General features: G+C 67.1%; 93 protein-coding genes, 3 tRNA genes, 1 rRNA gene and 1 pseudogene (1 of these 98 running past the window's edge). 42 read left to right on the top strand and 56 right to left on the bottom strand.

Annotation, left to right across the window (positions count from 1 at the left end):
• Positions 1 to 272 (bottom strand): 16S ribosomal RNA (locus NVV99_RS10700); the annotation flags it as partial.
• A 617-nt stretch (positions 273 to 889) separates the two neighbouring features.
• On the opposite strand from NVV99_RS10700, the gene NVV99_RS10705 reads away from it, so the two are divergent.
• Both NVV99_RS10705 and NVV99_RS10710 read left to right on the top strand, forming a co-directional pair.
• The gene (locus NVV99_RS10705; protein WP_019290316.1) at positions 890 to 2053 is read left to right on the top strand and encodes a DNA cytosine methyltransferase; all 1164 of its coding nucleotides are present in this window, start codon (positions 890 to 892) and stop codon (positions 2051 to 2053) included.
• Positions 2054 to 2064: 11 nt separating this feature from the next.
• Positions 2065 to 2514 (top strand): very short patch repair endonuclease, encoded by a 450-nt coding sequence (locus tag NVV99_RS10710; protein ID WP_024102729.1) that lies wholly within the window; start codon positions 2065 to 2067, stop codon positions 2512 to 2514.
• Positions 2515 to 2544: 30 nt separating this feature from the next.
• Here NVV99_RS10710 and NVV99_RS10715 read toward each other — a convergent pair whose 3' ends face one another.
• Positions 2545 to 3693, bottom strand: a complete 1149-nt coding sequence (locus NVV99_RS10715) for an acyl-CoA dehydrogenase family protein (protein WP_024102728.1) — start codon at positions 3691 to 3693, stop codon at positions 2545 to 2547.
• Positions 3693 to 4925, bottom strand: a complete 1233-nt coding sequence (locus NVV99_RS10720) for an acyl-CoA dehydrogenase family protein (protein ID WP_024102727.1) — start codon at positions 4923 to 4925, stop codon at positions 3693 to 3695. The genes NVV99_RS10715 and NVV99_RS10720 overlap by 1 nt, the downstream gene beginning before the upstream one ends.
• 752 nt (positions 4926 to 5677) lie before the next feature.
• Here NVV99_RS10720 and NVV99_RS10725 point away from each other — a divergent pair.
• On the top strand, positions 5678 to 5806 hold the full coding sequence (locus tag NVV99_RS10725) for a hypothetical protein (protein ID WP_024102725.1): 129 nt from the start codon (positions 5678 to 5680) through the stop codon (positions 5804 to 5806).
• A 737-nt stretch (positions 5807 to 6543) separates the two neighbouring features.
• Here the strand turns inward: NVV99_RS10725 and NVV99_RS10730 are convergent.
• Both NVV99_RS10730 and NVV99_RS10735 read right to left on the bottom strand, forming a co-directional pair.
• A tRNA-Arg gene (locus tag NVV99_RS10730) sits at positions 6544 to 6616 on the bottom strand.
• 37 nt (positions 6617 to 6653) lie between these two features.
• A tRNA-Ser gene (locus NVV99_RS10735) sits at positions 6654 to 6745 on the bottom strand.
• Between the two features lie 148 nt (positions 6746 to 6893).
• Here NVV99_RS10735 and hisC point away from each other — a divergent pair.
• Together hisC and NVV99_RS10745 are read left to right on the top strand one after the other, a co-directional pair.
• Complete coding sequence (gene hisC / locus NVV99_RS10740) at positions 6894 to 7973, top strand: histidinol-phosphate transaminase (protein ID WP_024102722.1); 1080 nt, start codon at positions 6894 to 6896, stop codon at positions 7971 to 7973.
• Positions 7974 to 8072: 99 nt separating this feature from the next.
• Entirely contained in the window at positions 8073 to 9770 is a 1698-nt protein-coding gene (locus NVV99_RS10745; RefSeq protein ID WP_024102721.1) for a bifunctional UDP-sugar hydrolase/5'-nucleotidase, read from the top strand.
• 21 nt (positions 9771 to 9791) lie between these two features.
• Here the strand turns inward: NVV99_RS10745 and NVV99_RS10750 are convergent, their stop codons facing one another.
• Both NVV99_RS10750 and NVV99_RS10755 read right to left on the bottom strand, forming a co-directional pair.
• On the bottom strand, positions 9792 to 10790 hold the full coding sequence (locus NVV99_RS10750) for an alpha/beta hydrolase family protein (protein ID WP_024102720.1): 999 nt from the start codon (positions 10788 to 10790) through the stop codon (positions 9792 to 9794).
• Positions 10791 to 10965: 175 nt separating this feature from the next.
• The gene (locus tag NVV99_RS10755) at positions 10966 to 12807 is read right to left on the bottom strand and encodes an NAD(P)/FAD-dependent oxidoreductase (protein ID WP_006553500.1); all 1842 of its coding nucleotides are present in this window, start codon (positions 12805 to 12807) and stop codon (positions 10966 to 10968) included.
• A 147-nt stretch (positions 12808 to 12954) separates the two neighbouring features.
• Here NVV99_RS10755 and NVV99_RS10760 point away from each other — a divergent pair, with 147 nt between their 5' ends.
• The 3 genes from NVV99_RS10760 to NVV99_RS10770 all read left to right on the top strand — a co-directional run bounded on the left by NVV99_RS10760 (position 12955) and on the right by NVV99_RS10770 (position 15472).
• Positions 12955 to 14217, top strand: coding sequence for a GAF domain-containing protein (locus NVV99_RS10760; protein WP_019290322.1), 1263 nt, complete (start codon positions 12955 to 12957; stop codon positions 14215 to 14217).
• An 81-nt stretch (positions 14218 to 14298) separates the two neighbouring features.
• On the top strand, positions 14299 to 14697 hold the full coding sequence (locus NVV99_RS10765; protein WP_006553498.1) for a flavodoxin domain-containing protein: 399 nt from the start codon (positions 14299 to 14301) through the stop codon (positions 14695 to 14697).
• A 31-nt stretch (positions 14698 to 14728) separates the two neighbouring features.
• Complete coding sequence (locus tag NVV99_RS10770) at positions 14729 to 15472, top strand: MBL fold metallo-hydrolase (protein ID WP_006553497.1); 744 nt, start codon at positions 14729 to 14731, stop codon at positions 15470 to 15472.
• 246 nt (positions 15473 to 15718) lie between these two features.
• Here NVV99_RS10770 and NVV99_RS10775 read toward each other — a convergent pair.
• Positions 15719 to 15806, bottom strand: a tRNA-Ser gene (locus NVV99_RS10775).
• 51 nt (positions 15807 to 15857) lie between these two features.
• Positions 15858 to 16328 carry a MarR family winged helix-turn-helix transcriptional regulator gene (locus NVV99_RS10780; RefSeq protein ID WP_006553483.1) on the bottom strand — a complete coding sequence of 157 codons (471 nt, stop codon included), beginning with the start codon at positions 16326 to 16328 and terminating at the stop codon, positions 15858 to 15860.
• Between the two features lie 119 nt (positions 16329 to 16447).
• Between NVV99_RS10780 and NVV99_RS10785 the strand changes: the two genes are divergently transcribed.
• Complete coding sequence (locus NVV99_RS10785; protein ID WP_006553482.1) at positions 16448 to 17434, top strand: NAD(P)H-quinone oxidoreductase; 987 nt, start codon at positions 16448 to 16450, stop codon at positions 17432 to 17434.
• On the opposite strand, the gene NVV99_RS10790 is transcribed toward NVV99_RS10785, so the two are convergent.
• Complete coding sequence (locus NVV99_RS10790) at positions 17431 to 18630, bottom strand: cysteine desulfurase-like protein (RefSeq protein WP_024102719.1); 1200 nt, start codon at positions 18628 to 18630, stop codon at positions 17431 to 17433. The genes NVV99_RS10785 and NVV99_RS10790 overlap by 4 nt on opposite strands.
• Positions 18631 to 18776: 146 nt before the next feature.
• Here NVV99_RS10790 and NVV99_RS10795 point away from each other — a divergent pair, with 146 nt between their 5' ends.
• The 3 genes from NVV99_RS10795 to NVV99_RS10805 all read left to right on the top strand — a co-directional run bounded on the left by NVV99_RS10795 (position 18777) and on the right by NVV99_RS10805 (position 21173).
• Positions 18777 to 19361: a bacterial proteasome activator family protein gene (locus tag NVV99_RS10795; RefSeq protein WP_006553480.1), complete on the top strand. Its 585-nt coding sequence runs from the start codon at positions 18777 to 18779 to the stop codon at positions 19359 to 19361.
• Between the two features lie 77 nt (positions 19362 to 19438).
• Complete coding sequence (locus NVV99_RS10800; RefSeq protein WP_085989319.1) at positions 19439 to 20290, top strand: ABC transporter ATP-binding protein; 852 nt, start codon at positions 19439 to 19441, stop codon at positions 20288 to 20290.
• Entirely contained in the window at positions 20283 to 21173 is an 891-nt protein-coding gene (locus NVV99_RS10805) for a glycosyltransferase (protein WP_016692663.1), read from the top strand. Before NVV99_RS10800 ends, NVV99_RS10805 begins: the two co-directional genes overlap by 8 nt.
• 12 nt (positions 21174 to 21185) lie before the next feature.
• Here the strand turns inward: NVV99_RS10805 and NVV99_RS10810 are convergent, their stop codons facing one another.
• Genes NVV99_RS10810 through NVV99_RS10820 form a run of 3 tightly spaced genes read right to left on the bottom strand, consistent with a single transcriptional unit; the run spans position 21186 to position 24660 of the window.
• Complete coding sequence (locus NVV99_RS10810; protein WP_024102718.1) at positions 21186 to 21674, bottom strand: hypothetical protein; 489 nt, start codon at positions 21672 to 21674, stop codon at positions 21186 to 21188.
• Complete coding sequence (locus NVV99_RS10815) at positions 21671 to 24130, bottom strand: molybdopterin oxidoreductase family protein (RefSeq protein WP_024102717.1); 2460 nt, start codon at positions 24128 to 24130, stop codon at positions 21671 to 21673. The genes NVV99_RS10810 and NVV99_RS10815 overlap by 4 nt, the downstream gene beginning before the upstream one ends.
• Positions 24131 to 24189: 59 nt before the next feature.
• Positions 24190 to 24660: a hypothetical protein gene (locus tag NVV99_RS10820; protein WP_138841334.1), complete on the bottom strand. Its 471-nt coding sequence runs from the start codon at positions 24658 to 24660 to the stop codon at positions 24190 to 24192.
• A 225-nt stretch (positions 24661 to 24885) separates the two neighbouring features.
• Here NVV99_RS10820 and NVV99_RS10825 point away from each other — a divergent pair, with 225 nt between their 5' ends.
• Entirely contained in the window at positions 24886 to 26667 is a 1782-nt protein-coding gene (locus tag NVV99_RS10825; RefSeq protein WP_260782881.1) for a long-chain fatty acid--CoA ligase, read from the top strand.
• Between the two features lie 43 nt (positions 26668 to 26710).
• Here NVV99_RS10825 and NVV99_RS10830 read toward each other — a convergent pair whose 3' ends face one another.
• Entirely contained in the window at positions 26711 to 29203 is a 2493-nt protein-coding gene (locus NVV99_RS10830; RefSeq protein WP_024102713.1) for a response regulator, read from the bottom strand.
• 162 nt (positions 29204 to 29365) lie between these two features.
• Positions 29366 to 30655, bottom strand: a complete 1290-nt coding sequence (locus NVV99_RS10835) for a TerD family protein (RefSeq protein ID WP_024102712.1) — start codon at positions 30653 to 30655, stop codon at positions 29366 to 29368.
• 103 nt (positions 30656 to 30758) lie between these two features.
• Here NVV99_RS10835 and NVV99_RS10840 point away from each other — a divergent pair, with 103 nt between their 5' ends.
• Positions 30759 to 32285 (top strand): hypothetical protein, encoded by a 1527-nt coding sequence (locus NVV99_RS10840; RefSeq protein ID WP_024102711.1) that lies wholly within the window; start codon positions 30759 to 30761, stop codon positions 32283 to 32285.
• A 29-nt stretch (positions 32286 to 32314) separates the two neighbouring features.
• Here NVV99_RS10840 and NVV99_RS10845 read toward each other — a convergent pair whose 3' ends face one another.
• A complete protein-coding gene (locus tag NVV99_RS10845) occupies positions 32315 to 35755 on the bottom strand; it encodes a DEAD/DEAH box helicase family protein (RefSeq protein ID WP_024102710.1) in 3441 nt (1146 codons plus the stop codon).
• Positions 35756 to 35961: 206 nt separating this feature from the next.
• Between NVV99_RS10845 and NVV99_RS10850 the strand changes: the two genes are divergently transcribed.
• Together NVV99_RS10850 and NVV99_RS10855 are read left to right on the top strand one after the other, a co-directional pair.
• A complete protein-coding gene (locus NVV99_RS10850; protein ID WP_024102709.1) occupies positions 35962 to 37257 on the top strand; it encodes a Fic family protein in 1296 nt (431 codons plus the stop codon).
• Between the two features lie 250 nt (positions 37258 to 37507).
• Positions 37508 to 37963 (top strand): hypothetical protein, encoded by a 456-nt coding sequence (locus NVV99_RS10855; protein ID WP_024102708.1) that lies wholly within the window; start codon positions 37508 to 37510, stop codon positions 37961 to 37963.
• 55 nt (positions 37964 to 38018) lie between these two features.
• Here NVV99_RS10855 and NVV99_RS10860 read toward each other — a convergent pair whose 3' ends face one another.
• The 4 genes from NVV99_RS10860 to NVV99_RS10875 form a co-directional block, all read right to left on the bottom strand.
• The gene (locus tag NVV99_RS10860; RefSeq protein ID WP_242411674.1) at positions 38019 to 38852 is read right to left on the bottom strand and encodes an ATP-binding protein; all 834 of its coding nucleotides are present in this window, start codon (positions 38850 to 38852) and stop codon (positions 38019 to 38021) included.
• A 1055-nt stretch (positions 38853 to 39907) separates the two neighbouring features.
• Entirely contained in the window at positions 39908 to 40381 is a 474-nt protein-coding gene (locus tag NVV99_RS10865) for a hypothetical protein (protein ID WP_260782882.1), read from the bottom strand.
• 168 nt (positions 40382 to 40549) lie between these two features.
• Positions 40550 to 41722, bottom strand: coding sequence for a restriction endonuclease subunit S (locus tag NVV99_RS10870; RefSeq protein WP_080678519.1), 1173 nt, complete (start codon positions 41720 to 41722; stop codon positions 40550 to 40552).
• Between the two features lie 11 nt (positions 41723 to 41733).
• Positions 41734 to 43281 (bottom strand): class I SAM-dependent DNA methyltransferase, encoded by a 1548-nt coding sequence (locus tag NVV99_RS10875; RefSeq protein ID WP_024102704.1) that lies wholly within the window; start codon positions 43279 to 43281, stop codon positions 41734 to 41736.
• A 201-nt stretch (positions 43282 to 43482) separates the two neighbouring features.
• Here NVV99_RS10875 and NVV99_RS10880 point away from each other — a divergent pair, with 201 nt between their 5' ends.
• The 3 genes from NVV99_RS10880 (at position 43483) to NVV99_RS10890 (ending at position 45247) form a co-directional block, all read left to right on the top strand.
• Entirely contained in the window at positions 43483 to 43701 is a 219-nt protein-coding gene (locus NVV99_RS10880; protein ID WP_041803521.1) for a hypothetical protein, read from the top strand.
• 154 nt (positions 43702 to 43855) lie between these two features.
• Complete coding sequence (locus NVV99_RS10885; RefSeq protein ID WP_041803520.1) at positions 43856 to 44269, top strand: DUF2628 domain-containing protein; 414 nt, start codon at positions 43856 to 43858, stop codon at positions 44267 to 44269.
• A gap of 129 nt (positions 44270 to 44398) precedes the next feature.
• The gene (locus tag NVV99_RS10890) at positions 44399 to 45247 is read left to right on the top strand and encodes an ABC transporter permease (RefSeq protein WP_006553471.1); all 849 of its coding nucleotides are present in this window, start codon (positions 44399 to 44401) and stop codon (positions 45245 to 45247) included.
• Here NVV99_RS10890 and NVV99_RS10895 read toward each other — a convergent pair.
• The 3 genes from NVV99_RS10895 to rfbB all read right to left on the bottom strand — a co-directional run bounded on the left by NVV99_RS10895 (position 45235) and on the right by rfbB (position 49799).
• Positions 45235 to 46698, bottom strand: a complete 1464-nt coding sequence (locus tag NVV99_RS10895) for a glycosyltransferase family 39 protein (RefSeq protein WP_242411673.1) — start codon at positions 46696 to 46698, stop codon at positions 45235 to 45237. The two genes, NVV99_RS10890 and NVV99_RS10895, sit on opposite strands and share 13 nt — an antisense overlap.
• A gap of 45 nt (positions 46699 to 46743) precedes the next feature.
• On the bottom strand, positions 46744 to 48648 hold the full coding sequence (locus tag NVV99_RS10900) for a glycosyltransferase (RefSeq protein WP_024102700.1): 1905 nt from the start codon (positions 48646 to 48648) through the stop codon (positions 46744 to 46746).
• Positions 48649 to 48791: 143 nt separating this feature from the next.
• Positions 48792 to 49799: a dTDP-glucose 4,6-dehydratase gene (gene rfbB / locus NVV99_RS10905; RefSeq protein ID WP_024102699.1), complete on the bottom strand. Its 1008-nt coding sequence runs from the start codon at positions 49797 to 49799 to the stop codon at positions 48792 to 48794.
• A gap of 33 nt (positions 49800 to 49832) precedes the next feature.
• On the opposite strand from rfbB, the gene rfbA reads away from it, so the two are divergent.
• The 3 genes from rfbA (at position 49833) to NVV99_RS10920 (ending at position 51826) form a co-directional block, all read left to right on the top strand.
• Positions 49833 to 50708: a glucose-1-phosphate thymidylyltransferase RfbA gene (gene rfbA / locus NVV99_RS10910; protein ID WP_019290334.1), complete on the top strand. Its 876-nt coding sequence runs from the start codon at positions 49833 to 49835 to the stop codon at positions 50706 to 50708.
• Positions 50709 to 51311: a dTDP-4-dehydrorhamnose 3,5-epimerase gene (rfbC, locus tag NVV99_RS10915; RefSeq protein WP_260782883.1), complete on the top strand. Its 603-nt coding sequence runs from the start codon at positions 50709 to 50711 to the stop codon at positions 51309 to 51311.
• Positions 51312 to 51382: 71 nt separating this feature from the next.
• Complete coding sequence (locus NVV99_RS10920) at positions 51383 to 51826, top strand: hypothetical protein (RefSeq protein ID WP_024102697.1); 444 nt, start codon at positions 51383 to 51385, stop codon at positions 51824 to 51826.
• A 47-nt stretch (positions 51827 to 51873) separates the two neighbouring features.
• Here the strand turns inward: NVV99_RS10920 and NVV99_RS10925 are convergent, their stop codons facing one another.
• A complete protein-coding gene (locus NVV99_RS10925; RefSeq protein ID WP_041803939.1) occupies positions 51874 to 52749 on the bottom strand; it encodes a DUF559 domain-containing protein in 876 nt (291 codons plus the stop codon).
• Positions 52750 to 52839: 90 nt separating this feature from the next.
• Complete coding sequence (locus NVV99_RS10930; protein ID WP_006553463.1) at positions 52840 to 53373, bottom strand: GtrA family protein; 534 nt, start codon at positions 53371 to 53373, stop codon at positions 52840 to 52842.
• Positions 53374 to 53392: 19 nt separating this feature from the next.
• Here NVV99_RS10930 and NVV99_RS10935 point away from each other — a divergent pair, with 19 nt between their 5' ends.
• Both NVV99_RS10935 and NVV99_RS10940 read left to right on the top strand, forming a co-directional pair.
• A complete protein-coding gene (locus NVV99_RS10935) occupies positions 53393 to 54817 on the top strand; it encodes an FAD-binding oxidoreductase (RefSeq protein WP_019290337.1) in 1425 nt (474 codons plus the stop codon).
• Positions 54817 to 55578 carry a decaprenylphospho-beta-D-erythro-pentofuranosid-2-ulose 2-reductase gene (locus NVV99_RS10940; protein WP_006553461.1) on the top strand — a complete coding sequence of 254 codons (762 nt, stop codon included), beginning with the start codon at positions 54817 to 54819 and terminating at the stop codon, positions 55576 to 55578. The genes NVV99_RS10935 and NVV99_RS10940 overlap by 1 nt, the downstream gene beginning before the upstream one ends.
• Before the next feature lie 60 nt (positions 55579 to 55638).
• Here NVV99_RS10940 and NVV99_RS10945 read toward each other — a convergent pair whose 3' ends face one another.
• Positions 55639 to 55959 carry a hypothetical protein gene (locus NVV99_RS10945; RefSeq protein WP_024102694.1) on the bottom strand — a complete coding sequence of 107 codons (321 nt, stop codon included), beginning with the start codon at positions 55957 to 55959 and terminating at the stop codon, positions 55639 to 55641.
• A 156-nt stretch (positions 55960 to 56115) separates the two neighbouring features.
• Here NVV99_RS10945 and NVV99_RS10950 point away from each other — a divergent pair, with 156 nt between their 5' ends.
• Entirely contained in the window at positions 56116 to 58044 is a 1929-nt protein-coding gene (locus NVV99_RS10950) for an arabinofuranosyltransferase (RefSeq protein WP_197539105.1), read from the top strand.
• Here NVV99_RS10950 and NVV99_RS10955 read toward each other — a convergent pair.
• On the bottom strand, positions 58019 to 58459 hold the full coding sequence (locus NVV99_RS10955) for a DoxX family protein (protein WP_024102692.1): 441 nt from the start codon (positions 58457 to 58459) through the stop codon (positions 58019 to 58021). The genes NVV99_RS10950 and NVV99_RS10955 overlap by 26 nt on opposite strands.
• A 128-nt stretch (positions 58460 to 58587) precedes the next feature.
• On the opposite strand from NVV99_RS10955, the gene NVV99_RS10960 reads away from it, so the two are divergent.
• From NVV99_RS10960 to NVV99_RS10985, 6 genes are read left to right on the top strand one after another with little or no spacing between them, the layout of a single operon-like run.
• Positions 58588 to 58890 (top strand): SAV_915 family protein, encoded by a 303-nt coding sequence (locus tag NVV99_RS10960; RefSeq protein WP_024102691.1) that lies wholly within the window; start codon positions 58588 to 58590, stop codon positions 58888 to 58890.
• Complete coding sequence (locus NVV99_RS10965) at positions 58887 to 59162, top strand: hypothetical protein (protein WP_024102690.1); 276 nt, start codon at positions 58887 to 58889, stop codon at positions 59160 to 59162. The genes NVV99_RS10960 and NVV99_RS10965 overlap by 4 nt, the downstream gene beginning before the upstream one ends.
• Entirely contained in the window at positions 59159 to 60319 is a 1161-nt protein-coding gene (locus NVV99_RS10970) for a hypothetical protein (protein WP_024102689.1), read from the top strand. Before NVV99_RS10965 ends, NVV99_RS10970 begins: the two co-directional genes overlap by 4 nt.
• A gap of 8 nt (positions 60320 to 60327) precedes the next feature.
• Positions 60328 to 60987: a hypothetical protein gene (locus NVV99_RS10975; RefSeq protein ID WP_024102688.1), complete on the top strand. Its 660-nt coding sequence runs from the start codon at positions 60328 to 60330 to the stop codon at positions 60985 to 60987.
• On the top strand, positions 60981 to 61643 hold the full coding sequence (locus NVV99_RS10980) for a hypothetical protein (RefSeq protein ID WP_242411672.1): 663 nt from the start codon (positions 60981 to 60983) through the stop codon (positions 61641 to 61643). The genes NVV99_RS10975 and NVV99_RS10980 overlap by 7 nt, the downstream gene beginning before the upstream one ends.
• Positions 61637 to 62296 (top strand): hypothetical protein, encoded by a 660-nt coding sequence (locus tag NVV99_RS10985; protein WP_024102686.1) that lies wholly within the window; start codon positions 61637 to 61639, stop codon positions 62294 to 62296. The genes NVV99_RS10980 and NVV99_RS10985 overlap by 7 nt, the downstream gene beginning before the upstream one ends.
• A gap of 14 nt (positions 62297 to 62310) precedes the next feature.
• Here the strand turns inward: NVV99_RS10985 and NVV99_RS10990 are convergent, their stop codons facing one another.
• Positions 62311 to 65088 carry an FAD-binding and (Fe-S)-binding domain-containing protein gene (locus NVV99_RS10990; RefSeq protein WP_024102685.1) on the bottom strand — a complete coding sequence of 926 codons (2778 nt, stop codon included), beginning with the start codon at positions 65086 to 65088 and terminating at the stop codon, positions 62311 to 62313.
• A 130-nt stretch (positions 65089 to 65218) separates the two neighbouring features.
• Between NVV99_RS10990 and NVV99_RS10995 the strand changes: the two genes are divergently transcribed.
• The 3 genes from NVV99_RS10995 to NVV99_RS11005 all read left to right on the top strand — a co-directional run bounded on the left by NVV99_RS10995 (position 65219) and on the right by NVV99_RS11005 (position 72656).
• Positions 65219 to 68515, top strand: coding sequence for an arabinosyltransferase domain-containing protein (locus NVV99_RS10995; RefSeq protein WP_024102684.1), 3297 nt, complete (start codon positions 65219 to 65221; stop codon positions 68513 to 68515).
• A 44-nt stretch (positions 68516 to 68559) separates the two neighbouring features.
• Entirely contained in the window at positions 68560 to 71868 is a 3309-nt protein-coding gene (locus tag NVV99_RS11000; protein ID WP_024102683.1) for an arabinosyltransferase domain-containing protein, read from the top strand.
• A gap of 146 nt (positions 71869 to 72014) precedes the next feature.
• A complete protein-coding gene (locus NVV99_RS11005) occupies positions 72015 to 72656 on the top strand; it encodes a TetR/AcrR family transcriptional regulator (RefSeq protein WP_247848279.1) in 642 nt (213 codons plus the stop codon).
• A gap of 36 nt (positions 72657 to 72692) precedes the next feature.
• On the opposite strand, the gene NVV99_RS11010 is transcribed toward NVV99_RS11005, so the two are convergent.
• The 14 genes from NVV99_RS11010 to NVV99_RS11075 all read right to left on the bottom strand — a co-directional run bounded on the left by NVV99_RS11010 (position 72693) and on the right by NVV99_RS11075 (position 96026).
• The gene (locus tag NVV99_RS11010; protein ID WP_024102680.1) at positions 72693 to 74234 is read right to left on the bottom strand and encodes an acyl-CoA carboxylase subunit beta; all 1542 of its coding nucleotides are present in this window, start codon (positions 74232 to 74234) and stop codon (positions 72693 to 72695) included.
• Positions 74235 to 74242: 8 nt separating this feature from the next.
• Positions 74243 to 79195 (bottom strand): polyketide synthase Pks13, encoded by a 4953-nt coding sequence (gene pks13 / locus NVV99_RS11015; protein ID WP_024102679.1) that lies wholly within the window; start codon positions 79193 to 79195, stop codon positions 74243 to 74245.
• 53 nt (positions 79196 to 79248) lie between these two features.
• Positions 79249 to 81138 (bottom strand): long-chain-fatty-acid--AMP ligase FadD32, encoded by a 1890-nt coding sequence (gene fadD32 / locus NVV99_RS11020; RefSeq protein ID WP_006553446.1) that lies wholly within the window; start codon positions 81136 to 81138, stop codon positions 79249 to 79251.
• Positions 81139 to 81821: 683 nt separating this feature from the next.
• Positions 81822 to 82781 (bottom strand): cutinase family protein, encoded by a 960-nt coding sequence (locus NVV99_RS11025; protein WP_024102678.1) that lies wholly within the window; start codon positions 82779 to 82781, stop codon positions 81822 to 81824.
• Between the two features lie 20 nt (positions 82782 to 82801).
• Positions 82802 to 83362, bottom strand: coding sequence for a DUF732 domain-containing protein (locus NVV99_RS11030; protein ID WP_024102677.1), 561 nt, complete (start codon positions 83360 to 83362; stop codon positions 82802 to 82804).
• A gap of 132 nt (positions 83363 to 83494) precedes the next feature.
• Positions 83495 to 85411 carry an alpha/beta hydrolase-fold protein gene (locus NVV99_RS11035; protein ID WP_024102676.1) on the bottom strand — a complete coding sequence of 639 codons (1917 nt, stop codon included), beginning with the start codon at positions 85409 to 85411 and terminating at the stop codon, positions 83495 to 83497.
• Between the two features lie 259 nt (positions 85412 to 85670).
• Positions 85671 to 86681 carry an alpha/beta hydrolase family protein gene (locus tag NVV99_RS11040; protein WP_006553442.1) on the bottom strand — a complete coding sequence of 337 codons (1011 nt, stop codon included), beginning with the start codon at positions 86679 to 86681 and terminating at the stop codon, positions 85671 to 85673.
• Positions 86682 to 86948: 267 nt separating this feature from the next.
• Positions 86949 to 88895 (bottom strand): flagellar motor control protein ZomB, encoded by a 1947-nt coding sequence (zomB, locus tag NVV99_RS11045; RefSeq protein ID WP_313906247.1) that lies wholly within the window; start codon positions 88893 to 88895, stop codon positions 86949 to 86951.
• Positions 88896 to 88899: 4 nt separating this feature from the next.
• A complete protein-coding gene (locus NVV99_RS11050; RefSeq protein ID WP_024102674.1) occupies positions 88900 to 89805 on the bottom strand; it encodes a decaprenyl-phosphate phosphoribosyltransferase in 906 nt (301 codons plus the stop codon).
• A complete protein-coding gene (locus tag NVV99_RS11055; RefSeq protein ID WP_024102673.1) occupies positions 89802 to 90299 on the bottom strand; it encodes a phosphatase PAP2 family protein in 498 nt (165 codons plus the stop codon). Before NVV99_RS11055 ends, NVV99_RS11050 begins: the two co-directional genes overlap by 4 nt.
• A 46-nt stretch (positions 90300 to 90345) precedes the next feature.
• Complete coding sequence (locus tag NVV99_RS11060) at positions 90346 to 92283, bottom strand: glycosyltransferase (RefSeq protein ID WP_006553438.1); 1938 nt, start codon at positions 92281 to 92283, stop codon at positions 90346 to 90348.
• Positions 92280 to 93500 carry a UDP-galactopyranose mutase gene (gene glf / locus NVV99_RS11065; RefSeq protein WP_006553437.1) on the bottom strand — a complete coding sequence of 407 codons (1221 nt, stop codon included), beginning with the start codon at positions 93498 to 93500 and terminating at the stop codon, positions 92280 to 92282. The genes NVV99_RS11060 and glf overlap by 4 nt, the downstream gene beginning before the upstream one ends.
• A gap of 72 nt (positions 93501 to 93572) precedes the next feature.
• Positions 93573 to 94325 (bottom strand): MerR family transcriptional regulator, encoded by a 753-nt coding sequence (locus tag NVV99_RS11070; protein ID WP_024102672.1) that lies wholly within the window; start codon positions 94323 to 94325, stop codon positions 93573 to 93575.
• A 141-nt stretch (positions 94326 to 94466) separates the two neighbouring features.
• Entirely contained in the window at positions 94467 to 96026 is a 1560-nt protein-coding gene (locus NVV99_RS11075; protein ID WP_024102671.1) for a SpoIID/LytB domain-containing protein, read from the bottom strand.
• Positions 96027 to 96299: 273 nt separating this feature from the next.
• Between NVV99_RS11075 and NVV99_RS11080 the strand changes: the two genes are divergently transcribed.
• The gene (locus NVV99_RS11080) at positions 96300 to 98444 is read left to right on the top strand and encodes an N-acetylmuramoyl-L-alanine amidase (RefSeq protein WP_024102670.1); all 2145 of its coding nucleotides are present in this window, start codon (positions 96300 to 96302) and stop codon (positions 98442 to 98444) included.
• Between the two features lie 25 nt (positions 98445 to 98469).
• Here the strand turns inward: NVV99_RS11080 and NVV99_RS11085 are convergent, their stop codons facing one another.
• Both NVV99_RS11085 and NVV99_RS11090 read right to left on the bottom strand, forming a co-directional pair.
• Positions 98470 to 99423, bottom strand: coding sequence for an HAD family hydrolase (locus NVV99_RS11085; RefSeq protein ID WP_231412381.1), 954 nt, complete (start codon positions 99421 to 99423; stop codon positions 98470 to 98472).
• Positions 99386 to 100201, bottom strand: coding sequence for a 1-acyl-sn-glycerol-3-phosphate acyltransferase (locus NVV99_RS11090; protein ID WP_006553432.1), 816 nt, complete (start codon positions 100199 to 100201; stop codon positions 99386 to 99388). The genes NVV99_RS11085 and NVV99_RS11090 overlap by 38 nt, the downstream gene beginning before the upstream one ends.
• A gap of 63 nt (positions 100202 to 100264) precedes the next feature.
• Here NVV99_RS11090 and NVV99_RS11095 point away from each other — a divergent pair, with 63 nt between their 5' ends.
• Both NVV99_RS11095 and NVV99_RS11100 read left to right on the top strand, forming a co-directional pair.
• Complete coding sequence (locus NVV99_RS11095; protein ID WP_024102668.1) at positions 100265 to 101077, top strand: hypothetical protein; 813 nt, start codon at positions 100265 to 100267, stop codon at positions 101075 to 101077.
• 52 nt (positions 101078 to 101129) lie between these two features.
• Positions 101130 to 102713 carry a Rieske 2Fe-2S domain-containing protein gene (locus NVV99_RS11100; protein ID WP_019290360.1) on the top strand — a complete coding sequence of 528 codons (1584 nt, stop codon included), beginning with the start codon at positions 101130 to 101132 and terminating at the stop codon, positions 102711 to 102713.
• Between the two features lie 14 nt (positions 102714 to 102727).
• Here NVV99_RS11100 and NVV99_RS11105 read toward each other — a convergent pair whose 3' ends face one another.
• A complete protein-coding gene (locus NVV99_RS11105; protein ID WP_033097850.1) occupies positions 102728 to 103930 on the bottom strand; it encodes an MFS transporter in 1203 nt (400 codons plus the stop codon).
• A 92-nt stretch (positions 103931 to 104022) separates the two neighbouring features.
• Here NVV99_RS11105 and NVV99_RS11110 point away from each other — a divergent pair, with 92 nt between their 5' ends.
• Positions 104023 to 104523 (top strand): PaaI family thioesterase, encoded by a 501-nt coding sequence (locus tag NVV99_RS11110; RefSeq protein WP_006553428.1) that lies wholly within the window; start codon positions 104023 to 104025, stop codon positions 104521 to 104523.
• 6 nt (positions 104524 to 104529) lie between these two features.
• On the opposite strand, the gene serS is transcribed toward NVV99_RS11110, so the two are convergent.
• Together serS and NVV99_RS11120 are read right to left on the bottom strand one after the other, a co-directional pair.
• Positions 104530 to 105792: a serine--tRNA ligase gene (gene serS, locus NVV99_RS11115; RefSeq protein ID WP_024102666.1), complete on the bottom strand. Its 1263-nt coding sequence runs from the start codon at positions 105790 to 105792 to the stop codon at positions 104530 to 104532.
• Between the two features lie 11 nt (positions 105793 to 105803).
• Positions 105804 to 106196 carry an ankyrin repeat domain-containing protein gene (locus NVV99_RS11120; protein ID WP_006553426.1) on the bottom strand — a complete coding sequence of 131 codons (393 nt, stop codon included), beginning with the start codon at positions 106194 to 106196 and terminating at the stop codon, positions 105804 to 105806.
• A gap of 45 nt (positions 106197 to 106241) precedes the next feature.
• On the opposite strand from NVV99_RS11120, the gene NVV99_RS11125 reads away from it, so the two are divergent.
• Both NVV99_RS11125 and NVV99_RS11130 read left to right on the top strand, forming a co-directional pair.
• Entirely contained in the window at positions 106242 to 107291 is a 1050-nt protein-coding gene (locus tag NVV99_RS11125) for a septum formation family protein (protein WP_024102665.1), read from the top strand.
• Between the two features lie 13 nt (positions 107292 to 107304).
• Positions 107305 to 107643, top strand: a complete 339-nt coding sequence (locus NVV99_RS11130; RefSeq protein WP_033097890.1) for a metallopeptidase family protein — start codon at positions 107305 to 107307, stop codon at positions 107641 to 107643.
• Positions 107644 to 107670: 27 nt separating this feature from the next.
• Here the strand turns inward: NVV99_RS11130 and NVV99_RS11135 are convergent, their stop codons facing one another.
• The 9 genes from NVV99_RS11135 to NVV99_RS11175 all read right to left on the bottom strand — a co-directional run bounded on the left by NVV99_RS11135 (position 107671) and on the right by NVV99_RS11175 (position 114139).
• On the bottom strand, positions 107671 to 107832 hold the full coding sequence (locus NVV99_RS11135; protein WP_016933301.1) for a hypothetical protein: 162 nt from the start codon (positions 107830 to 107832) through the stop codon (positions 107671 to 107673).
• 123 nt (positions 107833 to 107955) lie between these two features.
• On the bottom strand, positions 107956 to 108243 hold the full coding sequence (locus tag NVV99_RS11140) for a putative quinol monooxygenase (RefSeq protein WP_024102663.1): 288 nt from the start codon (positions 108241 to 108243) through the stop codon (positions 107956 to 107958).
• 87 nt (positions 108244 to 108330) lie between these two features.
• A complete protein-coding gene (locus NVV99_RS11145; RefSeq protein ID WP_170318549.1) occupies positions 108331 to 108729 on the bottom strand; it encodes an NUDIX domain-containing protein in 399 nt (132 codons plus the stop codon).
• A 49-nt stretch (positions 108730 to 108778) separates the two neighbouring features.
• Positions 108779 to 109561 (bottom strand): SDR family NAD(P)-dependent oxidoreductase, encoded by a 783-nt coding sequence (locus NVV99_RS11150; protein WP_260782889.1) that lies wholly within the window; start codon positions 109559 to 109561, stop codon positions 108779 to 108781.
• Positions 109561 to 110391, bottom strand: a complete 831-nt coding sequence (locus tag NVV99_RS11155) for an acyl-CoA dehydrogenase family protein (RefSeq protein WP_019290365.1) — start codon at positions 110389 to 110391, stop codon at positions 109561 to 109563. The genes NVV99_RS11150 and NVV99_RS11155 overlap by 1 nt, the downstream gene beginning before the upstream one ends.
• 6 nt (positions 110392 to 110397) lie before the next feature.
• Positions 110398 to 111381 carry a nitronate monooxygenase family protein gene (locus NVV99_RS11160; RefSeq protein WP_024102660.1) on the bottom strand — a complete coding sequence of 328 codons (984 nt, stop codon included), beginning with the start codon at positions 111379 to 111381 and terminating at the stop codon, positions 110398 to 110400.
• 38 nt (positions 111382 to 111419) lie between these two features.
• Positions 111420 to 112073 (bottom strand): TetR/AcrR family transcriptional regulator, encoded by a 654-nt coding sequence (locus tag NVV99_RS11165; protein WP_006553419.1) that lies wholly within the window; start codon positions 112071 to 112073, stop codon positions 111420 to 111422.
• A 56-nt stretch (positions 112074 to 112129) separates the two neighbouring features.
• A complete protein-coding gene (locus NVV99_RS11170) occupies positions 112130 to 112891 on the bottom strand; it encodes a 3-hydroxyacyl-CoA dehydrogenase (RefSeq protein ID WP_019290368.1) in 762 nt (253 codons plus the stop codon).
• 54 nt (positions 112892 to 112945) lie between these two features.
• A complete protein-coding gene (locus tag NVV99_RS11175) occupies positions 112946 to 114139 on the bottom strand; it encodes a thiolase family protein (RefSeq protein WP_024102659.1) in 1194 nt (397 codons plus the stop codon).
• Positions 114140 to 114311: 172 nt separating this feature from the next.
• Between NVV99_RS11175 and NVV99_RS11180 the strand changes: the two are divergent.
• Positions 114312 to 115051: pseudogene (locus NVV99_RS11180) on the top strand (alcohol dehydrogenase catalytic domain-containing protein).
• A 10-nt stretch (positions 115052 to 115061) separates the two neighbouring features.
• Positions 115062 to 115343, top strand: the beginning of a protein-coding gene (locus NVV99_RS11185; protein WP_024102658.1) for an enoyl-CoA hydratase. The gene runs 498 nt beyond the window's last position; the window shows 282 of its 780 coding nt (coding positions 1-282); the start codon lies at positions 115062 to 115064; the stop codon falls past the right edge of the window.

Below are 115343 nucleotides of genomic sequence, written 5' to 3' on the forward strand. Positions count from 1 at the left end.
GCCTTGGTAGGCCATTACCCCACCAACAAGCTGATAGGCCGCGGGCTCATCCTGCACCGAAAAACTTTCCACCCCAGGACATGCATCCCGAGGTCATATCCGGTATTAGACCCAGTTTCCCAGGCTTATCCCAGAGTGCAGGGCAGATCACCCACGTGTTACTCACCCGTTCGCCACTAATCCACCCAGCAAGCTGGGCTTCATCGTTCGACTTGCATGTGTTAAGCACGCCGCCAGCGTTCGTCCTGAGCCAGGATCAAACTCTCCGTTGAAGACTCACAATCACCCCGAAGGGGCAATCAGTCAAAGACAAAAGAGTCAAATCACTAGCATAAAAACTCAAACTAGCTCAAACACTGACCATCCCAGACGGAAGAATGAGACGATCAGCAAATACCCACCCCATCGAAAATGATGGAGCGGAGTACCAAAAATATTTGGCACTGACATTCATCGGCACACTGTTGAGTTCTCAAAGAACACGCACACATCATCACGCTCCGGACTGACGTCCGACCCGCTCTGAGGCAACTGTTCCAGCCTACTTCCTCATCCTCACGAACGCAAGTCCGTATGGTTTTCGGAACCAGGGGCGGCTCGAAACCTTACCAGAAGGTTCGCAGCCATCACATTCGCAGGCGCCTTCGTCCAACCTCGTTGTCCCGTTCCTCTCGGCCCGGGTCGGTGTCCGTGTCGCTCTGACCTGGAATAAGTTACGCGAACATCTCCCAGAACACCAAATCGCGAGGTCAATGGCTGTTTCGATGGCCCGTAGCCCTTCACCGGAGGGGTAGGACGACCCCTCCATCGTGGTGCTCGTCGCGTCCGCTCACTGATCGTCCTACTTCTCGAGTAACGTTCACCGTTGAGCTGAGCGAGGAAGGGTGCCGTGACGTCGACGGGGAACATGGTGGGGTTGTTCGCCGGTATCGGCGGACTGGAGCTCGGACTCGGGCGACACGGGTGGAACACCGAACTCCTCTGCGAGATCGAGCCGGGTGCTCAGGCAGTACTACGTACGCGCTTCCCCGACGTTCCGCTTCATCCGGACGTCACGCGTCTCCGCTCTCTCCCCCGCGATACGGAACTGGTCGCCGCAGGCTTCCCGTGCCAGGACCTCTCCCAGGCCGGACGCACGGCCGGCATCACGGGATCGAAGTCCGGGCTCGTCGACGAAGTGTTCCGTCTCGTGAAGCGTAAGAACGGCCCGCGCTGGCTCGTCGTCGAGAACGTTCCCTTCATGCTGCAGCTCGGCCGCGGTGCGGCGATGCGCCACATCACTGACGCGCTCGAGGAACTCGGCTACATGTGGGCCTATCGCGTCGTCGATGCCCGCGCGTTCGGTCTCCCCCAGCGTCGGCACCGCGTCCTGATGGTCGCCTCACGCACGGACGATCCCCGCACGGTGTTGTTCGGCCAGGACGCCGGCATGCCCATGGAGGGCAATCCCGATCTGTTCCCCTGCGGCTTCTATTGGACCGAGGGTGTGCGCGGTCTCGGATGGGCAGTCAACGCCGTGCCCACGCTCAAGGGCGGTTCGACCCTCGGTATCGCCAGCCCTCCGGCCGTGCGACTGCCGTCCGGCGAGATCGTCACCCCCGGCCTGACCGACGCCGAGAGACTCCAGGGCTTCGACGCCGACTGGACGGCTCCTGCCGTCGAGGCCCCCGGTGTCCGCGCCGGACACCGGTGGCGTCTGGTCGGCAATGCCGTCAGCGTGCGGATGGCGTCGTGGGTGGGCCACCGGCTGAACAACCCCATCGCGTACAGCTCCGACCACGAGACCCCGCTGCTTCCGGGCGACACCTGGCCGACCGCCGCGTGGGGCGCCCGCGGACAGGCGTTCCGCGTGCACGAGTCGCAGTGGCCCGTTCAAGCTCCCTACGAGGACCTCGGCGGTTTCCTCCTCGACGCCCGTCTGCTGTCGGCGCGGGCGACGGCAGGATTCCTCCGACGCGCACGCTCCGGCAATCTGCGCTTCCTGCCCGGATTCCTCGAGGACGTCGAGAACCACCTCGAACGCATGGGTGGCTTCCCGCGAGTGGCGGCCTGAAAGACACCGTGATGGCGGCGTCGGATCGGCCCGGGACGGATCCGCGTACGAGTGCGCGGATGAGCCGGCAACGCCGACGCGACACCGTTCCCGAAGTGGCGTTGCGCAAGGAACTGCATCGCCGGGGGCGGCGGTTCTTCGTCGACCGCGCTCCTCTGCCGGGGATGCGACGCCGGGCCGACCTCGTCTTCCCTCGTCGTCGGGTCGCGGTCTACGTGGACGGCTGCTTCTGGCACAGCTGCCCGCAGCATGCGACGTTCCCGAAGAACAACGCCGAGTGGTGGGTGGCCAAGCTCGCTGCCAACGTGCAGCGCGATCGGGACACCGATGCGCGCCTGCAGGCCGCGGGCTGGACGGTGGTGCGGGTGTGGGAGCACGAGGATCCCGTCGTCGCCGCGACGCGCGTGGAGGATGCTCTGTCGGCTCCGCCGGAAACGGATGCAGGGCCGGCGCAGGGGTGATCCCCCGCACCGGCCCCTGGACCGATCCGATCAGCCCTTCGTGAGCTGTGCGTACCGGGCGACGTGCTGTTCGGCGGTGCCGAACTCGTACTCGATCGCGGTCAGTCGCTTGAAGTAGTGCCCGACGGCGAGTTCCTCCGTCATGCCCATGCCGCCGTGGAGCTGGACGGCGTTCTGGCCGACGAAGCGTGCCGCACGGCTGATCGTCGCCTTCGCGGCCGAGACCGCGCGTGCCCGCGTGGCGTCGTCGCTGTCGAGATGAAGAACGGCCAGGTAGACGGCGGACACCGCCTGCTCGACCTCCATGTACATGTCGACCATGCGGTGCTGGAGTGCCTGGAAGCTGCCGATGGGCTGACCGAACTGCTGACGCTGCTTGGCGTACTCGACGGTGTCGGCGAGCACCTTGCGCATCAGACCCACGGCTTCGGAGGACACGGCGGCGGTCGCCTCGTCGATGCCGCGCGAGACGGACGGCCATGCGCTGCCCTCCTCGCCGAGCAGCGAGTCGGCGGGCAGTCGCAGACCCGAGAAGACGATGTCGGAAGCGCGTCGGTCGTCGATCGTGCGGTAGGAGTGGATCTCCACGCCGGCCGGCGGGTTCGCGGGGTCGAAGTCGACGAGGAACAGCGAGATGCCGTCGGTGTCGGTGCGCTCGCCCGACGTGCGGGCGGTGACGAGCAGGTGCGTTGCGAGCGGAGCGCTGGTGACGACGGTCTTCTCACCGTCGATGACCCACTCGTCGCCCTCGCGACGCGCGGTGGTGGACACGTCGTGGAAGACGTATCCGGAGGTGGGCTCGGTCGCGGCGAACGCCGTGACGGCTTCACCGGCAGCGATCGCCTCGAGGACGGACCGGGCTCGATCGACCCCTGCACGACCGAGCAGCCCGCCCCCGAGGACGACCGTGTCGACGTACGGTTCGATGACGAGTGCGTGCCCGAGTGCCTCGGATACCACCATCAACTCGACCGGTCCGCCGCCCATCCCCCCTACCTCTTCCGGAAGCGTGGCCCCGAGGATTCCGAGATCCTCGGCGAATGCCCGCCACACCTCCGGTTGCCAACCTTCGCCGGTGGTCGCGACCTTCCGGCTTTGCGCCAGGTCGTAGCGACCGGCGAGGAACTTGGTGACCGAATCACGAAGGAGCTCCTGCTCCTTGCTCAAACCGAAGTCCATCAGAGCCCCAATGCTGCTTTGGCGAGAATGTTTCGCTGGATCTCGTTGCTGCCGGCGTAGATCGACCCGGCGCGGTCGTTGAAGTAACGCAGCGGCGCGACAGCCTGCCACTCCTCACCGCTGACGTAACCGTCGGCGGGCGGCACGTAGTCGGCCACCGGACCACCGGGCGCGGTGATGTGCGGCTGGTAGACCCGACCGCGCGGACCGGCCGCCTCGAGGGTCAGCTGGGTGATCGTCTGGCTGAGTTCGGTGCCCAGGATCTTGAGCATCGACGACGCGGGACCGGGGTTCTTGCCCGCGGACAACGCTGCGAGAGTGCGGTATTCGAGGATCTCGAGTACCTCGGTGCGGATACGTGCCTCGGCGAGCTTGGCGGAGAACGCCGGATCGTCGATGAGCCTGCCACCCGACGGACCGGGCTGTTCGGCGGCCTCCTCGGCGATTCGTTCGGCCATGACCTGCAGGGCCGGCGCTGCCGCCGCTCCCCCGCGTTCGAAGACGAGCAGGTATTTCGCGACGGTCCAGCCGTCGTCGATTTTCCCGAGCACGTTCTTCTTCGGGACGCGCACACCGTCGAAGAAGACCTGGTTCTGCACTTCCTCACCGGACGTCATGACCAGAGGGCGGATCTCGATGCCGGGCGAGGTCATGTCGATGAGCAGGAAGGTGATGCCCTGCTGCTTGCGACCGGTCTTCGACGTGCGCACGAGCGCGAACATCCAGTTCGCCTCGGTGGCGTGCGTGGTCCAGATCTTGCTGCCGGTGACGATCAGGTCGTCGCCGTCGTCGACCGCCGCCATGCTGAGCGACGCGAGGTCGGAGCCGGCCTCGGGCTCGGAGTAGCCCTGACAGAAGAAGACCTCACCTGTGAGGATCCGGGGCAGGAAGTAGCTCTTCTGTTCTTCGGTGCCGTAGGCGACGATCGCGTGCGCGACCATGCGGATGCCCATCGGCGACAGGTTCGGGGCGCCCGCGAGGATCGACTCGCGGCTGAAGATGTAGTGCTGCGTTTGCGTCCAGTCGCATCCGCCGTACTCGACCGGCCAGGCCGGCGCCGCCCAACCACGCTCATGGAGGATGCGCTGCCACTCCATGCTCGCTTCGTGGTCGGAGTACACGCTCGTCGCGAGTCGGCCGGCCCGCCGCAGTTCGGGCGTCAGCTTCTCCTCGAGAAACGATCGCACCTCGTCTCTGAAGGCGGCGTCTGCCTCTGACCACGCAAGTTCCATGTCTTCTCCCCGCAGAGCGCGACCGCCGTTTCCGGACCATCGTGCGAATTGTCGTTAACTTTTCGAGAGTGGTACGAAATCTACTTCCGCCCCAGCGGGCTCGTCAATAGACGGATTCCACCTGCAGTACCGGCAGGATCTCCGACCGGGGACACGAACGATCGAGTCCCCGACTCCAGGTGGAGGGTCAGCTCGACACAAAGACGGAACGTTCACTCGTAGCGCAGGACCGGGGACGGTGGCGTTTCACCTCATGACTGCGGTCACATACTCTGATGGAACCTTGTTCTTGATAATGTAAACGTCACTCTTTCATCGTCGGCGCGCATCGAAAATTCGGAGGGCATTCGAGTGAAGTTCCGGAGCGGGACCGCATTCATGAAGGCCACGGAGATGCCGGTCGTCGCCCGCATGCTCGACGACGCCGGATTCCACGGCCTGCTCGTCTCGGACCACCTCATCTACCCGAAGGAGTTGAAGACGATCTACCCCGGGCACGAGAGCGGCAAGCCGTTCTGGTCGCCGGAGACCGGGTCTCCATCGGACTGTCCGCGGGATGGATGCGCGAGGAGTTCGAACTGCTCGGCCAGGACTTCGACAACCACAGGGACCTCGACCGAACGAAATGATCTGGGCACTGCGCGAACTGTGGAAGGGAGGATGGGTCTCGTTCCGGGGCGAGTACTACGACATCCCCGAGATGACCATCGAACCCCACCCGCCGAGCCCGGTACCGATCCTGTGCCGGCGTCATGGTGTCGCCGTGGGCCAACTGGGAGGCCACCCACTCGGGCGACCACGATCACCTCCTCGGCACCGCCGAGCAGTACCGCGCGCCGATCGAGGACTTCACCGAGAGGATCATCGCGAAGCTCACGTGAGCGCAACCGGAAACAGTAATCCTCGAACGAGAAAACCCTCACCGACAGGATCGATGAGGGTTTGGTCTGTGTGCCCGAACTGGTCGAACCTAGCCTGTCAGGCGTTTGCAGCCAGTTCCCGGCCCTGAAAGTACCTGGAGTGCGTGCGACGAAGCGTCTCGAGGGAGTCGCTCACCAGCGAAACAATCTCCACATCTTTGTCCGTTCGAGACTTCTCGAGCTCGAGACGCCGACGCATAGCAGCACGTCGTCCGTCGACGCCGGGGAATGACGTAACCGTCCGGTCGGCAGTCTTCCGGTTGTACTCGATCACGAAAGCCGTCACTGTTCCATCCCCTTCCGCTGTGCGTCTCGAAGCAGCTTCTCTACATCGTCGAGCATAGGAGAGAGTTCGGCTTCGTCTTCCAGCACCTTGCACCCGAGCTGGCGCCGTGAACCTCTGCCGCCAACTCGTCGTACCAGATCATGACGTCGTCGTAGTCGGGAGCGCCCTCCGGTGTCGCGACATTGTCACGGAGGCACTGGGCAAGAATCTCCATCTGTTTGTTGGACCGGGACCGATCTTGCACACACCCTCCTGTAGTCCGGGGAAGTCACGTGACGCCCCTTGCCGAGTGAAGATAGCCACAAGATGTCGCTGAAGCCGGTCAGCAAGCCGTGTCGATTCTGTGTCGTGGCGACTCCGTAACCAGATACGAGAAAACCCTCACCGGAGTACCGGTGAGGGTTTTCGTGTGTGCGCCCGAAGGGATTCGAACCCCTAACCTTCTGATCCGTAGTCAGATGCTCTATCCGTTGAGCTACGGGCGCATGTGTATTCAATTGTCGTTGGTGACGCTACACCAACTGGCGGAGGCGAGAGGATTTGAACCTCCGGTCCCCGGTAAGGGGGACAACTCATTAGCAGTGAGTCCCATTCGGCCGCTCTGGCACGCCTCCTCGGGGATTCGATGCTCTCGAACCGCCGGATCGAAACATTACACATGCCCCCAGGGGAAACGCAAAACGCCTGGTCAGAGGCGTGTAGATGGACGGCCTCCCCCATCCTGCCGACCGGCGGTCACACGACGAGGCGCATAATCGGCTCGTGACTCCACAGACCCGCCCCGACCTCGAATCGATCCCCGCCTACGTTCCGGGCCGCTCGTTCCCCGGTGCGGTGAAGCTCGCCAGCAACGAGACGACCATCGGTCCGCTCCCCAGCGTCCGGGAGGCGATCGCCGACGCTGCCGCCGGCCTCAACCGCTACCCCGACAACAGCGCGACGGAGCTCATCGCGGCACTGTCGGAACGACTCGGCGTCCCGACCGAGCAGATCGCCGTGGGCTGCGGATCGGTGAGCCTGTGCCAGGAGCTCGTGCAGATCACGTGCGATGCGGGCGACGAGGTGATCTTCGCGTGGCGGTCGTTCGAGGCGTACCCGATCATCGCGGCCGTCGCCGGCGCGACCGCCGTGCGCGTCCCGAACACCGCGGACCACGGTCACGACCTGAAGGCCATGCTCGCCGCGATCACCGACCGCACGCGGCTGATCTTCGTGTGCAATCCCAACAATCCCACCGGGTCGCTGCTGGGCAAGGAGGAGCTCGCGCAGTTCCTCGACGCCGTCCCCGAGCACATTGTCGTCGCCCTCGACGAGGCGTACTTCGAGTACGTCCGCCCCGAGCCCGGTGAGGATCTGGCCGACGGTCTCGAGCTCGCGGAGGGTCGCAGCAACGTCGTCGTGCTCCGCACCTTCTCCAAGGCCTACGGTCTCGCCGGTATCCGCGTCGGATACGCGGTCGCCGACCCGTCCGTCGTGACGGCGCTGAGCAAGGTCCACACCCCGTTCTCCGTGAACTCGCTCGCCCAGACGGCTGCCGTGGCCTCGCTCGCCGCCGCGACCGAGTTGCTCGCGCGCACCGAGGGCGTCGTCGCCGAGCGGGAACGGGTCCACGCGGCACTCGTCGAGGCCGGCTACGAGGTGCCCACGAGTGCCGCGAACTTCCTCTGGCTGCCGCTGGGTGAACGCTCCGCCGCGTTCTCCGAAGCCGCAGCGGAGGCAGGCGTGGTGCTCCGCAACTTCACGGGCGAGGGCACCCGGGTGACGATCGGCGACCCGCACGAGAACGATCTGTTCCTCGACTTCGCGACCGGGCAGGGACGGGCACTCGCCGGCATCGGCTGATCCTGTGACGAGACCCAACCGTTATGGCTGGGTATCGGTGGCGTGATCCGGCCCTGACAGACTCGGGCGGTCGGATCGGGCCGGGGTCGGAGGAACTGCATGGGGGCAGGCAAGGTGCGGCGCGCCCTGTCGGCCTGCGCAGTCGTCGGCTCACTGGTCGCCTTCGGTGGTGCGGCACCTGCCGGCGCTGCACCGTCGAGCACCGTCCCTTCGAACACCGTCCCGCTCCGGGTGATCGCATTCGGCGACCTGCACGGAAATCTGCTGCCCCCGCAGGGACTGCACGGCGAGGTCGTCCGGTCGGACGACGTCTCGGTCCCCGCGGGGGGTGCGGCCTATCTCGCCGCCTACGTCCGCCAGCTCCGGGAGCAGGCCGACAACTCCGTGCTCTACGCCGTGGGCGACACGTGGGGTTCGTCGCCGCTCGAGTCGGGCCTGTTCCACGACGAGCCGACCATCGCTCTGCTCGACGAACTCGATCTCACCGCCGCGACCCTCGGCAACCACGAACTCGACCGCGGCTACGCCGAATTCGAGCGGCTCCGGGACGGCGGTTGTCACCCGAAGGAAGGGTGCCTCTACACCGAGCCGTTCGAGGGCGCGAACTTCCCGATTCTCGGCGCCAACCTCACCACGTCGGACGGCACACCGGCCGCACTCCCCTACAGCATCGACTACGTCGACGGCCTGCCCGTCGGGGTCATCGGCGTCGTGCCGAGCAACACCCCCGACATGATCCGGCCCGATGCGATCGCGGGATTGCGGTTCGAGGACGAGATCGCCGCGGTCAATCGCACCGCCGACATCCTCGGCGCGCTCGGCGTCCGCTCGATCGTGGTGCTCTACAAGGGCGACATCGGAGCCATCGACGGCGACGATCCGTGCCCGAGCGGGGACGGCGGGGCGGCGGCGATCGCGACGTCCGTCTCCCCCGAGGTGGACCTCATCGTCACCTCCGACGGCGACCGGCACTTCAACTGCACGTACACCGACCCGGCGGGCAGGCCGCGCACCGTCGTGCAGGGCGCCTCGCACGGGCGCATCCTCTCCGTCGCCGATCTGGTCATCGACCGACAGAGCCGAGAGGTGCTGCGCGACCGGACCGTCGTCTTCACGCAGGTCGTCACGCACGACATCGACCCGGATCCGACCACCCTCGAGTTCGTCGACCGGGCGGTCGAGAAGTCGGCGGTGGTCGCGAACCGGTCCATCGCCCGCATCGGTGCCGACGTCACGCGCAGCGAGAGCCCGAGCGGAGAGTCTGCGTTGGGCAATCTGGTGGCCGACGCACAACTCGCCGCGACGCGGCATCTCGGGGCGCAGATCGCCCTGATGAACCCCGGCGGACTCCGCGGCGACCTCCTCGCCGGCGACGGCACCGTCTCGTACCGCGAGACCTACGCCGTGCAGCCCTTCGGGAACATGCTGCAGGTACTCGACCTCACCGGAGCCCAACTCGACGTGCTGCTCGAGCAGCAGTTCCAGGACGGCCCGGTCGGCTCGGAGATCGAACGCATCCTGGCGCCGTCGCACAATCTCACCTACACGCTCGACCGCCTGGCGCCGCGCGGCGAACGGATCCGTTCGATCACGATCGACGGCGAGGCCGTCGACCCCGAGCGTGTGTACAAGGTCGTGATGAACAACTTCCTGGCCGGCGGCGGAGACGGTTTCACCGTGTGTACGGAAGCGCACGGACTGGTCGGCGCGGGCAAGGATCTCGACGCCCTCAACAACTATCTGGCGACCCGCTCACGCGTGGAGCCGCCGGCCGTCGACCGCATCCGCCTCCACTGAGACGGTGCCGTCGACGCGCGATCAGCGGAGTCGGAGTGCGTCGGCGAGGGTCGGCCACGCGGCCTTGATGTCGTCCTGCCAGTAGCCCCACGAATGCGTACCCCACGGGCGGTAGACGACCTGCGCGGGGATACCGAGTTCGCGGAGGCGACGGTCGTAGGTGACGGTGCACACGAAGGTGCCGATCTCGAGCGGCGCGCCGACGGTGAGCACGTCCTGACCGGCGCCGAGATCGTGCGGGCCGAGCAGGCCGTTGCCGGTGCTGAGGAAGACCTCCTTGCCGCGCAGCTTCTCGGCGAGCAGGTAGGAGTCGTGCTCCTCCCATCGGGCGTCGTCGGGCGGTCCCCACATGTTGTCGGGGTTGCCGCCCTTGTACGCGACGGTTCCGCGGACGGTGTCGCGGGAGCGGTCGCTGGAGGTGTCGTAGCAGCCGCTGAGCGCCGCGACTCCCTGGTAGAGGTCGGGATTGCGGGTGATCAGGGACATCGCCCCGGTGGCGCCCATCGACAGGCCCGCGACGGCGTTGGTGCCGTTGCCGTCGAACTCGGCGTCGATCAGCGGGGGTAGTTCCTCAGTCAGGAAGGTCTCCCACTTGTTGATCCCGAGCACGGGGTCGGGGTTGTTCCAGTCGGTGTAGTAGCTCGCGGTGCCACCCACGGGAAGGACGACGTTGGTGTTCTTGTCGGCGAAGAACTCCGCGATGTCGGTGCGTTGGGTCCACGTGCTCTCGCGGAACTCGGACTCCTCGCCGGCGCTGACGCCGTCGAGCAGGTAGAGGGTGGGGCGCGGCCCCGCCGAGGCCGGGTGCAGCACCTGCACCGGCACGACCCGGTTCATCGCGGCCGAGTGGACGAACAGCTTCGTCTGCCTGTCGCCGACCCGCTCGACATGGTCGATCCTGGCCGACACCGGCTGCACGTGCGCCGGTTGTCCATGGATCGGTTGGGCATGGGCGATCGTCGTGCCGGAGACCGGCACCATCAGGGCCACCGCTACAGCCGCCGCGCGTCTCTTCACCATCGAACTCCCCGTCCCCCGACGACCTGCAGTGATCTCACAGTCACTACCTGTACCCGGTCAAGCGGACCTGCACGCGACCCTAATATTCACCCTCCTATTCGTGACGAATCGGAGGATCCACGGCCGCGTCGCCCCCGCCGGGCGGCGGGAGCGACGCGTGGGAGAGCTGTGTCGGTCAGCGGAGGTGGTGCACCTCCTGCAACCCGTAGACCGGGGTCGGGAGGCCCTCGTAACGCGCCTTGAGTTGCAGCGCCAAGTAGAGCGAGTAGTGCCGCGACTGGTGCAGGTTGCCGCCGTGGAACCACAGGCCGTCCTGCTGCGTGGGCTTCCACATGTTGCGCTGCTCACCCTCCCAGGGGCCGGGGTCCTTGGTGGTGTCGGAGCCCAGGCCCCAGCACTTGCCCACCTTGTCGGCGACCTCCTGCGAGATCAGGTCGGCGACCCAGCCGTTCATCGAGCCGTAGCCGGTCGCGTAGACGACGAGATCGGCCTCGAGTTCGGTGCCGTCCTCGAGGATCACCGACGTCTCGGTGAGTTCGCGGACGTTGCCGTGGGCGAGCTTGATGTCGCCGTTCGCGACGAGTTCCGAGGCACCGACATCGATGTAGTAGCCGGATGCGCGACGCAGGTACTTCATGAACAGGCCCGAACCGTCGTCACCCCAGTCGTGCTGGAAGCCCGCCTTCTCGAGCCGGTCGTAGAACTCGGCGTCGCGTTCGCGGATCTTCTCGTAGATGGGGATCTGGAACTCGTGCATGATCCGGTACGGCAGGGACGCGAAGGTCAGGTCGGCCTTCTGGGTGGTGACGCCGGCGGCGAGGGCCCGCTCGGAGTACAGGTCGCCGAGACCGAGATCCATCAGCGAATCGGACCGGACGATGTGCGTCGACGAGCGCTGCACCATGGTGACGTCGGCGCCCACCTCCCACAGGGCACCGCAGATGTCGTGGGCACTGTTGTTGGCACCGATCACGACGGCCTTCTTGCCGGCGTAGGCGTCCGGACCCGGGTGGGCGCTGGAGTGGTGCTGCTCGCCGCGGAACAGGTCCATGCCGGGGAAGTCGGGGATGTTCGGCTTACCCGACATGCCGGTCGCGATGACGAGTTGCTTCGGCCGGAGGACCACCGGTTCGCCGTCGCGCAGGACGTTGACGGTCCATTCGCCCGTTGCCTCGTCGTAGCTCGCGGAGGTGCACTCCGACTTCGACCAGTAGGGGACCTCCATCACCTTCGTGTACATCTCGAGCCAGTCCGCGATCTTGTCCTTGGGCGCGAAGACCGGCCAGTTGTCGGGGAACGGCATGTACGGCAGGTGGTCGTACCAGACGGGGTCGTGCAGACACAGCGACTTGTAGCGGCTGCGCCACTGGTCGCCGGGACGGTCGTGCTTGTCGAGCACGATTGCGGGAACACCGAGCTGACGCAGGCGCGCACCGAGCGCGATACCGCCCTGACCACCACCGATGATCACGATGTAGGGCTGACGCGTGTAACCGAGTTCGCGTTCCTCGATCTCGCGCTGCTCCGACCACGTGACCCTCTGCTTGTCGGCGCCGTGCTTCGTGCCGCGGGGACGACGCGTGCCCTTGTTCTCCTCGTATCCCTTCAGCTCCTGCATCGTGGTCAGCAGCGTGAAGGCGCGGTCCTGGCCGCTCTCCTCGTCGCGCTTGAGACGCAGGTGGCCGACGCCGCGACCGACCGCGGTCTCGAACGCGATCCAGGCGCTGAGTACGCCGTCGTCGTCGCTCGCTGGTTCGGTGGTGCGGAAGCCGCTGGGATCGGTGTCGGCGAGTCGCGCGTGCAGCATGTCCGAGACGCCCTCGCGTCCCTCGACGGTCTTGAGGTTCCAGGTGAAGGCGACCAGGTCGCGCCAGAAGGAATCGGTGCCGAACAGGCCCGCAGCGGCGTCGACATCGCGCTGTGCGAGGGCGGTTTCGAAAGCTTGCAACCAGGCGTCGACGCGTTCGTCGGGCGTCGCGGTGCCGGAGGTCGTGGGCTTGTCGAGGGTGTCGGTCATGGTGAGTCCTTTCCCGTGGTGATGTGATCCAGGACACTCCCCGCGGCCGGTCCCCCGCAAGCGTTGCGTCACGTTGCACGGCGCCCCACTTGTGGCGCAGCACACATTTGCCACCTATGCTCCGAGGACGACGACGAAGAGGAGACCGTGACCACGTTCAGCGCGATCGCGCCCGGCACCGACCTGTCGCGCTACGCGCGCGAGTTGACGCGGATGCACGACGCGGTCATCGGCGGCGCCCGGTCACCCATGCGACCCCGTCCGCTCGTGTCCCGTTCGTGGCAGCGCGTGCTCGACGCGGGCCTCGATCCCACCGGCACCAACGAACGCAGCCGGCTGCCCGTCGCGGAGATCGAGCGACGTCGCCGCGCGTCCGCCCTCTCCGCGGTGATCGGCGATCTCGAGCAGGTCATCACACCCGTCGCCGACGCCTCGCATCTGCTGCTGGTGGTGACCGACGCCGACGGCGTGATCCTCTGGCGCAGCGGTTCGGCACCGATCCGGTCACGCGCCGACGCCCTCGGTTTCCAGGAGGGAACTGTGTGGACGGAGTCGACCGTCGGCACGAACGCCATCGGCACGGCGCTCGCGGAGGCCGCGCCCGTGCAGTTGTTCTCGGGTGAACACTTCGAGACGACCCAGCATCCCTGGTACTGCACCGCTGCGCCGATCCACGATCCGATCCGCGGCGACCTACTGGGCATCGTCGACGTCAGCGGTCCCGCGCTGACCCTGCACCCGGCCATCATCGCCCTCGTCGACACCGCCGTCCGGCTCGCCGAAGCACAACTGTGGCGACGGCACGAGGTGCGACTCGAACGGCTGCGCACCGAGGCTGCTCCGTTGCTGTCGTCGACGCGGGGACCGGTGCTGCTCGTCGACGAGGACGGCTGGGTCGCGCACGCCTCCGGTATCGCCGCCGAGCGGGTCGCGGTTCCGCGGCACGCACGCCCACTGACAGTTCCCGGTATGGGACTGTGTGTGCCCGAGCGGCTTTCGCACGGCTGGCTGATCCGCGGCGCGGCCTCGTCGTCGCGCATGCGGATGGTGCTGCACGTGTCGTCGTCGCCCACAGTGGAGGTCTTCGGGGACGACGACTCGTGGCACAGCATCGTCACCGCACGTCAGGCCGAGATCCTGCTGTTGCTGCACGAGCGCGGCCCGGACGGCATGACGGTCGCAGCGCTCAGCCGGGCCCTCTACGGGGACGACGACCATGCCGTGTCGGTCCGCGCCGAGGTGTCGCGACTGCGACGCGCGATCGGGGACGTGATCGAGAGCAAGCCCTACCGGCTCGCCACCACCGTCGACCTGTCGCTGGATCTCGGTGCGGACGAACGCCTCGCCGACTCCGAGTTCGTCCGCCGGTCGGGGGCGCCGGGGGTGCGGGCACTCGGCGTCTACCGCTGACACGGCCGGGGGCATGTTTCCGCCCCTCGGGGACCGGGAACGCACCAGTGAACCCAAGTCGCCGAACATGCTGGAGACACAATGACCGTTCTCGTCGTCACGGACAGCCCCGAAGGTCCGGCCCAGAAGATCGCCCGGCTCGTCGCCGACGCGCTGGGAGAGCGGGACATCGACGTCACCGTCGGTGACACCTCCGATCTCGAGCGGTCGGAAGAGTTCGAGGGCGTCGTCTTCGGAGGCGAGGTCGACGCCGGCGAGTACTCGCCCGACACCGTCGAACTGTTGTCGTCGCGGGCCTCCGGGCTGAGTCAGCAGCTCGTGTGGTTGTTCGCGGTGGGCGACGAAAGCACCGAGGACACAACGGATCTGGTGTCCGAACTCGCCGCGCTCGACTACCGGTCGTTCAGTCCGTCCGCAGGCGAGGACGAGGTGCGGTCGTGGGCCGCCTTCATCGCCGACGAGATCGACGGACACAGCTGAACCCGCACGTTCACCCGAGCGAAGGGCCGCCATGCTCCACACGGATGTCGCACCGGGCGTGCATCGCCTCGCGCACGCCGACGTCAACGTCTACCTGATCGAGGACGACGCCGGAGTGACCGTCGTCGACACGGGACTACCCGCGACCGCTGGTCGCATCGAAGAGGCGATCTCACGCATCGGTCGCCGGATCGACGACGTGCAGGGAGTCGTCCTCACGCACGCCCACTTCGATCACGTCGGGTCGGCGAAGCGGCTGCGTGAACGGTGGCGGGTTCCGGTATGGGCGCATCGCGACGAGAAGTTCCTCGCCGCCCACCCCTATCGTTACCAGCACGAACGCAACCGGCTGCTCTATCCCGTTCGATATCCCGCCTGCATCCCCGTTCTCGCCCGGATGACCGTGGCCGGTGCGCTGTGGGTGCGCGGGGTCCACGACGTGACGCTCTTCCAGGACTCCCAACCGCTCGACCTGCCGGGCCGCCCCGTCCCCCTGCACACACCCGGCCACACCTACGGGCACTGCGCGCTGCATCTCCCGGACCGCGACACCGTGATCGTCGGCGACGCCATCGTCACCCTCGATCCGTACACGGGCAGGCACGGTCCGCAGATCGTCTCGGGTGCGGCGACCGCCGACAGCAGGACGGCCCTCGCCTCGCTGGCGGCCATCGCCGGCACCGGCGCGAAGCACGTCCTCGTCGGCCACGGTGAGCCCTGGCACGACGGTGCGGCCGCGGCCGTGGAACGAGCGGTGGCCGCCGGACCGAGCTGACAGATGTGATCGGTCCACGGGAACCGGGGACATGCCCGCACTGCGCGGGCACACCGGCCGCATGAATGCTCTCGGTGCCACTCTTCTGACCGGCGTCGCCGACCCGAAGCTCGGGGCTTTCTCACGGTTCGACGGAAGCTGGGGACGAGGGGCGCACCTGGATCCTCGAGGAGAAGATGGTCGCCACCCGGCGGTAGAAAACGAGAAGAGGCTCCGACTCCCTGACGGGTGCCGGAACCTCTTCCGTGGCGGAAGCGGAGGGATTTGAACCCCCGTTGGTGTTACCCAAGCTCGCTTTCAAGGCGAGTGCATTCGGCCGCTCTGCCACGCTTCCGTGGCAGATCCTAACCGCTCCGCGCAAGCAGGGCATAACCGATTCGCGACCTCAGCGGTCGGCCAGAGTGTGCTCGACGCGCGCGAAGACCCGCGCCAGCATGTCGAGCTCGTCGGCCGACAGCAGGTCGATGAGGTAGTTGCGCACGTCGTCGACGTGGGTGGGGGCGGCCTCCGCCAGACGCCGCCTGCCTTCGTCGGTGATGGTGGCGAGCACACCGCGACCGTCGTCGGGGCACGAGCTGCGCACGACCATCTTCTCCTGCTCCATCCGCCGGATCTGATGGGTGAGCCGGCTGCGTGAGGAGAGCACGCCGTCGGCGAGATCGCTCATGCGCAGGGCGCCCTCGGGGGCTTCGGAGAGCATGACCAGGATCCGATATTCCGCCAGCGACAGGTCGTGTCGGTCGTTGAGAGACCGACTGAGGGCGCTCATGAGACGGTTGTTGCCGTCCATGTAGAGACGCCAGGCCTCCTGCTCCTTTGCGGTCAGCCACTTGGGTTCGTCTCGTTCGCTGGTCACGCCGGGAGTGTAATGCCGACGGCCCGATCCGGTTACCGCACGGTAGCTTCGAGCAGGTGAGCGCGCGGCGAGCGGCGTGATCGTCTCCTCACTGCCCCGCACGCGATAGCGTCGAACACATGTATGCAATCGTCGCCACCGAACCCGGTGGTCCAGAAGTTCTCCGGTGGACCGAGCAGCCCGACCCGGACCTGCCTCCCGGGCACGTACTTCTCGATGTCGCGGCGACCGCGGTCAACCGCGCCGACCTGCTGCAACGGCGCGGCCTCTACCCGCCGCCCCCGGGGGCGAGCGACATCCTGGGCCTCGAATGCTCCGGAGTGATCTCCGAACTCGGCGAGGGTGTGACGGGCTGGAACATCGGCGACAAGGTCTGTGCCCTCCTCACCGGTGGCGGTTACGCCGAGAAGGTCGCGGTCCCTGCCTCCCAGCTGCTGCCCGTCCCGAAGGGCATGGACATCGCGGTCGCCGCGTCGCTTCCCGAGATCGCGTGCACGGTGTGGTCGAACGTCGTGATGACCGCCGGCCTGAAGCGCGGCGACGTCCTGCTCGTCCACGGTGGCGGCGGAGGCATCGGCACACATGCCATCCAGGTGGGCAAGGCGCTCGGCGCGAAGGTGGCGGTGACGGCCTCGGCCGGCAAACTCGACCGCTGCCGCGAACTCGGCGCCGACCTGGCGATCGACTACCGCGAACAGGACTTCGTCTCCGAGGTGCGCACTGCCTTCGGTGGCGCCGACGTGGTGCTCGACAACATGGGTGCGAAGTACCTGTCCCGGAACATCGACGTCCTCGCTCCGGACGGACGGCTCGTCGTCATCGGCATGCAGGGTGGCACGAAGGGTGAACTGCACCTCGGCAAGTTGCTCGCCAAGCGCGGTCACGTCATCGCGACCGGTCTGCGCGGCCGTCCGGACTCGGGGCCGTCGGGCAAGAGCGCGATCATCGACTCCGTGCGCGCCGATCTGTGGCCGCTCATCGAGGAGGCGAAGGTCCATCCCGTCGTGCACGCCGAGCTGCCGATCACCGAGGCGGCACAGGCGCACGAACTGCTCGACAGCCCCGAGACCGTCGGGAAGGTCGTGCTGCGGATCGAACGGAACTAGAGGTTGCGGAGCTCACGGACGAGCTGATCGACCTCGAAGCTCGTGGTGTAGGGGGCGAGGCCGATGCTCACCGCTCCCCCTTCGTCGCTGACGCCGAGGGAGTCGAGGAGCCGGCTCGATCCGCGGGTGCTCGCCACCGTCGCGATGCGGCGGTCGGCGAGATGCGCGGCGACCTTCTCGGCCGGGACCCCGTCGACGGTGAAGCTGAGGGTGGGGACGCGGCTCGACGCGCGGCCGAGCACGATCACGCCGGTGAGACTGTCGAGCTGTCGCATCAGACGGTCGAACAGCACGTCCTGGTAGTTCTGCATCGAGCTGATCGAGATGTCGAGACGCTCGCGGCGCGAACCGGTGGCGTCGTCGTCCAGTGAGGCCATGAAGTCGATGGACGCGGGGATACCGGCGAGCAGACCGAACTGGTGACCGCCCACCTCGAGGCGTTCGGCGCCGCGCGCGTGCGGGTTCAGCGACATGGCCGGAACCCGTTCGAGATGCGCGGGGTCGGAGAAGACGAGCGCACCGATCTGCGGGCCGCCCCACGAGGCGATGTCGACGGTGATGACGTCGGCGCCGAGATCGTCGATGTCGACGTGGGCGTAGGGGGCAGCGCCCGCGGCGTCGACGACCATGAGCCCACCGACCTCGTGGACGAGATCCGCGACGACTCGCACGTCGGGCGCGGTGCCGACGATCGACGACGCCGCGGTGAGCGCGACGAGCCGGGTGGTGGGCGTGATGAGTTCCTCGTACTGCCAGGTGGGCAGCTCGCACGTCTCGATCTCGACCTCGGCCCAGCGCACCTGCGCGCCGTAGCGGCTCGCGACCCGCAACCAGGGAGCGATGTTCGCCTCGTCGTCGAGCCGTGAGAGCACCATGCCGGTGCCGAGCCCGAGGCGGGAACTGAGTGCTTCGGCGAGCCAGGCGAGCAACACCGCGTGGCTCGGGCCCAGGACGACCCCGTCCGGATCGGCACCCACGAGTTCCGCGACCGCGACGCGCGCCTCCTGGAGGATCGCGGCGCTGCGACGTGACGACAGGTGCCGTCCGGTCGACGACGCGGCCGAGTTGCGGAAGGCAGTGGACACGGTGCGCGACACCACATCGGGGATCTGCATACCGGCCCGTGGATCGAGATGGATCCACCCGTCCCCGAGCGAGGGGATCAACCCCCGGATCCGGGCAACGTCGTAAGCCATGGCAGACACTCTAGGTCCCGATGTCAATGGGACGCGCCGTACCTGCACTCGGCGTTGCCCTCTCGGTAGGCTCGGTCGGGGTACCCGGCACTCCGGGTCCCTCGGGTAACCGGGCACCCCCGAGGTGGGAAAGGGAGAATGGAGCCATGACGCATCCGGACAACGACCAGGTTCTCGTGATCGGCCCCGACGGCCGGCCCATCCGTGTCTCCCGCGAGGAGGCGGCCCGCGTGGAGGCCGACGGCCGGCCGGAGGAGGAGAAGACCGAGAACGGCGGCGAATCCCTGGCCGACATGGTCGAGCAGCCGGCGAAGGTCATGCGGATCGGCACCATGATCAAACAGCTCCTCGAAGAGGTGAAGGCCGCGCCGCTCGACGACGCCAGCCGCACCCGGCTCAAGGACATCCACCTGTCGTCCATCCGCGAACTCGGTCAGGGCCTCGCCCCCGATCTGCGGGAGGAACTCGAGCGGCTCGCGCTGCCCTTCGGTGAGGACGCGGTGCCCTCCGACGCCGAGCTGCGCATCGCGCAGGCTCAGCTCGTCGGTTGGCTCGAAGGTCTGTTCCACGGCATCCAGACAGCGCTGTTCGCTCAGCAGATGGCGGCTCGTGCCCAGCTCGAGCAGATGCGTCAGGGAGCGCTTCCTCCCGGCGTCGCGCAGGGCGGTCGCGGCCAGAACGATCAATCGTTTCCCGGTCAGACCCACCCCGGAACCGGCCAGTACCTGTAGTCCCACCGGGTACGCCCCGGGACTCGGGTATCGGCGCGACGGGTACGCTCGGGTCCCGTGTCAGCGTCTGGAGCAGCATCGTGAGTCGGGTCAGCATCGAAACGCGCGGCGCGTGCGTCGACTTTCCCATCTTCGACGCCAAGACCCGGTCCTTGAAGAAGGCATTCCTGGGTAAGGCGGGCGGGGCGATCGGCCGCAACGACTCCGATGTCGTGGTCGTCGAGGCTCTGCGCGACATCACGATGTCGTTGAAGGAAGGCGACCGCGTCGGGCTCGTCGGCCACAACGGTGCCGGCAAGTCCACGCTGCTGCGTCTGCTCTCCGGGATCTACGAGCCCACGCGCGGCCACGCTCGGGTGAAGGGTCGCGTCGCGCCGGTGTTCGACCTCGGCGTCGGCATGGACCCGGAGATCTCCGGCTACGAGAACATCATCATCCGCGGCATGTTCCTCGGGATGAGCCGCAAGCAGATGCTGGCCAAGGTCGACGAGATCGCGGACTTCACCGAGCTCGGCGACTACCTCAACATGCCGCTGCGCACCTACTCGACCGGTATGCGGGTGCGTGTCGCGCTCGGCGTTGTCACCAGCATCGATCCCGAGATCCTGCTGCTCGACGAGGGCATCGGCGCGGTCGACGCGGAGTTCATGAAGAAGGCGCGGGTGCGTCTGCAGGATCTCGTCGCGCGCTCGGGCATCCTCGTGTTCGCCAGCCATTCGAACGAGTTCCTCGCCCAACTGTGCGACCAGGCGATGTGGATCGACCACGGCCAGATCCGCGAGCAGGGCGACATCGAGCACGTGGTGCGCGCCTACGAGGGCGACGAGGCCGGCGATCACGTGCGCACGATCCTCCACGAGCTCGAGCGTGAGCGGATCGCGAAGTCCGCCCCCGACGCCGCGGCCTCGACGGGTTCGAACGGTGGCTGACGAACGGATCATCGGCGTCGTCGTCACACACCGCCGACGCGAACTGCTGGCGGATTCGCTGAAAGTTCTTGCCTCGCAGTCCCGTCCGCTCGACCATCTCGTGGTGGTCGACAACGGCGACGAGGACGCGGTGCGTGAGCTCGTCGACGCGGTGGACCTGCCCACGAGTTATCTCGGCTCGAAGCACAATCTCGGTGGAGCAGGCGGCTTCGCCCTCGGCATCCTGTACGCGCTGTCGCTGGGAGCCGACCGGGTGTGGCTCGCCGACGACGACGGCCGCCCAGAGGGACCGGACGTGCTCGCGACGCTGCTCGACTGCGCGCAACGCAACGGCCTGGCCGAGGTGTCGCCGGTCGTGTGCGACATCGCGCAACCCGACCGCCTCGCCTTCCCGCTGCGTCGCGGTGTGGTGTGGCGGCGGTGGCGGCACGAACTCGGCGACGAGGACCTGTTGCCCGGCATCGCCTCGCTGTTCAACGGTGCGCTCTTCACCGCCGCGGCGATCGACGCGGTGGGTGTGCCCGACCTGCGCCTGTTCGTCCGTGGCGATGAGGTCGAGGTGCACCGGCGTCTCGTCCGCTCGGGACTGCCGTTCGGCACCTGCCTGCAGACGGCCTATCTGCACCCGGACGGTGCCGACGAGTTCAAGCCGATTCTCGGCGGCCGGATGCACACGCAGTATCCGGACAACGACACCAAGCGCTTCTTCACCTACCGCAACCGCGGCTACCTGCTGTCGCAGCCGGGACTGCGCCGGTTGCTGCCCCAGGAATGGGTGCGGTTCGGCTGGTACTTCCTGATCACGCGCCGCGACCCGGCCGGTCTGCGCGAGTGGATCCGGTTGCGCAGACTCGGGCGCGAGGAGAGGTTCGAACGTCCCTGACGGTGCCGTCGCTCAGTCGGTGATGACCGTCTGCGCTGCGATCTCCTTGAGTTTCGCGTTCGCCCAGCGCAGTTGACGCAGTGTCTGGGGATGGGAGCGTTCGGAGAGGGCGAGCAGTTCGCGGTCGCTCAGGGCCTGCGCCGTCTGGGCGAGGATCTCCCAGTCGAGCGAGACGCCCGCCGCCATGCGGTGCACGGTGCGCAGATCCCGCAACAACAGGACGCTCGGGGCGTGCCGGCGTCCGAGCATCTCGCTTCCCTTCCGCCGCACCACCGCGAGCACCTCGTGGACGCCCTGGGGCTCGTCGTCGAGGTCGAGGTCGTAGTCGTGGCCGATGCGGGCGAGTTCGCGCACGTGCTGCTGCGACCAACCTGCGATGTCACGCGCCACATGGAAGATCTCGTGGTCGACCTTGTGCCGGTCCGCCGTGCGCAACAGTTCGGTCGCCAGGTCGTTCTCCGATCGGTGCAGTTCGCGGATCGCCAGGGAGACCTTGTTCATCGCGGACCTCCGTCGTCGAGCGTCTCGGTGATCTCCGCGTCCGGTCCACCCGAGGTGGCGGGCACGGCACCGGAGACCGGTGCCGAGGCGGTGGTGGTCGGCGCCGCGGACGGCCCGCCCTCGGCGACGGCGACCCGTTCGACGCGCGCGGCGCCCGACTTGAACAGGGGTTGCTTCGACGCCGGGTCCCAGTCGGTGAAGGTCAGTTCGTTGGCCGCGCGCCCCTCGAGCGCCGGTTCGTGGCCCGCCGGGGTGTCCCAGTAGCCGTAGTGGAACGGCAGGAACAGCACCCCGTTCCGGATGCCGCTGATCCGCAACCGCGCGGTGACGTGCCCGCGCGGGGTGTCGATCCGCAGCAGGTCGCCCTCCGACCAGCCGTGCCGCTCGGCATCGCCCGCCGACATCTCCACCCACACCTCCGGTGCGGCGCGTTGCAGTTGCGGGGCACGGCCGGTCTTCGTGCGGGTGTGGAAGTGGTAGAGCGTGCGGCCGGTGGTGAGCAGATAGGGATACTCGTCGGAGACCGTCTCGTGCGGGGGAAGATACTCACCCGCCTTGATGATCGCCTTGCCGAAGGGGTTCAGCGCCCGGTACTCGGTGGGTTCGACCGGCGCTCCGGTGACCATGTCGCGTCCGTAGTTCTCGCAGTAGTCCGGTGCGGCCCAGAACTTTCCGCCCTCGTAGAGACGTTCGGTCCCGTCGGGGGCGTCGGCGTTGCACGGCCACTGGATTCCGCTTCCGCCACGGAGTTTCTCGTAGGTGATGCCCGTGTAGTCGCAGGGCCGCCCGGCCGTGCACTCCTTCCACGCCTCGAACGCCTCTTCGGGCGTGGACCACTTCACGAGCGGGTCGCCGTCCTTGTCCCGCAGGTCGAGCCGGCGCGCGTAGTCGACGAAGATGTCGAGATCGGGCTTGGCCTGTCCGGGTGGTTCGACGGCCTTCTCCGACAGGTGCACGGTCCGGTCGGTGTTGGTGAACGTCCCGGTCTTCTCACCCCAGGTCGCAGCGGGCAGGACAACGTCGGCGAGCTGCGCGGTCTCCGACAGGAAGATGTCCTGCACCACGAGGAAAAGCCTGTGCTGGGAGAGGACCTCGCGCACCCGGCGCAGTTCCGGCAGGGACACGGCCGGGTTCGTCCCGCTCACGTAGAGGAAGCGGATCGAGCCGTCCTCGACGTACCGCATCATCTGCATGAGATGGGTGGGGGCGGTGTAGTGCGGGATCCGCATCGGATCGATGTTCCACACCCGGGCGAGGTCCTCGACGTGCGACTCGTTGGCCCAGTTGCGGAAGGCCGGCAGGTCGCCGTCGGCGCCGCATTCGCGGGTGTTCTGCGCGGTGGGCTGCCCGTTCATCTGGAGGACTCCGCAACCGGGCCTGCCGAGCATGCCGCGCACGAGATGGATGTTGTTCACCTGCACGGCGGCCGCGGTGGCCTGATGGGACTGGTAGAAGCCCTGCAGAACCGTCGAGAGCAGCCGCTCCGCCGTGCCGAGCAGTCGAGCGGCCTCCCGCAGATCCTCGATGGGGACGTCGCAGATCTCGGCGGCCTTCTCGAGGGAGTAGTCGGCGAGCTGGCTGCGCAGTTCGTCGAATCCGACGGTGTGGTCCTCGATGTACTTCTCGTCGATCCACCCGCGTCGCAAGATCTCGTGCAACAGCCCGTTCATGAGGACGACGTTGGTGCCCGGGCGCGGGGCGAGGTGCACCGTCGCGGCCCGCGCGACCGGCGTCCGCCGCGGATCCACACAGATCACGGCCGGCGGATTCGGTCCGGCGAGCCGATCGAGGATCCGCGTCCATGTCACCGTCTGCGTCTCGGCCATGTTGTGTCCGTAGAGCGCGATGACGTCGGCATGGTCGATGTCGGTGTAGGAGCCGGGCTGGCCGTCGCACCCGAAGGACTGTTTGAGGGCGGCTGCCGCCGTCGCCGTGCACAGTCTCGTGTTGCCGTCCATGTGGTTGGTGCCGATGCCACCGTGGCCGATGAGCGCGAGGGTGTAGTACTCCTCCAGGAACAGCTGCCCGGTGGTGTAGAAGCCGACCGAACTGGGGCCGCGCTCGTCGAGCAGCTGTTTCGTGCGACCGGCGACGGCATCCATCGCGGTGTCCCAGTCGGTCTCGACGAGTTTGCCGTCGCGCCGGATCAACGGCGCGGTGAGCCGGTCCTCCGAGTGGTTCGCCTGCCAGCCGAACAGGTCCTTGGGGTCGACCCGGCCGTGGTTGACCCGGTCGACGGCGCGTCCGCGCACTCCCACCATGCGCCCGTCCTTGACGGCGATGTCGAGGCCGTCGCCGTTGGAATGCAGGATGGTCGCCGACTGCACCCACCTGTCGACATCGTCCTCGGTCAGTCCGTCGGCGAGATAGGTGTCGACGCGGGTGGGCCAGCGTTGCCCGGGTCCGTAGGGTGTGCGCGAACCCCACGGATCCGCGATGCGATCCACGGTGGTCATGTTCCCGGCAGTACCCGGGGTGGGAGTGCTCAAACGTTGCACCCCACACGACCGGACCTTCAGTTCCTCGCAGCGACGATGATGGCGTGGATGATCCATACCGGCAGCCACGCGCCGCACGTGATCAATGTGAGGACGAGATGCAGGAGATGGGGGCAGTCCGCGCGTTTCACATTATTGACGGTGACCTGCTGGATCGGCGCGAACGGCTGCGGGGGCGGGTACGCAGACTGCGGATGCCCGTGGAACTGCTGATGCGCGTAATTCTGTGGCGGGTACTGCTGTTGCGCGTGCGGATACGGCTGCTGATTCTGCTGCTGTGCATACAGGTTCTGCTGGTGCTCGGCGACTCTCCGTTGCTGTTCTTCGAGCGCGATCTGCTGATGGTGGTCTCGAAGACGCTGAGCTTCGGCCTCGCGCTCCTGCTCTTCCTTCCAGGCGCGAAGACGGTTCAACTCCTCGAGTTCCCCTGGCTCGAGATCCCTCTGGTACTTCGGTTGCGGTTCCCAGTTTCCTGCCGGTCCGGTCATCGGTGGTTCCTCTCCCCTCGCCGGTTCCACGAAACCGGAACGAACGTCAAATAGGTCGAATCGTACAGACAGGAGTCACTACAGCCGAGATCTGACTCTGCCTGTTCCTCAGTCCATCCCATCAGGACACGCGCGCGAAATCTCGGAACACAATCCGGCAGATCCGACCGCGGATGTACGCACTTCGTCCTACACTTTCGCCACCCTCGACCTCGGGAGCCAGTGATGACCCCTCGTGCCACCTCACCGTCGACCCTCTGCGAAGCCTTCCAGACCACCGCCGCGGCGTACCCCGACAAGGTCGCGCTGCGCACCCCCGACGACTCCGTCTCCTACACCTGGCGTCAGTACGCGCAGCGCGTCGAACGCCTCGCCGCCGGACTCGCCGGGCTCGGCGTGAACCGCGGGGACACCGTCGGCCTCATGCTCACCAACCGGCCCGAATTCCACCTTCTCGACACCGCCGCGATCCACCTCGGCGCGGCGCCGTTCTCGATCTACAACTCGCTGACCGCCGAACAGATCTCGTACGTGCTCGGCAACGCCGGCAACCACGTGATGATCGCCGAGGAACAGTTCGTCCCCGTCCTGCGGCAGGCGATCGGCGACACGAAGGTCGAGCACCTGGTGTGCATCGACGGCAAACCGGAAGGCACCATCTCCCTCGACGGCCTCGAGGCCGCCACCGATCCGTCCTTCGACTTCGAGGCCTCGTGGAAGGCCGTGCAACCGCCCGACCTGCTGACCCTCATCTACACCTCGGGCACCACAGGCCCGCCGAAGGGTGTCGAACTCACCCACGCCAACCTGCTCGCCGAACTCGAAGCGACGAGCTCGTATCTGCCCATCGGTCCGGACGACCGGATCCTGTCGTATCTGCCCGACGCGCACATCGCCAACCGCTGGGGCTCGCACTACTCGAGCCTGTACAGCGGCATGCAGATCACCACGCTCGACGACCTCAAGCAGGCCATCACCGTGCTACCGAGCCTGCGACCGACGCTCTTCGGCGCCGTCCCCCAGGTCTGGTACAAGCTCAAGGCCGCGATCGACAAGACCCTCGCCGAGGAGTCGAGCCCGATCAAGAAGAAGCTCGCGCTGTGGGCGATCGAGGTCGGACGCAAGCGCGCCCGGCTGCAGTCCGACGGCGAACCGGTCCCCCGGTCCCTCGAGGTGCAGCACACGGTGGCCGACAGGCTGGTGCTGTCCGCGATCCGCGGCAAGCTCGGTCTCGACCAGGTCCGCGCCGCCGTCACCGGCGCCGCGGCGATCTCGCCGGAGGTCCTCGAGTTCGTTCTCGCCCTAGGCATTCCGTGCTCCGAGGTGTGGGGCATGTCGGAGACCTCGTGCGTGGTCACGATGAACCGGCCGGGCGCCATCCGCATCGGTACCGTCGGCCAGGCCGTGCCGTGCGCGCAGATCAGGATCGCCGAAGACGGCGAACTGCTCGTCTCCGGCCCGCTGCTCATGAAGGGCTACCGCAACGACCCCGAGAAGACTGCCGACGCAATCGATTCCGACGGCTGGTTGCACACCGGCGACATCGGCGAGATCGACGCGGACGGTTACCTACGGTTGATCGACCGGAAGAAGGAGATCATCGTCAACGCGGCGGGGAAGAACATGTCGCCCACCAACATCGAAGGCGCCCTGCGTGCCGCGTGCCCGATGCTCGGTGGCGCCGTCGCCATCGGGAACGACCGCCCCTACAACGTCGCGCTGCTCGCACTCGACCCCGACGCCCTGGCCGTCTTCGCCGAACAGCACGGTCTCAGCGGCACCCACGAGGAACTCACCCGGCATCGGGTGGTCCTCGAATCGATCGCGAAGTCGGTCGAGGAGGCGAACAGCAAGCTGTCGCGGGTCGAGCAGATCAAGAAGTACACGGTGCTGCCGACGATCTGGGAACCCTCCGGCGACGAGCTGACCCCGACGATGAAGCTCAAGCGCAAGCCCATCGATGCCAAATACGCGGAGGAGATCGACAAGTTGTACGCGGGAGCCTGATCCGTCACCGCGCCGACCGGTTCGCAGGACCGTTGATCGCGCCCTACCTCGACGAATCGCTGAGCGAGACGGTGTAGTCGCCGACGATCTGCTCAGCGATCTCACGCACCTTGACGTTGCGGTGCTGGGAGAAGGCGACGAGCTTGTCGAAGGCCGCGTCGGCATCGCACTTGAACGTGGCCATCATCAATCCGACGGCCTTGCTCAGCGTCGAACGGGTCTCCAACGCCGTCTTCAACTGGTCGGATTCACGTTCCCGCGCGACGAGCATCTGCTCACGCAGCCACGACAATTCGAGGTTCACGCGAACGCGGGCGACGAGTTCATCGGGGTGGAACGGTTTGGTGATGTAGTCGTCGGCGCCGGTGCGCAGACCACCGATCGTGGCCTCCGCGCCGGCACGTGCCGTCAGGAGGATGACCGGCAGACGGGAGGTCGCCGGGTCGCGGCGGATCTCCCCGAGCAGCTCCACCCCGTCCCGGCCGGGGAGCATGATGTCGCTGAGGACGAGATGCGGCGGTCGCGATCGGATCCGCTCGAGTGCGGCATCGCTGTCCCCCACCGCATCCACGTGCCAGCTCTGGCGACGCAACAACTGCGTCAGGTAGTCACGCATGTCCGCGTTGTCCTCGATCACGAGGATCCGTGGCAACGATTCCACACCCTCTCCCTGCGTGGACGATTCGTCCTCGTCGAAAGTGACCCTGTCCCACCGTTGCGCTTCGCCGATGTACATGGCGCTCAGATCCCCCGGGACGGTTCCCGCAGGCGACTCCGACGTCGGGTCGAGGACGCGGGGAACGGACACGGTGAAGGTGCTGCCGCGTCCGAGTTCACTGGACACGGTTACCTCTCCCCCGAGCGCGTGGACCCAGTCCGAGACGAGGGACAGACCCAGCCCGATCCCTTCCTGACTGCGTCCGCCGGCGCTCTCGACGCGATGGAACCGTTCGAAGATGCGACCGAGTTCCGATTCCGGAATGCCGAGACCGGTGTCGGCGACCTTCAGGACCAGCAGATCGTCCTCGACGTCCAGATCCACATCGATCGTTCCCGAGGGGGTGTACTTGATCGCGTTCGAGAGCAGGTTCAGCACGATATGAGCCCACGTCTGGGGATCGAGCCGGGTCTGCTCGGCCGCCGCGTCGGCGATCCGGCTGCGCAGGTCCAGGCCCGCACGCTGAGCCGCGTCGGCGAACAGGTCCACACATTCGGCCGTGAGCGCCGCCGGATCGGTCGGCCTCAGGGGCTTCCGCGACGGGTCGGTCTCGGCACGCGTCGCTTCGAGCAACGCGTCGACGAGCCGCCGCAACCGGATCGCGGCGCGCTGAGAGGCCTCCAGCGACTGCCGCTGCGCGTCCGTCAACGTCGTGGCCTCGTCGAGCACGCTCTGCAACGGGCCGAGGAGCAGCGTGAGCGGCGTGCGGAACTCGTGGCTGATCGATTCGAGGAACCGCGTCTTGGCAGCGTCGAGCGCCGCGAACGCATCGGCCCGGCGACGCTCGGCATCCATCGCCGACGCATCACGCAGCAGTCCCGAGATCTTGGTGGCGACGAGCTCGACGAAGGTGGAATACGCAGCGTCGAACACCCGGTACGGGCTCAATCCGACGGCGAGGACACCGAGCGGGAAGTCGTGTCCCGACGCCGTCAACGGCACGAGGAGGAGGGTGCCGATCGGATGGTCTCCGAGGGTTCGCTGCGGGTCGAGCAGATCCGGGGAACGCTCGGCGACGCCGGAGACGACGATCGGTTCGGAGGCCCTGGCGGCCTTCGACAGCAGCTGGTCCTCATCCGGTCCGAGCAGGGAACCCGAGAAGCCGGGCTTCGTCCCGATTACGGCGAGCTTCTTCCAGTTCGGTTGCGGATCATCGGGATCCACCACCCGACTGTCGAGGAACAGCGCAGCCAGCGGAATGTCCTGATGACTGGGAGCGAGCGCGTCCAACGCGTTCCGGCACGTCTCGATCACCGACATTCCCGAATCTGTGATCGCCACCGTGCCGAGACTGCTCAAGGCCTCCAGACGACGCTCACCGAGCACCCGCGAGGTGACATCGGTGGTCGCGACGAACACCCCGGCCACTTCGCCGGACTCGTCGCGGATCGGGCTGTAGGAGAAGGTCCAGTAGGTTTCTTCCTCGTAGCCGTGGCGCTGCATGAACAGCAGTTCTTCCTCGGCGAAGGTGGCGGTGCCCGCCATCGCCCGTTCGACGCGCGCGCCCACCTCGTCCCACACCTCGTGCCAGCATTCCGGCGCCGGTTGCGCGACCGCCGCGGGGTACTTGTCGCCGAGGACGGGGATGATCGCGTCGTTGAAGATCTGCACCAGCTGCGGCCCCCACCACAGGAGCATCGGCACCTCGGACGGCAATACCGTCCGCACTGCCATGCGCAGTTCCGCCGGCCAGGACTCCACCGGCCCCAGAGGGGTGGCCGACCAGTCGGTCTTCCGAAACCGTTCCAGGCATTCTCCCGGCCCCGCGAACAGGCGTTCCGCCGACCACGCCTCTCCCGACTCGGCTGTCGCCCTCATGCCCCGTCACTCCCATCTCCGGTACGTCCCGCCCGCCGTCATTCTCCCCCGATATCGCGCAGAACGACGCCACATGGAGGACATGCGTCCTCCTTTCCCCAGGTGGGCCGGTGGTGGCGGTTCGTCGGGGAGGGAGAGAACGGCGTGTCGGCAGCAGATCGGCTATTTCGGGCACGCTCCGGCGTAGCGGTCCAGACCGAGGCCGTTGTTCCGCTTCTTGCTGCGACCGGTCGGGCCGCCCTTCGGGGAGCGCACCCAGTTGCCGGACGAGTCGAGCCCGGGCATGCGTTCGCTCCCGAACCTGCTGTACCGGGTCTCGCCGTCGACGGTCAGCACACCGTCCTGCACGTCGATGTGCGCGACGGTCGCCCAGTACGAGTTCTTCCCGTTGCCGACGTACACGAGGATCTCGTCGGCGTCGGACCCGGGCAGACCGTCGTGCCCGGCACGACCGTATCGAATTGCCACACGCGGCTTCCCGAACGTGTCGATCGCGCCCGCGCCGTTGTCGATGCTCTGGTAGATGTTGACGAGAAGATCACCGTTCTCGTTCGGCAGTACCCGAACCTGTTCGACCGCAGGCCTCTTCCCGTTGCCCGGACCCTTGCTGTCGCCGTAGTGGTGGATATGCGGCCACGTGTCGAGACTTCCGCGATGACCGGGATCTCCACTGACGACGATGTAGTCGTTCGTGTGCTCGTTGCGGCAGTAGAAGTAGACGTCGAGATCTCCGGTGCCGTACTTCTTCACATTGCCGTTCCGGTCGTATGTCGCACCGCGACCGTCCCATTCGAGTCCGACGGTGAGCACCCAGTTCGGATCGCCCTGCGACTTGCGCAGATCGATCCGGGCCGTCTGCGTGGGCGAATCCTTGGTGAGCGAGATCTGCACCTTCTCGAACGAGATCGGGCTCGCCGCAGGGGACGCCTTCGGAGCGGACACGGTCGGTTCGGGATCGTCGTCCGCATCGTCGACGACGATCCCGTGGTCGGTCGCGAACGCCGCGAGACCGTCCTGATAACCCTGGCCGACGGCGTCGAGACGCCACCCGCTCCCGCGCCGGTACAGCGCGACGACCTGCAGGACCGTTTCGGTGGCCAGGCCGGGCGGGACGAACTCCAGCATCTGACCCGGGCCGCGAACCTCGACGCGTACCCCTGGCACCTCACCGAAGGTGCGTCCCTGCGCCTCGGTGCTCGCGGCGACGAGCACCCGTTGGACGTCCGCCGGCACCGCGGACAGATCGACGGTGACGGAGGTGTCGGAGGTGAGGTGGACGCCCGGCGCCTTCGGGTTGTTGAAGAACACGAAGTCGTCGTCGCTGCGTACCCGGCCGGCGTCGGTGAGGAGGACGGCCATCAGGTCGACCGCTCCGTCCACGGCGGCACCGAGCCTCACCTCGTATCGGAGATCGGTGAGATCGGTCTTCGACCCCTTCGCTACCTCGGCCATGCGGTCCTCCTGTCCGTACGGGTGCTCACGAGAAGTTTCCTCGGTCTCTCGTCCACCATCGCATCCCTTACATTCGAGGCAGTCGGCAACGGGAGTCCCGCGGATGCGACAGGGACAGTGGACGCGGTGGTGGCCGCTCGCGGTCGCAGCGGCGTTCGTCGTGCTGCTCGCCGCGACGAACGCGATCCCGACCTGGCCCGGACTGCTCCACCTGGTCGCCCTGCCGCCCCTGGATCAGTTCACCGACCTGCGGGTCCTGATGTCACGGGCACCGTCGTGGCCCGCCTTCCTAATCCTGTTCGCTCTGGTCGCCGTAGCCCGGGTCGTGCTCATGGCGTGGCTCCTGGACGGCCTCGACGTCCGGCGTCTGCGCTGTGCGGTTCTGTTCTATGCGGTCGCATTCGGGCCGGTGCTGGTGGCAGCGTGCGCCGACGCCACCGCATACGCGGTGCTCTATGCCCGGATGTTCTGGCCCGCCGTCGCCCTCATTGCGATGATGGCGCTCGTCCTCGGACCGGTCCCTTGGCAGGGTCGATTCCGGTTGCGGGAGGCCGGCGCACTGACGTGGCGTCGTGGACTGCGAATCGAAGTGATGGTGCCGTATTGCGCAGTCGTCGCGACGCTGGGTGTAGTGGCAGACCGGCTTCCCGCCCTCACGGTGCCGCTCGTACCGGTCTCGGCCCTCGCGACCGGCCTGGCGATCGCGATGATGGATCGTCCCTCGCTGCGCAGACCGAGGTCGGTCCTGGCCGCGTTCGTCGCGGTGCTCGTCGCCGTGTCGATAACGTTCGTCACGACCCACGAGTCCGGCAGGCCCGAACCCGGCCCGCCGCAGCCGGGTTCGCTGATGATCCTGTCCGGAATCAACTCGGCCTCGGGACAGGGCAGGATCCACGCGACGGACGTCCACCGCCTCGGTTACGACTGCGAGCAGGTGCACTACTTCTCGTATGCCGGACCGGGCGACGGACAGCCGCAACACAACGCGACCTGCCCGATCCGCACGGGCGCCCCCTACGGGCCGAGCGATACCCAGCGTCCGTTCGGCGAGCAGGTCGACCTGTTCGCCCAGCAGGCGTCCGCGCTTCCTCGACCGCTGACGGTCGCGGCGCATTCGCATGCCGTATGGGTGGTGTGGGAAGCGGTCGCAACCGGGCGGGTCGACGCCGACGTGCTCCTGCTGATCGGACCGTTTCCGAGCACCCCGACCGGATACCCTCCACCACATGTGAACGAGCCGGGGCGGGTCGTGGGCGACCTGCTGCGGGCCGCCGTCCCCGTCACCGACCTGTTCCGCCTGCATTTCGACCCCGAGACACCGGCCGCCCGGGAACTGCTCGGCACCGCGGGAGCGGCCGAATCCATTCTTGCCCAATCTCTTCCCGTTAGAGTGCGGGCAATCACCCTCCCGTCGGTCACCGACCTACCCTTGACGGGCGACAGGCAATTCGACGTCGAACGAAACGGATGTCCGGCCCGGACTGCCCACCCCAACCTTCCGTTGTCACCGGCCTTCGAGGACACAGCCATCCGCTTCCTGAACAATCGCCCTCCTCCGCCGTGCCCAGCATGGCGGGGGTGGGTCGCGGCGATCGCGGGGCCGTTCGGGATGCCCGGCCGAGGTGGGTAGTCCCGGCAGCTGCGGACAGGGAACGCAGTCTATGCGCTCTGCACGTCCGCCGAGTCGTTGACCGCGCGAATGGTCTGGACGAGGCGCAGAGCCTGCTCGGGTTCGAAGACCTGATCCGGACCCTGTGGGGCGTAGTCGGTGAACGGCGGCTCGTACAGCAGACCGGGATCCATCGCCCCGTGTTTCGTGAGGTGCGCGACGATCAGGTTGACGAAGTCGATCTGGCTGGCGCTCGCTGTCCGTCCCTCCAGGAAGTCCGCGAACGCCTGCTGAACGGCCTGCTTGTCGAGACCGACCAGTGACCGCACGAAGCGACCGAGGCCCTTCGCGTTCTCGACTGCGCGCTCGAGGTCCTCCTTCTCCCCCGCGCCGCTACGGACGAGCAGTTCTTCGAGGGACGCGAGGTCTGCTTCGGTGAGAGGCTTGCCCGACCGAAGCTTCTGCAGTGCCAGGTTGTCGGGCTGATAGCGGAGGTAGTCGCGCACCTTGGCGTTGAACCGGTCGGTGTCGGTCCCCGATCGCAACTCGGGCATGTCGCGTTCGACGACCTCGCCGAGGGTGTCCTGGAAGTCCGTGTAGACGATGGTGCGCTTCTTCTTCTCCAGCAGGCCGACAAGCGAACGCATCTCCTTACGAGCGTGTTCGAGCATCGGCGGCGTGATGTCCCGCCACCACTCGTCGGACGCCACTTCGCGGAGCAATGGTTCTTTGGCAGCCACCTTCGGAATGGACAGTTGTTCGAGCAGTCCGTCCGCGATCTCCCGGATCGACGTCTCGTACTTCGGCAACGCTCCGTCGCCGTAGAGCACCGAAAGTTGCCCCCGCAGGATGACCAGGTCGAAACGTTTGGCCATCTCGTCGCTGTCCGGCACCGCGGTGGGAAGGTCGGCCAGCGATTCGACGATCTCCGCTGCCTTCTGTTCGTTCAGCGAATCCCACGCGCTGCGATCCGAGTACTTCTCGACTTCGCGGCGCCGCGGCCGCACCAAGAAGTTCTCGGTGTTCATGCCGAGGACGGTGCGGTGGAGCCGGTCTGCCGTCTCGGTCCTCAGAGCCGGATAGTCGGCAGTCTTCTCGAGCGCGACGAGCATTTCCGTTCGTGCTTCGAACAGCCGCGCAGACAAGGGACGCGCAAGGGCGCCTTCGGAGGCGTCGGGGTACTGATCGAAGAACTCGAAGTTGCCGCACAGGTCGAAGATGAAGAAGTCTTCCTTGTCCTGTCCCGGCCCGTACAGGTCCGGGCACAGACGCGTGCCACGTCCCACCATCTGCCAGAACTTCGACTTCGACCGAACCGGTTTGAAGAAGACGAGGTTCACCACTTCGGGGACGTCGATGCCGGTGTCGAGCATGTCGACCGAGATGGCGATGTGGGGTTCCTGGTCGGGCTGCGAGAACTTGTCGATGAGGTCCTGGCCGTGGGAGACGGCGTGGGTGATGACCCGCGCGAAGCTGCCCTTGTACTGCGGGTAGTTGTGGTCGAATCGGTCGGCGATGAACTGGGCGTGCTTCTGGTTCTTCGCGAAGATGATCGTCTTCCCGAGCCGATCCCCGCCCGCGACCTTGTGCCCGCGGGTCATCAGTACTTCGAGTGCCTTGTCGACGGTGTCGGTGTTGAACAGCCACTTGTTGACGGCTTCGGCGGCCACTGCGTCCGGTAGTTCGTCTTCGTCGGCATCGTCGCCCCAGTCGGTGGATTCCCACCGCTGACGTTCTTCTTCGGACAGCTCACTGCGCTTGATTCCCTTCAGCGGGAACGCGAGCGGGACCGTCACGGCGCGCGGCGGGACGAGATAGCCGTCGGCGATGGCATCGTCGAGTTCGTAATTGCCGGTGGGGACGCCGGTTTCGAGGTTGAACAACTTGTAGGTGTTGTAGTCGACCTCGTCTTTGGGAGTGGCGGTGAGGCCGAGAAGAAGCGAGTCGAAGTATTCGAAGATGCGCCGGTACTTCTGATACACCGAGCGGTGCGCCTCGTCGATCACGACGAGATCGAAGTGCCCCGGCCCGAAACGTCGTCGGCCGTCCTCCATCTCGTTGATCAGACCCATCATCGTGGGATACGTCGCGACGTAGACGCGGCCTTCGGTGCTCTTGTCGGTGAGCAGGTTGACCGGTGCCGAGTCGGGCAGGTGGGTCTTGAAAGCATTCACGGCCTGCTTGACCAGAGCCACACGGTCGGCGAGGAACAGAACCCGTTTGACCCAATTGGCGCGCATGAGCATGTCGGTGAGCGCGATGACAGTTCGTGTCTTACCGGACCCTGTTGCCATGACGAGCAGCGCCGCACGCTCGCGGTCGTTCTCGAAGTGTTCGGTCACCTGCCGTAACGCCGCTTCCTGGTAGGGGCGGCCGGCGATATGCTTGGGGATTTCGATGGATGCGAGCGGTTTACGGGTACGACGGCGCTGCATCTCGAGCGTCAACTCGTCGCGCGTGTGGAAACCCTCGATCGGACGAGGAGCGTAGTGCAGGTCGTCCCAGATATAGGTTTCGAACCCGTTGGTGTAGTAGATGATCGGACGCTGACCGTACTGCGCTTCGAGCCGGTCGGCATACAGTTTAGCCTGCTGTTGTCCCACGACGGCGTCCTTGGACGTGCGCTTGGCTTCGACGACAGCCAGGGGCAGACCGTCCGCGCTCCACAGCACGTAGTCGACGAATCCGTTCTTGCCGTCGGGCATGCCGGTGACGGGCACTTCCTTGCCCACCCTGTCGTCCGACCATCCGGCCTCGGCCAAGAGCAGATCGATGATGTCGCGGCGGGTCTGCGCTTCGTCGTAGTCGTGGGTGTCGGGTACAGCACGGGCCGCCGCCTGCGCTGCGGCGACCTGCTGCTGAAGCTGCGCGACGAGCTCTTCGAGGTTCTTGGTGACGAGTTCTTTCGCCTCGATCTCGGCGTTGCGCCCTTCGAGCTGTTCGATGAGCAGGCGACGCTGCTCTTCGGCGTCCTCGAGCTGCTGGTCTTTCTCGGCGAGCTGGTCTTCAAGTTTCTTGAGTTGCGCCAGTGACTTCGCCACCACTGCCCCGCCGCCGGGCTTGGGAAGTCGTGCCGGGTCGAACTGCGCGGTCGGGGACGGTTTGCTGCTGGGCTGAGTGGCATAGGTGCGCGCGAGCCACGACAGGATATGGAAGAGTTCGGCGAGCACTCGGCGGCCGACATCCTGCGAAACCGGTTTGGCTTCGTGAACGGCCTTATTGCCGTACTCCCGGATCAGATTCATCTTCGGAAGCACTTGCGGAGGAACGACCGTCTTGAAGACCGGGTCGTGCAGGCGAGCCGCGAGGTCGCTCTTGTAGGGGACCTGGATCTCTTCGACTCGGTACAGCCACTTGACGACGAGTTCGACGGTGCGGCGTGCGTAGAAACAGGTGGTGCGCGGGTCGAACAGGGCGTCGCGCTCGGCTTTCTTCGCCTCGGCGTGCAGCTGCGGCCACTCGGCCTGAAGGAAGTCGAAGTTCCCCACCATGCCCTCTGGTCCTCCTTGTAATCGGGTCGCACCTGTTCGACCCATCGTGCCTGTATCGGTGCCGAGCCGGGTGACGCTACACCGCAGAGCCGACAAAGCTCTATGGGAGCGTCGCCGTTCATCAACCTTCAACCAACTCCCCCGCTGTTAAAGTTTGATACATCAAACTTTGATCGCTCGCATCACGATGTAGGGATATCAACGCCATGGCCGACGTCCGAAGGCACTATTGGGAGCCCGACCTGGCATCGGGTCTGGTAGCGCGCGATCGCCGCGGTGGCACCTACGAGACCTACCAACCGGACCTCCTCGTCACCCGCGCGGTGGTGTTGCCCCCGGAAGTGACCGCACGAGCCGCGGTCACAGAGCGAGAGATCCGCAGTCTCAGCACCGGGCCGGGCGCGGCCGGCTTGGCAGGACTGTCTCGTTTGCTCCTGCGGTCCGAGGCGATCGCAAGTTCGATGATCGAAGGAATCGCACCGTCACCCCAGCAAGTGGCATTGGCCGAATTGGCCCAGAGCGAAAACGTGCGCGGATTCAGCGCGCAAGCACGGCTCGTCGCAAACAACATCACGATCCTTCGCCGCGCCTCGAACGAACTCGTCTCCACAGAGGCAGTGACAGTCGGCGACATCGAATCGCTCCACGCCGCGCTGCTACCCGACGAACGACATCACGGATTGCGCCGCGTCCAGAACTGGATAGGCGGATCGAACTGGCATCCGCTGGACGCAGAGTTCGTTCCTCCGGCTCCCGATCTGGTGCCAGGCCTCATGGAGGATCTCGTCGCGTACCTGAACGGCGGGCTTCACGGACCGTTGGTGCAGGCGGGCCTGATCCACGCCCAGTTCGAAACGATCCACCCGTTTACCGACGGCAACGGCCGGGTCGGACGCGCGTTGATCCACACCGTGCTCGCGCGGCGCGGACTTTCACCCGACGCGGTGCTCCCGATCAGTTTGGTGCTGGCCACCCTCAGCGAACGGTACGTCGACGGTCTCACCGCTTACCGATACCTCGGTGAAGCCATCGCGCCCGAGGCGATCGAGGGTATCTCCCTGTGGTTGAGCCTTTTCATCGAAGCCGCCCACATCGCGACCGAGCAGGCGCGAAGGTTGGCCGACGACGTGGCAGAGCTTCAATCGGCATGGTCCGAACGGTTGACCGCATTCCGGGCCAGTCGGGGATTGCGTCCCGAACCGCGTGCAGGTTCTGCGACCTCGCGACTTCTGGATCGTCTCCCTGAAGCCCCGGTTCTGACGGCGAGAACGGTGGAGAGAATTCTTGAAGTCTCGTTTCCGGCGGCACGGGGTTCTCTGGAGGAACTCGCCGAAGCCGGCATCCTCTCTCGTAAGAGCGTCGAGCGCGGTACCACCGGATACATTGCGCGGGAGATCCTCGACTTGGTGGGACTGGCCGAACGTCGACTCGCCAGCACCCGTTTCGACACGCGAATCTCGCCACCTCACGGTCGCGCGCCGGCGGCTCCCCGCGGGAAGTAGAGAGCCGTCACGAACTTGTCGGAGGGTTGTGTCAATCTGTCCGGCTCTCGTACAGGCGAGGGCACTCCGTACGAAACACCACGTATCCGCGGAGTAACGACGTTGACAGGAAATCGTCTTGTCCGAGTACATCCCTCCCTCTGCCGACCTTGCCGCAACGACGACGGTGAGTCCTCGGAAGCGCCGACGTTGGCCGGCCATTCTCGCTCTCGTCGCTGCACTACTCGTTGGCGGTGGAATCGGCTTCGTTGTGGGTTCCGATCCTCTCGACAGTCGTTCGGCTGCGCTGGACCAGCGCGAGCAGGACGCCGATCAGCGCGATGAGGAGATCGCACAACGCGAACGAGATTTCGCAGAAGCGAAGGAGGCCTCGAACGCGGCACTCGACAGTAGGCGGAAGGCCCTCGACGAGAAGGGCGCCGATCTCTCACGACGCGAGCAGGAATTGTTGCCGAAGGAGCGCGAGGCAGCAAAGAACGTCATCAACGGCGACGGCATCTTCCTGGTAGGCGTCGACATCAATCCCGGCACCTACCGGAACAGCGGCGGTTCACGCTGCTACTGGCAGCGTTCGAGCGGCACCAGCGGTGAATTCGGTGAGATTCTCGCGAACGGCAACGAGAGCGGACCTGCGGTTGTGACGATCCTGCCGAGTGATGTGGCGTTCACCAGCAAGCGTTGCGGCACATGGTCGTTGGTCAGCTGATCGATGAGCGCACACAAAACGGAGGATCCAGACGCGATGACCAACCGAATCACGGTCAATCCTGGCGAAGGATGAAGTCGTGAAATCCCGGGACGGTAAAAGCCAGTACTCCTCGTTCCGGAGCGTAGACAAGGCCCTTCTTGATCAGTTCGTCCCGCGGCACGGACAGAGCTGATGCGCTCGATTTACCCATTGCCGAGGCAAGCTGACGAACTGCGACTCCCTCGCCTCCCCCTTCCTGCGCCAGCGCACGCAACAACTCCTTCTGTGCGGGAGTCGCTCGATCCCACCGTGATTGATACAGACCGGCATTCACCTCACGTCTGGCGTCGTCGGTACCGTACTCGGCATCCTCAACCGTGAAAACCGGTCCTCGCGCGTTGTTCCATACAGCCTTTCCCACTTCCTGCAGGAAGTATGGATAGCCGGTAGCGGCATCGAGCGCGATCCGGAGAGCGTCTTCATCCCAGGAGACGTCCCGCTCGATGACGGGCTGAACCAGGGCAGCTCGCGCATCCTGGTCCCCGAGGACGGACAGCGTGCGGAACTGGTAGAGCCGTTCGGCGTAGCTGTTCGCCGATGCCAACTGGGAGGGCAGGGACGGCAGGCCTGCACCGACCAAGAAGACGGGCAGCACCGGCGATGTCTGGTTGATCTGGTGCATGGCGGTACTCAATGCCGCCATCTCGGAACTCTCGGCTTCCTGCAGCTCGTCGACGAGAATCAGGACACCGATGCCGACAGATCGTGCTGCGTCGCCGAGTTCGACGAGCAAGTCGGTCAGGTCTGTCGAGAGGCGCCCGGAGGCTGCATAGCCCGCAGCGGGTTCGATCTCCGCCTCGAACGCGAATACACCCAGATTCATCGACAGAGTGAACGACTTGAACACACGCAGCGCGTTGTGCAGCTTCCCCTCCCCATCCTGCCGTCTCGCAGTCCGCAAGCTGCTGAACAGAGCGGTAGCCAACTCTTCGGCGAAAGAATGCTCACGTCGGGCCTCGAACTTGGCAACGATCCATCCCTCGTTGAGAGCGATCCGCTGAGCTCGCCAAGGAGCACGGTCTTGCCGACACCACGGAGACCCGTGAGGATCCAGCTTCGATCTCCCTCGCCCAGCTCTGCGATCTTCCGACGAACCACGTCGAAGTCGGCGAAAAGAGAGTCTCTACCTGCGAGAATCGGAGGACGGAGACCCGCGCCGGGCTTGAACGGATTGAGCACCGGGTCCATGTATCAGCCTTTATAAGGACCGACCATATAAAAGTTGATAGTGCCCTCGGTACGAACGCGTGTTCGAGTTGACCTTGGAGTCAACCCGTGCGATCATCCCACCACCGGCCTGAATACAGGTCGACCCCGGAAGGTGCTACCAACACCACTCCGGGGTCTGGGCACAAGACAGAAGGAACCTGTCATGCACCGTAGGGTGGATTCTATCCACACGCCCATCAGAGGCGTGCACCAGCAATCGGCCGTCTCCCGCCGCTCCGTCACCTGGCCACCAGGTTCATCTCCGACGCTCTGACTGTTTCGCCCTTCGACCCTCGCGGTCGGAGGGCTCGAGTCGTTTCTCGAGCCTCGATGTGCACGAGGGCCGTTCCGGTAACCGAGGCACATCGGGCGCATTCGTCGCTCGTCTCCCACAGTCCGACGTCAGCGCTCGACGCTGCGAATCTCGGGTGACATTCCCCGGATTCGAAACCGACTGGGCACCAGTATCCTTCGTCTCCACAGCTGGTGGTGGAGCACCCGATCGTGAGGGTCGACACGAACGACCGGGTCCAGTATCAGCCACACGCCGACAACGGTGTGGGGCTACAGGTGCTGGCCGAGACGGTCTATCGGGGCATGGCGACCGGGCAGCGTTGGGGAAGGGGCCGAAGACTCAGGGACCCGTAGGGTCTCCGATCGGTTGGCGCAGCCGCCCGCAGGGCGCCCGCTTCTTTATCTCTTCTCGGCTTCAGCGTTACGTTCGATCTCCTCGAGCACGGCAGCAGCGAACCACGGGTTGTGGTACTGCTCGTACGGACCCCTTCCCTTCGTCACCAGCTTCTCGGCCAGCCGACGGATCGGGAGTCCACTGCCGATGAGCGCGTCGAGTTCATCGGCAGCAGCTTCGTCCGCGAGATGAGCAACCAATCTGACCGCGTCCCCGTCGGCCGATGCGAGTCGACTCGGCACCAGCTCGACCGCCGTCACAGCCTGCGCCAGCGACTCGATCGACGCGCCGGCTTCCTCTTCGAGTGCCGAGCGAGACACGTACAGCGACATGAAACCTGCTGCGAGATCGTCGCCTACAGCATCGGCCCGCTCGACAAACAGCACTTCCATCGGGCCGATGTTGAGAGTGAAAAGTCGCGCGCCGCGGTTGGTGGACGGCAGGCAGCTGAGCGTCCACTGCTCGACCTCTTCGGCCACCGGATCAGGGAACGCGCATTCGAGGTAGGCCGAGATCAAGCCGATGGACCCCGCGAACATCTCTTCGTCTCGTTCGAGCCTGCGGAAGTTCGACAACTTTAGGAGTGAACACACTCAGTAGACCAGCCGCAGTTAGTCACCGTCTACGACCCTGCGGCGCATGAGGCGTCACAACGCACCGCGGAAGAGGCGTGCCTGCAACGCCGAAAACAACATATCGAGGCTTGAGAGCGCGACCTGATGCCGCGTTCTCAAATGTCGAATAAGTTCGATCCGGGCATCGAACTCGCGTTGCAATTCGATTGGTGGAAGGAGGACCGGAATTCGTGACATTCCATCAGAATCTAGTCTCTTGGTCCCGTGACCCGCCGTGGATACCTGCGCCAAGATGTTGTTCGTCTGTACACGCAAATTGTGCGCGAGGAAGTCGGAAGTCACATCAACACTCGGTAGAACTGCTTTTATATCTTGGTTGATAGTTGCCCGTACGCGCAGAATGGACACGGGGAAGGAGTGCGCCAAGATCATCCCTCTGACAACAAAAACCACCGTATTCGGTGGTAGCAACTTCAGCGATGTGCGCTCTGTGATCCGCTCGTTGATGTGATCCTGCGAATCGAACAGATCATCCTTTTTAAGGTCCTTCGGCGAGAACCACGGCAAGGACCCCTCCCAATTTCCTGGCGTGGCTTTCGACGGCGTTCCCCCACTATAGAGGTGCCCCACTTGAGTGAGTGGTACAACCGGAAACGCCATTCTGTTCACAATCGGATCACCGAACATGTCGATAAAGATCGACTGAGCCAGTTCATCGAGGCGGGCGATCGCTTCACGGCGCTTGGCGCGGAGGGTGTCGGCGTGGGACAAAATCTCCACTACACGACGCTGGACTTCAAGCGGCGGAAGCGGGATGGCGAGTGATGCGTACTGTTTAGCATTCACGTTCGGTTGGGCCACGGCACGTTGGCTCGCAGCAACCCACGACCGGTACTGAACGCTCTGTGTGTAACGAAAGACGTACTCTGGTATGACCCGGTCGGCATCGAATTGAAATCGGATTAAATAACCGGCGTAGACAGCATCGAAGTCTACTTCCCGATGGAGGTAGGTTTTTCCAACTGTCGCTCCGGATCGAGCAAAAAGAAGGTCCCCGGGTTTGAGAAGTGCCTTCTGCCAATCTTCCTTGGAACCGTCAGGGGCTACCTTTGACCCTGTTAACTCACCGTCGTCCTGTATGTCAGTGATGCGGATATATCGCGGTCGCCCGGGTGTCCATTCTCTTGAGGACAAACCAACCCCATACTGGGGGGAGGTGGCGGCGAGCTCTCCTAAAGTCACCATCGGCCATTGTCTCACTTCGCACCCCCCGCCAGCATCCCCCGCAGCTGCGCCATCCCATCGACGATCTCCTTCTCGAGCTGATCCAGCTCGTCCAGAATCTCCTCAGGGGTGCGGTGTTCCACTTCTTCGTGGATGATTTCCTTGTAGCGGTTCAGCGACAAGTCGTAGTCCTGCGCCGCAATGTCTTCCTTCGGCACGCAGAACGACTGTTCCGTGCGCGCACGTTCCAACTCGCCGTCATTGCGATCGAACCAGCGCTTCAACACGTCCGGCAGGTTGTTCTTCGCGTGGTCATCGTCGGTCAGTTCACCTGCGAGGACGCCCAATTTGCTTTCGTCGAGCAGCGAAGTCCGCTTGTCGTCCAACGAATAACCGTCGGACTGCACGTCGTAGAACCACACGTTGTCGGTGCCGCCCGAATCCGTCTTCGTGAAGAACAGGATTGCCGTCGACACACCGGCGTATGGCTTGAACACACCCGACGGTAACTTCACCACAGCGTCGAGCTTGTGATCCTCGACGAGGATCTTCCGCAACGTCTTGTGCGCCTTCGACGAACCGAACAGGACGCCGTCGGGCACGATCACCGCCGCGCGTCCGCCCGGCTGCAGAAGGCGCAAGAACAGCGCCATGAACAACAGTTCCGTCTTCTTCGTCTTGACGATCTGCTGCAGATCCTTCGCGGTGCTCTCGTAATCGAGGTTCCCGGCAAACGGCGGATTGGCAAGGATCAACGAATACGCGCCCGCATCATCGGTATTGGCCTCCGCCAGCGAATCCCGGTAACGAACGTCGGGCTGTTCGATGCCGTGCAGGAGCATGTTCATCGAACCGATTCGCAACATCGTGTTGTCGAAGTCGAAGCCGTGGAACATATCGTGGTGGAACTGCTCGCGACCCGCACCCGAGTTGATCTCGTCCGCATGGTTCTCGCGCATGTATTCCGACGCAGCCACGAGGAAACCGCACGTGCCCGACGCGGGGTCGACGATGCGGTCGCCCGGCTTGGGCTGCGTCATCTCCACCATCAGCTGGATGATGTGGCGCGGCGTGCGGAACTGGCCGTTCTGGCCCGCGCTGGCGATCTTGGCGAGCAGGTACTCGTAGATATCGCCCTTGGTGTCGCGGTTCTCCATCGGCACCTTGTCGAGCCGGTCCACCACTCGCACCAGCATTGCGGCGTTGGGGATCGTGAGACGCGCATCCTTCATGAAGTGCGCGTAGGTCGACTCCTCACCACGCATGTTCTTGATGAACGGAAAGACACGCTCACCGACGGTGTAGAACATGTCGTCGGCCTGCATGTTCTTGAACACCGACCAGCGCAGGTCGTTGTAGTCGCGACCTTCCTCGTCGGTACCGATCGGAAACGGGTTGCCCTCCGGATCGCGTCCGAGCATGTTGGCCTTGTTGAGCGCGCGAGTCTGCTCGTCGTCCAGACGCCGGATGAACAGCAGATACGTGATCTGCTCCATCACCTCGAGCGGATTCGAGATGCCGCCCGTCCAGAATGCATCCCAAACCGCGTCGACCTTGCTTCTGACGTCACCGGTAATCACTCGGCGCTACCACCTTGTCCTGCTCGAAAGAGACCACTCGAAAGAGACCAACAGAACTGTATAGACGCGGTAGCCGACATGTCCCGACAGGGCGTTGCCGTAATGCAGGAAGCGAAACCGACGAGTGATTCCGTGCAACTCGCCGATATGCGACGATCGAAGCAGGTCAGCAGTTCAGGTCATCGGCCCGGAGGAGCGGACATGAACGATCGGCATCCCGACTTCGAGGCTTCGCTGCGGCAGATCGATCCCGACGTCGAGTCCCGCACGCCGAGGCCTCGCCGCAACAAGTACGCGATCACCCTCGGCGCGCTCGTCGCCGGTGCATGGCTCGGCGAGACGCAGCAGGTGCAGATGCAACCGACGTCGGAACTGTACGAGTGGCTGGGCGACTCCGGCCATATGGACGACGGCGACTGACGAGGAGCCATCGAGTCCGACTTTGTGTGCGAGGAAACGCCGAGAACTCGACAACAACGTCGGACTCGATTGCACCCGATCGTGTTTCCCGCATGACAGATGTGCATACTGTTGCGGGTCGTTCAGGGGGAACGACCGCGACGATCGGGGGATCATGACCGACCTCAGCATGCCCGCAGCCGGCTCCGACAGGTTCGAGGGTCTGAGCGAGACGTGGCGGTTCCGCTTCGAATTCTTCGCCGCATACGGCGTCCCGGGATCGCTGAAGACGTCTCCCGAATACACCGCGGCCTTCCGCGCCCTGCCGATGCGGCAGCGCATGAAGCTGAACATGAATCTGCTCGGGTTCCTGTTCGGCATCTTCTACCTGCTGTACCTGCGGTTGTGGAAGAAGGCGCTGGTGGTGTTCGGCGTCGGCCTCGTGCTGGGTCTCCTCGTCGTCGCGCTGGCGCTGCCCTCGACCGTCGACACCGCTCTCACACTCGGCCTGTGGCTCTACGCCGCGAGTCGCGTGAACGTCTACCACTACGAGAACCGGGTACTCGGCCGTCAGACGTGGGGCCTGTAGCCCCGGCTCCGGCGTGCACTTCTCGTCGTGAATACCGCGCAAGATCGACAGGACCTGCACACGCACGGCGGTCCCGTCGACCCCGCGCCCCGGCAGGTCACATTTACGCCGCGGGTAGGCTCGGGACCCGTGTCTGATGCCCTCACCGTCGACGACGAACCCATCGAGTCGTCCTCACGTTCGTTCCGGCGCGCGTTCCAGGATCTGCGCGAAGGCTTCAACCACCGCGAACTGTGGTTGCTGCTCGGCTGGCAGGACATCAAGCAGCGCTACCGCCGGTCGGTGCTCGGCCCGTTCTGGATCACGATCGCCACGGGTGTGTCGGCGATCGCGATGGGTGTGCTCTACGGCACGCTGTTCAACCTCGATGTCCCGGAGTTCCTGCCGTACGTCGCGCTCGGCTTCATCATCTGGAACCTGATCCAGGGGTCGATCCTCGAGGGCGCGGACGTGTTCATGTCCAACGAGGGCCTGATCAAACAGCTGCCGACGCCGCTCAGTGTGCACGTCTACCGGCTGGTGTGGCGGCAGATGATCCTGTTCGCGCACAACATCGTCATCTACATCGGCATCTTCATCTTCTTCCCACGTCAGCTGTACTGGACGGCCTTCCTCGCCATCCCGGCGCTGGCGTTGATCGCGATCAACGCGGTGTGGGTGTCGCTGGTGTTCGGCATCCTCGCCACGCGCTACCGCGACATCGCGCCGCTGCTCGGCAGCATCGTCCAGCTGCTGTTCTTCATGACACCGATCATCTGGACGGAGAAGACGCTCGAGGGCACCGGCAACGAGGGGCGGGCGCGGATCGCGGAGATCAACCCGCTCTACCACTTCCTCGACATCGTGCGGACCCCACTGCTCGGCGGCGACCAGCAGCTCTACCACTGGGTCATCGTCCTGATCATCACCGTCGTCGGCTGGGGTATCGCCCTGCTCGCGCTGCGCAACTACCGCTCGCGCGTCGCCTACTGGGTCTGAGCCGGTTCGAGCCGGACCAGCTGCGAACGGTGGATCGGCTCCCGGTCGGTGATCCGGAAACCGACGGCCTCGAGCTCCCGGTAGGTGTCGGTCTCGGTGAACCGGTGGGGTTCGAACCGCCACCACACGTTGTTCGGGTGCCACACCCGGAAGCCGGTCTCGCGCTCGCCGTCGGCGACCACCCACAGCACCTCGCATCGGGCCGCCGCGCGTCGGGCGAGTTCCGGCGGCGGAGCGTCGGTCGACCACAGGTTCACGCGGTCGACGGCGTCGTAGCCGAGCCCCACGTCGTCGAGTCCTTCCACCGCGTCGGGCCGGGCGTCAACGACCGCGCGCAGTGAGGTCGGTGCCCACGAGACGCGCGGTTCGAAAGCGACACAGTCGCCGGGTTCGGAGCGTTCGACCAGCCGGTCGGCGATCACGCTGTAGTCCATCCCGCCGGCCTTGCCGAACGGCTGTCGCTGCTGCACGTAGGCCGGCGCAACGCTGACGGCGACCGCAGTCAGCACCACCAGCATCGACCACCAGCGGGTTGCGATGCGGGCCGCCGCCCAGCCCACGAGCAGCACCATCGCGGGAACCGTGAACGACAGATAGCGCTCGAGGTACATGTTGTCCTCGAGCAGCGAGTAGCCGAGCAACAGCACCATGGGCACGGCGAAACCCGGCACAGCGAGCCACAGCAGGGTCCGCTCCCCAGGCTCCGCGCCACGACGGCACGCGGCGATCACCCCGGCGACGACGATCGCGGCGAACAAGGCGGCCGTCCACGGGGCCTGCGGGAACCACTGATCGAGAGCGATCGTGCGGACGATCGTCGAGTCGAGCGGAGGAATCCAGGCGACCTGCTTGGCCTGCGAATAGGCGAGCAGGACGAACGGCGTCGACAAGGCCGCGCCCACCCCTGCGGACAACAGGAACGCACCGCGCCCACGACCACGGACCAGCACGGCGAGGAGATGCGCGACAACGACCGTCGCGGAGTACACGAACATCACCGTCGCGACCGGCAGGACGACGGCGTACAGCGCCCACCACCGTCTACGGCCGGTCGCGCAGCCGAGCGCGACCAGCAGCGACAACACCGCGACCAGCGCCGCAGCGAAGGCATAGGACCGCGCTTCGGTGGCCGCCCAGGTCACCCGCGGCGACAGCGCGAACAGCACCCCGGCGGCGATCCCCACGCGACGACCCGCCAGCACCTGGCCGGTCGCCGTGACGGCTGCGGCACCCACCCCGAGCGCGAGCACACCGGGCAGGCGGGCGGTGAACTCGTCGACGCCCACGAGGGAGAACCAGTAGTGCAGCAGCAGATTGTGCAAGCCGTGGACGGCGTCGATCCGGGTGTGGACGCGGAGCATCCCCTCGACCGACCGGTCGGCACTCGAGATGGTGGCGGCCTCGTCCCACCACAGCGAGGGGACCCACGAGAACGCCCCTGCGACGAACACGGTCGCAATCCCGATCAGCAGGGGAAACGACCATGCCCTCACGGTCTACCCGTCGATGCCGTACAGGCGCGCCCAGTTCTCGCGGCTCGTGAGCTCGGGGAGCGCTTCCTGCCAGACCGTCTTCATCCGGGGCGCTTCCTTGCGGAGCTGCCAGCACACCTTCGCGGCCTGCTTCGCGAGGTCGACGGCGGTGTCCTTGTCGCGGTGACGCACCCGCACGGCGTTCTGCGAGGCGTCGGTGACGACGGCCTTGTCGAACAACGACACGTGCCACCACGATGCGAAGTGAGCGGGAACGGTGACCGTCCGGCGGTCGACCTTGCCGGCGAACTGCTGCACGGCACGCTTGAACAGCACCAGGCCCTCGCGCTTCTTGTCGGGCTCGAACTGCCAGACCGACATCTGCGTGTGCGGATCGGATTCCTTGCCCACCTGCGCGGCCGGAAGCGGCTTCGTCTCGGGATAGCGGTCGCGCAGTTCGCGCAGTTCCTTCAGCACGGACTGGCCGCCGTCGTAAAGGAAGTCCGGTCCGGCGAGGAAGTCCTCCGCAGCCTTGATGAAGGTCGCGGCGAGACCGTACTGCATCGAGACGATGAGCTCACTGATCTTGCGGAACAGGTACTTCGACATGTCGTTACCGTCGAAGCGCCCGTAGATGGACGAGACGATCAGGCCGTTGCGGATGCTGAAATAGCGCGCCCAGTCGTCGTAGTCCTTGAGATAGAAGTCGGCATGCCACACACCCGCATTGGGCAGGGTGACCGTCGGATGCCCCGCGTACCGGGCACGGATGCCGTATTCGATGTCGTCCCACTGGAAGAACAGCGGGATGGGCAGACCGCAGTCGGCGATGATCTCGGCGGGCAGCAGGCAGGTCCACCAGCCGTTCCAGCCGGCGTCGAAACGCATGTCCTGCTTCTTCTTCACGAGGTCGATGCCCATGCGAGCACCCGGAGTCAGTGCGCCGGCGGTGATCTCGTCGAGCACCTCACGCTCGGCCGAGACGTGCAGGACCTGGGGATTGCTCAGCGACAGCATCTGGGCGCCGACGATCGTCGGCTGCACCGTCATGTTCGCGAAAGCGTTGAGACGCAACACCGATTCGGGTTCGCACAGGATGTCGTCGTCCATGACAATGACGTTGGCGTGCTCGGCCTTGGCGGAACCGGTGATCTCGTACATGCCGCGCGAGAAGCCACCCGCACCACCGAGATTCGGCTGGGTCAGGTAGATGAGCTTGTCGCCGAGCTTGTCGGCGACCTCGGCGAACGCCGAGCGCGAGCGCACCTGGTCGGTGCCCTGGTCGACGATGCACACCGCTTCGATGTCTGCCATCGCCCCGTCGTCCGAGGCGAGAGTGCCGACGGTGACGGTGCAGTCGTCGGCGCGGTTGAACGTGCAGATGACCACAGCCGCGGGACGCAGGTGCTCGGGAGCGGCGACCGTCCAACGTGCGTCGGAGACGAGCACCGATCCGTTGCCGGCATCGATGGAGAACCACATCGCACCGCCGTCGACGAACCGTTCGATCGGCAGCTCGAGGTCGAGCTCGCCCGAACCCGACACCGTCTCGACCGTCACGATCCGCTCGCGTCCGCGTGCATCGGACGCCCACACGGTGAACTCAGCCGTACCGGAGCAGCCGTAGGTGAGCTGCAGGTTCACGGTCTTCACGTCGGTCCAGCGCTGCCAGAACGTCGCGGGAAAGCGGCCGAAATAGGTGTTGGTGTGGGCGGTCGCGCCGTCGGCGAGCTGCAGCCCGTAGCGGTCGGACGCCGCGCCACCCTTCGTGTGGACGTACATCTTCTCCGGCACGCGCGGCGACAGAGATGCGAAGACACCGCGCTGGACGATCAGCCGGTCGCGACGCACCGGTTCGGTGAGAACCTCGTCCAGTGTGTCCGCCTCATGTCCGATCGTGCTTGTGTCGCCGGCAGCTGCCTGCTCCATCGGGCTACTCCCCGCTCGTGGTCGATCCGCTGTTTTCGATGCGACAGTAGCAGCGGAAACAGGAGCTCCACGGTTGTGTGCGTCGACTACCGGTGTTTCGACCCATTCGCGAATTGTGCCGGGACCACCCCGAACGGCGCGGGTTATCCGCCCAGAACGCGCTCGACGCGCCTGTAGGCGGCCTCGGTGGCCCGTTTCTGTGGCGTCCACCACTGCTCGTGGGCGCGGTACCAGTCGATGGTCGCGGCCAGCCCCTCACGGAAGTCGCGGTAGCGGGGCGCCCAGCCCAGTTCGGTGCGCAGTCGGGTCGCGTCGATGGCGTAACGCAGGTCGTGGCCGGGGCGGTCGGTGACGAAATCGAACTCGTCACGGCCCTTGCCGCACAGCTCGAGGACGGTTTCGACGACGGTGCGGTTGTCGGTCTCCCCGTCGGCGCCGATCAGATAGGTCTCCCCGAGTTGCCCGTGTTCGATGATCGTCCACACGGCGCTGTTGTGGTCGTCGACGTGGATCCAGTCGCGCACGTTGGTGCCGGTGCCGTAGAGCTTCGGGCGCACGCCGGTGAGGACGTTGGTGATCTGGCGGGGGATGAACTTCTCCACGTGCTGATAGGGGCCGTAGTTGTTCGAGCAGTTCGAGATGGTCGCGCGGACGCCGAACGAGCGCACCCAGGCGCGTACCAGCAGATCCGAGCCGGCCTTCGTCGACGAGTAGGGGCTCGACGGGTTGTAGGCGGTGGTCTCGGTGAAGCGGGCGGGGTCGTCGAGGGCGAGGTCTCCGTACACCTCGTCGGTGGAGATGTGGTGATAGCGCACGTCGTATCTGCGGACGGCCTCGAGCAGGGTGAAGGTGCCCACCAGGTTGGTCTGTACGAACGGGGCGGGGTTCGCCAGCGAGTTGTCGTTGTGGGATTCGGCGGCGAAGTGCACCACCAGATCGGTGTCGGCGACGAGCCGGTCGACCAGCTCAGCGTCGGCAATGTCGCCCTGGACGAAGGTGATCGTGTCGGCGACGCGGTCGAGGGAGGCGCGGTTGCCGGCGTAGGTGAGCTTGTCGAGCACGGTGACCTGCGTGTCGGGTCGTTCCGCGACGGTCTGATGGACGAAGTTCGCGCCGATGAAACCGGCACCACCGGTGACGAGCAGCCTCATTGGCGCAAGCCTACTCATGCGAAACTGTCCGACATGCGCGGAATCATCCTCGCGGGTGGGACGGGCTCGCGTCTGCATCCGATCACCCAGGGCGTGAGCAAGCAACTCGTGCCCGTCTACGACAAGCCGATGATCTACTACCCGCTCTCGACGCTCATGCTCGCCGGGATCCGCGACATCCTCATGATCACCACCCCGCACGACGCCGGACAGTTCCGCTGGTTGCTCGGCGACGGTTCGCAGTTCGGCGTGAACATCACCTACGCGATCCAACCCTCACCCGACGGCCTGGCACAGGCCTTCGTGCTCGGCGCCGACCACATCGGAACCGAGCCGGTCGCATTGATCCTCGGCGACAACATCTTCTACGGCCCCGGCCTCGGCACCCAGCTCAAGCGCTTCGCTCACATCGACGGTGGTGCGGTGTTCGCGTACCGGGTGTCCGATCCGTCGGCCTACGGGGTGATCGAGTTCGACTCCACCGGCCGCGCCCTGTCGCTCGAGGAGAAACCCGACGACCCGAAGTCGAACTTCGCGGTGCCCGGGCTGTACTTCTACGACAACGACGTCGTCGAGATCGCCCGGTCGCTGAAGCCGTCGGCGCGCGGGGAACTGGAGATCACCGACGTCAACCGCACCTATCTCGAAGCGGGGAAACTGCAGGTCGAGGTGTTGCCGCGCGGTACCGCCTGGCTCGACACCGGCACCTTCGACTCGCTGCTCGACGCGTCGAACTACGTGCGCACCATCGAACAACGTCAGGGATTGAAGATCGGTGCGCCCGAGGAGGTCGCGTGGCGCCTCGGGTTCATCGACGACGAGCAACTGCGCGCCGCGGCCGAGCCGCTGGTGAAGTCGGGCTACGGCAGCTACCTGCTGGATCTGCTCGAACGAGGAAAGGACCGCTAGGTGCACTACCGCGAACTGAAGGTCGCCGGGGCGTGGGAGATTACGCCGAAACAGTTCGGCGACGACCGGGGCGTGTTCCTCGAATCGTTCAAGCAGGAGAGTTTCACCGACGCCGTCGGCCGGCCCCTGGAGTTGGCGCAGGCGAACTGCTCGGTCTCCGCCGCCGGAGTACTGCGCGGCATCCACTACGCCGATGTCCCTCCGGGACAGGCGAAGTATGTCACGTGCGTGTCGGGGTCGGTGCTCGACGTTGTCGTCGACCTGAGGGTGGGGTCGCCGACCTTCGGCAAGTGGGATTCGGTGCTGCTCGACACGAAGGACCGGCGCGCGATCTTCCTGTCCGAGGGCCTCGGTCACGGTTTCCTTGCCCTCGAGGACAACTCGACCGTCGTCTACCTGTGCTCGACGGGCTACGACCCCGACCGTGAGCACGAGGTGAACCCGTTCGATCCGGAGATCGGGATCGATTGGCCGACAACGGGACCTGACGGCAGGTCGCTGACCTACGAACTGTCGGCCAAGGACCGGACGGCACCCACCCTCGCCGACGCCCGCGAAGCGGGTCGTCTCCCGCACGCACAAGACTCAGCCACCGATCCGTAACATCTTGGGACTCTTCCCGATAGCCAGGGCAGTGCTTCCGCACCGACATACCGAAGAGACAGGATCCGACCGTGAACTTGAAGACCACCCTCGGACGGGTAGCGAGCGTCGGCGTCGCAGCCGCCGTTACCGCCGGCCTCGCTGTTGCCGGAACTTCCACCGCTTCCGCGGACTCGAACTGGACCACGTTCACCAATACGGTGGGTCTGCACCTCGATACGGGTTCGAGCGGGTATGCCGGCAACGCAACCCCGTTCATCGATGCACCGGTCGTGCTCCGAACCGACCCCGCCTCTCCCGAACTGCCGCTGTGGGTCGGTGGTATCGGCTCCCCGTTCTGCCCGTGCACCGTGCACTGGCACAACGAGACCACAGGTGAGCGCGGGAGGGTACGTGCCAACAGCACTCTGCTCCCCTCGGAAACGGGTGCCGGGGAGATCTCGGCATACGTCACGATCGATGGCAACGTCAGCGTCACCGCCGTTCGTGGCGTCGCCAACTGGACCGCCCGATAGCAGATCTGGTTGTTCCGACGGCGTTCAGCGCGGTCGGAACAACCAGATCATCGGGTGCGGCCGAGTGCCGCACGGATCCGGCGTACGACGCCGTCCGGGTCCTGCGTCAACATGTGCCAGGTGAATCGCAGAACGTGCCATCCTGCGTTGATCAGGACGTTCTGTCTTTCGATGTCGTGGCAGTGACGGTCTGCGTCACGATGCCACGCCCAGCCGTCGATCTCTATCGCCACCCGTTCGGTCTCGAACGCGACGTCGATCTCGTATCCACAGCTCATCACGTGTGCACGCCAGCCGGTGAACCCTGCCTGACGTAGCACCCGATGGAAGATGCGTTCGGCCTGGGAATGCCCGCCGTCCCGGGCGGTGCACAACAATTTCTCCGCAGCGCGCGACCCACGACGTCCCGGATTCCTCAGGTGGGACCGCTCCAGCAGAGCCAACGACGTGTGTCGTTGAAGTGCTCTGTCCATGAGGACGGAACCATCTTTCAGCTCGACCGCTGCCTCCAACACCGTGAGAGGTACACCTGTGACCCGCAGCCCGCGCACGGTCACGATGTCGTCGGCGGGCAGGTCCCTGCGACGGAGGTGCACATTCCCGTTCCTCACGATGGCCCGCCCATGTGGGACGGTGACGAAGTAACGGGCGGGAGGCCTGTCGAGGATTCCGTGCCACCACGCGGCGCTCGGACCCCATGCCGTCGCCGCACGTCCCGCACCGTAGACAGCGGCGCGAAGGTGCACCGAAGGGGTCCGCTCCCGATCGGCACGGAGATACACACCGGGAACCAGTGAGACCCATTCACCCGACCGCACGTAGTGATCGATGATTGCGATGCTCAGACCGCACCGCACCGCCTGATCGCGGGTGACGACACCGTCCTGCCTGGCCATGATCGCGTGTGCTCGGGAGCGTGACATATCCGGTTCGACGCCATAGGAGCCGGACCGGTTCCACACAGCTCGGATCTGGTTGGTCCGACCGTGTATGTCGCCGTCGAACCAACCAGATCAGCGCAGGCGGAAGATCACGACGCGCTGGACGACGAAGTTGATCACCGTCGCGACGCCTTGGGCGACGACGAAGGCGAAGGGCGTGACCCACCACTCGTCGCCGAGGGCTTCGTTGAGTACACGGTTGATGCCGACCTGTGCGGCGAACGTCACTGCGTAGAGGACCACCACGGCTGCGAAACGAACGCGGCTCGGCGGGGCCTTGAAGGTCCAGCGGCGGTTGATCAGGTAGGCGGTGGTGGTGCCGGCCACGAACGACAGGGCCTTCGCGACGTCGCGCGTGACGCCCAGTGCCATGAGCAGGACGTACAGGCCGTAGTCGACGATCGCCGAGAACCCACCGGTCAGGACGAACCGTGTGAGCTGCGTCTTCAGGTCCAGCGCTTCGTCGGCCGTCGAATCGGTCAACGGCAGTTCGGGAGCCAGTGGGGCGTGATGCTCCGGCAGCGGCTGCACATGGTCGTGGGATTCCGGCACGCAGACGAGGGTAACGCCCGTGAGGAACAGCATCTTGCCGGGTGACCAGGACACACGGGTAGCCTTTATCCCGATGTCCACGACAGCTACGGAGCAGGCGAGCGAGCCGCTCCCCACCCAGACCCGCACCCTGACCGGCTGGGGGCGCACTGCGCCGACCACCGCAGAGGTGCTGTCCACCCCCGACGTCGAAGTGATCGCCAAGGCGGTCGCGCGGGTCGCGGAAGACAACGAGTCGAAGCCGTCGCACCTGCGGCGCGGCGTGATCGCACGCGGGCTCGGACGCTCCTACGGCGACCCCGCGCAGAACGCGGGCGGGCTCGTCGTCGATATGACGGCGCTGAACAAGATCCACAGCATCGACCGTGACTCCCGCAAGGTCGTGGTGGACGGTGGTGTGAGCCTCGACCAGCTCATGCGCGCCGCGCTGCCGTTCGGTCTGTGGGTGCCCGTCCTGCCGGGCACGCGCCAGGTCACCATCGGTGGTGCGATCGGTGCCGACATCCACGGCAAGAACCACCACAGCGCGGGCAGCTTCGGCAACCACGTCAAGTCCATCGACCTGCTCACCGCCGACGGCCAGGTCCGCACGTGCACCCCCACCGGGCGCAACGCCAAGCTGTTCTGGGCGACCGTCGGCGGAATGGGTCTGACAGGCATCATCCTGCGCGCGACCATCGAGATGACCCCCACGGAGACGGCGTACTTCATCGCCGACAGCCGCCGCACCGAGTCGCTCGACGAGACGATCGCCCTGCACAGCGACGGTTCGGAAGCGAACTACGACTACTCCAGCGCATGGTTCGACGCCATCTCGCCGGAGCCGAAGCTCGGCCGCGCCGCAGTCTCCCGGGGCAACCTCGCGAAGCTCGACCAGCTGCCGAAGAAGCTGCAGAAGGACCCGCTCAAGTTCGACGCGCCGACCCTGCTGACCCTGCCCGACGTATTCCCGAACGGGCTGGCCAACAAGTTCAACTTCTCGGTGATCGGTGAGCTGTACTACCGGAAGACGAAGAACGCCGACAACCAGGTCCAGAATCTGACGGCGTTCTACCACCCCCTCGACCTGTTCGGGGAGTGGAACCGCGGCTACGGACCCAACGGCTTCCTGCAGTACCAGTTCGTGGTGCCGCCGGAAGCGGTCGAGGAGTTCAAGAAGATCATCCGCGACATCCAGGCGTCGGGACATCACTCGTTCCTCAACGTGTTCAAGCTGTTCGGTGAAGGGAACAAGGCTCCGCTCAGCTTCCCCATCCCCGGCTGGAACATCTGCGTCGACTTCCGGATCAAGCCGGGCCTGAACGAGTTCGTGCGCGAACTCGACAAGCGGGTCCTCGAGTTCGGTGGTCGCCTCTACACCGCGAAGGATTCGCGGACCGACGCGGAGACCTTCCACGCCATGTACCCGCGGATCGACGAGTGGCTGAAGGTGCGCCGCTCCGTCGACCCCACGAACGTCTTCGCCTCCGATATGTCCAGAAGGTTGGAACTCCACTGATGATCAACGCCGTCGGCAATCCCCAGACCCTGCTGCTGCTCGGTGGCACCTCCGAGATCGGCCTGGCCATCGTCGAGGAGTACCTCCGCAAGGCACCGGCCCGCGTGATCCTCGCGGCCCTGCCCGGCGACCCGCGTCGTGAGGACGCCGTCGCCCAGGCGAAGTCCGCGGGTGCGACGCAGGTCGACCTGATCGACTTCGACGCGCTCGACACGGCGAGCCACCCGGCCGTCATCGACCAGGCGTGGAAGGACGGCGACGTCGACATCGCGATCGTCGCCTTCGGTCTGGACGCCGACGCCGAGGAGCTGTGGCAGAACCAGAGCAAGGCCGTGCGGGTCGCGGAGGTCAACTACACGGCCGCCGTCTCCGTGGGTGTGCTGGTGGGCGAGAAGATGAAGGCGCAGGGCTTCGGGCGCATCATCGCGATGTCGTCGGTTGCCGGCGAGCGCGTCAAGCGCGCCAACTTCGTCTACGGTTCCACCAAGGCCGGCCTCGACGGCTTCTTCCTCGGACTCGGTGAGGCGCTGCGCCCGTTCGGGCCGCGCGTGACCGTCGTGCGCCCCGGCCAGGTGCGCACGCAGTTCAGCGCGCACGTCGACGAAGCCCCGCTCACCGTGAACAAGGAGGATGTCGCGAAGCTCGCTGTCGCGGCCTCCGATCGCGGCAAGGAGATCGTCTGGGCGCCGGGCACCTTCCGGTTCGTGATGATCGTGCTGCGTCACCTGCCGCGCGCGATCTTCCGCAAGCTGCCGATCTGACAGACGTGCACCCTCTGCCCCGCCGGACCCGTTTCGGCGGGGCAGTCGTCTTTTCGGGGTCTACCGGACGTAGCCGGTTCCGCTGTGGATCATCCCGGGCGGCCCGTAGCACCAGTGGTTGATCGACCCTTCGTTCACGAAGACACCGTTCACGATGCCGTCCTGCCCCGCCTCGTTCGTCGCGTAGCCGACACCCGGCGCCCCGACGACGATGCACTGGTAGGGATCGACGCCGTGGTGGTCGTACAACCGGCCGTCGATGGGACCGCCGGGCGCACCCGGTTCGATCACCGGATACGCCGAGGCCTGCGCCGCCCCGAAGACGAGGAGAGGTGCCGTCGCGAGCGTCGCAAGGGCCGCACGAACTGCTTTACCTGTCATGATCTGAGCCTTCCGTTCGGATTCCCCGGGCGGTACCGACGGCCCGGTTTCCCGACGCAACTTCCAGGATGAACGTCCCGACCGGTGGACGGCGGCGTTTTTGCGGCGCGGATCGGGCCACCACTCGTCTCGCGGACGCATCTCTATGCTCGTGGGGTGCTCGCCGACACTCCTGTAGCAGTAGCCCCGTTACGCCGTGCCGTCTCGACGCTCGTGCAGTTCGTCTGTGCAGCGCTCGTCGCAGCACTCGTCGCCGCGGTGGGGCTGTTCGCTTTCGACCGTGTGCAGTGGCCGGCGTTCAATTCGTCGAACGTGACGCAGGCCGTCACCACCGTGATGCAGTTCGCGGCACTCGCCGTGCTCGGCCTGTCGATCTATCTGTTGCGTCGCCGCAGATGGGTGACGGGGGCGCGGGTGCTGTCGTGGGCGGCGCTGTCCGGCCTGGTCACCGCGACCCTCGGGATGCCGCTCGCCGCGACCCGCCTCTACCTGCACGGCATCTCCGTCGACCAGGAGTTCCGCACCCAGTTCCTCACGCGACTGACGGACAGCGCGGCGTTGCGCGACATGAACTACGCCGACCTGCCGTCGTTCTATCCGGCCGGGTGGTTCTGGATCGGTGGCCGTGTCGCGAATCTGCTGGGTATGGACGGCTGGGAAGCGTTCAAGCCGTATGCGATCGGCTCGCTGGCGGTCGCGGCGGTCGTCGCGCTGGTGCTGTGGTCCGAATTGGTCCGCTCCGATGTGGCGGTGCTCGCCGCCACCGCGACGACGCTGGTCGTGCTGGCCTACGGTTCGCCGGAACCCTACGGAGCGGTGATCGCCGTGCTGGTCGCGCCGGCGTTGGTGCTGGCCTGGGGTGGTTTCCTACCCGCTACACGCGGTGGCCGGGGACGACAGGGCTGGGGTGCCGTCGTGGGGACGGGCCTGTTCCTCGGTCTCGCCGCGACCTTCTACACCCTCTATCTCGGTATCGCGGCGTTCGCGGTGACGGTGATGGCCGTCGTCGCGGCGTACCTCGCGCGTCGCGCCACCGGGTCGTGGCGGGCGGTCCTTCCGGTGCTCGTCCGTCTCGTGGTGATGGCGTCGATCGCGGTGCTCGTCGCGTTGATCGTGTGGGCGCCGTTCGTGTTCGACGTGCTGGGCGGTAATCCCCCGTCCGAGTCCGGGACCGCGACCCACTATCTCCCCGATGCCGGTGCGCGACTGCCGTTGCCGATGTTCCACATGTCCCTGATCGGACTGTTGTCGTTGCTGGGCACCGTGTGGCTCGTGGGCCGGGCGTCGTCGTCGCATCGGGCGCAGGCGCTCGGGCTCGGGGTGATCGCGGTCTACCTGTGGTACCTCGCCTCGATGGCGTTGACCGCCGTGGGCAACACCCTGCTTGCGTTCCGTCTCGAGGTCATCCTGCTCGTACTGCTCGCTGCGGCAGGCGCATTCGCCTTCGTCGACTTCTCGCGGTGGATCAGCCTGGCGACCAGCGAGAATCCGCGCGTGCGCAGGGTTCTCGTGGCGGTGGGTGCTCTCGGTGCGCTGGCGTTCACCCAGAACATCCCCCAGGTGCTCGGGAGCGAGATCACCGTCGCCTACACCGACACCGACGGGGCCGGTGAACGCGCCGACCAGCGACCCGCCGGAGCCGCGTCCTACTACGCCGAGGTGGACGACGTCCTGCTGTCCCAGCTGGGCGCCGAGCGTGACGACCACGTGGTCCTCACGGCCGACACGTCCTTCCTCGCCTACTACCCATACTTCGGTTTCCAAGCCCTGACCTCGCACTACGCCAACCCGCTGGCGGAGTTCTCCGCGCGGGCCGCAGCGATCGAGGAGTGGTCGGAACTCTCCTCCCCCGACGAACTGCTCGCCGCATGGGAGGAGTTGCCGTGGAGAGCCCCCGACGCCGCCGTCTTCCGGCAGGGCGCCGAGGGCTACACGCTGCGTCTGGCCGAGGACGTCTACCCGAACGATCCCAATGTGCGGCGGTACACGGTGACCTTCCCCAAGGAACTGTTCGACGATCCCCGATTCACCGTGACCGAGGTGGGGCCGTTCGTCGTCGTCACCGCGACGGACGAACCGGCATGATGCGACGAACCCCGATGTCGCGCAACCACAATCCACCCCAGACCAGAATTCCGGTGTAGATCGGGAAGAGAGTCGTGCTGACGATGGGCTGTTCGGTGAGCAGATTCGTCGCGACAGCACCGCCGAGATAGCCGGTGAGGAGTACGGCGCCGAGGATTGCGGTAGGCGGCAGGACGTAGGCGATCAGGCAGACGAGTAGGACGACGCCGAACACCCGGCTGAGGCTCGGGTCGAACCCGAGATCGGCCATCGCTTCCTGCACCTGCGAAACGTTGGCGATGTGGATGATCGAGTCCCACAGCAGGAACAGGACGACGAGACCGCTGACGATCAGGCCTGCGATGCGGGCGGCGCGTGAGGGTGCCGCGGCGATGTCGTCGCGGGTGCCGGTGGTGGATGCGGTGAAGGTGTTCATGACGGCCTCCTGGTAGGTGGGCAGCGGTGCTGTCGCAGATACCGACCGGGCAGGAGCCGGAAACTCATCGCCGCTGCGGTAAGGTCGCGGCGAGTCGTACGGGGGGTACGACGGAATCGGGGGATTCGATGAGCGACGTTCTGTATGTGCCGATCCGACGCCGCGACAGTTCCGGGCACGTTCGGCTCGAGATGCGCACACTGCCCGACGGCCGGCTGGCGTTGCCCGCCTACACCTCACCGAAGGAACTGGTCCGCTGTTGTGGACCGCAGCAGCCGTGGATGGGCGTCGACAGCACAGGGCTGCAGGAGATCCACCGGACCACCGGGTACGACGTGGTCCTGCTCGACGGTCGACAACCACCGCCACCCCCGGTCGGGGACGACGACCGTCCGTTCGAGGCCCCACTCGGCAGGAGAGCGACCCGGTGAGCATCGACATCGGCGACCTCGACACGGTCGCGAAGCACCTGGCGACCGGAGCGATGGGCATCGACGAACTCGGATCCGATCCAGCACCGATACCCGACGCGGGTGCCGCCACAGCACTGCTCGTCGACGCTCTCGGGTCGATTGCTTCCGCGCTGGACGCGGCGGTCCGGTCGCTGGCCGATGCAGCAGACGCCGCCCAGGACAGTCTGCGCGCCTACCAGGACGCCGAGTCGCACACTGCTCAGGAGATGGCGAAGGCCGGTGAGGGATGAGCCTCGACACCCGAGTCTTCGGCGACCCCACCTCTTGCTACGCATGCGCGGATTCGCTCACTGCCCTCGCCACGGGTGTGAACGACCGACTGAAGGCGGCACGCGACGGACGCACCGAGTCCGAGTACGAATTCAGAAGCCCTGCGGGAGATGCGTTCCGCACGACGCTCGACCGCATCATCACGGGGACGACCGAGGCCGCAGACCAGATCGACGTGATCGCCGCTGCCCTGCGCGCATTCGCCGACGGACTCGTCACCGTCCGGTCACGCATGTCGCAGGCCGAGGCGACAGCGGCGGAAGCCGGTATTCCCGTGGAGTTCGGCGTCGGGATCGGTGAGCCACTCAACGTCGATCCGAACTCGTACGACATTGCACCCCAGGTACTTCGGGCGAAACAGATCGCAGCCTACGAGGCGGCTGCGGGGTTCGTCACGGAAGGTCGCGCGGCCGAAACTGCAGCGCACAGCGCGCTCGCGGAAGCCTTGCGCGGGCCGACGACGATTCTGAAGGACGCAGAAGCCCAGTGGGGATGGCTGGTTCTACACACAGTCGGTGGGTATCTGGCTACGGCGGTTTCCGAGCTGTCGAAATGGGGAGACCTGGCCGAGGCACGCGGCGCGAACCTTGCTCGGCTGCGTGAGCTTGCCGCGGAAGCGGCGCGGTTGGGTGATCCGTACCCGGAAGCTACTGCGGCCAGGGCTGTTCGGGCCTTCCAAGGGGGTGCGGACGATGCTGCACGATTCGCTGCGGAGAACTCTCGACTGCTTGCCGGGCTCGGTGACAACAAGGTCATCCGATTTCTTGGCAGCAGTTTCGGCGAACATATCCCTAAAGGGACCGAACTGGCGCATTTCGGGTCGAAAGTTCCTGTCGTGGGTGGAATTTTGACCGCCGCCCAGACATATGACGACGTCATGAATGCCGAAACAACGGGAGATGCCGTAAAGGCGGTCGCAAAGGATGTCGGTGGATTCGTCGCTGGAACGGTTGCAACCGAGTTGATTCTTGCAAGTGCGGCCGGTGGTCCCGTCACTTTGCTTGCGGTCGGCGCCGGGGTCGGTGTCGCGTTTGGTGTGGGCGAAGTAATCGAACACTGGGACGACATATCCGGTGCCGTCGGTTCGGCGGCGCGCTGGGCTGGAAACCTGTTCTGAGGACGAGAATGAACGAGGACAATCTCCCTCCCATGCCTGACACGATCACCGGTGTACCTCGCCCGCCTCACGCACCACGCATTCATAACGGCATCGAGTACACACCGACCGACCGACAACCACGAAAACCACCGGAAGCACCGGACCATCTCGGTCCCACTCTCGAATGGTTCCAACCTCACGTCCGCGAAAAATACATCAGCGCATTTACCCTGATGACCATTACGGTCGCGTTCTTCACAATCTCCAACGGGGATCTTCGCTGGATTCACTGGTGGGGTGCGTGGCTCATCATCACTGCGGGTGGCTGGCTGATGTTTCGCGGGATCAGGAACCATTGGACGGCAGCAGGATCCACATGGGTGCAATGTCGCGACAGCTGGGTCGACACCTACCACCTCACCCGTATACGTTTCTCCGCAGACGGGCCGAACCGCGTTCTTCGTTTGAAAGACGCTCACGGCAACGAGATCCACTCGTTCAAGATCAGCGACATTCAAGGAAACCCTGACCTGTGGGATCTGGTCTACAACGGCATCCTCCACTCCGTCGCGTCGGACAACTGCGACATCGACGCCAAGACCCGCCACATCCTGAAGATCCCCTACGAACTCGGGCCGCGCCCAACCAGAAGCGAACGCATCAGAGGACGACGCCGCAGATGGTGAACCCCATCGATCTACCACCGATGCCGGATTCGATCACAGGCGAACCCCGCCCACCCCGGGCGGCCCGCATCTACCACGGCACGGAATACACACCAGTCAAGCGCTCCCCACGAAACCCACCGAAGGCACCGGATCACCTCGGACCCACCCTCGAATGGCTCCAGCCCAGCCTTCGCGACCAGTACGGCGATGCCGCGATGCTCGCCGGACTACTCTCGGTATTCGGGACGATCAGCGCAGGGGGATTCAGCTGGGTCCTCGAATGGTGGGCATGGGGTCTGCTCGCGCTCTTCCCATGGATGATGTTCCGGACCTCCGGAAACCACTGGACAGCAGCCGGTGTCAGTTGGGTGCAGTGGCGCGGCAGTTGGGTCGACACATACAAACTCACCCGCATCCAATTCTCCGCTGACGGCTACAGCCGTGTTCTTCGGTTGAAAGATGCCCACGGCAACGAAATCCATTCGTTCAAGATCAGCGAGATCCAGCGCAACGCCGACCTGTGGGACCTCGTCTACAACGGCATCCTCCACTCCGTCGCGTCCGGCAACTGCGACATCGACGCCAAAACCCGCCACATCCTGAAGATCCCCTACGAACTCGGGCCACGCCCCACCCGAAGCGAACGCACCAGAGGACGACGCCGCAGATGGTGAACCCCATCGATCTACCACCGATGCCGGATTCGATCACAGGCGAACCCCGCCCACCCCGGGCGCCCCGCATCTACCACGGCACGGAATACACACCGCTCGACCGCAACCCACGGAACCCACCAGATGCACCGGAGCATCTCGGCCCCGTTCTCGAATGGCTCCAGCCCACCGTGCGCGACCGATACATCGGCGCATTCCTCATAGCGGCAATCTTGGTCGTGTACCTCACCGTCATCAATGGAGACTTTCGCTGGATCCACTGGTGGATCATGTGGGTCATCATCCCCGGAAGTTCACTATTGTTGTTCTTCGGCAAGGGAAACCACTGGACTGCAGCCGGTGCCGCCTGGGTCCAATGGCACGACAGCTGGGTCGATACCTACCATCTCACTCGCATCCGCTTCTCCGCTGATGGGCCCAGTCGTGTCCTGCGACTGAAAGACGCCCACGGCAACGAGATCCACTCGTTCAAGATCAGCGATATTCAAGGAAACCCTGACCTGTGGGACCTCGTCTACAACGGCATCCTCCACTCCGTCGCCTTCGGCAACTGCGACATCGATGCCAAGACCCGCCACATCCTGAAGATCCCCTACGAACTCGGGCCGCGCCCCACCCGAAGCGAGCGCACCAGAGGGCGACGCCGCAGATGATGAGCCCGCCGTACCTACGGCAGTCGTGAGGCCAGCAACTCGGCCAGGTGCATGCCGCGCCGCGTCGTGAGGTCGCCGAGCTGGGTACGGCACGAGTACCCGTCGGCGAGGATCACCGCGTCGTCGGATGCCGCCTCGACCGCCGGCAGCAGTTGGGTTCGCGCGACCGCCACCGACACGTCGTAGTGCCCGCGTTCGACTCCGAAATTCCCGGCCAGACCGCAGCAGCCGGCGAGGCGCTGCACGTCGGCACCCGCGCGTCGCAACAGTGCGGCGTCGGCGCCCCATCCCATGACGGCGTGGTGGTGGCAGTGGGGTTGTGCGACGATCCGTGTGCCGTCCAGCGACGGTGGTTCCCAGTCGGCGAGGAGTTCGGCGAGGGTCGTGGTGCTGTCGGCCACGAGACGCGCGGGTGCGGACCCGAGCAGTTCGACTGCGTCGGAACGCAGGACGGCGGTACACGACGGTTCGAGACCGACGATCGGCATGCCGCTGCGGAAGAGTTCGGCGACGGTGCGGCCCAGGATCTTCCGGGCCTGGTCGAGCTGGCCGGTGGTGATCCACGTCAGGCCGCAGCAGCGGGGTTCGTCGGTGAGGTGCACGCTGTGTCCGGCGGCTTCGAGCACGCGCACGGCGGCAACCCCGATCTCCGGGGTGAAGTACTCGGTGAAAGTGTCGACGAACAGCAGCACCGGATCGCCCGTGCGGGATCGTCGCGAGAGGGTGTCGGCGAACCACTTCCGGAAGGTGCGGGGCGCGAACCTCGGTACACGGCGGCGGCGGTCGAGACCGGCGACGGTCAACCCGAGCGGGGCGACCCCCGGAGCGCGGACAAGGGCGTTGACGGCGCGTGGCGCACGGGAGGCGATCGCCGCCCACTGCGGCAGCCTGCCGAGACCGTAGTGACTGAGGGGCCGTCGCCGTCCCCGGTAGGTCTGGTGCAGCACTTCGGATTTGAGGGTTGCCATGTCGACCCCGGTCGGACAGTCCGACAGACATCCCTTGCACGACAAGCACAGATCGAGCGTCTCGTGCACTTCCGGCGACTGCCACGACTCGTCGACGAGGTGCCCGTTGAGCATCTCCTGCAGCGCCCGTGCTCGTCCGCGCGTGGAGTCCTTCTCCTCGCGGGTCGCGAGGAAGGACGGGCACATCACTCCGCCGGTGCCGGTATTGTCGGCGCGGCACTTGCCGATCCCGGTACACCGGTGCACTGCCTGCGTGAAGTCGCCGCCGTCCTCGAGATAGCGGAAGGCCAGGCCCTCCCGGATCTTCCCGGCCGCCGGGACGCGCAGGTCGGCGTCGACGGGCCGCGGGTCGACGAGCACGCCGGGGTTGAGGACGTTCTCCGGATCGAAGACCGACTTCACAGCCCCGAACAGTGCGAGCGCGTCGGGTGAGTACATCACGGGCAGCAGTTCGCTCCGGGCACGCCCGTCGCCGTGCTCCCCCGACATCGACCCGCCGTATTCGGCGACGAGTTCAGCTGCCTCGAAAAGGAATTCGCGGAACAGACCCGGAACCTCGAGGGGGATGTCGAGGCGGATGTGGATGCAGCCGTCGGCGAAGTGCCCGTAGGGATAGCCGGTGACGTCGTATCCGGCAAGCAGTTCCTCGAAGTCGCGGAGATAGTCGCCGACGCGGTGGGCAGGGACGGCGGCGTCCTCCCATCCCGCGTGCGCGGGCAGTCCCTTCGGACTTCTCGCCGACAGGCCGGCTCCCTCCTCCCGGATACGCCACAGCGCAGCGGCACGCGCCTGGTCCTCGACGTGCAGGGCGTCGGTCGCGGCGGCGGCCTGCGCGAGTGCCTTCGCCCGGCCGCGCACCTCGTCGGCGTCGTCACCGGCCAGTTCGACGAACAGCCAGGCCGCACCCGACGGCAGGGGCGGTACCGCCTGCGGTCCGCGCCGGTGCCGGACGATGTCGACGATCCGCGAGTCGAGCCCTTCGCACGCCGTGGGCCGGAAACCCAGTAGTCCGTGCGCGGCGTTGCCGGCAGCGACGATGTCTGGATAGCCGAGCACGACCATCGTGCGGACGGCAGGGTCGGCGACCAGCTGCACCGTCGCCTCGGTCGTGATCCCGAGTGTGCCCTCGCTACCGACGAACAGCTTCCGGACGTCGAAACCGTTCTCCGGCAACAGATGCTCGAGTGCATAACCCGACACCTGCCGGCCGAAGCGACCGAATTCGGTGCGGATGGTCGCGAGGTCGCGGGCGACGATCTCCCGCAACGGTTCCAGCACCGGATCCTCGCCGGGCAGCGTCAGCGGGTGCCCGGTGCCGGTGAGCACTTCGAGCGCGACGACGTTGTCGGATGTGCGGCCGTAGCCGAGCGCCCGCGCCCCGCACGCGTTGTTACCGATCATCCCGCCGATCGTGCACCGGTTGTGGGTGGACGGATCGGGGCCGAAGCGCAGACCGTGCGGTGCCGCGGCGCGCTGCAGTTCGGCCTGCACGACACCCGGTTGCACCCGCGCGGTCCGGGTCTCTGGGTCGACGGAGAGCACCCGGTTCAGGTGACGCGAGAAGTCGATGACCACGCCAGGCCCGACAGCGTTGCCCGCGAGCGAGGTGCCGGTGCCGCGGGAGGTGAGGGGGACACCTTCCCGGCGGCACACGTCGAGGGTCGTGGCGACGTCGTCGATCGATCGGGCGCGCACCACGGCCTGTGGCGGGACGCGATAGAGAGAAGCGTCGGACGAGTACAGCGCGCGCGTGGTCGAGTCGTCGCAGACCTCCCCGATGCCCGCCGCGCGCAGAGCGCGCCCGATCGGGGTGGAGGTCCTCATAGACAGCGATGCTAGTGGCGGGAGGCATCGCTCCGGACGTGGTCGGACAGAACCGCGGAGTACCCGCGAGTGGTGCGAGCGGAGCGGCACGCGCCGGCCCCGTGACGGGACTCGCCTAGCATCGACCCTTGTGCCAGCCGATACCGCTTCGCCCGGGAAAACCGATTCGTCCGACCCGACATCGCGCGTCCGCACAGCGCGGATCGTCGCGATCGTGTCGGGACTGCTCGGGTTCGTGCTGGCTCTGACCCTGCCGTTCCTGCCGGTTCGGCAGGAGACCGGCGAACTGGAGTGGCCGCAGAACGGCAGCATCGACAGTGTCGAGGCGCCGCTCGTCACCTACGCCCCGCTCACGCTGCGGGTCAGCGTGCCGTGCGCTGCGGCAGAGCAGGTCGGTTCCGACGGTGGCACGCTCGTCTCGACCATCCCGTCCGGATCCCCCGACGCGACGGCGGAGGGCCTGGTGATCCGCGCGGTACCCGGTGAGGACGGCGCCCCCCGCACCGTCGAGGCCGTCCTGCGCAACTCGGTGCTCGTCTCGGCGCCGCTCGACGAGCCGTGCACAGCGGTGACCGTGGCATCGAACTCCGAACGCACCGCCGCCGAGATCGTGGGCGCGGACCCTCCGGTCGCGATCGAGCTCGAAGGTGACGAGCGGCCGCAGATGGTCGGTGTCTTCAGCGACCTCACCGGCGCCGCGACTGCGTTCGAACCCGAGGGGGACGACTCCACGGAACGGTTGTCGGTGCGCGCCGAGCTCGACTCGCGGTTCACCTCGACCCCCACGGTGCTCAAGCTCCTCGCGATGATCGTGTGCGCGCTGGCGACGCTGGTCTCGCTCGTCGCCCTGCATCGTCTGGACGGGATCGACGGGCGCCGCGCGCGCCGGTTCCTGCCGGCCCGCTGGTGGCGGTTCACCCTCGTGGACGCGGTGGTCGTGGGCACTCTGCTGCTCTGGCACATCCTCGGCGCGAACACCTCGGACGACGGCTACATCCTCAACATGGCGCGGGTGTCCGGCGAGGCCGGATACATGGCGAACTACTTCCGCTGGTTCGGTGTGCCCGAGGCGCCGTTCGGCTGGTTCTACGACGTGCTCGTCGTGTTCGCGCAGGTCTCGACGTCGAGTGTGTGGATGCGCCTGCCCACGCTGATCGCGGCAATCCTGTGCTGGATGGTCATCAGCCGCGAGGTCATCCCCCGGCTCGGTGTCGCCGTCCGGCACAGCCGGGTGTCGCTGTGGACTGCCGGGCTGGTCTTCCTCGCCTTCTGGCTCCCCTACAACAACGGTCTGCGCCCCGAGCCGATCATCGCGGTCGGTGCACTGCTGACCTGGTGTTCGATCGAACGCGCCATTGCGACCGGTCGCATGCTGCCGGCCGCGATCGCGGTGCTCATCGCGGCCTTCTCGCTCGCTGCCGGTCCGACCGGCCTGATCGCGGTGGCCGCGCTCGTCGCCGGGATGCGCCCGCTGGTGAAGGTTCTTATCGCGCGCCGGCATCTCGTCGGTGTCGTCGCGCCGCTCGCGCCGATCCTCGCGTCGGGCACCGTCGTGCTCATCGCGGTCTTCGCCGACCAGACACTCGCGTCGGTCCTCGAAGCGACCCGCGTGCGTTCGGCCGTGGGCCCGAACGTGCCGTGGTTCGACGAGCGGCTGCGGTGGGACGCGCTGCTCACCGTCTCCCCCGACGGTTCGCTGGCCCGCCGGTTCGGCGTGTTCGTGATGCTGTTGTGCCTGGTCGTGTGCGTCATGCTGATCCTGCGCAAGGGCCGCATCCCGGGCACCGCTATCGGACCTTCGCGCCGCATCCTCGGCATCGTCTTCGCGTCGTTGCTGCTCATGATGCTCACGCCGACGAAGTGGACACACCACTTCGGTGTGTACGCGGGCCTGGCCGCGTCGGTGGCTGCGCTCGCCGCGATCGGAGTGGGCTCGGTCGGCATCCGATCGGCCCGCAACCGGGCGCTGTTCACCGCCGGGGTGCTGTTCGTCCTGGCGATGGCCTTCACCGGTTCGAACGGCTGGTGGTACGTCTCGAGCTACGGCATCCCGTGGTGGGACAAGCCGCCGTCGATCTCCGGTTACGCCTTCTCCACGGCACTGCTCGGCCTCACGGTGCTCGCCCTGCTCCTCGCCGCGTGGTTCCACCTGCGCGAGCCGTTCACCACGCCGCGACCCGACCGCAACGGCAGGGTGCGGGCCCTGGCGTCGGCCCCGCTCACGCTGGTCGCGGCGGCGGTGGTGCTGTTCGAGGTGCTGTCGCTGCTCAAGGGCGCGGTCTCGCAGTACCCGGCCTATTCGATCGCCAAGTCGAACGCGGCGGCCCTCACGGGCAACTTCTGCGGACTCGCCGACGAGGTGCTCGTCGAGTCCGAACCGAACGCGACGAAGTTGCAGCCTCTCGACGGTGATGCGGGCGAGGCCCTGGGTGCGGGCACGGCCGTCGGTTTCACCCCGAACGGCGTGGCCCTCGACCTCACCGCCGACGCGGAGACCACCACGACCGGTGGCGCCAACACCGTCGACAGCGAGGAGGGCGGCACCACCACATCCACCAGCGCCGGCACCGAGGGCGGTCGCACCAGCGACGAGGGCATCAACGGCAGCACCGTGAAGCTGCCCTTCGGCCTCGACCCGCAGACCACGCCCGTCCTCGGCAGCTACCGCTCCGGCGTGCAGCAGTCCGCCGAACTCGAATCCGGCTGGTACGCGCTGCCGGAGCGCACCGACGAGACACCGCTGCTGGTCGTGACCGCGGCGGGGCGCGTCCGCTACGTCGACCCCGACGGTGTCATCACCCCCGGTCAGGACGTGCTGCTGGAGTTCGGTTCGTCATCCGGGGACGACGTGACGCCGCTGGCCACGCTCGCCCCGATCGACATCGGCCCGTCGCCGTCCTGGCGCAACCTGCGCGTGCCGAGCGACGCGATCCCGGCCGACGCCGACGCCGTGCGGATCGTCGTCGACGACGGTGACCTCTCCCCCGACCAGTGGGTCGCGGTCACGCCGCCGCGGATGCCGCGCATGCAGACCCTGCAGGAGGTCGTCGGATCCGACGCCCCGGTCCTCATCGACTGGTCGGTGGGTCTCGCCTTCCCGTGCCAGCGACCCTTCGGGCACCGCAACGGTGTCGCCGAGGTCCCCGAGTACCGCATCCTCCCGGACCGGGTCGGGGCCGACGCGACGAACGGCTGGCAGGACGACATCGGCGGCGGACCGCTCGGCTGGATCCCGCTTCTGTTGAACGCCGAGGCCGTCCCCACCTATCTGAACCACGACTGGGATCGCGACTGGGGATCGCTCGAGCAGTACCGTCCGATCGACCCGGATGCCTCCCCCGCGGAGGTCACCACCGACGTGACGACCCGCTCCGGCCTGTGGTCGCCGGGCCGCATCCGTGACGGGGTCCCCGTCCTGCTGGAGTAAGGGCGAGTGCCGTCACACCACGTCGCCGGATACCATCGACTCCCGTGCCCGACGACGTGACGACCTCACCCGCGCCCGCTCCGACCGCCCCCCGGTCGATGGGCGAGGACCTTCGCACTCGGTACCGGACTGCGCGACTCGTCGCCGTCGTCGCCGGGTTGCTCGGCATGATCTTGGCGCTGGCCACACCGTTTCTCCCGGTCCGCGTGACCGAGGCGACGATGTCGTGGCCGCAGGACGCGGCGGCGACCGACGTCGAACTGCCGCTGATGTCGCAGGTCCCCCTCCAGCTCCGCGCCACCGTGCCGTGCAGCGCCGTCGCGGAGATGCCCGGCGACGGCGGGATGCTGCTCGCGACCGCCCCCACCAACGGGCAGGACGCCGCCCTCAACGCGATGTTCGTGCGGGTCGGCGCCGAGAACGTCGACGTGCTCGACCGCAACGTGGTGGTCGCGACCGCGCCGCGCGCCGACGTCGAGTCGGGTGCGTGCAGCGAACTGCAGATCTTCTCCGACTCCGAACGCACCACCGCCGAGTTCGTCGGCCTCTCGGACGAGAACGGCAACCCGCGGTCGGGTGAGCTCACCGGCGACCTGCGGCCGCTCGTCGTGGGCGTGTTCAGCGACCTGCCGACCGCGGTTCCCGGCCTCGACGTCACCGTCGATGTCGATTCCCGGTTCACGTCGTCGCCGACGCTGGTCAAGTCCCTCGCGATGGTCCTCGCGGTGCTGTCGACGGCACTCGCGCTCGGCGCGCTGGCCAAGCTCGACGGCACGGACGGTCGCGGTCACCGCCGCTTCCTGCCGTCCCGCTGGTGGAAGTTCACCGGCGTCGACGTCGTCGTGGTCCTCACGCTCGTCGGCTGGCACTTCTTCGGCGCGAACACTTCGGACGACGGCTACCTGCTGACCATGGCCCGGGCGGCGGAGAACTCCGGCTACATGGCCAACTACTTCCGCTGGTTCGGTGTCCCCGAAGCTCCCTTCGGCTGGTACTACGACGTGCTGGCGGCGTTCGCGAAGATCTCCACGGCCAGCCCATGGATGCGCATCCCGGCACTGATCGCCGGAATCCTGTGCTGGATGGTCATCAGCCGTGAGGTGGTGCCGCGTCTCGGCCGGGCCGTGCGGCACAACCGCATCGCACTGTGGACCGGCGGACTGGTCTTCCTCGCCTTCTGGCTGCCCTACAACAACGGTCTGCGGCCCGAGCCGATCGTCGCGCTCGGTGCGCTGCTGACCTGGTGCTCGATCGAACGCGCCATCGCGACCGGTCGTCTGCTGCCCGCCGCGACGGCGGTGTTCATCGGCGCCTTCACCCTCGCCGCTGCACCGACCGGCCTGATGTGTATCGCCGCGCTCATCGCCGGCATCCGGCCGATGACGCGGATCATCGTGCGCCGCCACCGCGAGGTCGGCACCCTGCCACTGCTCGCCCCGATCGGCGCCGCCGGGATGCTCGTGCTCGTCGTGGTGTTCTCCGACCAGACCCTCGCCGCGGTCCTCGAGGCGACCCGCGTGCGCACCATCATCGGCCCCAACGAGGAGTGGTGGAACGACTTCCTCCGCTACTACTACCTGATGGTGCAGACCGTCGACGGGTCGCTGCCGCGCCGCTTCGCGTTCCTCACGATGCTGCTGTGCCTGTTCACGACGCTGTTCGTGCTGCTGCGCCGCCGCCGGATCCCCGGCGTCGCCGTGAGCCCGACCTGGCGTCTGCTCGGCATCGTCTTCGGCACGATCTTCTTCATGATGTTCAACCCCACGAAGTGGACCCACCACTTCGGGGCGTACGCAGGCATCGCCGGATCGCTCGCGACGGTCACGGCCGTCGTGGTCTCCGCGAGCGCATTGCGGTCGCGGCGCAACCGCACGATTTTCCTCGCCGGAGTGCTGTTCGTCCTGGCGGTGTCGTTCGCCGGCATCAACGGCTGGTGGTACGTCTCGAGCTACGGCGTGCCGTGGTTCGACAAGACCGTCTCGCTGAGCGGCTACCAGTCGAGCTCGCTGTTCCTGGTCCTGTTCGGTCTCGCCCTGGTGCTCGTCGCGTGGCAGTACCTCCGCGAGGGCTACGCACCGCCGCCGGAGTCGCCCGAGACGAAGAAGGGCCGGCGGATCCGCGCCCTCGCGGCTGCGCCGCTCACGGTCGTCGCCGCGGTGATGGTGCTGTTCGAGGTGCTGTCGCTGCTCAAGGGCGCGGTGTCGCAATACCCGGCGTACTCGCTCGCTCGCTCCAACATCGGGGCAGTCGCCGGGCAGACCTGCGGTCTCGCGAACGACGTGCTCGTCGAGGCCGACCCCAACGAGGGACGCCTCGAACCGATCATCGACCCCGCCGATCCGCCGGCAAACGACGACCCGCTCGCCGGTGCGGCGCCGCGCGGTTTCACTCCCGACGGCGTGCCGTCCGACCTGACCGCCGACTACGTCGAGGTCAAGCCGGGCCAGGGCAACACCGACAACCAGAGCGTCGGCCCGACCTTCGAGACGGGCGCGGGCGGCGGCACCACGGGTGGTTCCGGTGAGCAGACCGTCAACGGCAGCACCGTGCGTCTGCCCTTCGGGCTCGACCCGTCCGTCACCCCGGTGCTCGGCAGCTACCAGGAGGGTGTGCAGGAACCCGCCGCGCTCACCTCCAGCTGGTACGCCCTTCCCGGGATCACCGACGAGACGCCGCTGGTGATCATCTCCGCGGCCGGTCGCATCTGGTCGTACGACGACACCGGTGCACTGACCTACGGCCAGTCGCTGCTCGTCGAGTACGGCACCCGCCAGGCCGACGGCAGCGTCGAGGCGAAGGGCACCTACCTGCCGCGCGACATCGGCCCCGCGCCGTCGTGGCGGAACCTGCGTGTGCCGCTCGCCGACCTGCCCGACGACGTCGACGCCGTCCGCATCGTCGCCAACGACCCCAACCTCACCGGCGACCAGTGGCTGGCGTTCACGCCGCCGCGCGTCCCCACCCTCGAGCGGCTCGACGCCCAGCTCGGTTCCGAGCAGCCGCTCCTGCTGGACTGGGCCGTGGGTCTGCAGTTCCCGTGCCAGCGGCCGTTCGACCACTGGGCCGGTGTGGCCGAGATGCCGAACTACCGGGTCCTCCCCGACCGTCCGCTCGCGGTGTCGTCGACCGACACCTGGCAGTCGGCCGACAACGGTGGCCCGCTCGGCTTCGCGGAGGTCCTGGCGCGACCCGAGCAGGTGCCCACCTACCTCGAGAACGACTGGGGGCGCGACTGGGGTTCGGTGGAGCGGTACGTGCGCTTCTACCCGAATGCGCAGCCGGCCGAACTGACCACCACCGAGGTGACGAGGTCCGGGTTGTGGAAACCCGCGCCGATGCGCGTCTACGAGTGACGGGGGCCGGTCGGATCGTCGCCGTGGTGACCGCCCCCGGCTTCACGTACCTGCCCGGTGTCGGCAGCTGGACGGTTCCCTGATCTTCCGGCCGCGACAGGGTCGGGGCATCCCAGAATCGGGTTTCGGTTATCTAGAATGAGCGGGTGACCACCGAGAATTCAGCTGGGTCGACCCTGTCGCCCCGCGCCTCCGAGGCCGTGAAGCGAAGCCTGACGCCCCGACAGAAGGCCGCGAGCCGCGACGTCGACACCCTGATCCGGTGCGGACGCGAACTGCTCACCCGGGGCGAACCCGCGCGCGTCGCCGACATCGTGGCCGCCGCGGGACTCTCCAACGACGCCTTCTACCGCTACTTCAAGAGCAAGGGCGATTTCGTCGACGCCGTCGTCGAAGAGGGCGGACACCGACTCGTCCGGTATCTGCGTCACAAGATCGACAAGGCCGCCGATCCCGAGGCCGCCCTGCGCGCCGGCATCGCGGCCGTCCTGAACCAGGCCGTCGATCCCGAGATCGCCGCCGCCACCCGCAACGTCGTGTCCTCCGCCGGCGGCCGGTCGCATGCACCGAAGGTGCGCGAGGACCTGGAGAAGGCGGTCGCGGAGGTGCTCACCGGTCCCATCGCCGATCTGGGATCGGCCGACCCGCAACGGGATTCGCTCACCACTTCGATCCTGCTGCTCGCGGTGATGGAACACCTGTTGTGGCGGGACGCGTCCACCTTCGACGCCGACGCAGAGGTCGAGCAGATCGTCGGATACGCGAGACGGGGCCTGCGCACGTCCTAGTGCACAGACCCCGTCGGCGCGGGTTCTCCGGCTGTTCTACAGCGGCAGCAGGTGATGCTTCCGCGGGTTCTTGAACACTTCCTTGTCGCGGAGGAGGGTGAGCGCCTTACGGATCTCGAGGCGGGTCGTCGACGGCTCGATCACCGCGTCGACGTATCCGCGCTCGGCCGCGATGTACGGCGTGGCCACGTGCTCGTTGTAGAAGTTGATGAGCTGCTGGCGCACCGCGGGAGCGTTCTCGCCCGCGGCCTCGATCTGCCGGCGGCCGATCACCGCGACAGCCGATTCGGCACCCATCACGGCGATACGCGCGGTGGGCCACGCGAAGTTGATGTCGGCGCCGAGCTGCTTCGAACCCATCACGGCGTAACCGCCGCCGTAGGCCTTACGCACCACGACGGTCACCTTCGGGACGGATGCCTCGACGTACGAGAACAGGAAGCGGCCACCACGCTTGATGACGCCGATCTTCTCCTGCTCGACACCGGGCAGGAAGCCCGGGGTGTCGACGACGAACACGAGCGGGATGTCGTAGGCGTCGCAGACACGCACGAAGTGCGCGGCCTTGTCGGCAGCGGCCGCGTCGAGCGCACCCGACAGGTACAGCGGCTGGTTCGCCACCACGCCCACCGCCCGGCCGTCGACGCGGGCGTAGCCGGTGATGATGTTCGGCGCGGTCTGTGCGCGGACCTCGAGGAACTCGCCGTCGTCGAAGATCTTCAGCAGGATGTCGTGCATGTCGTAGCCGGAGTTGTCGGCGTCGGGCATGAACGTGTCGAGTTCGAGATCGTCGGGCGTGATCTCCGGTTCGAGACCGGGATTGATGATCGGAGGCTTCTCCTGCGCGTTGGACGGCATGTAGCTCAGGTACTGCCGCACCCACTCGAAAGCGGCCTTCTCATCCGGCGCGACGTGGTGCACGTTGCCGTACTCGGCCTGCTGACGGGCACCGCCGAGCTCCTCGAGGCTCACGTTCTCACCGGTGACCGCCTTGATGACGTCCGGGCCGGTGACGAACATGTGCGAACCCTCGGTGGCGACCACGACGTCGGTGTTGATCGGCGCGTAGACCGCACCACCGGCGCAGTTGCCGACGATCACCGAGATCTGCGGGCACAGACCCGACAGCGGCTCGTGACGCTTGCCGATCTCGCCGTACCAGGCGAGCGAGGTGACGGCGTCCTGCACGCGGGCACCACCGGAGTCGTTGATGCCGACGACGGGGCAACCGATCTTGAGGGCGAAGTCGAGGACCGCGGCGACCTTGCGGCCGAACATCTCACCGACGCTGCCGCCGAAGACGGTCTGGTCGTGGGAGAACACCGCGACCGGGCGGCCGTCGACCGTGCCGTGCCCGACGACGACGGCGTCGCCGTACATCGCATCGTCGCGGCCCGGCATCTTCATCAGCGCGCCGATTTCGACGAAGCTGCCCCTGTCGAGCAGCATGTCGATGCGCTCGCGAGCGCTCGGGATGCCCTTCTTCGCGCGCTTGGCGATCGCGAGTTCGCCGGCAGGCTCCTTCGCGATCTCCAGCTTCTCGCGCAACTCGGCCAGCTTCTGTGCCGTGGTGCTCACTTCTTCGTTCAGCTCCTCGAGGCCTCGATGTCGGCCAGCTTGCGGGTCAGGTCTTCCCCCACCTTCGAGATGTACGGCTCGTCGACGATCTGCAGGTGATCGCCGCCGACGTGCACGACCTCGAGATCCGCGACGACCTCACCCCACCCACCGTCGGGCTGCCGGGTCCCGAAAGCCGGCTCGAGATCGATCGCGTCGTCGTGATACTTGTCGGCCATGTACAGCACGACCTTGCCGTCGTAGGGCAGCAGCTCCGCGGTCTGGATGGCGCGGTTGTCGAGCCACGACGTGCGCTGGTGCTCGATGATGCCGCCGGGGATCTGCGCCCCGCTCAGCTCGAGCAGACCCATCAGGATGCCGATCTGCTCCTCGTCGCTGCCGGCCTCGGCCAGCAGGTCGTAGGGCAGCGGCGCGTCGACCCCGTAGGTCTTCTTCGCGAACGCCGAGTAACGCTGCCAGCGCTTGCGGATCTCGTCGGGCGTGTCCTCGACCTTCTCACCGGCCATGACGGTGTCGATGAGACCGACGAGACGCACGTCCTTGCCCTCCTCGCGGAGCAGACGGGCCACCGCGTAGGCCAGGACACCGCCGAGCGACCAGCCGCACAGCACGTACGGGCCGTCGCCCTGGATCTCCTTGATGAGCGGCAGGTACGCCTGTGCGCGGGTGTCGATCGGGCCCTCGGTGCGCTCGAAACCGAACACCGGGGTGTGCGCGGGCAGGCGGCGCAGCAGCGGCTCGTACGCGACCGTCGAACCACCCGCGGGGTGGAAGACGAAGACCGGCACGGTGTCCGATCCCTCGGCGCGGGGCCGCAGGGTGCGCACGAGTCCGTCGATGCGATCGGCGGATTCGAGATGCTGACGGACGGTCTCGGCGAGCTGCTCGACGGTCGGGGCGGAGAGCACGTCGTCGACGGTGATCTCACCCTCGGCCCGCTCGGTCAGCCGTGCCGCGAGCTTCTCGGCGACATCGCGGTCGAGCTTCGGCAACGGGTTGAAGATGCCCTTGGCCGACTTGCCCGTGACCACGGCCCACGAGGCGAAGGTCAACCGTTCCGCGGCGTCGCGCGGCGGCACGTCGACACCGCTCGACTCCTGCTCGGGCTCGGCCGTCTCGGGCGCGGTCTGTGCTTCGGCTTCGGCTTCGGCTTCGGCTTCGGCTTCGGCTTCGGCTTCGGCTTCGGCTTCGGCGAGAATCTGCTCGGCCTCGCCCACCGCGGTGGTGTCCTCGACCTCGGGAAGATCGTCCTGCTCCGCAGCGGCGGCGCGTTCGGCTGCCTTCTCGGCGGCCTGCTGCTCGGCGAGCTGCGCGACCTCCTCGCGGTGCTCGACGGCGTATCGCAGGTACTTCGCGACGTCGCGCAGGCTCGCGTCCTTGACCGCCGACAGCTGCAGCTGCGGGATGTCGAACTCGTACTCGACGCGGTTCTTGATGCGGACCGCCATGAGCGAGTCGAGGCCCAGCTCGATGAGCGGGATCTCGGCGGGCAGATCCTCGGGCGCATAACCCATGGACTCGGCGACGATCAGCGTCAGGCGGTCGTCGAGGCTCTGCGATCCGTTGGGATCCCACTGGTCGCCGAACGACTCGACGACCTCGGGAAGCTCCTCGGCCTGCGCGGCCGGCTTCGCGGCCACCGCGACGGGCGCGGGCAGCGGCTCACCGGAGGTGACGACACCCTCGTGGACGAGCGTGAAACCGTCGCCGGTGTTCGCGTGCACCTGCAGTGACGCGCCACCCGGGTGCCGGGTGAGCGTCGTGGTGAGGGTGCCGGTCGCGGGGACGTCGGTGTGCGGGATGGACGCGGTGAGCGTGACATCGGACAGCACCTGCGAGGCCGCCGCGACGACCAGCTCGGCCGCATCGGTGACGGCGGATGCTTGCACCTCCCACACGTAGCGGCCGTCGGGCAGTGCGACCCGGGCGCCGGGCGCGCGGCCGTTGCCGGAGGTGCCGATGCTGGCGTCGACCCAGTACGGCTTGCGCAGGAAGGCGGTGCGCGGCAGGTCGGCGTAGTCGCCTTCCGGCAGCAGCGTCCTCAGATCGACGGACTGCCCGTGCACGTACAACTGCGCGAGCGCGGTCAGCACACCGAGGGACTCGTCCTCCTTGCGCTTGAGCGTCTGGATGAACTGGCCGTCCTGCACACCGGCGTCGAAGGCCGTCGCCGCGACCGACATGAGCGTCGCGGGGTTGGCGTTGAGCTCGACGAAGGTGGTGTGCCCGTCGGACAGCGCCTGCCGGATCGCCTGCGTGAAGTACACGCTGTGGCGCATGCCCTTGGTCCAGTACTCGACGTCGTGGATGCCGTCGTGACCTGCACGGTAGAGGGTCTCCTGGTCGACCGACGAGTACAGGTCGACCTTCAGGCGGTGCGGTTCGATGCCGGCGAGCTCGGCTGCGAGCTCGCCGAGGATCGGATCGACCTGCGAGGTGTGGCTCGCGCCCTTGGTCTGCAGGACCCGGGCGAATTTCTCCTCGGCCTCGGCACGCGTGACGATCGCGTTGACCTGCTCCTGCGGGCCACCGATGACGGTGTGCGTCGGCGCCGCGTAGACGCAGACCTCGAGCTGCGGGAAGTCGGGCAGCACGTCGGTGATCTCGGCGGCGCTGTACTCGACGAGCGCCATGAGGCGGATGTCGTCGCCGGTCAGGCCGGATTCGGCCTCACCCATCAGACGCGAACGCGAGCAGATGACGCGCACGGCGTCCTCGAGCGAGAGTCCGCCCGAGATGTAGGCGCCGGCGGCCTCACCCATCGAGTGGCCGACGACCGCGGCGGGCTCGGCACCGTGGTGGCGCAGCAGCGCGGCGAGACCGATCTGGATCGTGAAGATGCCGACTTGCGCCGTCTCGACGTCGTAGTCCTGCGCGTCGTCGAGGAACTTCTCCTTCATGGAGTAGCCCGACTCGTCGTAGATCAGCTCGTCGACCTCGTCGACGGCCGCCGCGAAGACAGGGTTCTCCAGGTACAGCTGCTTGGCCATTTTGCGGTGCTGGGCACCGAAGCCGGAGAGCACCCACACCGCGCCCTTGGAGGCGGGAGCGTCGGCGGTGAACACGCCCTGCGCGGGCTTGCCGGCGGCGACGGCACGCAGACCGGCGATCGCCTCACCGTGGTTGCTCGCCACGACGATCGCGCGGGACCGGCCGTGGTTGCGACGAGCGAGCGTGCGGGCGACGTCGGCGAGCGGCGTCGTGCTGCCCTTCTCGGTCTCGAGCCAGTCGGCGAGATCGGCGGCGGCACGGCGGCGACGCGACGGCATCGCAGCGGAGACGGCGAGCAGGACGGGCAGCTCGCGGGCCTGCTCGGTGGTCTCCGCGGCGGGGATCTCCTCCGGCAGGACCTCGACCTCGGCCTCGGACGCTTCGAGCCCCTCGGGGCCGGTGTACTCGCGCACGACGACGTGCGCGTTCGTGCCACCGAAACCGAAGCCGGATACACCGGCGACGGCGCGACCGGTGTAGCGCGGCCACTTCGCGCCCTCGGGGATGACCTTCAGGTGCGCGCTGTCGAACGGGATGTACGGGTTGGGCGCGGTGTAGTTGAGCGTCGGGGGCAGCTGATCGTTCTGCATCGCGAGAACGACCTTGATGAGACCGGCCGCACCCGCGGCGGACTCGAGGTGACCGAAGTTGGTCTTGGCCGAACCGAGCAGGACCGGCTTGTCGTCCTCGCGGCCACGACCGACGACGCGGCCGAGCGCGTCGGCCTCGATCGGGTCGCCGAGCACCGTGCCGGTGCCGTGCGCCTCGATGTAGTCGACACCGGACGGCAGGATCTGCGCGTCGCGGTAGGCGCGGCGCAGCACGTCGACCTGCGCTTCGGGGTTGGGAGCGGCCAGGCCGTTGGAGCGGCCGTCCTGGTTGACGGCCGAACCGGCGATCACCGCGAGGATGTCGTCGCCGTCGCGCTCGGCGTCCTCGAGACGCTTGAGCACGACGAGACCCCCGCCCTCGGCGCGGATCATGCCGTCGGCGTCGGCGGAGAACGCCTTGATGCGGCCGTCGGGTGCCATGACGCCGAGTTCGTCGAAGCCGAGGGTGCCGGCCGGGGCGAGCAGCATGTTGACGCCACCGGCGAGGGCGACGTCGGCTTCGCCGTTACGCAGCGCACGTACGGCCTGGTGCACGGCGACCAGCGACGACGAGCACGCCGTGTCGAGCGTGACGGACGGGCCGTGGAAGTCGTAGAAGTACGACACGCGGTTCGCGATGACCGCGGTGGAGGTGCCGGTGAGCGCGTAGGGATGCGCTGCGGACGGATCGCCGACCGCGAGGAGCATGTAGTCGCTCGCCGAGCTGCCGATGAACACACCGACCGAGCCGCCCTTGAGGTCGCTCGGCGGGATGTGCGCGTGCTCGAGTGCTTCCCAGGTCAGCTCCAGCGCGAGGCGCTGTTGCGGGTCGACCATCTCGACCTCGCGCGGCGACATCGCGAAGAACTCGGCGTCGAAGCCCTTGACGTCGTCGAGGTAGCCGCCCCTGGTGTTGGCGTTGCGGATCGACTCCCACACGGCGGGATCGTTCTCGAACTCCGACCAGCGGCCCTCGGGCAGATCGGAGATGCCGTCGCGTCCGGACGCGAGCAGCTCCCACATCTGTTCGGGGGTGTCGACGTGGCCCGGCAAACGGGTGGACAGACCGACGATGGCGACGTCCTTCGAACCCGCCGCGGCACCGACCGTGTACAGGGCGGAGTCGTCCTCGGCGGGTGCCTCGGGCTCACCTTCGATGATGCGCGTCGCGAGCGACGCGATCGTCGGGTGCTGGTAGGCGATCGTCGCGTTGAGGGTGACACCGAGGAGTTCCTCGATCTCACCCGCCATGGCGACGGCGTCCCGGGAGGACAGCCCGAACTCTTCCATCGGACGATCGTCCGAGATCTGGGAGACCGGCTGCCCGGTCGCGTCGGCGATCCAGTTGCGCAGCCATTCGCGCAGCTGCGCAACCGTCATTTCAGTGTCAGACATCAACCCACCACGCTACCCGGGAAAGAGGACATTCGTTCTTACACGCTGTCCGGGAATGCCTGCTGCTGGTAACCACCACGCAGCGTTCCCTCGACATATGCGGTCTTGCACGCCCGACGCGCGATCTTTCCGCTGGACGTACGGGGGATCGAACCGGCCGGCACGAGCAGCACGTCGCGGGCGGTGACACCGTGCCGGGACGAGATCGCGGCACGTACCGCGTCGGCGATCGGCTGCGGATCGGCCTTGCCGGCGCCGGGAGCGCGCTCGGCGACGATCACGAGCTGCTCCGACGAATCGTCGGCATCGAACTGCAGGCCGGAGGCGTCGTTGTCGAACACCTCGCGCGGCAGCTGGTTGGCCGGCACCGCGAACGCCGCGACGAAGCCGGGACGCAGCGCGGAGCTGGCCTCCTGCGCCGAGAACTCGAGGTCCTGGGGGTAGTGGTTGCGGCCGTCGACGATCACGAGGTCCTTGACGCGACCGGTGATGTAGAGCTCGCCGTCGATGTAGACGCCGTAGTCGCCGGTGCGCAGCCACTTGCTGTCGTCCGGGGTGCCCTCGGCGTGGCTGCCCTCGGCCAGACGCTTGGTGATGCGGTTGTGGAAGGTGTTGTCGGTCTCTTCCTTGCGACCCCAGTAGCCGATGCCCATGTTCTCGCCGTGCAGCCAGATCTCGCCGACCTGCTCGTCGGGCATCTCGGTGCCGGTCTCGGCGTCGACGATCGCGGCCCACTGGCTGCGTGCGACGTAACCGCAGGAGACCTGCGGGATGGCGTTCTCGGCATCGGGCTCGACGCGCATGACCCGGCCCGCGTTGAGTGCGGTGCGGTCGACGTAGATGACCTTCGCCTCGTCGCTGTGACGGGTGGAGGAGACGAACAGGGTGGCCTCGGCCATGCCGTAGGACGGCTTGATCGCCGTGCGAGGCAGACCGTAGGGCCCGAATGCCTCGTTGAACTTGCGCATCGACGACGTGGTGACCGGCTCGCTGCCGTTGATCAGGCCGATGACGTTGCTCAGGTCGAGTTCTTCGCCCGGCTTGGGGACCGCGCGTGCCGCAGCGTGCTCGAACGCGAAGTTCGGGGCGGCGGCGAAGGTGCCGGCACCGTCGGAGACGGCGGCGAGCTCGCGGATCCAGCGGCTCGGCCGGGCCACGAAGGCACGCGGGCTCATGATGGTGATGTACTTGCCGCCGACCGCGGGCAGGATCACCGTGAGCAGGCCCATGTCGTGGAACAGCGGCAGCCAGGTCACGCCGCGCGACGACTCGTCGAGCTCGATGGAGTCGGCCATCTGGATGACGTTGGTGAGCACCGAGCGGTGAGTGATCTCGACGCCGGCGGGAACGCGGGTCGAGCCGGAGGTGTACTGCAGGTACGCGATGTCGTCGGTGCCGATGGGCGGCCGGTTCCAGGACTCGGCGACCGAGTCGGGGATGGCGTCGACGGCGATCACGCGGGGACGCTGCGCAGCGGGGAGCGGGCGGAAGAACTGCCGCACGCCGGCCGCGGACGAGGTGGCGGTGAGGATCGCGCTGGGGGTGCAGTCGCCGAGAACGGCGTGCAGGCGATCGGTGTGGCCGGGCTCGTCGGGATCGAACAGCGGCACGGCGATGGTGCCGGCGTAGATCGCGGCGAAGAAGGACACGACGTAGTCGAGGCCCTGCGGAGCGAGGATCGCGACGCGGTCGCCGGGAGCGGTGACCTGTTGCAGGCGCGCGGCGATGGCCTTGATGCGCACGCCGAACTGATCCCAGGTCAGCTCGTGCACCTCGCCGTCGCGTTCCCGCGAGTAGTCGATGTACCGGTAGGCGAGGTCGTCACCGTTTGAAGCGAAGTTCCCCTCGAGGTGATCGAGCAGGGTCTGCCCTTCAGGCAGCCTGATCCGCCCGTTCTCATCGATGAACTCTTCGAACCCGACGCTCAATTCCTTCTCCCTGTCGAAGCGATCCCACAACCACTCGACATGGTTGCGCCACTAACTTTTCCTCCGCGCCGGCGGATCGTCGTACCGATACCGCCCCCCACGGCTTCCGGCGGTCCGTTCCTCGAACGTGTCCATCGACCCCAGATCACGAATATGTTACAGATCGGCATCACGCGCACCCACGCAAAGTGCGGTCGCCGGGAAGAACGCTTCCCCTCGCACACGGGAAACACAAAGATACGACATGGTCGTCTTCACACACACATTCCGCGCCCGTCGAACGAGACGAGCACACGATCCGATTGTGTGCGAGGGTTTTTCGACGCCGACACCGACCGACGGTGCAACCCGCCGCCCTCTGCTGCCCAGGATCGGCGCCCCGGTACGTACGCCCGACCGAGGCGAGAGCTCGTGACAAGGATCATTCCCGGTCGCGGGCCGTCGCTACGCCCCCGGAGGGGGCCGGCCGTTCGCCGTGCCGTCACTGGCACCATGAACCTCTTCTCCTGTGGCAGTCGTCGTGCGCCACGATCCCGGACGGCCGGGCCGCAGCCGAGGGATGAGTCTAAAGGCAGCCCGTCTTTCGAGTGTACCGGGTGGTGAGATCGGACACTACCGGCGAGTAATATGTGGGAGGGTTCACTCGAGCCCGAACCTCCCCCGCGTGCAGCGACGGCCGCACCTCATTCTTCTGCGGGTTCCGGTGCGGCATCGATCTTCTCCGCCGCCCAGTTCACGATCCACTGCGTCGCGGTCGTGCCGTTCTCGTCCACGACGTAGGTGTTGTACATCGCGTGGATCGGGTTGTTGACGTACTCGAGCAGGCGCGGAGCGGCCGACATCCAGTTGGCGGGATTCAGCGCGTTCGGTGGTGCGTCACAGATACTGTCCGTGGGCGCGCAGATTTGGATCGTGCGGTCGTCGAGCTCCCCGAAGCCGCCGGGACGCGCGCCGGTCATCGTGATCCCCGGCAGCCGCAGGCCGTCGAGCGACAGTTCGGCGCCCACTCCGGCGACGGGCGCACCGATGTCGGTGCCCGAGACCCCGTCGCGGCGACCGTCGGCAACGAGTGCGACACCGAGCACCCGGTCGGCGGGGACCGGGCCGTTGCCGGCACCGATCTGCGCGGCGACGTCGCCCACGATCACGGCGCCCTGCGAGAAACCGGTGAGCACGTAGGTGGTCAGCGGGCACTCGGCCGAGCGTCGCGCGAGGATGTCGGTGGTGGCCGCGAATCCCTCACTGCGGCTGTTGTTGTAGGACTGCTGGCCGTCCGGCGGGATCGCAATGGGGTTCGAGAACTGCGCGACGTACGGCACCGTGTAGACATCGGCGCGTTGGGCATCGAAACGCTCCTGCAGCGGCCTCGTCACGTTGAGCATGAGCGAGTACGGGTTCGCGGCCGGAGCGTACGGATCGTCGCCCACCGCGGACTCCCAGGTGCCCGGCACCGCGACGACCTGCACGTCGGGGCACGAGGCCGGCTGCGACTGCGGCTCCTCCGGCCCGGGCGGGGTAGGAATCGGCGACGGGATGTCCAGCCGCCCCGCGAGCATGTACCAGAGCACCAGCACGATCGCCAGGACGAGCAGCGCCCCCACGACCACGATCCTGCGTCCGCGACGCTGCTTCGTCCTGACCATTCGTGCTGTCCCCGCGTTCCCTAGTTGCAGTACGTCTCGCCGGCGACGGCGATGTACGTGTCGGCCGTCGAGGAGGCCTGATCCTCCGACAACTCGACACCACCGGCTGCAGCATCACTACCCACGAGCGCGGTCACGAACACCTTGATCTCCTCCGGCGACCCGCCCTGCGCCTGGGCGCTGCAGATGTAGTCGGCGATGTTCACCGCGCCGGTCTCGTCGCTGGGCTCGACGCCCTCGGCGCGGAGACCGTCGAGGAAGGCCTGTGCGCCGGGCGTGGGAGCGGGTGCCGCGCCCGTGTCCTCTCCGGCATCGTCGTTTCCGGCAGCGGGCGAGGACGGAGCCGGGGACGCCTCGCTCGTCTCGGTCTCGCCCGTGGTCTCGGCCCCGGCCGCGCCGGGGGATGTCTCGGCCGCGGAGGTCGATGTCGACGCCGAGGTTTCCGTGGCGGCAGACGTCGTCGGCGTGTTCGTCGCGGTGGAGTCGTCGCTTCCGCACGCGGAGAGAACGGCCGTGGCGGTCAGTGCCGCAGCGAGGGCGCCGAGGACTCGGGTCGAGCGTGAGCGGGTCCGTGCAGGCATGTGGTGGGGTCCTCACATCCGGGATGTCGGTCGAACTTGGTCAGATGCGCCCCAGGCTACAGAGCGGCCCGTGCGGCCGGTAGGAGCGTCCCTCCTCCCCCGGTTACACGGGCCGACCCTGCTGTCGTTCGGTTACGGCTGCAGCTTCACTTCGTCGCCGTCGAGGGTGATGAAGCCGTTCTGAAAGTTCTGCTGGACACCCTTGCCGTCCACGGCCGGGAACTCGTCGCTGATCGGCAGGCCCAGACGTCCTTCGGCACCCTTCTCGGCGAGCCACGCCTCGAGGATCTTGCCGCGGACCGGCCAGGCACCGGTGAGCGGGCTCCAGTAGATGTTGCCGTGCTGGAACTCGTTGAAGCGACCGTCACGCCCTGCGGGCTGCTCGCTGGCCGTCGGGTAGCCCAGGACTCCCGTCTCGTAGCCGAGCTGGGAGTACTTGTCGAGGATCATGCCCTGCACGCCGTGGGCGCCGGTGTCCTCGCTCCAGTACATGGCGCCGATCTCGAAGCCCTGGACCGCGCCGCGGCCGTCGGGGGTCGCCGCCTCGTCGAGGATCGGGTAGCCGAGCGGTCCGCCCTCCCAGCCCTGGTTCTTCCATTCCTCGAAGATCTTTCCGCGGACCGCGTGGGCGCCGTGCTCGGGCGTCCAGTAGATCGCGCCGTTCCGGAAATGGTTGAACCGTCCGCGTCCGTCGGGTGCGACGCGTTCCTCGGTGGTCGGATAGCCGAGCTGCCCGGCCGGACCGCCGACACCCTGGTAGGCGCCGCCGATCGCACCCGCGACCGGCACCGTCGTGCCGTCGGACGAGAAGACGCGGCCGAAGCGGAAGTCCTGCACCTTGCCACCGGCGACGTCGTATTCACCGGTGAGGCAGTCGCCGAGCCAACCGTTCACGTTCGCCACATCGCCGAAGGCGCCGGTGGGGTTGCACTCGGGCTTGTCGACCTCGACCCCGAGGGTGTTGGCGAGCTGCGGCCACAGCTGGTGCAGTTCGAACTCCCAGTACTTCCACGTGTGGGTGCCCGACGGCCGGTACACGATCTGGGCGGGGATGCCCTGCTTCTCGAGCTTCGTCGCGAACGCCTGCGAGGTGAGGCGCGAGAGGATCTCGAGGCCCATGCCGGCGTAGTTGGTGCTGACCCCGGGGATGCCCGACGGATCGTCGTGGGGGCCGGTGGTGCCGCTGCCGCTCGAGACGTACAGGCTCACGCCCTTGAGCTTGTCGGCGAGCAGGTAGGGATCGTGCGACTCCCAGCCCTCGGAGCCGGGCGCACCCCACATCGCCTCGGAGTCGAAACCACCGGCGTCCTGCATCGCGTAGTGGATGGCCTCGGGCATGCCGAGGGTGGTCGTGGTGAGGATGCCGGACAACGACGCCGCGAACTGCGCGAAGCCCGGGTTGCGGGCGGGTAGGAACATCGCGGCGGTACCGCCCATCGACAGGCCGACGACGCCACGCTTGTCGGTGGTACGCCAGTCGCGTTCGAGCAGCGGAGGGAGTTCCTTCGTCAGGAAGGTCTCCCACTTGTAGTTCTGTCCGTTGTTCTGATCGATCCAGTCGGAGTAGAAGCTCGACTGGCCGCCCACCGGCAGCACGACGTTGACGTTCTTGTCGGCGAAGAAGGCCTCCGCATCGGTCTCGAGCGTCCACCCGTTCTCGTCGTCGCGCGCGCGCATGCCGTCGAGCATGAACACCGACGGGAACTTCGCGTCGGGCTTGCTGTTCCAGTCGCGCGCGAGCAGCAGCTGCACCTGGATCGGCGTCCCCATCGACGGCGAGTCGATCCACAGAGCGACGCGGCGATCGGTGAGCCAGTCGACAGAGCGGACGGTCGCACCGGCAGTGCTCGTCGGGCCGGACTGGGCGATGAGCGGATCGGCGGTGGCCACCGAGACAGTGGTCAGACCTGCGGCGACGGGCGCGACGAGGGCTGCGGCGATCAGTGCGAGCGCACGGGATCTTCTGCGCCGCGCACCCGCGACGCGAGCCGCTCTCCTGCTCGGACCCGTCCGTCGCTCACCGTGCTCGAGCTCAGTTCGCATCTGCATCGCTCACTTTCTGCGTTGCCGGATTTCCTGCCGAAGTGCGGCTTCGGGTGGACCGCGACGGCGGCAGTGGCAGGGCGCCCCGGCTGGGTATGCCGACTCGGGATACCGGAGTCCCGGATGTTGTTTCTACACCGGCGGCACCCGGAATCGCGGGTGCCGCGCTGTGACAGGTGAGAAAATTGTTGCAGAAAGTTACGACGCCGCCCACTCACCGGATCGGTGAGCGGGCGGCGTCGTTGCTAGCAGTGCGTACCGGAGATCAGAACGCGTTCAGCGCCTCGAGGATCTGCGGGCGTGCCTTCCACAGCTGATCCTCCCAGTACTTCCATGCGTGCGTGCCGCGCGCCGGGAAGTCGAAGGTAGCCGGGATGCCGAGCGTCGCCAGCTTGAGCTGGAACGCGCGGGTCTGGGCGAGGGACAGCGCCTCGAGCGCCATGCCGTTGGCGGTGTTGTAGTAGCCGACGAAGCCCTGCGGGTTGTCGTGCTCACCGGGCAGACCGCTGGCGGCCGAGATGTACAGCGACAGACCCTCGAGCTTCGGAGCGAAGACGAACGGGTCGTTGCGCAGCCACGCCGGGCTCCACGGCGGGCCCCACATCGAGTCGACGTTGAAGCGGCCGGCATCGAGCATCGCCACGCGGATGGCCTCACGCATGCCGGGAGCCGACAGGTTCAGGTAGCCGGACAACGACGACGCGAACTTGAACTGGTCGCGGTGGTAGGCGGCCAGGGTCAGGGCGGCGGAACCGCCCATCGACAGGCCGAGAATGCCGTTGTTGTTGCGCGACACGCCACGGGTGGCGAGATAGTCGGGCAGCTGCTCCGTCAGGAACGTCTCCCACTTGTAGGTGATGTCCTGGCCGTTCAGGTTGGACGGCGCGTACCAGTCGGTGTAGAAGCTCGACTGTCCGCCGACCGGCATGATCAGGCTGACGTTGTCGTTCGCGAACTGCTGCAGGGCGTTCGTCTCGAACGTCCAGGCGTTCGCGTCGTCCCGAGCGCGCAGGCCGTCGAGCATGTAGAGCGCCGCGTCGCCACCGCGCGCGGCCCACTGGATCTGAACCTTGATCGGGCCCATGTCGGACTCGACGAAGACCTCTTCGAAGCCCCCTGCAGGCGCGCGGTGCGAGACCGGCGCTCCCTGCGCCGGCGCGGCGACGGCGGCGGTGGTTCCGACGAGGCCGGCAGCCACGGGGAGGACCAGAGCTGCGGCGGCGGTGCCGAGCAGTCGCCGTCGAAGGCCCTGCCTCAACCTCGGGACAAAACGCATGAACAATGCTCTCTTTCTCGTCTGCGGCGTCCGCGTTCGCGTCCCCCGGATTCCGGCGATGACGACCGCGGAAGGCCGCCCCAAGTCACACTGCGGTCAAAACTGTAAAGGACCGCGTGATCTCTGACAAACCCTGGTTTCAACAGCTCTTGGGCACCTCTTGACCTATAGGTCAAGCACGCGCTGCCGGAATGTTACCTATCCGTGATGCGTCGTGATCCTATCGAGACAGTCGAAGGGGGCCAAGTTGATCTCGGTGTCCGGCCGTCACCCCCGCGGCGGTGGCATCGGCAGGTCACAGCGCTGGATCTCGTACTTCGGCACCCGTTCGATCCGGTACGAGGCGTAGTCGAACGCGTTGCGCAGGTTCCTCTTGAACAGTGCCCACGTGAGTTCGGCGCTCGAGGAATCGATCATCTCCCGGGTCTCGGGACAGGTCAGCGCGGTCTTCGCCATCGCGACCCAGTCCTCGTCGAGATAGCCCGGCATCCACGGATGGACGTCGACCATGCCCGAATCGGCGACCACCCAGTCGGGGAACAGGATCTTGTCATGGCCGATCCGGCCGTCCTCGAGACGCTCGGTGTGCGCAGCGAGCGGGTAGGCCAGGCCCATCTGGTCGACGACCCGCACGTCCAGACCGGTGTTCATGCTGGTCATGCCCAGGTTCAGGAAGAACACCGTGTGCCCGGCACCGCCCGGTGGGATGGGCTCGGGTGGCGGCACGACGTCCCACGCGTCGAACGAGGGGGTCGGCAGCAGCAGCCCGCCGTTCGGGGTGTTCGCGATGGCCTCGACCATGGCCCGCATACGTGGGTAGTCGAGATAGTCCTCGGCCAGGATGGGATGCAGATGCCCGGTGTTGAGGGCGTAGAAGGCGCGCTCGTCGACGATGCCGGATCGGCCCACCACGGCGCCCTCGGTCATGCCGGTCGTGTTGGCCGCGGCGGCCGTCCACACGACGGTGCCCAGCCACAGCACGGCCAACGCACCCGCGACCTGCGTCGGCCGGTTGTTGCCGAGCTCCGCCCGGTCCGGGATCCGCAGCGGGACGACGGCGACGGGCAGGAGCAGGCAGAACAGCGGCGGCAGGAGGACGCGGCCGTGCATGAAGTCGCCGCCCACACGCAGCGAGTACAGCGCGAGCAGCACACCGGAGCCGAGGAACAGCACGACGACGGCGGTCGGCGTGCGCAACAGCTTCTGCGCCCAGGTCAGCGTGGCCCGCACGTCGCGCGGATCGGGACGCGCCGCCGCTGCGGTGCGGCCCACCACCTCACGGCTGGTCGCGAGGACGAGCGCGGCGAGGACCGCGAGGACCAGCAGCGGCAGCCACAGCAGGTACGGCGAGACGAGGTTGCCGAGATATTCGAGGCCCTGCGACCACTTGGCACCACCGGCGTCCTTGGCGACCGCGGTGTTGGGATAGGGCAGTCCGTAATAGCCCATGCGCCAGATCTGGTAACCGATCGGGATCATCCCGGCGACCGCGACCATCGCGACCCGGATGCGCAGGTCGAGGCCGGGCGCGAGGAACAGCATCGCGAGTGCGAGCACCGCGACCAGCGCGAGTTCGGGTCGCACGAGCGGGCCGAGTCCGGCGACGAACGCCGTGGCGAGGATCTGCCCGGTACCCGGGAGCGATCCGTCCCCTCCCGGCGTGGGGGTCGCCCACCGGGCCATGAGCAGCCACAGCAGGCCGAGCCAGCAGATCACCAGGCAGGACTCGAGGCCCGAGGTGGCGAAGTCGCGGGCCGGGGGCACCGCGATGTAGACGAGGACACCGGCGGGCAGGAGCAGCACGGTGCCCGTGGTGGCGCGCAGTCGCCACCGGTACAGGCGTGCGGCGCCGAGCATGGCGAGGACGATCGCGCCCGTCGACAACACGAGCGCGATCGTGAGGACCACGTATTCGAGGCGGAGGCCGGTGAGCCATCCGCCCGCGTAGACGATGTACGTCCACGCGGTGGAGGTGTTGGCCTCCACGCGCTCCCCCGCGTTGAACACCGGCCCGTTGCCGGCGAGGAGGTTGCGCACGGTTCGCAGGACGATGAGACCGTCGTCGGCGATCCAGCGCCGCTCCCACGCTCCCCAGAACATCAGGAACGCGGAGACGACCACACCCGCGGCGAACACACCGCCGGTGAGGCGGTCACGCCGAACGGGCCCGACCGTACTGGACGGTCCGGCCTCGGTGTCGTGGACGCCGCGCACGACGTCAGAAGAGGTAGACAGCACCGCCGACCACCAGGATCCACACCACTGCGAGCAACTGCAGCACCCGGTCCTTCAGGGCGATCTCCTCGGGTTCGCCGGCTTCACCGCCGTCGACGTCGACCGCGTAGCGCAGGATGGCGACGACGAACGGGACCATCGAGATGGCGTACCAGTTGGAACCGGCCACGTTGTCCTGTTCGAACGCCCACAGGCCGTAGCAGAGCACGACCGCCGTCGCCGCGACGGTCCACACGAACCGCAGGTAGGTCTCGGTGTAGTACTCGAGCGACTTGCGGATCTTCGCGCCGGTGCGGGTCGCGAGGCGCAACTCGGCGTACCGTTTGCCGGCCGCCATGAACAGCGACCCGAACGCCATGATCAGCAGGAACCACTGCGACAGCGGGATCTCGGCGGCCACGCCACCGGCGATGGCACGGATCAAGAAGCCCGACGAGACGATGCAGATGTCGAGCACGGCCTGGTGCTTGAGCCCGAAGCAGTACGCGAGCTGGATGCCGATGTACACCGCCATGACGACGGCGAGCTGCCAGTTCGCGATGAACGACAGCGCGATCGAGCCGACGAGCAGCACCGTCGCGAGGATGTACGCGAGTCGCACCGGGAGCACGCCGGCCGCGATGGGCCGGAACCGCTTGGTGGGGTGTGCACGGTCGGCTTCGACGTCCATCGCGTCGTTGACGAGGTAGATGCCCGAGGCGGCCATACAGAAGACGACGAAGGCGAGCGCGACGGGCAGCAGCACGTCCACCTGGGTGACCGAGCCGGCCGCCATCGGGGCCGCGAGCACCAGGACGTTCTTCACCCACTGTCGGGGACGGACCGCCTTGACGATCCCGGCGCCCAGGCTCTTGGGCGCCTCATTGACGGGCGCCGGTTCCTCGCTCATCGATCTCCCCACTTCGTCTCTGCCCGCGCCACGACGGCCGCGGACGCCGCACCGAGTGCCGCACCCGCCAGTACATCCGTCGGATAGTGCACGCCCAGCACCAGGCGGGACAGCATCATGGGCGGCACGAGCACCGCGGGAAAGGGTAGCCCGGTGGTGCGGGCGAGTAGCACGGCCGCCGCAGTCGTGGACGTCACATGCGACGACGGGAAGCTCAGCCGGCTCGGCGTGGACACGTTGACCTGCACCGTCGGGTCCACCGGCCGCGGACGGCGCACGACCCGCTTGATGACGACGGACGCCGCGTGGGCACCGAACGCGCCGACCGCCACGCTCGCCCACTTGCGGCGACGGGGACGGTCGACGAGGGCGCCGGCGGCGCCGATCGCGATCCAGCCGAGAGCGTGCTCACCGAAGTGCGACATGCCGCGGGCGATCGTCGTCGCTGCGGGTACGGCACCGGCGGTGGCCTGGACGGTCTGCAGCACCCGCACCTCGGTGCCGGTGCTCTTCCAGTGACGTGCAGCCGCAGTGCCGGGGTCAGTTGCCGATTCCGAAGACACGCTCCCACTCCTCCTTGCTGGTCAGGGCGGGAACCGCGTCCCGGTACCGCTTCTTCATCTCGGGGAACCGGCGCGCGAGTTCGCGTCGCAGCCTGAGCGCCTCGGTGAGCAGGGCCTGGGCCTGAGCACGGTCGCGCTTACGGTAGACGACACCCCGACCGTCCGCCGTGGTGACCGTCACGCCGTCGACCTGCGAGAGCAGGAACCACCGCGCGTCGATGGTGGGCACGTTCAGCTGCGGCCGCTCGTGGTGCTCGCGGTTCTCGGGGCGCACGTTGTGCAGCACACCCTTCGCGAGACGCCTGACCTTCGCGACCGCACCCTCGGGCAGTCCGACGGCCCCGACCTCGGCGCCGGATGCCATCGGCAGTTCGGTCGACGACGGCAGCACCACGGCGTCGGGGAAGTTCTTCCGGAGCGCGTGCACCTCGCCGAGGGCACGCGGCAGCAGCTCGAACAGGTTCTCCGGACCGGCGAGGAAGTCCTCGATGGCCTTGTTCTGGATCGCGACCGTCGAGTACTCGAGACACACGAGGTGCTTGATCGTGGCCTTGATCGTGTCGAGCACCATCGGCTTGGCGTCGCCGTGCTGGTGCAGCGCGGCCACGACGAGCCGGTTGCGCAGATGGAAGTACGCCTGCCAGTCGATGGCGTCGTCCTTGTCGCTCCACGCCATGTGCCAGATCGCGGCGCCGGGCATCGTCACCGTGGGGTAGCCGGCGTCCCGTGCCCGCAGGCCGTACTCGGCGTCGTCCCATTTGATGAACAGCGGCAGGGGCTGGCCGATCTCCTCCGCGACGACACGCGGGATCATGCACATCCACCAGCCGTTGAAGTCGACGTCGATGCGTCGGTGCAGGAGCTTCGAGTTCTCCCGGTCGCGCAGCGGCTTGGTGGAGAAGTCGTGGTCGTACTCGACGTTCGGCGCGGCACCCCACATGAAGTTCGAGCGGTGGATGACCTCACCCATGGTGTGCAGGTGGCTGCGTTCCTGCAGGTTGAGCATCTGCCCGCCGACGAGCATGGGCTTCTTCGCGAATCGCGACAGGGCGAGCGCGCGCAGGATCGAGTCGGGTTCGATCTCGATGTCGTCGTCCATGAACAGGATGTACGGGCTGGAAGTGGTCTTCAGCGCCTCGTACATGATGCGGCTGTAGCCGCCGGAGCCACCGAGGTTGCCCTGGTCGTGGATGACGAGACGGTCGCCGAAGGGTTCGGCGGCCTCCGCGAAGTCGGCCTCGTCGCGAACCTTGCGGGTGCCCTGGTCGGGGATGATGACGGCGTCGACGACGTCCATCACCAGCGGGTCGGACGCGAGCGCACGCAGCGCCTTCACGCAGTCGGCAGGGCGGTTGAAGGTCGGGATGCCCACTGCGACCGAGGCGTGTCCGGGCGCCTCGACAGGTGCGTACCAGCCGGCGGCGTGCAGCGTGACCTCGCTGTCGGTGGTGACGTCGAACCACAGCCAGCCGCCGTCCTCGAACGGCCCCAGGTCGGCTTCGATCTCGACGACCGTGTCGGACCCGCGGAACTCGCGGCCGGTGACGTGGATGCGGCTCGAGTCGGCCTTGCTGCGGTACAGGTCGACGCGGCCGTGGCCGGTGAGTTCGAGTCGCAGCACCACCGAGCCGAGCGTGCTCCAGCGACGCCAGTAGCTCGCCGGGAAGGCGTTGAAGTAGGTGCACAGCGACACCTCGGACTCGGCGCCGATCGCCAGCGTCGTCCGGCTCGTCGCGTGGGCGCGACGCGCGTTGGTGGGCGACTCCTCGAGGTAGAGCGTGCGCACGTCGAGGGGCTCGCCCGGGCGCGGCAGGATGATGCGCTGCAGCAGCGACCGGCCGAGCAGTTCGTCCTCCGTGGCGGGGGTACTCGCCGCCTCGTGCTTCGCGACGGCCGCGTGCTTCGCGGCGCTCACGAGGCGTCCCCGGCGATGGGCGCTCCCGAGTCGAAATGCGGGGCGAGGACGTTGTCGAACATCGACAGCGCGCTCGCGATCGCCATGTGCATGTCGAGGTACTGGTAGGTGCCGAGCCGGCCACCGAAGAGCACCTTGTTGTCCGCGGCTTCCTTCTTCGCGAGGGAGCGATAGGCGTTGAGTTTCTCGCGGTCCTCGGGGGTGTTGATCGGGTAGTACGGCTCGTCGTCGTTCTCGGCGAAACGCGAGTACTCACGCATGATGACCGTCTTGTCGGTCGGGTAGGTGTCGCGCTCGGGGTGGAAGTGCCGGAACTCGTGGATGCGGGTGTAGGGCACGTCGGCGTCGTTGTAGTTCATGACCGGGGTGCCCTGGAAGTCGCCGGTGGGCAGCACCTCGGTCTCGAAGTCGAGGGTGCGCCATCCGAGCCGGCCCTCGGAGTAGTCGAAGTAGCGGTCGAGCGGGCCGGTGTAGACGACGGGGGCTTCCGGGCTCGCGGCACGGACCTCATCGCGCACCTCGAACCAGTCGGTGTCGAGCCGGACCTCGATCCGCTCGTTCTCCGCCATGTTCTCCAGCCACGCCGTGTACCCGTCGACCGGCAGGCCCTCGTAGGTGTCGTTGAAGTAGCGGTTGTCGAAGGTGTAGCGGACGGGCAGCCGGGCGATGTTGCCGGCGGGCAGTTCCTTCGGGTCGGTCTGCCACTGCTTGGCCGTGTAGTCGCGGACGAACGCCTCGTACAGGGGGCGGCCGATCAGGGAGATCGCCTTCTCCTCGAGGTTCTTCGCCTCGGCGGTGTCGATCTCGGCGGCCTGCTCCTTGATGAGGGCGCGTGCCTCGTCGGGGCTGAAGTACCGGCCGAAGAACTGCGACACCAGTCCGAGACCCATCGGGAACTGGTAGGCCTGGCCCTTGTGCATCGCGAACACGCGATGCTGGTAGCCGGTGAAATCGGTGAACTGGTTCACGTAGTCCCACACCCTCTTGTTGGAGGTGTGGAACAGGTGGGCACCGTACTTGTGGATCTCGATTCCGGTTTCCGGTTCGGGCTCGGAGTATGCGTTGCCACCGAGGTGGTGGCGACGCTCGATCACGAGCACTCGCTTGCCGAGCTGCGTGGCCGCGCGCTCGGCGATCGTCAGTCCGAAGAATCCGGAGCCGACGACGATCAGGTCGTACTCACCGGTGGAGGGCTGGGGCGCTGATGCAGCAGTCACGGGAGACCAGGGTATGCGACTCCGTCGCGGAGGTGCCCTCTCGGTCCGGGCGGACCGAGAGGGCCGTCACACTCACACGTAGTAGGTGAGCGCGTCACGGACGAATTCGGCGCCCTCCCGTCCTCCGTAGTTCGCCGCGAAACGCTCGTCCTCGACGTACATGTCGGCGAGACCGAGCACGTACTCCCGCGGACTGCCCGCCGCAGTGCTGCCTCCCGGGGTGCCCGGAATCGACGACAGCCAGGCGACGTGCCGCCGCGCGAGGTCCTGCGCTTCGGGGCCCGCCGGGTCGAGACCGGCCCGGGCCGCCGCGATCCAGTCATGGTTCAGCTGCTCGACCTGCTTCATCCAGTCTTGCCTGGCGGCGTCGTCCATGCCCCGCCACCAACGATCGCCCGAGTCGTAGGCGTCCTTGCCCCACCGTTCGATGACCTCTTCCCGGTACTGCGTGTGGTCGAACCCGTCGAACACTTCGTCTGCCACGAGTTCCTCCCCTCTCTCCGTCTTCGCCAAGGTGGTGCGCACCGCCGCGATACGGCGGTCCAACTGCCGGCGCTCGTGTTCGAGCAGGTCGAGGTGGGTGCGCAGTGCGCTCGCGGTGTCGTCGTGACCGGCGAGCACGTCGCGGATGGCGGGCAGGGCCAGTCCCAGATCGCGGAGCAGCAGGATGCGCTGGAGACGCACGAGTGCGTCCTCGTCGTAGAACCGCATGCCGTTGCTGCCGGTGCGGCTCGGATGCAGCACCCCCACGTCGCCGTAGTGCCGCAGTGTGCGGCTGGTGACACCGGCGGCGCGTGCCAGTTGCTGGATCGACCATTCCCGCACGTGCCCACCTCCTTCTTTCCGGCTACGCCCAGCGTGCATCTTGACGTTGCGTCAATGTCAACCATCGTCGTCGCGGTGCCGGAACGCCACCGGCCGGCCGCCCTGTTCGGGGCGACCGGCCGGTCGAGATGTGCCGTCGGGTTACTCGGCGCTACCCGTGCTCGGGAACCAGTCCTTCAGGAAGCTCGCGTCGATGACCTGAGCACCGAGGTCCGGTGTCCACACGATCGCGCCGCCGGTGAAGATCCGGAACTTGCCGATCTCGTCGGGCAGCATCAGCTCGGGGCCGATGGGCGAGCCGAGCACGCTGTCTACGCCGCCGAGGTCCAGATAGGCCTGCTCGATGGGCGAGGTGCCGGTGCCGCTGCCGAAGGGATCGGTGCCGGTTTCGGGGCCGGGTTCGGGTGCCGGAGTGATCTCCGGGGCGTCCTCGTCGATGCCTTCCTTGACGGTGAACCAGTCGGAACGCAGTCCCAGCTTGGTCCGTGCCTCGGCGCCCGTCGTTTCGATGGTGCGGTCGGAGCCGACCACGCGGACCCGGGTCACGCGACCGCCTTCGGGTCCGAGATTGTTGCGGGAGAGCACCTCGAATGCCTGGAGGTCGCCGACGCCGAACTTGCTGCCGATCTCGGCCGCGGTGAAGGTCTTGGCCCATTCGCGGTTCGGGGCGACCTTGTCACCCTCGTCCTCGACGGGCGGGAAGGTGCCGCCGGCCGAGTAGCCGCCGGTGGAGGCGGAGAACTCGCTGCGCACGACCTCGCCGTCCTTCATCAGGACGGTTCCGCGGGTGGTGCGCACACCGTCGTCCGTGCGCGGATCCTCGACGCCCGACCCGCCGTAGACCTGACAGTCCGTGGTGTCGCAGGTCTGCCACTTCTCGTGACGCTTCTCGGCGAGGGCGTAGGACCGCGCGGCGATGGCCTGCGCCCGCAGCGCCTCGGCACCACCGGTGTCGGCCCAGGCGGGCAGCGCCTCGGCGGGGACCACGCTGCGCAGGTAGTCCTCGACGTGGAGGCGGTTGACGGTGCGCGGGGCGGTGCCGTCGAGCACCACACCGAGGGCACCGCGGTAGGTCTTGTCGTCCGAGCACATCGTGAGGTGCTCGTTCGCGGGACGGTCCTCGGCGAGGTCGATCGGGTCCACCCACGGCAGGTCGGTGGCTGCCTGCCACAGCACGTCGCCGCTGCAGCCCTCGGTGACGACGACGTTCGCGCCGCCGTCCGGGGTGGGTGTCAGGTGCGCGGCCTCGCCGGGCGCGAGTTGCTTACCGGCGACGATCATGCCGGTGTCGGAGTAGACGTCGAGGGTGTGGTCGTCGCGCGCCATGAGACGGACCGCGATCATCGCGTCGTCGACCGTGCCGAGTTCGGTGCCGCCGTAGTAGTGGCCGATGATCCGCTCGGCGGTCCACCCGTCCTGGGCGTAGCCGTAGGCACCCCACTGCCCCATGCCACGACCGTGGCCGTGACCGAAGCCACTGAACGTGAAGGGCGTGTCGGCCGAAACCGCTTGCACGACACCTGGTGCCGCCTGGTTGCTCTGGACGAGCGCGCCCACGCCGGCTCCGACGAGCAGCGCGGGAGCGACCCCGATCGCGGCGGCACGGGCGACGGAGGGACGCCATCCGTTGCGCAGCGGCCTGCCGAGGATGATGCGCCGCCTCCTGATCTTGCCTCTGCGCCCGATGGACTGTCGTGACATGACGTTGCTCCCTCGTTGTCGCTGTAGGCGCGAACTCGTGATCCGCGATATCGGACAATTTCGACCGATCCTCAAGCTCAGGTTGAGGCTTAAGGTTTGCTGCGTCTAGTGTGACAAGAGTGACGGAGCTAGGCAACAAATGTCACAGAAGCAACACAAGAATCACGAGTTACAGAACTTTCGTGTCCGAACCGGGCCACGGAAGCGACACGTAAGGGACGATCCGAAGTCGGAACCGTCCGCTGGAGCACCAACGACAGGGAGTAGCAAACAGTGCCGCATCGCCGCCCCAAGCCGTCGATCGTCCTGGGTGCCGTCGCCGCCCTGGCCGTCGCGACGCCCTTCGCCGTCACCGGGCTGACCAGCACCGCTCCCGAGATCCGGAATGCCAACGACACCGTCGAGGCAGTGGCACCCGATATCGCGGAAGTCGTGCTCGCCTCGGTGCCCGACCTGATCATCCCGCTCGAGGAGCTCACCGGTCTCAACCTGCCGGACCTCAGCCTGAAGGAGATCGTCGACGGGCTCCCGCAGATCACGACTGCTCCCGACCCGAACGGCGGACTCGTCCAGCGCGTCGGTGCGACCGTCAAGGAACTCACCCGCGACACCCCGTTCAGCCTCGTCGCGCTCGCCGCCGAGGACGTCGCCGCCACCGACGCGCTCATCCGCGCGCAGCAGGACGACGGCAGCTGGGGTCCCTGGACCGCGACCGAGCCGATCGAGACGCGCGCCGACGACGCCACCAGCGAGGGACGCACGGGCACGGAGCCGATCTACGTCGGTGCCACCCGTGCGGTGCAGGTGCTGCTGACGCCGCGTCCCGGCCCCGAACCGAATCTCGCCGGCGCGGAGGCCCCGCCGGCACCCGAAGCCCCCGCTCCCACTCCCGAGGCACCCGCCCCGGAGGCACCGGCGCCCGAAGCTCCTGCTCCTGCAGCCCCGGCGGAGGCCCCGGTCCCCGCCGACGAGGCACCCGCGCCGGTCGCTGCACCCGCAGCCGATGCACCCGACCTCGGATACGTGCCCGCGTCCTCGTCCAAGCCGCTGCGCGAGAACCCGCTGCAGGCGGCCGCCGAAGCGGTCAGTGCCGTGCTCATCTCGCCCGGCAGCAGCGAAGCGGACGCGCGACTCGAGGACATCGCGAGCCCGCTCGGTAACTCCGGCCTGAAGGTGATCACCCGCCAGCAGTGGGGCGCCGACGAGTCGATGCGCTGCCAGACCCCGACCTACGACGACTCCCTCGGTGGCGCGACCGTGCACCACACCGCGGGCAGCAACAACTACTCGAAGGCCGAATCGGCCGAGATCGTGCGCGCGATCTACGCGTACCACGCACGCACGCTCGGCTGGTGCGACATCGGATACAACACCCTCGTCGACAAGTACGGCCAGATCTTCGAGGGCCGCGCCGGTGGTCTCGACCGCAACGTCCAGGGCGCACACGCGGGTGGATTCAACGAGAACACCCACGGCATCGCGATGATGGGCGACTTCTCGACCCAGGCCCCGCCGCAGGCCGCGGTGGAGTCGGTCGGCAAGTTCCTCGGCTGGCGTCTGGCCCGCGCGGGACTGAACCCCAAGGGCCGCACCACGATGTACTCCGAGGGCACATCGTTCACCCCCTACCCGCAGGGTGCGGCGGTGGATCTGCCGATCATCTTCGCGCACCGCGACGTGGGCAACACCAGCTGCCCGGGTGATGCCGGCTACTCGCAGATGGGCAAGATCCGCGATATCGCCGTCGCTGCGGCAAAGGGCGGTGGCGGTGGCACTGCCCCGCAGCCCTCGAACCCGTCGCCGTCGAACCCGCAACCCTCGAACCCGCAACCCTCGAACCCGTCGCCGTCCAATCCGTCGCCGAACGTGCCGGACATCAACGTCGGAGCGCTCGCCTCGGGCTCGGCCGGCACCGCCGAAGGTGTCGTCGACGAGCTGATCCGCCTCAGCGGTCACCCGCTGGTCCAGAAGTGGCTCGCCGAGGGCGGCGAACTCGGACGGCTCGGACAGGCGGTGACCTCGATCCTTCCCGCGGTCAAGAGCGGTTTCGAACGAGTGAATTTCGTCAACGGGGCCATCTACACGTCACCGAACGGCGGCACGTGGACGGTACTCGGCGAGATCTACAAGGCGTGGGAGAAGAACGGACTCGACGCTGGTGAGCTGGGGTTGCCCACCAGCGACGAGTACCGGGTGCCGGACGGTTGGCGTTCGGACTTCGAGTTCGGCTCGCTGATCTTCAACGAGGTCACGGGTGTCGTCACCAAGGTGCTGCGCGCCTACGACGACGCCTACGACCAGGCGATGCAGGATCAGCCGGCCGACGTCGCAGGACCCGCACCCGAGGGTGCTCCTGCGCCCGGACCCGAACCGGCACCTGCGCCGGAACCGGCACCCGAACCGGCGCCCGCGGGCTGACCCGCAGCGCACCGGTAGGAACGAGTCACCGCCACCACCGTTCGAGAACGCGGGCCACCCCGTCCTCGACGTTGGTGGCGGTGACTTCGTCTGCGACCGACTTCGCATCCGGATGCGCGTTCTCCATCGCCACACCGTGACGCGCTACCGACAGCATCGGGATGTCGTTGGGCATGTCGCCGAAGGCCACGAGATTCTCGTGGGAGACACCCAGTAGCCGGGCCATCTCCTGGAGACCGGAAGCCTTCGTGACCCCCGCCGCGGAGATCTCGATGAGCCCGTGGGTCGTCGAATAGGTCACGTCGACCAGCCCGTGCAGTTTCGGCACGAGAGCCTCCGCCATCTCCCGGCTGGTCGCGCCGGGGAGCCGGACGAGCAACTTGATGGCGGGCTCACTGATCACCTCGTGCTCGGCGAGTTCGGTATTGTCCGGATTCAGCCAGGCATGTTCGTAACCGGGAGCGCTGACGAACTGCGGCGTCGCCGCGTCGTGGGCCCGATCCCCCACCCGCTCCGCGGCCAGACCGCAACCGGGAAGCACCGACGAGGCCACCTCGGCGAGCCACGCCAGTTCGTCGACCTCGAGCACCGCGGCGCTGAGCACACGGTCGGTGGAACTGTCGTAGAGCACGGCACCGTTCGCGCACACCGCCATGGGCGCGTAGCCCAGCTCTTCGACGACCGGCGCGATCCAGCGCGGCGGGCGGCCGGTGGCCAGGACGAACGGAACACCGGAGTCGACCACCGCATGTACCGCGGCGCGGGTCCGATCGGACACCTTCTCGGTGTCGTCGATCAGGGTGCCGTCCACGTCCGTAGCCACCAATCCGGGACGCACCGCGTCCGTGGAAGCAGGACGCACCGCGTCCGTGGAAGCAGGACGCACCGCGTCCGTGATGTGGTCCCGATACGGCTCTCGACTCGACTGTGCGTTCACTCCGTCATTGTGCCGAAGTACCGCGGTCGCCGCCTGCGTCATCGTTGCCGCTACCGGCAGCACCTTCACGGGCGGCACGTTCGCGGGCCTTCCGGGCGCGACGCTCGGCGGCCGCGGCCTCGTCCAGGGCGGTCGCCTCCTCGAGGGTCGGCGCGGATCCGCCCAGGCGGCGGGGCACCCAGTAGGCACCGTCCTCGTGGATGTAACCGTCCTGGACCCGGTGAAGCATCTTCTCCATGGTCGCGTGGAGCTGCGCGGTCATCTCCGCTGCCGGCTCGAACGGATGGATGGGGGCGCCCACCTCGATGGTGATCGGGGTGTTCGTACGTCCGAGCCGCTTCGGGTGGCCCTTCGTCCACACCCGCTGCGACCCCCAGATGACCATGGGGACCACCGGGACACCGGCTTCGTTCGCCATCCGTGCCGCGCCGGACCGGAACGCCTTGAGTTCGAAGCTGCGGCTGATCGTCTCCTCCGGGAAGACACCCACGAGCTGACCGGCACGCAGCGCCTCCACGGCGAGTCGGTAGGACTCGCCGGCGTCGCCGCGGTCGACGGGGATGTGCTTCATCGCGCGCATCATGGGGCCGGAGATCTTGTGGTCGAAGACTTCCTTCTTCGCCATGAAGCGGATGTACCGCTTGGTGACCCGGGCGGGGATCCCGGCGTAGGTGAAGTCCATGTAGCCGGTGTGGTTGATCGCGATGACCGCACCACCCGTCGCCGGGATGTTCTCCGCCCCGGTGATCGCGAACTTCAGCCCTTGCGCTGCGAAGAGCGTGCGGGCGACACCGATGATGGTCCGATAGAAGGGTTCCACGCCGGTCAGCCTAGCGGGGCCCGGTGGAGGAACGACCGTGATCATCGTCGAAAGGCCACTACTGTGCGCACCCTCGCCCGAAAGCCCGACGTACTCGCATTCGCCGGCCTCGCCGTCGCCGTGGTCCTCACCGTCGCCGGTTGCGAGGGCGACGGGCAGTCCGGCATCCCGACCGAGAGCCCGGAACCGACCGCGGCGGAAACCGTCGAGGAGACCACCCCCACCGCGACGCCCGCGGTGGTCGTCGGGGACGTCCCCGGTAATCCCGCCGCCACCGCGGCGCTGCAGGCATGGACGAACGACCTCGTCGGCGGCGTCGATGTGGTGGGCAAGTGCTGGACGATCGCCCCGGAACGGGCCCGGCAGATGTACGCCGACGTCGACGCGATCACCGCCGCGGTGCAGCAGCCGGGCAGGGACGGCCAGTACGCGGTGACGTGGTCGGCCGGTGGCATCGACCTGTCCGTCCTGCGCAGCGAGATCGCGTCCGGCTACGCGTGCCCGTACGTGAACCCGACCGGCGGGCCGGGCTACACCGACGAGGACGCCCGCTACGCCGTCGAACGATTCCTCGGACGGGCGATCGGCGCGCCGGTGGATCCGGACGACACCGAGGAGCGGTACCCACTGGTGTGCGAGGCGCGGGGCACGTGGGATCCCTGGGGCACCGGGAACCCCGGAGTGCCGCCGCTGGCCACCGATCCCGACGTCGTCGGCGACCTCGAATCCTTCGACGCCGCGGCCGCTTCCGTCACCCCGGTCTCGGAGGTGTACACGAATGTGACGATTCCGATCGTCGAGGCCGGTACACCCCGTGACCTGGTGGTCCTGCTCACCACGGGCAGCAACGGGTACTGCCTGGGCGCAGTGGACTGACGGGCGGCGCCTACTCTGGTAGGCGTCGGTCAGCACGTCAGGAGGGTACGAAGTGCAGATCACCAGCGTCGGACACGCCGGTTTCCACATCCAGACCGAAGCGGGGTCCATCCTGTGCGATCCGTGGGTCACGCCCGCGTACTTCGCCTCGTGGGTGCCCTTCCCGGACAACACCGGTCTCGACTGGGACGCTCTCGGCAACGTCGACTACCTGTACGTCTCGCATCTGCACAAGGATCACTTCGATCCCGACACGCTGAGCAAGCACGTCAACAAGGACGCGACCGTCCTGCTGCCCGACTATCCGGTACCGGACCTGCGTCGCGAGCTCGAGAAGCTCGGTTTCTCGAAATTCTTCGAGACCACCGACTCCGTCAAGCACCGGCTGCGGCACGGCACTATCGAGGTCGCTCCGCAGGCTCCGCTCTCGCCGGGCGATCTCGACATCATGATCATCGCGCTGCGTGCGCCGGCCGACGGACCGATCGGCGACTCGGGCCTGATCGTCTCCGACGGTGAGTCGACCGTGTTCAACATGAACGACGCGCGGCCGATCGACATGGACGTCATGCACGAGGCGTTCGGGAAGATCGACATCCACCTGCTGCAGTACTCGGGCGCCATCTGGTACCCGATGGTCTACGACATCCCGAAGAAGACCAAGGCCAACTTCGGCAAGCAGAAGCGCCAGCGCGGCATGGACCGTTGCCGCAGCTACATCGACCAGGTCGACGCGACGTGGATCGTGCCGTCGGCCGGTCCGCCGGTCTTCCTCGACGACGACCTGCGCGACCTCAACGACGACCACGGCGACGAGGGCAACATCTTCCCCGACCAGCAGGTCTTCCTCGAGCAACTGCGCATCCACGGCCGCGAGGGCGGTCTGCTCATGATCCCGGGTTCGGTGGTGGATCTGAAGGGCAGCGAGCACATGACGCTCACGCACCCGATCCCCGACGAGCAGGTCGAGGCGATCTTCACGAACAAGGCCGCCTACATCGAGGACATGGCGCAGCGCTTCGCTCCGGTGATCGCGGCGCAGAAGGCGGCCTGGGCTCCCGCCGAGGGCGAGCCGCTGCTGCCCGCACTCAAGGCGAAGTTCGAGCCGATCATGGCGCAGTCCGATCTCATCTGCGACGGCATCGGTTACCCGGTGGGTCTGGTGATGGGCGACGAGACCGTGGTGCTCGACTTCCCCAAGCGCGTCGTGCGCGAACCCATCGAGGGAGAAGGCAAGTACCGCTACGGTTTCCGTATCGCTCCCGAGCTCGTGCGCACGGTTCTGCGCGACGACGAGCCCGACTGGGTCAACACGATCTTCCTGTCCACCCGGTTCACGGCCTGGCGCATCGGCGGATACAACGAGTTCCTCTACACCTTCTTCAAGTGCCTGACCGACGAGCGCATCGCGTACGCCGACGGCTGGTTCGCCGAGGCGCACGACGACTCGGCGTCGATCGAGTTGGGCGGCTACGAGATCCAGCGTCGCTGCCCGCACTTGAAGGCCGACCTGTCGAAGTTCGGTGTCGTCGACGGCACCACGCTGACCTGCAACCTGCACGGCTGGCAGTGGGATCTCGAATCGGGCCGCTGCAAGACCTCGAAGGGTCACGAACTGCGCAGCACCAAGCTGTGATCCGCATCCGGTAGTCACCGCTCCCGTTCGGTCCCGGCGGGTCGCGCCGCGGGCAACAGCCTCGGCGCGACCACGCCCAACCCGACCAGCGGGAGCACCGTCACCGCGACCAGCGCCGCCATCGGCAACCACAGCGAGCCGATCGCGTAGGCGGCGAAGACCGCCACCGACAGCACCTCGCTCGTCAGGCCGACGACGGACGAGACGGTCGCGCGGGCACGACCGGACATCGTGTCCTGCAGGCGCGCCTCGGCGACGATCGCCGTGTTGTGCAGCGCGCCGTAGCCCACACCGATCGCCGTGAATCCGGCGATCCCCCCGGCGAGTGCACCACCGGCGATCAGTGCCGATCCGACGATCACGACGGCACCCATGGTGCGGCCGCTCATCGTCGCAGTCCGTCCGGCGGTCGCGGCACCGACCACCTGTCCGACGGCCGTCAGCGCGACCAGCACCGGCACGAATCCGGTCTCCGCTCCCGATTCGCGTGCGAGGAGAGCGAAGTACTCGTCGAAGGCGAGGCAGGCGAGCAGGGCGGCCGCGAGGACGACCGATCGTCGCACCACCCGGTCGGTGCGGATTTCGGACGTTCCCGCGCGCAGCGACGACATGTAGCGGACGAGGACGGTGTCGCCTCTGCCGGCGATCTCATCGGCCTCCTCCACCTTCGGTGCGGCGGGAAGCGTTCCCACGAGCGCGATGTCGACGACGGTGATCGCGACCGACACCCAGCCCACGAGCGCGTAGCCGCCGATTTCGAACAGCGGTGCCGCCGTGAGGATCGCGACGAAGACACACGTCATCTCACCCGCGTTGGCGTATCCCATGATCGCCGCGTACCGGTGTTCGCACCCGCGCGCGGCGAGTTCGTCGTACACGAGGGCCTCGAAGGTGCCGGATTTCATCGACTCGCTGATGCCCCATAGGACGAAACCGAGCGCGAATCCCCAGTAACCGGGCCACACCAGCCACATCGTGAACGCTGCCGTGAGCAGGGCTCCGCTGCCGAACAGCAGACCGCGACGGGAGACGGTGTCGGCCCACGCACCCGACGGCACCTCGGAGACGAAGGCGACCACCGACCACAGGACGAACAGCGAGGAGATGGAACGGGTGTCGAGACCGTGATCCTCGAACAGCAACGCGTACAGGCCGTAGAGCGGCACGAACTCACGGACGGACGCGTACGCGACCACCCGCGCGGACAGCGAGGTCACCGGATCGGATCAACATCGACGGCGCATGCAACGAGAATGGCACGCCCGGCTCCACATGTCACCCCTCCGGAGGTGGGATACGGTCGGTCATCGTGAGCACGGACGAGCAACAGCAGCGGCAGCGTACCTACACGTGGGAGGACCCGGCACCGACGTCGGCGGCCAACCGCGACATGCACGGACTCGACTTCCTGCGCGGGCTGATGGACGGGACGATCCCGCACCACCCCACCTCCCGCACGCTCGGCTTCACCGTCACCGATGCCGGCGAGGGCTTCGCCGAGGTCACCCTCGAGCCGCAGGAGTTCCACGCCAACGCGGTGGGCAGCATCCACGGCGGCGTGCTCGCTACCCTCTTCGACACCGCGATGGGCTTCTGCGTGTCGAGCACCCTCGAGGCCGGGGTCGGGTACACGACCCTCGACCTGCAGGTCCGCTACGTGCGTCCGGTGCAGACCGGCAAGGGCGTCATCCGTGTGCAGGGCTTCTGCGAGCACACCGGACGTCGCACGGCGACGGCGCGCGGCGAGGCCCGTGACTCCGAGGGCCGCCTGCTCGCGACGGGTTCGACCACCTGCCTTATCCTGCGCTGACAGTTCTCAGGCGCCGGGTTCGAGCACCTCGCGTCCCACGAACGGGACGAGAGCCTCGGGCACCTTGACCGAACCGTCGGCCTGCTGGTGGTTCTCGAGCAGCGCGACGAGCCAGCGGGTGGTCGCGAGCGTGCCATTGAGGGTCGCGGCGGTCTGCGGCTTGCCGTTCTCGTCGCGGTAACGAATGTTGAGGCGACGCGCCTGGAAGGTCGTGCAGTTCGACGTCGACGTGAGCTCGCGGTAGCGCTCCTGCGTGGGCACCCAGGCCTCGCAGTCGAACTTGCGGGACGCCGACGACCCGAGATCGCCGGCGGCGACGTCGATGACGCGGTACGGCACGTCGATGGCGGCGAGCATGTCGCGCTCCCAGGCCAGCAGACGCTCGTGCTCCGCCGCGGCCTCCTCGGGGCGGCAGTAGACGAACATCTCGACCTTGTCGAACTGGTGCACGCGGATGATGCCGCGGGTGTCCTTGCCGTAGCTGCCCGCCTCGCGACGGAAGCACGACGACCAGCCCGCGTAGCGCTTCGGCCCCGTCGACAGGTCGAGGATCTCACCCGAGTGGTAGCCCGCGAGCGGCACCTCGGAGGTGCCCACGAGGTAGAGGTCGTCCTCCTCGAGTCGGTACACCTCGTCGGCGTGCCGGCCGAGGAAGCCGGTGCCCTGCATCACCTCGGGGCGCACGAGCACGGGCGGAATCATCATGGTGAACCCGTTCGCGGTGGCCTTCTGGGCGGCCAGCTGCAGCAAACCCAGCTGGAGCAGCGCGCCGTAACCGGTGAGGAAGTAGAACCGGGCACCGGAGACCTTCGCGCCGCGCTCCATGTCGATGAGCCCGAGCGACTCGCCGAGCGCGAGGTGGTCCTTGGGTTCGAAGTCGAAGGTGGGCAGCTCGCCGACGGTCTCGAGCGTGACGAAGTCGTCCTCGCCGCCGGCGGGCACGCCGTCCTGCACGACGTTGGAGATCGCGAGGTGCGCGCGATCGAAGGCCTCCTGCGCGGCGTGCTGCTCGGCCTCGAGTTCCTTGACCTTCGCCGCCAGCTCCTTGGCGCCGTCGAGCAGCGCGGGGCGCTCCTCGGGAGACGCCTTGCCGACCTTCTTGCCCAGGGCCTTCTGCTCGGCGCGTGCGTTGTCGCCGGCGAGGACAGCGGCGCGACGGGAGGCGTCGGCCTCGAGCAGCACGTCGACGAGGCCCGGGTCCTCTCCCCGCAGGCGCTGCGACTCGCGGACGGCGTCGGGATTCTCGCGGAGGAACTTGAGGTCGATCACGGAATCGAAGCCTACCGCTGCCAGAGTTCCAGGTAGTCGTCGCGCCCGAACATCTTCGCTGTGTCCTCCGCGGTGGGGTGCCCGTGACGCGGGTCGGCACCGGCCTCGGCGAGCACCCGCACCACTGCCTCGACGCCCTTGAAGACCGCCCCCGAGAGAGGCGACTGGCCGCGGTCGTTGAGCCGGTTCACGTCGGCTCCCCGCTCGACCAAGACCTGTACGGCCTCGGCATGACCGTGGTAGGACGCCAGCATGAGCAGCGTGTCGCCGGTCTCGTTGGTGAGGTTCACCGGTACTCCGGCGTCGACGTACGCGGTGAGGGTCTCGACGTCTCCCTGGCGGGCGGCGTCGAAGGTCTGCTTGGCGATCTCGAGAATCTCGGGATCGATCGGGTCGTCGGCCATGAGCCGAAACTACCTGCGTCCACTCGAACAGGCATGATGGAAGTGATGGCCGAAGACAACAAGCCCAAGCCCGACCGGCGCCCGCCCTCGGCGCGGTTGACCCGACGCGCCCTCGTGCTCGTTGCGGCCGGTGCCGTCCTGGCGGCGATCGCGACGTTCGTCGTCGCGGGGTTCCAGGGCGCCGGCGGCGGGGACGACAGCGCCGGCGCCAACATCAGCACGACCGGCGCGGTCGCGGGGGAAGCGTTCGGTACCGCCACCACCGGCGATTGCCTGACCTGGAGTGCACTCGACGCGAGCGACCTCGCGAAGGTCGACTGCGCCGAGACGCATCTGTTCGAGGTGGTCGCCGACATCGACCTGAGCCTGTATCCCGGCACCGAATGGGGACCGGGATCACGCTTCCCGTCGGTCACGCGCTTCACCGAGCTGCGCGACGAGCAGTGCGCACCCGCCGCGATGGACTATCTCGACGGCCGGTTCGACCCGCACGGCAAGTTCAGCATCGGCCTCATCAACCCCGGCGAGGCGGGCTGGGCGGCCGGCGAACGCACGCTGCGGTGCGGTCTGCAGTTCTCGTCGACCACCGGCAACCTGCTCCCCATCAAGGGCCGGGTCGCCGATCAGGACCAGTCGCGGGCCTGGGACGTCGGCGTCTGCATCGGCATCAACAACGGTGTGCCTGCCGACCCGGTGGAGTGTTCCAAGCCGCACGCCTTCGAGGTCGTCGCGGTCGTCGACCTCGGTGGGCAGTTCCCGGGCGGTCTGCCGAGCATCGAGGACCAGGACGGCTATCTCGAGGAGACCTGCACGCGCCTGGTCAACGAGTACCTCGGCGAACCCGAGGCTCTGCGCAACAAGACCCTCACGTTGTTCTGGGACAACCTCGACTACGACAGCTGGCTCGCCGGCAGCCGCAAGGTGAACTGCTCGATCGGCAAGCAGGTCGAGGGGGGCGGATTCTCGTCGATCACCGGCAGCGCCAAGGGCGACATCCTCATCGACGGCCAGCCGCCCGTGCCGCCGCCGCCCGTGCCGGAAGGCCGGTCGCTGCCGACGCCGCTGCCGGGCGCCGTTCCCCTGCCGGGGTCGTGACGTGCCGGTGCACATGGAGGACGAGCACTTCGAGGAGCTCGTCTCGGAAGCGCTCGACGAGATTCCCCGCGAACTCGCGCGGGCGATCGACAACGTCGTGGTCCTCGTCGAGCCCCGCCACGAGGAAGAACCCGACCTGCTGGGTCTGTATCAGGGCGTCGCGCTGACCGAGCGCGACAGCCACTACGCGGGATCGCTACCGGACACGATCACGATCTACCGCGACGCGATCCTCGACATCTGCGAGAGCGACGACGACGTCGTGCACGAGGTACTGGTCACTGTCGTCCACGAGATCGCGCACTATTTCGGAATCGACGAAGAGCGCCTCCACCAGCTGGGCTGGGGCTGAGGCGCTCTTCGCGATCGGTACCGGGTGCTACTTGTTGCGGGCCGCGGTCGCCTTGTCGAGGCGGGGTCCCTTGGCCTTGCGCTGACCGAAGTGCGGGCTGAGCGTCGACACGACGAACATGATGACGGTTCCGACAGCGACGACGGCCACGGTGAGCCACACGACGATGACGCCGAAGAGTTCCAACATGCCCGGTTACCTCCACAGTCGATGTCACTTCGAGGCAAACGGCACACGTCCGCCCCGGGGGTCACCCTACCGTCCGCGTTCCGCCGGGTGACGACCGACTCCGCCCGCGCTCCGGTGGGGGACTCAGAGGGTGGTGAAGTGCTCGAGCTTCGGCGCTCCCGCCAGGAGGGGTCCGAGTTCGGTGATGGCACCCTCGCCGGCGCGGAACTTGCGGTAGGCGGCGTCGTGCTCGGCCGAGCGCCACTTCTCCACGACCACCCAACGGGCCTCGTTCTTCTGATCCACAAGGATCTCGATGCCGTCGCATCCGTCGAACTGTCGCGTCTCGTCGAGCACGCGGGTCATGACCTTCTTCGCGTCGTCGAGGGAGTCGGCCTTGAATTCGAGTTCGAGCAGAGCGGTGAGCGCCATGGGAGACCTTCCGTGATGTGCGAGGTGACTGCTCTCATCACATTTCCCCATGGATGAGAACTGCGCAATACCTCTGCGGAAACAGGATTATCGGGAGGCCGAGGCGAGAGCGGGAAGGACGTGGTGCTCGAGCAGCGGCGCGAGATCGTCGGGCAGCGGAAGGGCCGCCGGGTCGAGCCAGCGCGTCTCCGCGATCTCCGCGGCGGCGCCGGCGACCTCCACGAGCGGGTGTTCGTAGACGGTTCCTTCGAGCCGGTAACCGGGCTCGTTGGCGGCCTCGGCGTCGAAGACCCCGACGAGACGCAACGACGACAGATCCAGTTCGGCGCCCAGTTCCTCGGCGCACTCGCGCACGGCGGTCTCGGCGGGGGTCTCCCCCGGATCCGGCTTTCCTCCGGGCAGCATGAACCGCGACGTGTTCCGCTTCCGCACGGTGAGCACCTCACCGGCGGCGTTGCGGAGAACGACGGCGCTCACTCTGATCACACGGTCACGAATCGCGGGGTGCTGGTTCACCGGACCAGCTTAGGACCGGTCAGAACATGCTGTAGCCACCGTCGATGAGCGTCGTGCTGCCGGTCTGGAAGGACGACGCATCGCTCGCGAGATAGACGGCGATGCCTTCGAAATCCTCCGGGGTGCCCCACCGGCCGAGCGGCACACGGCCGATGACGTTCGAGTTGGAGACGTCGGACTCCTGCAGCGGACCGGTCATGTCGGTGGCGATCCGGCCCGGCAGCACGCTGTTGACCCGGATCCGGTGACGCGCGAACTCGACGGCACAGCCGTTCGCGAGCGCGAGCACCGCGGCCTTACTCGCCACGTACGGCTGGTTGCGTCCGGCGCCCTGCAGCGCACCGAGGCTCGACGTGACGATCATCGAACCCCCGGTGCCCTGCTCGACGAGCACACGCGAGGTCTCCCGCATCGTGAAGAACGCGCCGTCGACGTTCGTCGCCATGACGGCGCGGTACCGCTCGGTCGTCGACTCGTGGAACTTCTGCAGCGACGACCCGATGCCGGCGTTGACCACCACGATGTCGAGCCCACCGAAGTCGTCGACGAGCGCCGCGACACCGTCGGTCACGGCCTGCTCGTCGGAGACGTCGACCGTGCGGGTCGCCACACGGCCGGCGAACCTCCCGATGTCGGCCGCGGCCTTCGCGAGCTTGTCCTCGCTCCGGCCCCACAGGGTGACGTCGGCGCCGGCACGGGCGAGACCCCGGGCCATGCCGAGACCGATCCCCGCGGAAGCACCCGTGACGAGAGCGCGCTTGCCTGTGAGGTCGAAGATCGAATCCCTCTTCCCTGAAACGATTACGCGTACCCGGCAGCGATGTCGCGGCCGATGATCTCCTTCATGATCTCGGTGGTGCCACCGTAGATCGTCTGGATGCGTGCATCGACGTAGGCGCGCCCGATCGGGTACTCCATCAGATGCACGAAGCCGCGACCCTCGGTGCCGAGGAGGTTCCCGGCGGGGACGCGGGCGTCCTCGAAGACGAGCTCGGCGGTGTCCTGTGCGGCGAGACCGACCTTGTGGAGTTTGCGGCCCCTGCCGAAACCGGGGGTGTCGCGCTCGACGACGATGAGCGAGAAGCCCTTCGACCCCGCGTTCGGATCGGTGCGGCACACCACGATGACGAGATCGGAGTGGATTCCGTTGGTGATGAACGTCTTCTGTCCGTTGATCACCCACTCGTCACCCTCGCGTACGGCGGTGGTCTTCACGCCCTGCAGGTCGGATCCGGCGCCCGGTTCGGTCATGGCGATCGCGCCGATTCGTTCGCCGGTGGCGAGTGCCGGCAGCCAGCGCGCCTTCTGGTCCTCGGTGCCGAGGTGGAGGATGTACGGGATCGCGATGTCGTCCTGCAGTGCGAGTCCGGCGCCGAAGGAGGTCGTTCCGGTGCGCGCGATCTCCTCCTGCACGATGTGCCGGAAGCGGTAGTCGGTCACGCCCGAACCGCCGAACTCCTCGGGTACCCCGAGGCCGACGATGCCGGACTTGCCCGCGGCGATCCACGCCGACCGGTCGACGAGGCGCTCCTCCTCCCACCGCTCGTAGTTCGGTTCGATCTCGCGGGCGAGGAACTCGCGCACGGTCTCCCGGTACGCCTCGTGATCGTCGTCGAAATGGGTGCGTTTCATGGCTTCCTAGGCGTTCACGCGCGACATCATGCCGCTCAGACGCTCCGCGATGAGACTCTCGGCGTCGGCGACGATGCGCTCGACCAATTCCCCCGCGGTGGGGATGTCGTGGATGATTCCCTGGACGGTACCGACCGTCCAGATGCCGGCCTCGGGATCGCCGTTCTCGTAGACGAGGCGGCCGCGGGCACCGGCGACGAGGTCGCGCACGTCCTCGAACTGTCCTCCGCGGTCGAGGATCTCGACGACCTCGCGACTGACGGTGTTGCTCGCGACGCGGGCGGTGTTGCGCAGCGGACGGAAGATGAGCTCGGTGTCGGTCTCACTCGCCGCGACGATGGCTTCCTTGATGGTGCGGTGGATCGGCGATTCCTCGGTGCACATGAAGCGGGTGCCCATGTTGATGCCGTCGGCGCCGAGCGCGAGGGCCGCGACCAGACCACGACCGTCACCGAAGCCGCCGGAGGCGATCATCGGGATGGTGATCTTCTCGGCCGCGGCGGCGATGAGCACGAGGCCGGGGACGTCGTCTTCACCGGGGTGCCCGGCGCATTCGAAACCGTCGATGCTGATGCCGTCGACACCGATGTCCTGCGCCTTGACGGCGTGCCGGACGCTGGTGCACTTGTGCAGCACCTTGATTCCGGCAGCGTGGAAGTCGGGCAGGTGCGGCGCGGGATTCGATCCGGCCGTCTCGACGATCTTCACACCGGAGTCGATGATGACCTGGCGGTACTCCTCGTAGGGCGGCGGGGTGATCGCCGGCAGGATCGTGAGGTTGACGCCGAACGGCTGGTCGGTGAGCTCGCGGGTGCGTTCGATCTCCTTAGCGAGATCCTCGGGGGTCGGCTGCGTCAGAGCGGTGATCATGCCGAGCGCGCCGGCATTGGCGACCGCTGCGACGAGTTCGGCACGGCCGACCCACTGCATCCCTCCCTGCACGATGGGATGGCGGACGCCGAAGGTTTCGGTGAAGGCGGTGGTCAGCACGGCATGGACTCCTTGCGTGGAGGTGGTTGGAAAGACTCTCAGGCGGCCGGGTGGTGACCCACGACCCGCAGTGCGATCACGATGTACCGCTGGGCAATCCGAGCGGGAGTGAGGGGACCGCCGAGCTGGTACCAGCGGACGATGGACTGGAACATCCCGAGGAGGGCGCGCACGGCCTCCTCGACGTCGTCTACGTCGAACACCTGCTGTTCGACGCCCTCGCGCACCAGGTCGAGCATCATCAGCTCGAGACGCTTGCGGGTCGCGGCGTAGGTCCGGCGGTTCTCCGGGGAAATGTGGCGTACTTCGGAATCCAGGCCCGAACGCTGTGCACGGTGGGTCATGTTCAGCACGATCGCCTCGACGGCGTTGACGAAGCGGGCGACCGGGTCGTCGCCGCCGTCCGCGACCGCGGCCGACACACGGTCGATGAGGTCGAGGACGGCGGCGTCGAGCAGCGTGACGAGAACGGCTTCCTTGTTCTCGTAGTGGTAGTACAGCGCGGGCACCGTCACGCCGACCCGGCCGGCCAGGTCGCGGACGGTGGTGCCGTGGAAGCCGTTCTCGCTGAATGCTTCCAGGGCGTGTTCGAGGATGGGGTCGAGCCCCAGAGGCTGGAACTCACGCCAGTCCGCGCACGGCACGTCCGCGTGGGGCGTGTCGGATTCCTCGGCCTCGTATGCCGGGGTCATCGACCCCCTCCTCTCACAGTCGGTGCTCGGGTCAGCGCGGAGCCATGCGGCTCGGATCAGCGCGGAGCCATGCGGATCGCGCCGTCGAGGCGGATGACCTCGCCGTTGAGCATCGGGTTCGAGACGATGTGCGCGGCGAGGGCACCGTACTCGGACGGATCGCCGAGGCGGGCCGGGTGCGGCACCTGTGCGCCGAGCGAGGCCTGGGCCTCCTCCGGCAGCGAGCCGAGCAGCGGGGTCTTGAACAGGCCCGGTGCGATGGTGACGACGCGGATGAGCAGCGACGCGAGGTCGCGGGCGATCGGCAGCGTCATGCCGACGACACCGCCCTTGGACGCCGAGTAGGCGGCCTGTCCGATCTGGCCGTCGAAAGCGGCGACGGAAGCGGTGTTGATGATGACGCCGCGCTCGCCGTCGATCGGCTCGGTCTTCGCGATGCGCTCGGCGGCGAGACGGATGACGTTGAACGTGCCGAAGAGGTTGACATCGACGACCTTCTTGAACGCGTCGAGCGGGAAGGCACCCTTCTTGCTGACGGTCTTGATCGCGTTGCCGATGCCGGCGCAGTTCACCGCGACACGCACGGGTCCGAGCGACTCGGCGACGTCGAGGGCCTCGGTGACGGCGGCCTCGTCGGTGACGTCGGCGGCGACGAAGCGGACGCGGTCGCCGAGTTCCTTGGCGATGGTCTCACCGTTGGACGACGGCAGATCGATGATGACGACCTGGGCACCGTCGTTCAGCAGGGCCTTGACGGTGGCGAGACCGAGGCCGGAGGCACCACCGGTGACGACGGCGACGCTGTCGTTGACGATCATTGATTACCCTTTCGAGAGTGGTTGCGGTTCGGAGATCTTCGAGACTTCGAGAAGTCAGAGACGTTCGATGATGGTGGCGTTGGCCATGCCCGCGCCCTCGCACATCGTCTGCAGGCCGTAACGACCGCCGGTGGCCTCGAGGTGGTTGACGAGGGTCGACAACAGACGGGTGCCCGACGAGCCGAGTGCGTGGCCGAGCGCGATCGCGCCACCCCACGGGTTGAGCTTGGCCGGATCGGCACCGAGTTCGTGCGCCCAGGCGAGCGGCACGGGCGCGAACGCCTCGTTGACCTCGTAGGCGTCGATGTCGTCGATGCCCAGACCCGCGCGGGCGAGCACCTTCTGCGTGGCCGGGATCGGGGCGGTGAGCATGAAGACCGGGTCGTCGCCGGCGACGGAGAACGAGTGGAAGCGGGCGCGCGGGGTCAGGCCCAGCTTGTTCGCCATCTCCTCGCTCATGATGAGCGCGGCCGACGCACCGTCGGTGAGCGGCGACGAGTTGCCGGGGGTGATGACCCACTGCGCTTCGGGGAACCTGGCGGCGTACTCCTCGGTGTAGAAGGACGGCTTCAGGCCGGCGAGGCCCTCGGCGGTGGTGGAGGCGCGCAGCGTCTCGTCGACGGTGTGCTCGACCTGCTCACCGGCTGCGTTCTCCACGCTGATCGGGACGATCTCCTTGTCGAACCGGCCGGCCTCGTGGGCGGCGGCGGCGCGCTGGTGCGACTGCGCGGAGTAGGCGTCGAGGGCGTCGCGGTCGAACTTCCACTTCGCGGCGATGAGCTCGGCCGAGATGCCCTGGTTGACCAGGCCCTCGGGGTAGCGGGCACGGATGCTCGGGCCGTGGGTGTCCTTGCCGAGGGTAGCGGTGCCCATCGGGATCCGGCTCATCGACTCGACACCGCACGCGATGACCATGTCGTAGGCACCGGCGATGATGCCCTGCGCGGCGAAGTGCGCGGCCTGCTGGCTCGATCCGCACTGGCGGTCGATGGTGGTCGCGGGCACCGACTCGGGGAAACCGGCGGCGAGGAGCGCGGTGCGCGAGATGTTGAGGGACTGCTCGCCGACCTGGGCGACGCAGCCGCCGATCACGTCGTCGACCTGCGCGGGGTCGATGTCGTTACGCTCGACGAGCGAGCGCAGGACGTGGGCGAGGAGTTCGACGGGGTGGGTGCCGGACAGGGCACCACCCGGCTTGCCCTTACCGACAGCGGTACGGACGACGTCGACGATGACAGCGTTGGTCATGACGATCCTTTCGAAAGTGCAGCGTGCGGGCCGGAGACGTTCCCAGCGGCGTACTTATCGATCGCTAAAAGCTCTACCACGGACTTAGCGCTCGGTCAATGATCGCTGAGAGCTAGCGCACGCTAAGCCACTCTGATAGTGATGGATCACGACCCGAGTCGAGGAGACGCCCGTGCGCGCAGCGCAACTGACCGAACACAACGGCCCCGACGCCGTCCGCGTGACCGACATCCCCGAACCCGAGGCAGGCGATTCGCTCGTCCTCGTCGACCTACACGCCGCCGGCGTGTCCTTTCCCGATCTATTGCAGACGACCGGCGGCTACCAGATGGTCCGGCCGCTGCCGTGCGTGCTCGGCGCCGAAGCAGCGGGCATCGTCCGCAGCGCACCCGAGGGCAGCGGCCTCACCGCCGGACAACGCGTCGCCGTGCTGTCCATCGACGGATCGTGGCAGCAGACCGTCGCACTGCCGCGCGAGTTGGTCTTCCCGCTGCCCGACAGCGTGTCGCTGACCGCGGGCGCCGGGATGCTCATGAACTACTTCACCGCGCACTTCGCGCTCGACGAGCGCGCCCGGTACCGGGCGGGTGAGATCGTCCTCGTCCACGGTGCGCCGGGTGGACGGGCCGTCGTTCTCGGATTCACGGCGGCAGCATTCCCACCGTGAAGGTCAATCGCCTTCTGCTGAAGAACATTTCGGTCGTCGGCGCGGGGTGGGGCGAGCACCTCCGCACCGACCCCGGCTACCCGGCGCGGCAGTGGGCCGCACTCGAACCGCTGCTGCGCGACGGGACGCTCGTCGTCCCCGAACCCACCCTCCATCCCCTCGACGAAGCTCCGGCAGCACTGCGTTCGCTCGAGAACCGTTCCGCGACCGGCAAGGTCGCGCTCGACCTGACGTCCCGACCCTAGGAGAACAGCCATGACCGACGACCTGCCCGGTGTCGACACGACCGTCGACGACGGCGTCCTGCGCGTCACCCTGAACCGTCCCTCGCGGATGAACGCCGTGAAGACCGAGACGCTCGAGGCGATCGCCGATGCGTTCGAGAAGTACGCCGACGATACCTCCGTCCGGGTCGCGGTGCTCACCGGCGTCGGTCGCGCGTTCTGTTCCGGCGCCGACCTTTCCGGTCGTGACCTGAGCGCTCCGCCCTCCGCCGACACGATCGACGCCGCCAACCGCGCGGTTGCCGCGATCCGG

Source organism: Rhodococcus sp. PAE-6, assembly GCF_025290685.1.
GTDB lineage: Bacteria > Actinomycetota > Actinomycetes > Mycobacteriales > Mycobacteriaceae > Rhodococcus > Rhodococcus pyridinivorans.

Coding starts and splice junctions, on each gene's coding strand:
- NVV99_RS10710 (WP_024102729.1), top strand. CDS start 2,065: ATGGCGGCGTCGGATCGGCCCGGGACGGATCCGCGTACGAGTGCGCGG.
- NVV99_RS10715 (WP_024102728.1), bottom strand. CDS start 3,693: ATGGACTTCGGTTTGAGCAAGGAGCAGGAGCTCCTTCGTGATTCGGTC.
- NVV99_RS10720 (WP_024102727.1), bottom strand. CDS start 4,925: ATGGAACTTGCGTGGTCAGAGGCAGACGCCGCCTTCAGAGACGAGGTG.
- NVV99_RS10725 (WP_024102725.1), top strand. CDS start 5,678: ATGGTGTCGCCGTGGGCCAACTGGGAGGCCACCCACTCGGGCGACCAC.
- NVV99_RS10745 (WP_024102721.1), top strand. CDS start 8,073: ATGGGGGCAGGCAAGGTGCGGCGCGCCCTGTCGGCCTGCGCAGTCGTC.
- NVV99_RS10750 (WP_024102720.1), bottom strand. CDS start 10,790: ATGGTGAAGAGACGCGCGGCGGCTGTAGCGGTGGCCCTGATGGTGCCG.
- NVV99_RS10755 (WP_006553500.1), bottom strand. CDS start 12,807: ATGACCGACACCCTCGACAAGCCCACGACCTCCGGCACCGCGACGCCC.
- NVV99_RS10765 (WP_006553498.1), top strand. CDS start 14,299: ATGACCGTTCTCGTCGTCACGGACAGCCCCGAAGGTCCGGCCCAGAAG.
- NVV99_RS10770 (WP_006553497.1), top strand. CDS start 14,729: ATGCTCCACACGGATGTCGCACCGGGCGTGCATCGCCTCGCGCACGCC.
- NVV99_RS10785 (WP_006553482.1), top strand. CDS start 16,448: ATGTATGCAATCGTCGCCACCGAACCCGGTGGTCCAGAAGTTCTCCGG.
- NVV99_RS10790 (WP_024102719.1), bottom strand. CDS start 18,630: ATGGCTTACGACGTTGCCCGGATCCGGGGGTTGATCCCCTCGCTCGGG.
- NVV99_RS10795 (WP_006553480.1), top strand. CDS start 18,777: ATGACGCATCCGGACAACGACCAGGTTCTCGTGATCGGCCCCGACGGC.
- NVV99_RS10810 (WP_024102718.1), bottom strand. CDS start 21,674: ATGAACAAGGTCTCCCTGGCGATCCGCGAACTGCACCGATCGGAGAAC.
- NVV99_RS10815 (WP_024102717.1), bottom strand. CDS start 24,130: ATGACCACCGTGGATCGCATCGCGGATCCGTGGGGTTCGCGCACACCC.
- NVV99_RS10820 (WP_138841334.1), bottom strand. CDS start 24,660: ATGACCGGACCGGCAGGAAACTGGGAACCGCAACCGAAGTACCAGAGG.
- NVV99_RS10825 (WP_260782881.1), top strand. CDS start 24,886: ATGACCCCTCGTGCCACCTCACCGTCGACCCTCTGCGAAGCCTTCCAG.
- NVV99_RS10830 (WP_024102713.1), bottom strand. CDS start 29,203: ATGAGGGCGACAGCCGAGTCGGGAGAGGCGTGGTCGGCGGAACGCCTG.
- NVV99_RS10835 (WP_024102712.1), bottom strand. CDS start 30,655: ATGGCCGAGGTAGCGAAGGGGTCGAAGACCGATCTCACCGATCTCCGA.
- NVV99_RS10840 (WP_024102711.1), top strand. CDS start 30,759: ATGCGACAGGGACAGTGGACGCGGTGGTGGCCGCTCGCGGTCGCAGCG.
- NVV99_RS10845 (WP_024102710.1), bottom strand. CDS start 35,755: ATGGTGGGGAACTTCGACTTCCTTCAGGCCGAGTGGCCGCAGCTGCAC.
- NVV99_RS10850 (WP_024102709.1), top strand. CDS start 35,962: ATGGCCGACGTCCGAAGGCACTATTGGGAGCCCGACCTGGCATCGGGT.
- NVV99_RS10870 (WP_080678519.1), bottom strand. CDS start 41,722: ATGGTGACTTTAGGAGAGCTCGCCGCCACCTCCCCCCAGTATGGGGTT.
- NVV99_RS10880 (WP_041803521.1), top strand. CDS start 43,483: ATGAACGATCGGCATCCCGACTTCGAGGCTTCGCTGCGGCAGATCGAT.
- NVV99_RS10885 (WP_041803520.1), top strand. CDS start 43,856: ATGACCGACCTCAGCATGCCCGCAGCCGGCTCCGACAGGTTCGAGGGT.
- NVV99_RS10900 (WP_024102700.1), bottom strand. CDS start 48,648: ATGGAGCAGGCAGCTGCCGGCGACACAAGCACGATCGGACATGAGGCG.
- rfbB (WP_024102699.1), bottom strand. CDS start 49,799: ATGAGGCTGCTCGTCACCGGTGGTGCCGGTTTCATCGGCGCGAACTTC.
- rfbA (WP_019290334.1), top strand. CDS start 49,833: ATGCGCGGAATCATCCTCGCGGGTGGGACGGGCTCGCGTCTGCATCCG.
- NVV99_RS10925 (WP_041803939.1), bottom strand. CDS start 52,749: ATGTCACGCTCCCGAGCACACGCGATCATGGCCAGGCAGGACGGTGTC.
- NVV99_RS10935 (WP_019290337.1), top strand. CDS start 53,393: ATGTCCACGACAGCTACGGAGCAGGCGAGCGAGCCGCTCCCCACCCAG.
- NVV99_RS10940 (WP_006553461.1), top strand. CDS start 54,817: ATGATCAACGCCGTCGGCAATCCCCAGACCCTGCTGCTGCTCGGTGGC.
- NVV99_RS10945 (WP_024102694.1), bottom strand. CDS start 55,959: ATGACAGGTAAAGCAGTTCGTGCGGCCCTTGCGACGCTCGCGACGGCA.
- NVV99_RS10955 (WP_024102692.1), bottom strand. CDS start 58,459: ATGAACACCTTCACCGCATCCACCACCGGCACCCGCGACGACATCGCC.
- NVV99_RS10960 (WP_024102691.1), top strand. CDS start 58,588: ATGAGCGACGTTCTGTATGTGCCGATCCGACGCCGCGACAGTTCCGGG.
- NVV99_RS10970 (WP_024102689.1), top strand. CDS start 59,159: ATGAGCCTCGACACCCGAGTCTTCGGCGACCCCACCTCTTGCTACGCA.
- NVV99_RS10975 (WP_024102688.1), top strand. CDS start 60,328: ATGAACGAGGACAATCTCCCTCCCATGCCTGACACGATCACCGGTGTA.
- NVV99_RS10980 (WP_242411672.1), top strand. CDS start 60,981: ATGGTGAACCCCATCGATCTACCACCGATGCCGGATTCGATCACAGGC.
- NVV99_RS10985 (WP_024102686.1), top strand. CDS start 61,637: ATGGTGAACCCCATCGATCTACCACCGATGCCGGATTCGATCACAGGC.
- NVV99_RS10990 (WP_024102685.1), bottom strand. CDS start 65,088: ATGAGGACCTCCACCCCGATCGGGCGCGCTCTGCGCGCGGCGGGCATC.
- pks13 (WP_024102679.1), bottom strand. CDS start 79,195: ATGACGGTTGCGCAGCTGCGCGAATGGCTGCGCAACTGGATCGCCGAC.
- NVV99_RS11025 (WP_024102678.1), bottom strand. CDS start 82,781: ATGGTCAGGACGAAGCAGCGTCGCGGACGCAGGATCGTGGTCGTGGGG.
- NVV99_RS11030 (WP_024102677.1), bottom strand. CDS start 83,362: ATGCCTGCACGGACCCGCTCACGCTCGACCCGAGTCCTCGGCGCCCTC.
- NVV99_RS11035 (WP_024102676.1), bottom strand. CDS start 85,411: ATGCAGATGCGAACTGAGCTCGAGCACGGTGAGCGACGGACGGGTCCG.
- NVV99_RS11040 (WP_006553442.1), bottom strand. CDS start 86,681: ATGCGTTTTGTCCCGAGGTTGAGGCAGGGCCTTCGACGGCGACTGCTC.
- NVV99_RS11050 (WP_024102674.1), bottom strand. CDS start 89,805: ATGAGCGAGGAACCGGCGCCCGTCAATGAGGCGCCCAAGAGCCTGGGC.
- NVV99_RS11075 (WP_024102671.1), bottom strand. CDS start 96,026: ATGTCACGACAGTCCATCGGGCGCAGAGGCAAGATCAGGAGGCGGCGC.
- NVV99_RS11085 (WP_231412381.1), bottom strand. CDS start 99,423: ATGACGCAGGCGGCGACCGCGGTACTTCGGCACAATGACGGAGTGAAC.
- NVV99_RS11120 (WP_006553426.1), bottom strand. CDS start 106,196: ATGGCCGACGACCCGATCGATCCCGAGATTCTCGAGATCGCCAAGCAG.
- NVV99_RS11125 (WP_024102665.1), top strand. CDS start 106,242: ATGGCCGAAGACAACAAGCCCAAGCCCGACCGGCGCCCGCCCTCGGCG.
- NVV99_RS11130 (WP_033097890.1), top strand. CDS start 107,305: ATGGAGGACGAGCACTTCGAGGAGCTCGTCTCGGAAGCGCTCGACGAG.
- NVV99_RS11135 (WP_016933301.1), bottom strand. CDS start 107,832: ATGTTGGAACTCTTCGGCGTCATCGTCGTGTGGCTCACCGTGGCCGTC.
- NVV99_RS11140 (WP_024102663.1), bottom strand. CDS start 108,243: ATGGCGCTCACCGCTCTGCTCGAACTCGAATTCAAGGCCGACTCCCTC.
- NVV99_RS11155 (WP_019290365.1), bottom strand. CDS start 110,391: ATGAAACGCACCCATTTCGACGACGATCACGAGGCGTACCGGGAGACC.
- NVV99_RS11165 (WP_006553419.1), bottom strand. CDS start 112,073: ATGACCCCGGCATACGAGGCCGAGGAATCCGACACGCCCCACGCGGAC.
- NVV99_RS11170 (WP_019290368.1), bottom strand. CDS start 112,891: ATGATCGTCAACGACAGCGTCGCCGTCGTCACCGGTGGTGCCTCCGGC.
- NVV99_RS11175 (WP_024102659.1), bottom strand. CDS start 114,139: ATGACCAACGCTGTCATCGTCGACGTCGTCCGTACCGCTGTCGGTAAG.